General features: G+C 64.8%; 102 protein-coding genes, 3 tRNA genes, 1 other RNA gene and 1 pseudogene (2 of these 107 cut by a window edge). 53 read left to right on the top strand and 54 right to left on the bottom strand.

The annotated features are described in order from the left end of the window. Window positions 1-850 carry the 5' portion of an MBL fold metallo-hydrolase gene (locus Ga0102493_RS12830; protein WP_034903133.1) on the bottom strand. 41 nt of this gene lie to the left of the window's left edge, so 850 of the gene's 891 nt are visible here — the first part of the coding sequence; it begins with the start codon at window positions 848-850; its stop codon lies off the left edge, out of view. A gap of 130 nt (window positions 851-980) precedes the next feature. Between Ga0102493_RS12830 and glpK the strand changes: the two genes are divergently transcribed. Continuing rightward, window positions 981-2453, top strand: coding sequence for a glycerol kinase GlpK (gene glpK, locus Ga0102493_RS12825; protein WP_034903135.1), 1473 nt, complete (start codon window positions 981-983; stop codon window positions 2451-2453). Window positions 2454-2463: 10 nt separating this feature from the next. On the opposite strand, the gene Ga0102493_RS12820 is transcribed toward glpK, so the two are convergent. Together Ga0102493_RS12820 and Ga0102493_RS12815 are read right to left on the bottom strand one after the other, a co-directional pair. Next, window positions 2464-2931, bottom strand: coding sequence for a DUF1465 family protein (locus Ga0102493_RS12820; protein ID WP_034903138.1), 468 nt, complete (start codon window positions 2929-2931; stop codon window positions 2464-2466). A 276-nt stretch (window positions 2932-3207) separates the two neighbouring features. After that, window positions 3208-3417 (bottom strand): YdcH family protein, encoded by a 210-nt coding sequence (locus tag Ga0102493_RS12815; RefSeq protein ID WP_034903141.1) that lies wholly within the window; start codon window positions 3415-3417, stop codon window positions 3208-3210. 238 nt (window positions 3418-3655) lie between these two features. Between Ga0102493_RS12815 and Ga0102493_RS12810 the strand changes: the two genes are divergently transcribed. The 5 genes from Ga0102493_RS12810 to tilS all read left to right on the top strand — a co-directional run bounded on the left by Ga0102493_RS12810 (window position 3656) and on the right by tilS (window position 9574). Beyond that, the gene (locus tag Ga0102493_RS12810; RefSeq protein WP_081845639.1) at window positions 3656-3823 is read left to right on the top strand and encodes a YdcH family protein; all 168 of its coding nucleotides are present in this window, start codon (window positions 3656-3658) and stop codon (window positions 3821-3823) included. A 182-nt stretch (window positions 3824-4005) separates the two neighbouring features. Further along, window positions 4006-6276 carry a phosphoenolpyruvate--protein phosphotransferase gene (ptsP, locus tag Ga0102493_RS12805; RefSeq protein WP_034903153.1) on the top strand — a complete coding sequence of 757 codons (2271 nt, stop codon included), beginning with the start codon at window positions 4006-4008 and terminating at the stop codon, window positions 6274-6276. Window positions 6277-6419: 143 nt separating this feature from the next. Continuing rightward, complete coding sequence (locus Ga0102493_RS12800) at window positions 6420-7301, top strand: helix-turn-helix domain-containing protein (RefSeq protein ID WP_051697876.1); 882 nt, start codon at window positions 6420-6422, stop codon at window positions 7299-7301. Window positions 7302-7485: 184 nt separating this feature from the next. After that, entirely contained in the window at window positions 7486-8535 is a 1050-nt protein-coding gene (locus Ga0102493_RS12795; protein WP_051697878.1) for a tetratricopeptide repeat protein, read from the top strand. Between the two features lie 157 nt (window positions 8536-8692). Next, window positions 8693-9574, top strand: coding sequence for a tRNA lysidine(34) synthetase TilS (gene tilS, locus Ga0102493_RS12790; RefSeq protein ID WP_418251668.1), 882 nt, complete (start codon window positions 8693-8695; stop codon window positions 9572-9574). A gap of 89 nt (window positions 9575-9663) precedes the next feature. Here the strand turns inward: tilS and Ga0102493_RS12785 are convergent, their stop codons facing one another. The 5 genes from Ga0102493_RS12785 to rimO all read right to left on the bottom strand — a co-directional run bounded on the left by Ga0102493_RS12785 (window position 9664) and on the right by rimO (window position 16398). Beyond that, window positions 9664-10563, bottom strand: a complete 900-nt coding sequence (locus Ga0102493_RS12785; RefSeq protein WP_034903157.1) for a L,D-transpeptidase family protein — start codon at window positions 10561-10563, stop codon at window positions 9664-9666. An 83-nt stretch (window positions 10564-10646) separates the two neighbouring features. Next, window positions 10647-11654: a glucokinase gene (locus Ga0102493_RS12780; RefSeq protein WP_236922227.1), complete on the bottom strand. Its 1008-nt coding sequence runs from the start codon at window positions 11652-11654 to the stop codon at window positions 10647-10649. Then, window positions 11651-13456 (bottom strand): phosphogluconate dehydratase, encoded by a 1806-nt coding sequence (gene edd / locus Ga0102493_RS12775; protein WP_034903158.1) that lies wholly within the window; start codon window positions 13454-13456, stop codon window positions 11651-11653. Before edd ends, Ga0102493_RS12780 begins: the two co-directional genes overlap by 4 nt. Further along, window positions 13449-14915, bottom strand: a complete 1467-nt coding sequence (gene zwf, locus Ga0102493_RS12770) for a glucose-6-phosphate dehydrogenase (RefSeq protein WP_034903159.1) — start codon at window positions 14913-14915, stop codon at window positions 13449-13451. The genes edd and zwf overlap by 8 nt, the downstream gene beginning before the upstream one ends. A 94-nt stretch (window positions 14916-15009) precedes the next feature. Further along, window positions 15010-16398, bottom strand: a complete 1389-nt coding sequence (gene rimO / locus Ga0102493_RS12765; RefSeq protein WP_034903160.1) for a 30S ribosomal protein S12 methylthiotransferase RimO — start codon at window positions 16396-16398, stop codon at window positions 15010-15012. Between the two features lie 66 nt (window positions 16399-16464). Here rimO and Ga0102493_RS12760 point away from each other — a divergent pair, with 66 nt between their 5' ends. Next, complete coding sequence (locus Ga0102493_RS12760; protein WP_034903163.1) at window positions 16465-16863, top strand: DUF1761 domain-containing protein; 399 nt, start codon at window positions 16465-16467, stop codon at window positions 16861-16863. A gap of 4 nt (window positions 16864-16867) precedes the next feature. Here the strand turns inward: Ga0102493_RS12760 and Ga0102493_RS12755 are convergent, their stop codons facing one another. Genes Ga0102493_RS12755 through serS form a run of 3 tightly spaced genes read right to left on the bottom strand, consistent with a single transcriptional unit; the run spans window position 16868 to window position 20054 of the window. Then, window positions 16868-17983 carry a potassium channel family protein gene (locus Ga0102493_RS12755; RefSeq protein ID WP_034903166.1) on the bottom strand — a complete coding sequence of 372 codons (1116 nt, stop codon included), beginning with the start codon at window positions 17981-17983 and terminating at the stop codon, window positions 16868-16870. Window positions 17984-18006: 23 nt separating this feature from the next. Next, window positions 18007-18771 (bottom strand): 5'/3'-nucleotidase SurE, encoded by a 765-nt coding sequence (gene surE, locus Ga0102493_RS12750; protein WP_034903169.1) that lies wholly within the window; start codon window positions 18769-18771, stop codon window positions 18007-18009. After that, entirely contained in the window at window positions 18771-20054 is a 1284-nt protein-coding gene (serS, locus tag Ga0102493_RS12745; RefSeq protein ID WP_034903171.1) for a serine--tRNA ligase, read from the bottom strand. The genes surE and serS overlap by 1 nt, the downstream gene beginning before the upstream one ends. Window positions 20055-20199: 145 nt before the next feature. On the opposite strand from serS, the gene Ga0102493_RS12740 reads away from it, so the two are divergent. Then, entirely contained in the window at window positions 20200-20508 is a 309-nt protein-coding gene (locus tag Ga0102493_RS12740) for a hypothetical protein (protein ID WP_150132477.1), read from the top strand. Window positions 20509-20593: 85 nt separating this feature from the next. Here Ga0102493_RS12740 and Ga0102493_RS12735 read toward each other — a convergent pair whose 3' ends face one another. After that, on the bottom strand, window positions 20594-22942 hold the full coding sequence (locus Ga0102493_RS12735; RefSeq protein WP_034903666.1) for a TonB-dependent receptor: 2349 nt from the start codon (window positions 22940-22942) through the stop codon (window positions 20594-20596). A 118-nt stretch (window positions 22943-23060) separates the two neighbouring features. Between Ga0102493_RS12735 and Ga0102493_RS12730 the strand changes: the two genes are divergently transcribed. The 3 genes from Ga0102493_RS12730 (at window position 23061) to Ga0102493_RS12720 (ending at window position 27297) form a co-directional block, all read left to right on the top strand. Next, complete coding sequence (locus Ga0102493_RS12730; RefSeq protein WP_051697881.1) at window positions 23061-23726, top strand: TetR/AcrR family transcriptional regulator; 666 nt, start codon at window positions 23061-23063, stop codon at window positions 23724-23726. Window positions 23727-23985: 259 nt separating this feature from the next. Then, window positions 23986-26244, top strand: coding sequence for a TonB-dependent hemoglobin/transferrin/lactoferrin family receptor (locus Ga0102493_RS12725; RefSeq protein ID WP_236922226.1), 2259 nt, complete (start codon window positions 23986-23988; stop codon window positions 26242-26244). A 45-nt stretch (window positions 26245-26289) separates the two neighbouring features. Further along, window positions 26290-27297: a DUF6607 family protein gene (locus tag Ga0102493_RS12720; protein WP_034903176.1), complete on the top strand. Its 1008-nt coding sequence runs from the start codon at window positions 26290-26292 to the stop codon at window positions 27295-27297. Between the two features lie 94 nt (window positions 27298-27391). On the opposite strand, the gene Ga0102493_RS12715 is transcribed toward Ga0102493_RS12720, so the two are convergent. Then, window positions 27392-28195, bottom strand: coding sequence for a hypothetical protein (locus tag Ga0102493_RS12715; protein WP_034903179.1), 804 nt, complete (start codon window positions 28193-28195; stop codon window positions 27392-27394). 97 nt (window positions 28196-28292) lie between these two features. On the opposite strand from Ga0102493_RS12715, the gene Ga0102493_RS12710 reads away from it, so the two are divergent. The 7 genes from Ga0102493_RS12710 (at window position 28293) to Ga0102493_RS12675 (ending at window position 42378) form a co-directional block, all read left to right on the top strand. Further along, complete coding sequence (locus Ga0102493_RS12710; RefSeq protein ID WP_034903181.1) at window positions 28293-28970, top strand: Fe2+-dependent dioxygenase; 678 nt, start codon at window positions 28293-28295, stop codon at window positions 28968-28970. Between the two features lie 331 nt (window positions 28971-29301). Next, complete coding sequence (locus Ga0102493_RS12705) at window positions 29302-31488, top strand: autotransporter assembly complex protein TamA (protein WP_236922225.1); 2187 nt, start codon at window positions 29302-29304, stop codon at window positions 31486-31488. Further along, window positions 31488-35729 carry a translocation/assembly module TamB domain-containing protein gene (locus tag Ga0102493_RS12700; RefSeq protein WP_034903184.1) on the top strand — a complete coding sequence of 1414 codons (4242 nt, stop codon included), beginning with the start codon at window positions 31488-31490 and terminating at the stop codon, window positions 35727-35729. Before Ga0102493_RS12705 ends, Ga0102493_RS12700 begins: the two co-directional genes overlap by 1 nt. Further along, the gene (locus tag Ga0102493_RS12695) at window positions 35729-35923 is read left to right on the top strand and encodes a hypothetical protein (protein WP_034903187.1); all 195 of its coding nucleotides are present in this window, start codon (window positions 35729-35731) and stop codon (window positions 35921-35923) included. The genes Ga0102493_RS12700 and Ga0102493_RS12695 overlap by 1 nt, the downstream gene beginning before the upstream one ends. 353 nt (window positions 35924-36276) lie before the next feature. Further along, a complete protein-coding gene (locus Ga0102493_RS12685) occupies window positions 36277-37791 on the top strand; it encodes an efflux transporter outer membrane subunit (RefSeq protein WP_051697887.1) in 1515 nt (504 codons plus the stop codon). Continuing rightward, window positions 37784-39163 (top strand): efflux RND transporter periplasmic adaptor subunit, encoded by a 1380-nt coding sequence (locus Ga0102493_RS12680; protein ID WP_150132476.1) that lies wholly within the window; start codon window positions 37784-37786, stop codon window positions 39161-39163. The genes Ga0102493_RS12685 and Ga0102493_RS12680 overlap by 8 nt, the downstream gene beginning before the upstream one ends. Next, window positions 39160-42378, top strand: a complete 3219-nt coding sequence (locus Ga0102493_RS12675; RefSeq protein WP_051697891.1) for an efflux RND transporter permease subunit — start codon at window positions 39160-39162, stop codon at window positions 42376-42378. Before Ga0102493_RS12680 ends, Ga0102493_RS12675 begins: the two co-directional genes overlap by 4 nt. 19 nt (window positions 42379-42397) lie before the next feature. On the opposite strand, the gene Ga0102493_RS16000 is transcribed toward Ga0102493_RS12675, so the two are convergent. Beyond that, a tRNA-Val gene (locus Ga0102493_RS16000) sits at window positions 42398-42525 on the bottom strand. Window positions 42526-42568: 43 nt separating this feature from the next. On the opposite strand from Ga0102493_RS16000, the gene Ga0102493_RS12670 reads away from it, so the two are divergent. Continuing rightward, a complete protein-coding gene (locus Ga0102493_RS12670; RefSeq protein ID WP_034903193.1) occupies window positions 42569-43741 on the top strand; it encodes a tyrosine-type recombinase/integrase in 1173 nt (390 codons plus the stop codon). 270 nt (window positions 43742-44011) lie between these two features. Here the strand turns inward: Ga0102493_RS12670 and Ga0102493_RS12665 are convergent, their stop codons facing one another. Together Ga0102493_RS12665 and Ga0102493_RS15995 are read right to left on the bottom strand one after the other, a co-directional pair. Beyond that, the gene (locus Ga0102493_RS12665) at window positions 44012-44443 is read right to left on the bottom strand and encodes a hypothetical protein (RefSeq protein WP_161782480.1); all 432 of its coding nucleotides are present in this window, start codon (window positions 44441-44443) and stop codon (window positions 44012-44014) included. 59 nt (window positions 44444-44502) lie between these two features. Continuing rightward, window positions 44503-45162, bottom strand: coding sequence for an 8-oxoguanine DNA glycosylase OGG fold protein (locus tag Ga0102493_RS15995; RefSeq protein WP_150132475.1), 660 nt, complete (start codon window positions 45160-45162; stop codon window positions 44503-44505). Between the two features lie 798 nt (window positions 45163-45960). On the opposite strand from Ga0102493_RS15995, the gene Ga0102493_RS16165 reads away from it, so the two are divergent. After that, window positions 45961-46998, top strand: a complete 1038-nt coding sequence (locus Ga0102493_RS16165; RefSeq protein ID WP_161490065.1) for a hypothetical protein — start codon at window positions 45961-45963, stop codon at window positions 46996-46998. Between the two features lie 109 nt (window positions 46999-47107). Here Ga0102493_RS16165 and Ga0102493_RS12645 read toward each other — a convergent pair whose 3' ends face one another. From Ga0102493_RS12645 to Ga0102493_RS12630, 4 genes are all read right to left on the bottom strand, one after another. Further along, window positions 47108-47644 carry an HD domain-containing protein gene (locus Ga0102493_RS12645; protein WP_034903207.1) on the bottom strand — a complete coding sequence of 179 codons (537 nt, stop codon included), beginning with the start codon at window positions 47642-47644 and terminating at the stop codon, window positions 47108-47110. Next, window positions 47622-48086, bottom strand: coding sequence for a hypothetical protein (locus tag Ga0102493_RS12640; RefSeq protein ID WP_034903210.1), 465 nt, complete (start codon window positions 48084-48086; stop codon window positions 47622-47624). Before Ga0102493_RS12640 ends, Ga0102493_RS12645 begins: the two co-directional genes overlap by 23 nt. A gap of 281 nt (window positions 48087-48367) precedes the next feature. Further along, a complete protein-coding gene (locus tag Ga0102493_RS12635; protein ID WP_034903213.1) occupies window positions 48368-48778 on the bottom strand; it encodes a DUF2280 domain-containing protein in 411 nt (136 codons plus the stop codon). 125 nt (window positions 48779-48903) lie between these two features. Continuing rightward, on the bottom strand, window positions 48904-49143 hold the full coding sequence (locus Ga0102493_RS12630; protein WP_034903216.1) for a helix-turn-helix domain-containing protein: 240 nt from the start codon (window positions 49141-49143) through the stop codon (window positions 48904-48906). 98 nt (window positions 49144-49241) lie between these two features. On the opposite strand from Ga0102493_RS12630, the gene Ga0102493_RS12625 reads away from it, so the two are divergent. Beyond that, complete coding sequence (locus Ga0102493_RS12625; RefSeq protein WP_069297544.1) at window positions 49242-49526, top strand: hypothetical protein; 285 nt, start codon at window positions 49242-49244, stop codon at window positions 49524-49526. A gap of 3 nt (window positions 49527-49529) precedes the next feature. Here Ga0102493_RS12625 and Ga0102493_RS15980 read toward each other — a convergent pair whose 3' ends face one another. Genes Ga0102493_RS15980 through Ga0102493_RS15975 form a run of 4 tightly spaced genes read right to left on the bottom strand, consistent with a single transcriptional unit; the run spans window position 49530 to window position 51429 of the window. Beyond that, the gene (locus Ga0102493_RS15980; protein ID WP_152552876.1) at window positions 49530-50393 is read right to left on the bottom strand and encodes a hypothetical protein; all 864 of its coding nucleotides are present in this window, start codon (window positions 50391-50393) and stop codon (window positions 49530-49532) included. Between the two features lie 52 nt (window positions 50394-50445). Next, entirely contained in the window at window positions 50446-50664 is a 219-nt protein-coding gene (locus Ga0102493_RS12615) for a hypothetical protein (RefSeq protein ID WP_034903224.1), read from the bottom strand. 3 nt (window positions 50665-50667) lie between these two features. Further along, window positions 50668-50853 (bottom strand): helix-turn-helix domain-containing protein, encoded by a 186-nt coding sequence (locus Ga0102493_RS12610; protein ID WP_034903225.1) that lies wholly within the window; start codon window positions 50851-50853, stop codon window positions 50668-50670. A gap of 36 nt (window positions 50854-50889) precedes the next feature. After that, window positions 50890-51429, bottom strand: coding sequence for a hypothetical protein (locus Ga0102493_RS15975; protein WP_150132471.1), 540 nt, complete (start codon window positions 51427-51429; stop codon window positions 50890-50892). Between the two features lie 165 nt (window positions 51430-51594). Between Ga0102493_RS15975 and Ga0102493_RS12600 the strand changes: the two genes are divergently transcribed. From Ga0102493_RS12600 to Ga0102493_RS12585, 4 genes are read left to right on the top strand one after another with little or no spacing between them, the layout of a single operon-like run. Next, window positions 51595-54351 (top strand): class I SAM-dependent DNA methyltransferase, encoded by a 2757-nt coding sequence (locus Ga0102493_RS12600; RefSeq protein WP_034903232.1) that lies wholly within the window; start codon window positions 51595-51597, stop codon window positions 54349-54351. Between the two features lie 48 nt (window positions 54352-54399). Next, on the top strand, window positions 54400-55119 hold the full coding sequence (locus tag Ga0102493_RS12595) for a hypothetical protein (RefSeq protein ID WP_150132470.1): 720 nt from the start codon (window positions 54400-54402) through the stop codon (window positions 55117-55119). Beyond that, window positions 55116-57185, top strand: coding sequence for a DEAD/DEAH box helicase (locus Ga0102493_RS12590; RefSeq protein WP_034903234.1), 2070 nt, complete (start codon window positions 55116-55118; stop codon window positions 57183-57185). The genes Ga0102493_RS12595 and Ga0102493_RS12590 overlap by 4 nt, the downstream gene beginning before the upstream one ends. Then, window positions 57178-58362, top strand: coding sequence for a GIY-YIG nuclease family protein (locus Ga0102493_RS12585; RefSeq protein ID WP_034903236.1), 1185 nt, complete (start codon window positions 57178-57180; stop codon window positions 58360-58362). Before Ga0102493_RS12590 ends, Ga0102493_RS12585 begins: the two co-directional genes overlap by 8 nt. A 197-nt stretch (window positions 58363-58559) precedes the next feature. Here Ga0102493_RS12585 and Ga0102493_RS12580 read toward each other — a convergent pair. Beyond that, window positions 58560-58634: transfer RNA gene (locus Ga0102493_RS12580), tRNA-Val, on the bottom strand. A 75-nt stretch (window positions 58635-58709) separates the two neighbouring features. After that, window positions 58710-60608, bottom strand: coding sequence for a signal peptide peptidase SppA (gene sppA / locus Ga0102493_RS12575; protein WP_034903239.1), 1899 nt, complete (start codon window positions 60606-60608; stop codon window positions 58710-58712). 192 nt (window positions 60609-60800) lie between these two features. On the opposite strand from sppA, the gene Ga0102493_RS12570 reads away from it, so the two are divergent. Both Ga0102493_RS12570 and Ga0102493_RS12565 read left to right on the top strand, forming a co-directional pair. Next, complete coding sequence (locus Ga0102493_RS12570) at window positions 60801-61838, top strand: aspartate carbamoyltransferase catalytic subunit (protein WP_034903241.1); 1038 nt, start codon at window positions 60801-60803, stop codon at window positions 61836-61838. Then, the gene (locus Ga0102493_RS12565; RefSeq protein WP_034903244.1) at window positions 61835-63079 is read left to right on the top strand and encodes a dihydroorotase; all 1245 of its coding nucleotides are present in this window, start codon (window positions 61835-61837) and stop codon (window positions 63077-63079) included. The genes Ga0102493_RS12570 and Ga0102493_RS12565 overlap by 4 nt, the downstream gene beginning before the upstream one ends. 57 nt (window positions 63080-63136) lie before the next feature. Here Ga0102493_RS12565 and Ga0102493_RS12560 read toward each other — a convergent pair whose 3' ends face one another. Genes Ga0102493_RS12560 through Ga0102493_RS12550 form a run of 3 tightly spaced genes read right to left on the bottom strand, consistent with a single transcriptional unit; the run spans window position 63137 to window position 66241 of the window. Beyond that, window positions 63137-64765: a tetratricopeptide repeat protein gene (locus Ga0102493_RS12560; protein ID WP_051697894.1), complete on the bottom strand. Its 1629-nt coding sequence runs from the start codon at window positions 64763-64765 to the stop codon at window positions 63137-63139. 56 nt (window positions 64766-64821) lie between these two features. Further along, window positions 64822-65505, bottom strand: a complete 684-nt coding sequence (locus Ga0102493_RS12555) for a type II toxin-antitoxin system HicB family antitoxin (RefSeq protein ID WP_051697897.1) — start codon at window positions 65503-65505, stop codon at window positions 64822-64824. Window positions 65506-65521: 16 nt separating this feature from the next. Next, a complete protein-coding gene (locus Ga0102493_RS12550) occupies window positions 65522-66241 on the bottom strand; it encodes a ParA family protein (protein WP_034903246.1) in 720 nt (239 codons plus the stop codon). A gap of 345 nt (window positions 66242-66586) precedes the next feature. Here Ga0102493_RS12550 and Ga0102493_RS12545 point away from each other — a divergent pair, with 345 nt between their 5' ends. From Ga0102493_RS12545 to Ga0102493_RS12525, 5 genes are all read left to right on the top strand, one after another. After that, complete coding sequence (locus tag Ga0102493_RS12545; protein ID WP_081845620.1) at window positions 66587-67666, top strand: SPOR domain-containing protein; 1080 nt, start codon at window positions 66587-66589, stop codon at window positions 67664-67666. 121 nt (window positions 67667-67787) lie between these two features. Further along, window positions 67788-69101 carry a DUF418 domain-containing protein gene (locus Ga0102493_RS12540; RefSeq protein WP_236922224.1) on the top strand — a complete coding sequence of 438 codons (1314 nt, stop codon included), beginning with the start codon at window positions 67788-67790 and terminating at the stop codon, window positions 69099-69101. Window positions 69102-69173: 72 nt separating this feature from the next. Then, entirely contained in the window at window positions 69174-69365 is a 192-nt protein-coding gene (locus Ga0102493_RS12535) for a (2Fe-2S)-binding protein (RefSeq protein WP_034903249.1), read from the top strand. 160 nt (window positions 69366-69525) lie between these two features. Then, on the top strand, window positions 69526-70026 hold the full coding sequence (gene bfr, locus Ga0102493_RS12530; RefSeq protein WP_034903677.1) for a bacterioferritin: 501 nt from the start codon (window positions 69526-69528) through the stop codon (window positions 70024-70026). A 248-nt stretch (window positions 70027-70274) separates the two neighbouring features. Next, window positions 70275-70739 (top strand): hypothetical protein, encoded by a 465-nt coding sequence (locus Ga0102493_RS12525; protein WP_034903679.1) that lies wholly within the window; start codon window positions 70275-70277, stop codon window positions 70737-70739. Between the two features lie 69 nt (window positions 70740-70808). On the opposite strand, the gene Ga0102493_RS12520 is transcribed toward Ga0102493_RS12525, so the two are convergent. The 5 genes from Ga0102493_RS12520 to Ga0102493_RS12500 are packed head-to-tail and all read right to left on the bottom strand — an operon-like array spanning window position 70809 to window position 74168. Further along, window positions 70809-71624 (bottom strand): hypothetical protein, encoded by an 816-nt coding sequence (locus Ga0102493_RS12520; RefSeq protein ID WP_069297542.1) that lies wholly within the window; start codon window positions 71622-71624, stop codon window positions 70809-70811. Continuing rightward, the gene (locus tag Ga0102493_RS12515; protein WP_051697900.1) at window positions 71621-72100 is read right to left on the bottom strand and encodes a DUF2721 domain-containing protein; all 480 of its coding nucleotides are present in this window, start codon (window positions 72098-72100) and stop codon (window positions 71621-71623) included. The genes Ga0102493_RS12520 and Ga0102493_RS12515 overlap by 4 nt, the downstream gene beginning before the upstream one ends. Further along, on the bottom strand, window positions 72097-73497 hold the full coding sequence (der, locus tag Ga0102493_RS12510) for a ribosome biogenesis GTPase Der (protein WP_034903255.1): 1401 nt from the start codon (window positions 73495-73497) through the stop codon (window positions 72097-72099). Before der ends, Ga0102493_RS12515 begins: the two co-directional genes overlap by 4 nt. 59 nt (window positions 73498-73556) lie before the next feature. Beyond that, complete coding sequence (locus Ga0102493_RS12505; RefSeq protein WP_034903258.1) at window positions 73557-73868, bottom strand: DUF3297 family protein; 312 nt, start codon at window positions 73866-73868, stop codon at window positions 73557-73559. Window positions 73869-73922: 54 nt separating this feature from the next. Further along, window positions 73923-74168 carry a hypothetical protein gene (locus Ga0102493_RS12500; RefSeq protein ID WP_069297541.1) on the bottom strand — a complete coding sequence of 82 codons (246 nt, stop codon included), beginning with the start codon at window positions 74166-74168 and terminating at the stop codon, window positions 73923-73925. 625 nt (window positions 74169-74793) lie between these two features. On the opposite strand from Ga0102493_RS12500, the gene Ga0102493_RS12495 reads away from it, so the two are divergent. Next, a tRNA-Leu gene (locus Ga0102493_RS12495) sits at window positions 74794-74878 on the top strand. A gap of 58 nt (window positions 74879-74936) precedes the next feature. Continuing rightward, window positions 74937-76556 (top strand): trigger factor, encoded by a 1620-nt coding sequence (gene tig / locus Ga0102493_RS12490; RefSeq protein ID WP_034903263.1) that lies wholly within the window; start codon window positions 74937-74939, stop codon window positions 76554-76556. Window positions 76557-76569: 13 nt separating this feature from the next. Here tig and Ga0102493_RS12485 read toward each other — a convergent pair whose 3' ends face one another. Next, the gene (locus Ga0102493_RS12485; protein WP_034903684.1) at window positions 76570-78081 is read right to left on the bottom strand and encodes an amidase; all 1512 of its coding nucleotides are present in this window, start codon (window positions 78079-78081) and stop codon (window positions 76570-76572) included. A gap of 144 nt (window positions 78082-78225) precedes the next feature. Between Ga0102493_RS12485 and Ga0102493_RS12480 the strand changes: the two genes are divergently transcribed. From Ga0102493_RS12480 to Ga0102493_RS12465, 4 genes are all read left to right on the top strand, one after another. Then, window positions 78226-78930 carry an ATP-dependent Clp protease proteolytic subunit gene (locus Ga0102493_RS12480; RefSeq protein ID WP_034903265.1) on the top strand — a complete coding sequence of 235 codons (705 nt, stop codon included), beginning with the start codon at window positions 78226-78228 and terminating at the stop codon, window positions 78928-78930. A 262-nt stretch (window positions 78931-79192) separates the two neighbouring features. Continuing rightward, entirely contained in the window at window positions 79193-80455 is a 1263-nt protein-coding gene (clpX, locus tag Ga0102493_RS12475) for an ATP-dependent Clp protease ATP-binding subunit ClpX (RefSeq protein WP_034903267.1), read from the top strand. Window position 80456: 1 nt separating this feature from the next. Further along, window positions 80457-80801, top strand: coding sequence for a hypothetical protein (locus tag Ga0102493_RS12470; RefSeq protein WP_034903270.1), 345 nt, complete (start codon window positions 80457-80459; stop codon window positions 80799-80801). A gap of 10 nt (window positions 80802-80811) precedes the next feature. Beyond that, entirely contained in the window at window positions 80812-81501 is a 690-nt protein-coding gene (locus tag Ga0102493_RS12465; protein WP_034903273.1) for an aspartate/glutamate racemase family protein, read from the top strand. Between the two features lie 530 nt (window positions 81502-82031). Here Ga0102493_RS12465 and Ga0102493_RS12460 read toward each other — a convergent pair. The 7 genes from Ga0102493_RS12460 to Ga0102493_RS12430 form a co-directional block, all read right to left on the bottom strand. Next, complete coding sequence (locus tag Ga0102493_RS12460) at window positions 82032-82595, bottom strand: fasciclin domain-containing protein (protein ID WP_034903276.1); 564 nt, start codon at window positions 82593-82595, stop codon at window positions 82032-82034. Window positions 82596-82752: 157 nt separating this feature from the next. Then, complete coding sequence (locus tag Ga0102493_RS12455) at window positions 82753-83553, bottom strand: anti-sigma factor (RefSeq protein WP_051697902.1); 801 nt, start codon at window positions 83551-83553, stop codon at window positions 82753-82755. Next, window positions 83550-84158, bottom strand: coding sequence for a sigma-70 family RNA polymerase sigma factor (locus tag Ga0102493_RS12450; RefSeq protein WP_034903279.1), 609 nt, complete (start codon window positions 84156-84158; stop codon window positions 83550-83552). Before Ga0102493_RS12450 ends, Ga0102493_RS12455 begins: the two co-directional genes overlap by 4 nt. Beyond that, window positions 84158-85117: a cation diffusion facilitator family transporter gene (locus tag Ga0102493_RS12445; RefSeq protein ID WP_034903690.1), complete on the bottom strand. Its 960-nt coding sequence runs from the start codon at window positions 85115-85117 to the stop codon at window positions 84158-84160. The genes Ga0102493_RS12450 and Ga0102493_RS12445 overlap by 1 nt, the downstream gene beginning before the upstream one ends. A gap of 5 nt (window positions 85118-85122) precedes the next feature. Continuing rightward, window positions 85123-85794: a monofunctional biosynthetic peptidoglycan transglycosylase gene (mtgA, locus tag Ga0102493_RS12440; RefSeq protein ID WP_034903282.1), complete on the bottom strand. Its 672-nt coding sequence runs from the start codon at window positions 85792-85794 to the stop codon at window positions 85123-85125. 96 nt (window positions 85795-85890) lie between these two features. Further along, entirely contained in the window at window positions 85891-86796 is a 906-nt protein-coding gene (rpoH, locus tag Ga0102493_RS12435) for an RNA polymerase sigma factor RpoH (RefSeq protein ID WP_081845621.1), read from the bottom strand. Window positions 86797-86909: 113 nt separating this feature from the next. After that, entirely contained in the window at window positions 86910-87875 is a 966-nt protein-coding gene (locus Ga0102493_RS12430) for an RluA family pseudouridine synthase (protein ID WP_034903285.1), read from the bottom strand. Between the two features lie 5 nt (window positions 87876-87880). Between Ga0102493_RS12430 and Ga0102493_RS12425 the strand changes: the two genes are divergently transcribed. The 5 genes from Ga0102493_RS12425 (at window position 87881) to Ga0102493_RS12405 (ending at window position 91011) form a co-directional block, all read left to right on the top strand. Next, window positions 87881-88276 carry a M67 family metallopeptidase gene (locus tag Ga0102493_RS12425; protein WP_034903289.1) on the top strand — a complete coding sequence of 132 codons (396 nt, stop codon included), beginning with the start codon at window positions 87881-87883 and terminating at the stop codon, window positions 88274-88276. 10 nt (window positions 88277-88286) lie between these two features. After that, window positions 88287-88940, top strand: coding sequence for a histidine phosphotransferase family protein (locus Ga0102493_RS12420; RefSeq protein WP_034903292.1), 654 nt, complete (start codon window positions 88287-88289; stop codon window positions 88938-88940). Next, window positions 88937-89692 (top strand): N-acetylmuramoyl-L-alanine amidase, encoded by a 756-nt coding sequence (locus tag Ga0102493_RS12415; protein ID WP_081845622.1) that lies wholly within the window; start codon window positions 88937-88939, stop codon window positions 89690-89692. The genes Ga0102493_RS12420 and Ga0102493_RS12415 overlap by 4 nt, the downstream gene beginning before the upstream one ends. A 59-nt stretch (window positions 89693-89751) precedes the next feature. Further along, an RNA gene (rnpB, locus tag Ga0102493_RS12410) (RNase P RNA component class A) lies at window positions 89752-90173 on the top strand. Window positions 90174-90222: 49 nt separating this feature from the next. Next, window positions 90223-91011, top strand: coding sequence for a hypothetical protein (locus tag Ga0102493_RS12405; protein WP_034903694.1), 789 nt, complete (start codon window positions 90223-90225; stop codon window positions 91009-91011). Between the two features lie 11 nt (window positions 91012-91022). Here the strand turns inward: Ga0102493_RS12405 and Ga0102493_RS12400 are convergent, their stop codons facing one another. Both Ga0102493_RS12400 and Ga0102493_RS12395 read right to left on the bottom strand, forming a co-directional pair. After that, window positions 91023-92333 (bottom strand): UDP-glucose dehydrogenase family protein, encoded by a 1311-nt coding sequence (locus tag Ga0102493_RS12400; protein ID WP_034903298.1) that lies wholly within the window; start codon window positions 92331-92333, stop codon window positions 91023-91025. Between the two features lie 75 nt (window positions 92334-92408). Then, entirely contained in the window at window positions 92409-93215 is an 807-nt protein-coding gene (locus tag Ga0102493_RS12395; RefSeq protein WP_034903301.1) for a metallophosphoesterase family protein, read from the bottom strand. Between the two features lie 467 nt (window positions 93216-93682). On the opposite strand from Ga0102493_RS12395, the gene Ga0102493_RS12390 reads away from it, so the two are divergent. Beyond that, entirely contained in the window at window positions 93683-94507 is an 825-nt protein-coding gene (locus Ga0102493_RS12390; protein WP_051697904.1) for a TorF family putative porin, read from the top strand. 5 nt (window positions 94508-94512) lie between these two features. Here the strand turns inward: Ga0102493_RS12390 and Ga0102493_RS12385 are convergent, their stop codons facing one another. Continuing rightward, window positions 94513-95247 (bottom strand): SIMPL domain-containing protein, encoded by a 735-nt coding sequence (locus tag Ga0102493_RS12385; protein ID WP_034903303.1) that lies wholly within the window; start codon window positions 95245-95247, stop codon window positions 94513-94515. Between the two features lie 101 nt (window positions 95248-95348). Between Ga0102493_RS12385 and Ga0102493_RS12380 the strand changes: the two genes are divergently transcribed. Then, on the top strand, window positions 95349-95786 hold the full coding sequence (locus Ga0102493_RS12380) for a VOC family protein (RefSeq protein WP_034903306.1): 438 nt from the start codon (window positions 95349-95351) through the stop codon (window positions 95784-95786). A 90-nt stretch (window positions 95787-95876) separates the two neighbouring features. Beyond that, window positions 95877-96068 (top strand): DUF3008 family protein, encoded by a 192-nt coding sequence (locus Ga0102493_RS12375; RefSeq protein WP_034903309.1) that lies wholly within the window; start codon window positions 95877-95879, stop codon window positions 96066-96068. 6 nt (window positions 96069-96074) lie between these two features. On the opposite strand, the gene Ga0102493_RS12370 is transcribed toward Ga0102493_RS12375, so the two are convergent. The 7 genes from Ga0102493_RS12370 to Ga0102493_RS16535 all read right to left on the bottom strand — a co-directional run bounded on the left by Ga0102493_RS12370 (window position 96075) and on the right by Ga0102493_RS16535 (window position 102515). Further along, complete coding sequence (locus Ga0102493_RS12370) at window positions 96075-96467, bottom strand: Na+/H+ antiporter subunit G (RefSeq protein ID WP_236922222.1); 393 nt, start codon at window positions 96465-96467, stop codon at window positions 96075-96077. Then, entirely contained in the window at window positions 96464-96733 is a 270-nt protein-coding gene (locus Ga0102493_RS12365) for a K+/H+ antiporter subunit F (RefSeq protein ID WP_034903312.1), read from the bottom strand. Before Ga0102493_RS12365 ends, Ga0102493_RS12370 begins: the two co-directional genes overlap by 4 nt. Continuing rightward, window positions 96730-97221, bottom strand: coding sequence for a Na+/H+ antiporter subunit E (locus Ga0102493_RS12360; protein ID WP_034903314.1), 492 nt, complete (start codon window positions 97219-97221; stop codon window positions 96730-96732). The genes Ga0102493_RS12365 and Ga0102493_RS12360 overlap by 4 nt, the downstream gene beginning before the upstream one ends. Further along, window positions 97218-98747, bottom strand: a complete 1530-nt coding sequence (locus Ga0102493_RS12355; RefSeq protein WP_034903317.1) for a monovalent cation/H+ antiporter subunit D — start codon at window positions 98745-98747, stop codon at window positions 97218-97220. The genes Ga0102493_RS12360 and Ga0102493_RS12355 overlap by 4 nt, the downstream gene beginning before the upstream one ends. Then, window positions 98744-99142: a Na+/H+ antiporter subunit C gene (locus tag Ga0102493_RS12350; protein ID WP_174544542.1), complete on the bottom strand. Its 399-nt coding sequence runs from the start codon at window positions 99140-99142 to the stop codon at window positions 98744-98746. The genes Ga0102493_RS12355 and Ga0102493_RS12350 overlap by 4 nt, the downstream gene beginning before the upstream one ends. After that, window positions 99139-102006 carry a monovalent cation/H+ antiporter subunit A gene (locus tag Ga0102493_RS12345; RefSeq protein ID WP_034903320.1) on the bottom strand — a complete coding sequence of 956 codons (2868 nt, stop codon included), beginning with the start codon at window positions 102004-102006 and terminating at the stop codon, window positions 99139-99141. The genes Ga0102493_RS12350 and Ga0102493_RS12345 overlap by 4 nt, the downstream gene beginning before the upstream one ends. Before the next feature lie 266 nt (window positions 102007-102272). Beyond that, complete coding sequence (locus Ga0102493_RS16535; RefSeq protein ID WP_335661090.1) at window positions 102273-102515, bottom strand: hypothetical protein; 243 nt, start codon at window positions 102513-102515, stop codon at window positions 102273-102275. Window positions 102516-102561: 46 nt separating this feature from the next. On the opposite strand from Ga0102493_RS16535, the pseudogene Ga0102493_RS16530 reads away from it, so the two are divergent. The 6 genes and pseudogenes from Ga0102493_RS16530 to Ga0102493_RS12315 all read left to right on the top strand — a co-directional run. Beyond that, window positions 102562-103149, top strand: a pseudogene (locus tag Ga0102493_RS16530) (glycosyltransferase); the annotation flags it as partial. A gap of 38 nt (window positions 103150-103187) precedes the next feature. After that, window positions 103188-103892, top strand: a complete 705-nt coding sequence (locus Ga0102493_RS16525) for a glycosyltransferase family protein (protein ID WP_335661089.1) — start codon at window positions 103188-103190, stop codon at window positions 103890-103892. Window positions 103893-104528: 636 nt separating this feature from the next. Beyond that, window positions 104529-105125, top strand: a complete 597-nt coding sequence (locus Ga0102493_RS12330) for a hypothetical protein (protein ID WP_051697907.1) — start codon at window positions 104529-104531, stop codon at window positions 105123-105125. A gap of 112 nt (window positions 105126-105237) precedes the next feature. Continuing rightward, complete coding sequence (locus tag Ga0102493_RS12325; RefSeq protein WP_034903323.1) at window positions 105238-106152, top strand: sulfite exporter TauE/SafE family protein; 915 nt, start codon at window positions 105238-105240, stop codon at window positions 106150-106152. A gap of 47 nt (window positions 106153-106199) precedes the next feature. Then, a complete protein-coding gene (locus Ga0102493_RS12320; protein ID WP_174544557.1) occupies window positions 106200-106913 on the top strand; it encodes a TIGR02186 family protein in 714 nt (237 codons plus the stop codon). A 147-nt stretch (window positions 106914-107060) separates the two neighbouring features. Next, on the top strand, window positions 107061-108770 hold the full coding sequence (locus Ga0102493_RS12315; protein WP_034903329.1) for an ATP-binding protein: 1710 nt from the start codon (window positions 107061-107063) through the stop codon (window positions 108768-108770). A 60-nt stretch (window positions 108771-108830) separates the two neighbouring features. Here Ga0102493_RS12315 and Ga0102493_RS12310 read toward each other — a convergent pair whose 3' ends face one another. Beyond that, the gene (locus Ga0102493_RS12310) at window positions 108831-109565 is read right to left on the bottom strand and encodes a 7-carboxy-7-deazaguanine synthase QueE (RefSeq protein WP_034903707.1); all 735 of its coding nucleotides are present in this window, start codon (window positions 109563-109565) and stop codon (window positions 108831-108833) included. Window positions 109566-110023: 458 nt separating this feature from the next. Between Ga0102493_RS12310 and Ga0102493_RS12305 the strand changes: the two genes are divergently transcribed. Continuing rightward, window positions 110024-111232, top strand: coding sequence for an energy transducer TonB (locus tag Ga0102493_RS12305; RefSeq protein WP_034903331.1), 1209 nt, complete (start codon window positions 110024-110026; stop codon window positions 111230-111232). A 162-nt stretch (window positions 111233-111394) separates the two neighbouring features. Here Ga0102493_RS12305 and Ga0102493_RS12300 read toward each other — a convergent pair whose 3' ends face one another. Further along, window positions 111395-113575: the 3' portion of a valine--tRNA ligase gene (locus Ga0102493_RS12300; RefSeq protein ID WP_034903333.1), read on the bottom strand. 591 nt of this gene lie beyond the right edge of the window; only the last 2181 of its 2772 coding nucleotides appear in the window; its start codon lies off the right edge, out of view; the stop codon is at window positions 111395-111397.

Here is a 113575-nt window from a genome sequence, read left to right as displayed (position 1 = left end):
GCGCGACCAGGCCGCGGCGTTCGAGGTCGATGAGATGCGCCGTCACGCTCATTTCGGCGGCGGGTACGAGGCGTTGGTCGAGCCCCTTGTACATTGCCGGGATGAATTCGCCGACCGCGCGGGCCTCTTCGCCCAGCAGGCGCAGGATCTGGTTCTCGCGCTGGCGGCGGTGGCCGATCATCCCGCGCACCAATTGGCGCGGCTTCGTGATCGCCGCCCCGTGCGCGGAGTGATAGACGCTGTCCTCGCGCGCGAGCAGTTTATCGAGGCTCGCCAGGTATGCGCCCATGTCGCCGTCGGGCGGGACGACGACGCTGGTCGACCAGCCCATCACGTGGTCTCCGGTGAACAGCGCGCCGCTCTCTTCCAGGGCGAAGCACAGGTGGTTCGAGGTATGACCGGGCGTCGCGACGGCCGTCAGCGTCCAGCCGGTGCCCGTCATCGCCTCCCCGTCCTCCAGCACGCGGTCGGGCGCGTAGGTCGTGTCGAAGCTCTCGTCGAGGCGCGGCATTTCGGTCGACATCACCAGCGGCGAGCAGCCAACGATCGGCGCCCCGGTGCGCCGGGCCAGCGGCGCTGCGGCGGGCGAGTGGTCGCGGTGCGTGTGGGTGCACATGATCGCAAGGATGCGGCGTCCGTCGACCGCCGCCTCGATCGCGTCCAAATGCGCCTCTTGCGCCGGGCCGGGATCTATGACCGCGCAGTCCGGCCCCTCGCTCTGCCCCACCACATAGGTCTGCGTGCCGGTATAGGTGTAGGGCGACGGGTTCGGGGCGAGCACGCGGCGCACCAGCGGTTCGAGTTGCTCGGCCTCGCCGGTGGGCCAGGGCTTGGGGGGTATCTGGGCCATGGCTGCGGATATGGCGGCGCGCGCCCGCCCTGTCGAGGGGGAGCGGCGGTGGAGCAGCGGCGCGCGGCCTCTCGACTTGCAGGCGGGGCGAGCGTTAGGGAGTGGCGGGCAAGCGCCGGAAGGGGAGACGATGAGCGACTATATCCTCGTGCTCGACGAAGGAACTACATCGACGCGCGCCATGCTGTTCGCAAGCGACGGCGTGCTGGTGGCGAGTTCCCAGGCCGAACTGACCCAGCATTACCCGAAAGGCGGCTGGGTCGAACACGATGCGGGTGAAATCTGGGACAGGACGCTTGCCTGCGCGCGCGAGGTCATCCCCCATGCGGGCGGCGCGGCGATGATCGCCGGGCTGGGCATCACCAACCAGCGCGAGACGGTCGTGGCCTGGGACCGCGACACGGGCGAGCCGCTGACCCGCGCCATCGTTTGGCAGGACCGGCGGACCGAACCGCTTTGCATGGAACTGCGCGAGGCGGGCCGCGAGCAGGAGGTGCAGCGCCGCACCGGGCTCGTGCTCGACCCCTATTTCTCAGGCACGAAGATGCGCTGGATGCTCGACAACGTGGCCGAGGTGAGAGCCGCCGCCGAGGCCGGAACGCTCGCATTCGGCACGGTCGACAGCTGGCTTTTGTTCAAGCTTACCGGCGGCGCGCGGCACGTCACCGATGCGAGCAATGCCAGCCGCACATTGCTGATGGAGCTCGACGCGCAGCAATTCGACGAAGGGCTGTGCGATCTATTCGGCGTGCCCCGCGCCGCGCTGCCGCAGGTGATCGACATGGCGGGCGAACTTGGCCGCACGGATCCTCGCCTGTTCGGCGGGCCGATCGCGATCACCGGTTGCGCGGGTGATCAGCAGGCGGCGACGATCGGGCAGGCCTGCCTTTCGCCCGGCCAGACCAAGGCGACGTATGGTACCGGCGCCTTCATCCTGACCAACCAGGGCAGCGAGGTGCCGCGTTCGACGCACCGCCTTTTGTCGACGGTGCTGACCCAGATCCTCGGGCAGCGCACCTATGCCATCGAAGGCTCTGTCTTTGTCGCGGGGAGCCTCGTCCAGTGGCTGCGCGATTCGCTCGGCATCGTCGATGTGGCCGAGGAGACCGAGGCGCTCGCCCGCTCGATCCCCGACAGCGGCGGGGTGACGATCGTGCCCGCGCTCGCCGGGCTCGGCGCGCCGCACTGGCGGGCCGATGCGCGGGGCGTGATCGCCGGGCTGAGCTTCGCGAGCGGCAAGGCCGAGCTTGCCCGGGCCGCCCTTGAGGCGATGGCGCACCAGACCTGGGACCTCGCGCAGGCCTTCGCCGCCGACGGGACCGCCTGGGCAGGCCTGCGCATCGATGGCGGCATGGCGGCGAACGACTGGATGGCGCAGGACCTCGCCGACATGCTGGCGATGCCGGTCGAGCGTCCCGGCTTCGTCGAGACCACCGCGCTCGGCGCGGCGATGCTGGCGGCGACGGGGGCGGGACTCTATCCCGACCTCGCAGGCGCGGCCGCGGCGATGCAGGGCGATCTCACCCGTTTCGAACCGGTCATGGTCGACGAAGTGCGCGAGGAACGGCTGGCCCGCTGGCGCAAGGCGCTGGCGGCGGCCTGAAAGCCGGGCTTCAGCCCAGTTCGCGCCCGATGCGCTGCTGGAATGCGCGCGCGGGCGATTGAACCGCGAAATCCTGTCGCCACGCCTCGTCGAGGCGCGCGATGCGGCGGTGGAGCAGGACCGTGTCTTCGATCAGAGCACGGGTTTCCGGTTCGAGCCGCGCGAGCGCTTGTTCGTCGGAATCGCGGTCGGGCGGCAGCGTTCCGTGGCGGCGCACCTGGCTAGCGCTGAGTTCGCCCGAGAAAAAGGCGCGCTGATTGAGCAGCCAGGCGAGGACATGCATCATGCGTGTCGTCGTCTTCAGTCCCTCGGTCGAAAGCGCGAGCCGGATCATTGCGCCTTCCCCGCTCAGCGGGTCGGCGGGCTCGACCGGGCGGGTGCCGGCGGAGAAGACCGCGCGGACCTCGTCGGCAAGGACGAGCGCCTCGGTGTAAAGAGCCTCGATGATGGGGCGGGAGAGATCGGTCGTGCGGGCCATGAGTCCCAACGAGCTAGAACGCCCATGTGCGAAGCTCCACAAGCCTATGGTTACTTTCCCGGTAAAAGATCGATGTGTCCCGGCGCGGGACATTTTTCTTGGCGGCCAGCCGGCCTTGCGGCGGCTGCGCCGCCGATCAGCTGGTTCTCGCCGGTTCAGTCCTGGCACAAAATGGGTGTGCCGTGCTGGTCCGGCCCTAAGGTCCGCGAGGGCGACCGTCCGCCCGCAGGCCCGCCAGGGCCGAGGAAATCGCAGCCCGGATGGGCTGCGCAAAAATCACGCGATGATATCGGGCAGCAATTCGTCCTCGATGATCGCGATCTGGTCCTTGAGGCGCAGCTTGCGCTTCTTCAGGCGCGCGATCTGGAGCTGGTCGGCGCTGCCGGTGCGCTCCCCAGCCTCGGTCAGCGCGGCGATGGCCGCGTCGAGATCGCGATGTTCGGTGCGCAGCAATTCGAGCCTCTTGCGCAGCTCCGCCTCGTTCATTCCGTCTGTCCGCCTGTTTAAAACCCGCTGCCGCACCGGAGCGTTTCCCCGTCGGCCCGCAAAATCGCGCGCATCGCATTAACGATCTGTCGCGCGGGGCCACGCAGCCACCGATTCACGCATTCTGATGACTTTGCAAGATAGCTTTGGTGTGGTTTGCTTCAAACCTGCGGCTCGGCCGCAAATGTCCGAGTCGCTTCCCCGGGGGCAGCCCCCCGACTTGAAGGAGGTATCGACTATGGCAACTGCAGCTTCCACTTCGCACGTCCAGGCACTCCAGTCCAAGCATGCTGGCCTCGAAGCCCGCCTGCGCGACGAGATGGCCCGGCCTGCGCCCGATGCTGCGAAAGTCCAGGACCTCAAGAAACGAAAGCTCCGATTGAAGGAGGAAATCGCGCGCGGTTGACGCGACGATTGTCGGCTGACCCGGCCGATCCGGTCGGGCGCGCGCGCTAGTTCGCGCGCGTTCGCCCGGCCCCGGCGCTGTCCGCGCCGCGTTGCGCATGCCGTCATGCCCGGCGCGGCGCGGCGCGTGATCGGGCGCTTTGCTTTTGCGCCCGCTCCGCAGTAGACGTGGGCGTGAAGCCCATGACAGCCGCCGCATCCGCCCGCCAGATCCTGACTCGCCTGACCGAGGTCATGGCCTCGCGCATGCACGCGCAGGGCAAGCTCGATGCCGTGGTCGAGATCATCGGCGAATGCCTGACGAGCGAGGTCTGCTCGATCTATCTGCTGCGCGAAGGCATGCTCGAACTCTTCGCCACGCGCGGCCTCAACAAGAGCGCGGTCCATGTCACCCGCATGGCGGTGGGCGAGGGGCTGACCGGCACGATCGCGGCGAATATCGAAACGCTCAACCTCGCCGAGGCCAAGGCGCATCCCGACTTTCTCTATCGCCCGGAAACGGGCGAGGACAAATTCCATTCCTTCGCCGGGGTCCCGATCGTCTATCGCGAGCGCGCGGTCGGCGTGCTGTGCGTCCAGCATGTCGATCCGCGCCGTTACGAGGACGTCGAGATCGAGGCGCTGCAGACGACGGCCATGGTCCTGTCCGAACTGATCGCCAATGCCGAACTGGTCGACGAGGAGGAAGCGCGCGGCCTGACCGAGGAACAGACCGCGCCCGCCACGATCATCGGCCTTCCCATGGTCAAGGGGCTGGGCGCGGGGCAGGCGGTCTATCACCAGCCGCGCGTCCAGATCACGCAGGTTATGGCCGAGGACATCGAGGCCGAGCGTCAGCGGGTCTACCGCGCCTTCGACAAGATGCGCGAGCAGATCGACAACCTCGCCGGCCAGGCAGAATTCGGCGTCGGGGGCGAGCACGAGGAGGTGCTCGAGACCTACAAGATGTTCGCCTATGACGAAGGCTGGTCGCGCCGCATCAACGAGGCGATCGATTCAGGCCTGACGGCGGAGGCCGCGATCGAGCGGGTGCAGCAGCACACCCGCATGCGCATGCGCGAGATCGACGATCCGCTGCTCGCCGACCGGATGCACGATCTGGAGGACCTCGCCAACCGGCTGATCCGGATCGTTTCGGGTCAGCTCGGGACGGCGGCCTCGCAGGGGCTGCGGCGCGACACGATCCTGATTGCGCGCAATCTGGGGCCGGCCGAACTGCTCGAGTACGACAAGCGGCGCCTGAAGGGCGTGATCCTCGAGGAAGGCTCGCTCACTGCGCATGTCGTGATCGTCGCGCGGGCGATGGGCGTGCCGGTGCTGGGCCGCGCGCAAAGCGTGCGCGGCGTGATCCGCGAAGGCGACGAGGTGCTGCTGGACGCCAGTGCCGGCAATGCGATCGTGCGCCCGCTCAATCAGGTCGCCGATGCCTTCCATGCGCGCTTCACCCGGTCGAAGGAACGCCAGGCCGCCTATGCGAGCCTGCGCGATGTCGAGCCTTTCACCCGCTGCGGGACGCGCATCCAGGTGATGATGAATGCAGGCCTGCGCGACGACATGAGCAATCTCGCCATGACGGGTGCCGACGGGGTCGGGCTGTTCCGCACCGAATTCCAGTTCCTCGTCTCCGCCACCCTGCCCCAGCGCGAGCGGCAGACGCGGCTTTACCGCGACGTGCTCGATGCGGCGGGCGACAGGCCGGTGATCTTCCGCACGGTCGATATCGGCGGGGACAAGTCGGTGCCCTATCTCGCTTCCGACATCGCCCGCAACGACGAGAACCCGGCGATGGGCTGGCGCGCGCTGCGCCTTGCCCTAGAGCGCGAAGGCCTGATGAAGGCGCAGGCCCGCGCCCTGCTCGAAGCGGCGGGAGGAAGGGCGCTCTACGTCATGTTCCCGATGGTTTCCGAAGTGTGGGAATTCGACGCGGCCAGGGCGGTGTTCGACGAACAGCTCGCCTTCCTGCGCGCCAAGAAGAAGCTGATGCCCGAACGCATCCATTTCGGAGCCATGCTCGAAGTGCCGGCCTTGGCCGAAGTGCTCGACCTGCTGCTGCCGAAACTGAGTTTCCTGTCGGTCGGCACCAACGACCTCACGCAGTTCCTGTTCGCCGCCGACCGCGCCAATCCCAAGCTTGCCCAGCGCTATGACTGGTTGTCCCCGTCGATCCTGCGGTTCCTCAGGCGCGTCATCCAGTCGAGCGTAGGGAGCGGGGTCGATGTCGGCGTGTGCGGCGAAATGGGCGGGCGCAGGCTGGAAGCGCTGGCATTGCTCGGGATCGGTTTTCGCCGCCTTTCGATCACGCCGGCCGCCGTCGGCCCGATCAAGGAACTGGTGCGCAAGATCGACCTCGACGAGCTGTCCGCCGCGATCAATGGCTGGCTCGCCGATCCCGCGGTCGACATCCGAACCGAGCTGTCCGCCTGGGCCGCGGCGCGCGAAATCGAGACCGATTGAGCCGGCTTTCGGCAGTCTGCCGCGCGCCTGCGGCAGCCTGCGCGATTGGCGGGTGGCGAATCCTTGACAGCAGGGCGCAGGACCGATTGGAAAGGTAAAAGAACCATTTTCGACAATAACACCGCAAAGACGTGGACCGGGTCATGACCAGCGACACACAGACCGGCGAGTTCGGCGACGATACGCGCGCCGACGATGCCGAGCCCGATTTCGGCGGCGAGCCCGCCGGGGCGGGTCCGACCCTGCGTGCCGCTCGCGAGCGTCAGCGGCTCGACCTTTCGCATATCGCGGCCGAAACCCGCATCCCGATGCACCATCTCGAAGTGATCGAGGCGGGCGAATTCGAAGCCCTGCCCTCGCGCACCTATGCGATCGGCTTTGCCCGCAATTACGCTCGCGTCGTCGGGCTCGACGAAGGCGCGATCGCGGATGCGGTCCGCTCCGAACTTTCCGACGAGAGGGACCGGCGCCATCACGGCGCAGGCGCGATGGAGCCCGGCGACCCGGCTAAGCTGCCTTCCTCCGCGCTCACCTGGTTCGGCGCGCTCGCCGCGATCGTGCTCATCGTCGGCGTGATCGCCTTCTCCAGCTCCTATTTCGGCCAGGGCGCGGATCTTCCCGCGCTCACCCGCGAGGACAGCGCGCCCGCCGCGCCCACCCCGCCGGCCGATCCCGCGCCGGAACTCGCTGCGGCGCAGGAGGGATCGGCTGCGGCCGTGGCGCCTGCCGATCCTTCCGGCGAAGTCGTCTTCACCGCGCTCGAGGACGGGGTCTGGGTGCGCTTCTACGAACGCGGCGGCGAACGGCTTTACGAGGCGCAGATGGAAAGCGGCGAGAGCTTCACGGTGCCCGCGGGCGCGCAGGAACCTCTCATCAATACCGGTCGCCCCGATGCGCTCGCGATAACGATCGGCGGCCGCGAGGTTCCCCCGCTCGCCGAGGGGCCGCAGACGATGGGCGGCGAACCGGTTTCGGCAAGAGCCCTGCTTGCACGGGGCGAAAACGAAGGCCCCTCGGCCAACTGATCGCGCGGCGACCGGGCCGATTTCCCACCGTTTCGCTGGAGTCGCCCCTCGACTTGGAGCCATCCAGCAGGCACAGATTCGGCGTGTATTCAGGAACGCTCCCGCATGGGGGCGCAAGCCCGCGGCCCGCCCGGCAATCGCAGGCCGCGCGAGGAAAGAACCAGAGAAGGAGGCCCGCCAGCCGATGAAAACCGTCCCCTTCACCCGCCGACCAGGCCGGCTGTCCGGGCGCCTTATCGGCGCCTTCGCCGCGACCGCCGTGCTCGCGACCACGCCTGCCGCCTCCTTTGCGCAGGACGCCGGGGAAGAAGCCCGCCTGCGCAAGATCGAGGCCGAGATCCGCGCGCTCCAGCGCAATGTATTTCCCGGCGGCGACGGTCGCTTTTTCGAGCCGCAGATTACCGGCGGACAGCAGGCCCCGAGCCAGCCCGACCGCGCGACGACCAGCGCGCTGACCGATATCCTCGCCCGGCTCGATGCGCTCGAATTGCAGCTCCAGCGGCTCACTTCCCTGACCGAGGAGAACACCAATGTGCTCTCTCGCCTCGATGAACGCATCACCGCGCTCGAGACCGCGTCGAGCGTTGAAGCACAGCCGGAGGACGCGGCCACCGACAGCAATCTCGCGGCGATGACCGGCCGCACGCAAGGCACGAACGGCGACGCGGGTGCGCGCGAGCGGCGGATCGAGCCGGAAGCTCTCACCGAGGGCACGTCCGTCGCCGCCCGCACCCGGACCTCTGGCGCCCAAACCGCAGGCCCGCAGACGGCAAATCCCCAAACCGCAGGTCCCAGCCCCGAGCGGCTCGCCGCGGTCCAGGCGATCACCAAGCCCGATACCGGCGATGCGGGCGAGGACGAATACACCTATGGCTTCCGGCTGTGGGATGCTGGCTTCTATCCCGAGGCGCGCCAGCAATTGTCGAGCTTCGTCGAAGCCTATCCCGATCACCCTCTGACCACTTTTGGGCGCAACCTGCTGGGCCGGGCGTTCCTCGACGATGGCATGGCCGAAGAGGCCGCACGATGGTTCCTGCGCAATTACCAGGCCGACCGCACAGCCCGGCGCGCGCCCGACAGCCTGCTCTACCTTGCCCAAAGCATGATCGAGATGGGCGATGATCGCCGCGCATGCATCGCGCTCGCCGAATTCGGCGAGACCTATCCCGCCATCGCGAGCGGGCGGCTGGCCGACCAGTACGAAAGCAATCGCCGCAAGGTGACCTGCGAATAGCGGCCGGGCGTCCGGCCGCGGGGAGGCGCCTATTGCCGGGACCATCGCACCCGATCTGATCGCTCGCTTCGACGAGGAACTCGCGCGGCTCTGGCCCGAGGAGGACCGAGAAGGGCCGCTTGGCCTCGCGGTTTCGGGCGGGCCGGACAGTCTCGCCCTGCTGCTGCTCGCGCATGAAGCGCTGCCGGGAGGGATCGCCGCGGCGAGCGTCGATCATGGCCTGCGCGCCGAGGCGCCGGGCGAAGTCGCGCTGGTCGAGGCGGCCTGCCGGGAACGCGGCATCCCGTTCAGCCCGCTCGCGGTCGCGGTGCCGCGCGGCAATCTCCAGGCCCGCGCGCGCGAGGCGCGCTATGCTGCGCTTTCCCGCTGGGCGCGCGACATCGGCTGCGGCGCGCTTGCCACCGCGCATCATGCCGACGACCAGGCGGAAACGCTGCTGATGCGCCTCGCGCGCGGGAGCGGGCTTTCGGGCCTTGCCGGCGTGCGCGCCTATGGCACGGTTCCCGGCACCGACATCCCGCTCGTTCGCCCGCTGCTCGGCTGGCGCAAGGCCGATCTCGAGGGGATCGTGGAGGCCTGCGGGCTCGAAGCGGCGCGCGACCCGACCAATGAAGACCTCGCTTTCGACCGTGCACGGGTGCGCCGCCATCTGGCGGAGAACGATTGGCTCGCGCCTGATGCGCTCGCGGCGAGCGCGGGCCACCTTGCCGAGGCATGGCGCGCGATCGAATGGTATGCGCAAATCGACTGGGAAGAGATGGTGCTGTGCGAGGGAGAAGGGCCGGATGGTCCGGTGTGGCGCTATTACGCCAATGTCCCGCGCGTTATCCAGGTCGAGACTGTGCGCCGGATAGTCGCAGAGCTGGGCGGGCAGGTGACCCGCAGCGAAGCGGGCCGCGCCGCCGACCGGCTGTGGCGGGGCGAGAATGCGTCACTTGGCGGTGTGCTGGTCGTGCCGGGGATCGAGCGGGTCGAGAAGATCGGTGTCGAGATGCGGGTCTGGCGCTTCCGCCCCGAGCCTGCGCGCAGGGTGCATTGACTGATCCCCACGTCTTGTCCCAGCCTGTCCGTCGCCTGACAGGGCGGGCGGTCTGCGGCGCGTGACGACCCGACCGGCACACCGGCCAGCTACAACAGGATCCGGTCCCCGACGCCGATATAGCGCCCGCGCGTGATCACCACCTTGTCGCCGCGCCTTGCCGCTTCGAACAGCTTCTTCGCGAACGGATCGGGCACGCCGATGCAGCCGTGGCTGGCATAGCCGTTGATGACCGGCGAACCGTGGATCGCGATCCCGTCCCAGGTCAGCCGCAGCGTCCAGGGCATCGGCGCGTTGTTGTATTTCTCGGAGATGTTGTCCTTCTCCTTGGTCAGGATCGGGAACGTGCCGGTCGGGGTCGGGTGCCGTCTCGTGCCGAGCAGGGCAACCGCGGTGCCGATCTCGTGTCCGTCTCGAAAAGCGCTGATGACGCGCGCGTCGAGATCGACGGTGATGACGAGCGTGCCCTTGTCGGGCGCCGCGCTTTCGTCCCAGAACCACTCGCCATACCGGATCGAGCCCTCGATCGGCAGGATGCTCTTGATGACGAACGGATCGTCGGAGCCGGAGCCGGAGCCGGCGCCGGCGCTGGTCTGGTCGGGGTCGGATTGCGGGGCTGGGACTGCCTGAACGACCGGGTTCGCGGTCAGGCGCGCTGCAGCCCCGCGTTCTGCCATGCCGGCGATCTGCGCGCCGCCCTGAAGCGGCGGGAGGTCCGCCTCGGGCACTTCGCCCGGAGCGAGCGCGGCGCCCGGATTCGCTGCGGCGCTTGCCGGCGAGGGAGCGCGCGGTTCGCCCAGCGTGTCGGGGTCGATCGCGCGGATATTCCCGGCCGCGTCGCGAAGGTCGCTCGCGGTCTCGGCCGCGCGGTCGGCGGCTTCTTGCCCGCCCCGCTCCTGCGCGCCGGCAAGGCCCGCACCGATCGCGAGAGCGGCAAGGCCGAGGGCGATGGCAAGGCGAAAAACGCGCGCGGCGGCAGGCTCGGTCATGGATGCATTATGCCGGGTTAGCCGCGAACCCGCCAGAGGCTAACGAGGTTGCGTCCCCTGAAGGGACGCCGCCCGGGGGTTTCCTAACGGCGCTTTCCTACAGCTTTTCCTACAGGCTTTCCTGCAAGGTGCGCAAAGGCGGCTCCGAGCAGTCCCGGCTGCGGATGCTGCACGAGGGAAAGGGGAATGGCTTTCATCAACTTGGTATAGCGTCCCTTGGCGATGAAGGCCTCGTGAAAGGCCGGGGCGCACAGGTGCTGTTGGAGGCGCTGGCCGAGCCCGCCGGCGATCACCACCGCGCTTGCGCCATGGGCGAGTGCGTAATCCCCCGCGATCCGGCCGAGCGTGGCGACGAAATGGTCGACGGCCCGCTCGGCGAGTTCGTCCTCGCCCGCCATGCCCGCCTTCCAGATCGCGAGGTCATCGCCGAGGGCGGGCGCGCGGCCCTCGCTTGCGGCGATGGCGGCCTGTATATGGGCGATCCCTGCGCCCGATACGACCCGCTCGACCGAAACCCGATCGAACCTCGTGCGCAGGTCCGAGAGGATAGCGTCGTCGAGCGGGCAGACGGGGGCGAAATCGATGTGCGATCCCTCGGTCGCCTGGACCAGAGCGCGGCCTTCGTGCCAGCGGAAATGGGCGATGCCGAGCCCGGTGCCCGGGCCGATGACAGTCACCGTGCCATGATCGGGAAGAGGCTCTTGCGGCCCAGCGAGATGGGCCAGATCCTCGCGCCTCGATCCCGCGACGGCATGGGCGATCGCGGCGAAATCGTTGAGCAGGGTGACGTCTTCAACGTCGAGTTCGCGCGGCAGCGCGTCCGGATCGAAGCTCCAGTCGGCATTCGTCAGCTTGAAGGGGCCTTCGCCCACGGGCCCGGCGAGCGCAAAGCTGGCCCCTGCGGGCGCGAAGCCGGGCTCGCATTCGAGAAAGGCGCGCCATGCCGAGGGAAGATCGGGATAGTCCCCGGTGCGCAGCACGACCGGTTCGCCAAGGGCGACCCTCCCAGCCTGGTCAACGCGCGCGCGGGCGAAGCGGGCATGCGTTCCGCCGATATCGGCGACTGCGATTTCGGGAACGGGCGCGATCACAGCCCGGCGCTGGCGAGCATCGCCGAGGCACCCTGCTCGGCCCCGTCGGCATGGGCCTGCATCATCCGGAAAAGCTCGCGCCCGACGCCCCATTCGGCCTCGCGGTCGGGCGCCGGTTCGCGCGCCTCGAGATCGGCATCGACCGAGAGTTCTCCCGTCTCGGCGCAGACCTTGATCACATCCCCGTCGCGCACCCTGGCAAGCGGACCTCCGCCCTTCGCCTCGGGCGTCAGGTGGATCGCGGCGGGGACCTTGCCGCTCGCCCCCGACATGCGCCCGTCGGTGACCAGCGCGACGCGGTAGCCCCTGCTCTGGAGCACCGCGAGCGAGGGGGTGAGCGCGTGGAGTTCGGGCATTCCGTTGGCGCGCGGCCCCTGGAACCGCACCACCACCACCACGTCGCGGTTGAGTTCTCCGGCCTTGAACGCGGCGAGAACGTCAGACTGATCCTCGAACACGCGTGCGGGCGCCTTGGTGGTCCAGCGCTCGCGCTCCACCGCCGAGCTCTTGAAGCAGGCCCGCCCGAGATTGCCGGTGAGGAGCCGCATCCCGCCATCGCTCTGGAACGGGTCGGAAACGGGGCGCAGCATGGTCTCGTCGCGGCTCGTCTCGACTGCCGCCCAGCCGAGCGCGCCGTCTTCCAGCACCGGCTCCTTTGCATAGGCGGCAAAGCCTTCGTCCCACACGGTGAGGATGTCCGCATGGGCGAGCCCGGCATCGAGCAGTTCGCCCACGACATAGGCCATCCCGCCCGCAGCGTGGAACTGGTTCACGTCGCCCGAGCCATTGGGATAGACCCGCGCGACGAGCGGCACGACGCGGCTGAGCTCGGCCATGTCGTTCCAGTCGATGCGGATCCCCGCGGCACGCGCCATCGCCGGGATGTGGATCGCGTGATTGGTCGATCCGCCGGTGGCGAGGAGGCCGATCACCGCGTTGACGATCGCCTTTTCATCGACGACCTGTGCGAGGGTGCGCTGCGTGGTCCCCGAAAGCGCGGCAAGGCGGTGGATCGCCGCCCGGTCGAACGCCTGGCGCAGCTTCGTCCCCGGCTGGACGAAAGCGGCGCCGGGAATGTGGAGGCCCATCATCTCCATCATCATCTGGTTCGAATTGGCCGTGCCGTAAAAGGTGCAGGTGCCGGGCGAATGATAGCTGCCGAGCTCGCTTTCGAGCAATTCGTCGCGGCCGATCTCTCCGCTCGCATATTTCTGGCGCGTTTCCTGCTTCTGAGCGTTCGAGATGCCCGAGGGCATCGGGCCGCCGGGCACGAACACCGTCGGCAGGTGGCCGAAACGCAGCGCCCCGATCATCAGGCCCGGCACGATCTTGTCGCAGATGCCAAGGCAGGCGACCCCGTCGAACATCTGGTGCGACAGCGCCACCCCGGTCGCCAGCGCGATTGTGTCGCGGCTGAACAGCGAGAGCTCCATCCCGTCTTCGCCCTGCGTCACGCCGTCGCACATCGCCGGCGTCCCGCCCGCCACCTGCGCCGTCGCGCCGACTTCGCGGGCATGGAGCTTGAGCCGTTCGGGATAGCGGTAATAGGGGGCGTGGGCCGAAAGCATGTCGTTATAGGCGGTGACGACGCCGATATTGGGCCCGCGGCGGTTCTTCATCGCCTCCTGGTCCTCCATCGCTCCGGCGAAGGCATGGGCGAGGTTGGAACAGGCGATGTCCTTGTGTTCGGGCCGCCGGTCGGCTTCGCGCCGCATCAGGTCGAGATAGGCGCTGCGGCTGTCCTTCGAATTCGCGATCACGCGCTGCGTGACGCGGTGGATTGTGTCGTCGAGCTTACTCATGCCAGCTCACTCCGTCGCGTTCGATGAGACCGATCGCCGCGCTCGGCCCCCAGCTTCCGGCGGTGTAGGTGCGCGGGGTCATGTTGCCCGCCTTCCATTCGGCCCGGATCGCGTCGATCCAGTGCCATTGCGCCTCGACCTCGTCGCGGCGGACGAACAGGGTCTGATCGCCCTTGATCAGGTCGAGCAGCAGCCGTTCGTAGGCGATCCGGCGGTACTGGCCGACAAAGGCGTCGGGCATGGCGATCTCCAGCGGGACTTCGCGCAGGCTGACCCCGTTCTCGTCGAGACCCGGGACTTTCGCCATGAGGGCAAGGGTGATGTTCTCTTCGGGCTGGATACCGATGAGGAGGTGGTTGGGATGGGTCGCGACCGGGCTCGGCCCTCCTGCGCCCTCGAAGATCGAATGGGGGACGCAGCGAAACTGGACGAGGATTTCGGTCACGCGCTCGGGCAGGCGCTTGCCGGTGCGCAGGTAGAAGGGCACGCCTTTCCACCGCCAGTTGTCGACATGCGCCTTGATCGCGACGAAGGTCTCGGTGTCGGAATCGCGGCCGAGTTCCTCGTCATAGCCGGGCACGGCCTGGCCGCCGATCGCGCCGGCGCGATACTGCCCGGTGACGGTCTCCCCCGCCTTGACCGGGCGTAGCGCGCGCAGGACCTTGACCTTTTCATCGCGGATCGCGGTCGGGCCGAACCCGGTCGGCGGCTCCATCGCGACGAGGCTGAGGAGCTGCAGCATATGGTTCTGCACCATGTCCCTCAGCGCGCCCGCGCCGTCGTAGAAATCGACCCGGCCTTCAAGGCCCACCGTCTCGGCGACCGTGATCTGGACGTGGTCGATATAGGTCGCGTTCCAGATCGGTTCGAACAGGATGTTGGCGAAACGCAGGGCGAGAAGGTTCTGCACCGTCTCCTTGCCGAGATAATGGTCGATCCGGAAGATCCGCTCCTCCGGAAACGCGTCCGCCACCGCGTCATTGATCGCGCGGCTCGATTCGAGATCGTCACCGAGCGGCTTTTCGAGGCACATCCGCACGTTCTCGCCCGCGAGCCCGGCATGGCGCAGCCCCTCGATCGTCGGGCCGAACAGGCTTGGCGCGGTCGATAGGAAAATGGCGACGCCGGTATCGCTGCCCTCGCCGATGGAGCCGACCTTTTCGGCGAGATCCTCGAACCCTTCGAGCGTCGAGGCGTCGAGCGGCTGGTAGTGGAGCCGGTTGAGAAAGCCCGCCATCCCGCCACGCCGTTCGGCGGGCAGGTGCTCCTCGAGCGCCTTTCGCGCCATGTCGCGAAAACCCGCATCATCCATTTCGGTGCGGGCGGTGCCGATGATCCGCAGCTTTTCAGGCAGCAGTCCGTCCGCGTCGAGCGCGCACAGCGAAGGCAGCAGCTTGCGCCGCGAAAGGTCTCCGGTGGCGCCGAAGAGAAGCAGCCGGTCGGCGGCGAATTCGGTCAAGACTGGCCCTCCTTGCAGCGCTGTCGGCAGCGCCTGTCGCTTCGGATGCTAGTCCACCGCCGGGAAGGCGGCAACGTGGCCCTGCGAGCCGGGACTAGGCGGCGATCACGCCGTACAGGTCGTGTTCGTCGGAATCCTCGATTGTCACGTCAACGATCTGCCCGGCGCGAAGGTCCGAGGGAACCTCGCGCATGTGGACCGCGCCGTCGATCTCGGGCGCGTCGGCCTCGCTGCGGCCGGTCGCGCCGATATCACCGTCCTCGTCGGGCTCGCCCACCTCGTCGATGATGACGGGGAGCGTGCGTCCGACCTTGGCCGCAAGCTTTTCCGCGCTGATCCGGGCGGTCAGTTCCATCAGGCGGGAATAGCGTTCCTCCTTGACCTCTTCGGGCAGGGGATCGGGCAGGGCGTTGGCCGCCGCGCCTTCCACCGGCTCGAACCGGAACGCACCGACCCGGTCGAGCTGCGCTTCGGCGAGCCAGTCGAGGAGGTATTCGAAATCCTCCTCGGTCTCGCCCGGAAAGCCGACCACGAAGGAGGAGCGCACCGCGATGTCGGCGCAGGTCTCGCGCCAGGTTTTCAGCCGGTCGAGCACCTTGGCCTCGTTGGCGGGGCGCTTCATCAGCTTGAGCACCCGGGGGCTCGCGTGCTGGAATGGGATGTCGAGATAGGGGGTAAGCAGCCCCTCGGCCATCAGCGGGATGACATGGTCGACATGGGGGTAGGGGTAGACATAATGCAGCCGCACCCAGGGTGCGCGGGCCTCGTTAGTGCGAAGCCCGCCCAGTTCGCGCGCGAGATCGGTCATGTGCGCGCGCACCTCGCGGTCCTTCCACATGCGCGGTTCATGCCGGATATCGACGCCATAGGCGCTCGTGTCCTGCGAGATGACGAGCAGTTCCTTCGTCCCCGCCGCAACCAGCTTTTCCGCCTCGCGCAGCACCGCGTCGATCCGCCGGCTGGCGAGCTTTCCGCGCAGCTGAGGGATGATGCAGAACGCGCAGGAATGATTGCAGCCCTCGGAGATCTTCAGATAGCTGTAATGGCGCGGCGTCAGCTTGATGTCGGGCTGCGGGATCAGGTCGACGAACGGGCCCTGCGACGGCGGGGCGTGGGTGTGTACCGCGTCCACCACCTGTTCGTATTGATGCGCACCCGTCACCGCCAGCACCTGCGGGTGCGCGGCGCGGATCGCGTCCGCTTCCTCGCCCATGCAGCCGGTCACGATGACGCGGCCGTTCTCTGAAATCGCCTCCCCGATCGCCGCGAGGCTTTCCTCCTTCGCGGAATCGAGAAAGCCGCAGGTGTTGACCAGCACGACGTCGGCGCCCGCGTAATCGGGGCTGATCGCATAGCCATCGGCGCGCAGGCGGGTGAGGATGCGTTCGGAATCGACCAGCGCCTTGGGGCAGCCGAGGCTGACCATGCCGACGCGCTTCTGGTCGGGCAGGGTGCGGGGAGGGGAGGCGGTTGCGGTGTTCATTTGGCGCGGGCCTCTACACGCAAAGGCGGGAATGCGCTAGCGCGATGCTTTACGAGGAGAACCGAGATGAACGACTTCGCACTGTGGCCGGTGCTGGCCGGGGCCGCCGCCTTCTTCGCGGTCGGGGCGATCTGGTACGGAATCCTTTTCGGAAAGGCGTGGCAGAAAGCGGCGGGGCTGTCGGACGGGGATGTGCGTTCGGGCAACATGGGTGTGATCTTCGGCCTCACCTTTCTGTTCGAAATGCTGGTCGCCATGGTGCTGTGGCACCTGATCGCGCGGACCGATCCTGCCCCGCATGTCGTCATCATGATGGCGGTAGGTTTCGCCGTCGGAGTCATGATCCCGGCGATCGGGATCAATTACCTCTACCAGCGAAGGAGTGGGCGGCTCTTCGCGATCGACGCGGGCCATTTCCTCGTCGGAATGGCGGCGATGGGCGGGGTATTCCTGCTGTTTCGGTAAGGCTCTACTTGCGATTGTCGCCGTGCCCGTCGCCCTTGTTCGTGCCGTTTTCGGTCGGCACGATCTCGACCACGACGTCGCCCTTCTGGAGGCTCTCGCATTCCTCCTCCCAATATCCGATCGCGCGGCCATTGCGATAGATCCTGAGGCCCTTGCCGCCGCTGGCGAGATCGGTGATCGACCTGCCGCATTCCTCGTCATCCACGACCCGTTCGACAAGCTGGACGCGGCCCGAAACCGATGCGAGGTCGGCGAGATAGTCGGAGATATGCGCCCCCTTGGCGCTTCCCGCCAGCAGCAACCCGGTGAAGCGCACCGGGTTGATGACATTGTTCGCCCCCGCCTGCCGGGCGAGCACTTCATTGTCCTGCGCGCGCACGACGACGCTGATCGGCACCTTGGGCGCGAGATGGCGGACGGTCAGAACGATCAGGATCGAAGTGTCGTCGCGCCCGGCGGATACCAGCACGCTCTGCGCATTGCCGATCCTGACCGCTTTCAGCGTCTCGTCGCGGGTCGCATCGGCGGCCATGACGTTGACGCCGAGCTTTTCGGCCTCTGCAAGCCGGTCCTCGCTCGGATCGACGACCACGATGTTGTCGGCCGGCGTGCCGCGCGCGATAAGTTCCTCGACGCTCTGCGAGCCGGAAACGCCATAGCCCAGCACGACGACGTGGCCTGACAATTGCTCCTGGATACGGGCCATGCGCCATTTCTCCCAGCTGCGCTTGATAATGAAGTTATAGGCCGTGCCGACGAAGATGAAGAGGACGGCAAAGCGCACCGGCGTCACGATCACCGCCTCGATCAGGCGGGCACGGTCGGTAATGGGGGCGATGTCGCCAAAGCCCGTCGTCGTGATCGAGATCATCGTGAAATAGACCACGTCGAGAAAGCTCACATGGCCGTCGAAATTGTCGACCAGCCCCTCGCGGTCCCACCAGTGGATGCCGATGACGACGAAGATCAGGAACAGCGCAAGGCCGATCCTTATGCTGAGATCGCCCCAGACCGGCAGTCGGACCGCGCGGCGCAGGGGCCGGAAATGGCGGCGCGCGCGCGCCTTGGGCTCGGACTTGGACCGGGCCGTGGTCAGCTTTTGCGGCCTGTCTTCCGCCATCGCCCCCTTGCCCCCGGCCCGGCTCAGTCCCCGAACCTCTCGGCGAGCTGGCCGATGGTCGGATAATGGGTGAAATCGAGCTGCAGCGGCGTGACCGAGACATAGCCGTCATCGATCGCCTCAAGGTCGGTGCCATGGTCCAGCGTGTGCTCGATCGGGTCGAGGCCGAACCAGAAATAGCGATATCCGCGCGGGTCGCGGCCTTCGACCACGGTGCCGCGCTTGTAATCGTGAAAGCCCTGCCGGGAAACGCGGATGCCTTTTACCTCACCGGCCGGACGGGGCGGGAAATTGACATTGACCAATGTGCGCTCGGCAAAGGGCGCGTCGAGCAGCGGGGCGATCACCTTCGGCCCCCAGTCGCGCGCGGCAGCGAATTCGGAATCGGTCCCGCGCGTCGCGCCGCTGTAGACCTGCGAAAGCGCGATCGAGCGCACGCCCGCGAGCGCGCCTTCGATCGCAGCCGAAACCGTGCCCGAATAGGTGATGTCGTCACCCAGATTGGCCCCGCGATTGACGCCCGACAGGATAATGTCCGGGGGCGCGTCCAGCACTTCGCGCAGCGCCATCATCACGCTGTCGGTCGGCGTTCCGGTCACGGCATAGCGCCGCTCGGCATATTTCTGGAGCCGCACCGGGCGGTTGAGCGTGAGCGAATGGCCCGCGCCCGATTGCTCTTCGGATGGGGCGCAGATCCACACGTCGTCGGAAAACTGCGCCGCGATTTCCTCAAGCACGGCAAGGCCGGGGGCGTGGTAGCCGTCGTCGTTTGTGACAAGGATGCGCATTACGTCGTCGGCTCCAGCCGGGTCGTGCCCGCCATGTACGGATGAAGGGCCTCAGGCACGGTAACGCTGCCGTCGGCCTCCTGATAGTTCTCGATCACCGCGACCAGCGTACGGCCCACCGCAAGGCCCGATCCGTTCAGAGTATGGACGAATTCGGTCTTCTTCGTCTCGCCTTCCGGACGGTAGCGGGTCTTCATCCGCCGCGCCTGGAAATCGCCGGTGTTCGAGCACGAAGAGATTTCGCGGAACGCGCCCTGTCCGGGAAGCCAGACCTCGAGATCGTAGGTCTTCTTCGCGCCGAAGCCCATGTCGCCGGTGCATAGCAGCATGGTGCGATAGGGCAGGCCGAGCGCTTCGAGCACGCCTTGCGCACATTTGGTCATGCGTTCGTGCTCGGCCTCCGAATCCTCGGGCTTCACGATGCTGACGAGTTCGCATTTCTCGAACTGGTGCTGGCGGATGAAGCCGCGCGTGTCGCGCCCCGCCGCGCCCGCTTCGGAGCGGAAGCACTGGGTCAGCGCGGTGAGCCGGATGGGCAGCGCGTCCGCATCGAGGATGTCGCCCATCACGCTCGCGGTCAGGGAGACCTCGGCGGTGGGGATGAGCCAGCGATCATCGGTCGTGCGGAAACTGTCCTCGGCGAACTTGGGCAGCTTGTCGGTCCCGTACATCGCCTCGTCGCGGACCAGCACCGGCGGGTTGCACTCGGTATAGCCGTTCTCGCCCACCTGCCGGTCGAGCATGAACTGGCCCAGTGCGCGGTGCAGGCGCGCCATGGGCCCACGCAGGAAGGTGAAGCGCGCGCCCGACAGCTTCGCCCCGGTCTCGAATTCCATGCCGAGCGCAGGCGCTATATCGGCGTGTTCTTTCGGTTCGAAGTCGAACCCGCGCGGCGTCCCCCAGCGAGCGACCTCGACATTGGCGTCCTCGTCCTCGCCCTCGGGCACGTCGGCGGCGGGGATGTTCGGGATCACCGCGAGCGCGTGGTCGAGCTCGTCCGAGACCTTCTCCAGCCGCTTTTCAAGCTCGGGCATGGCCTGCTTCAGCTCGGCGACCTCGGCCTTGAGCTTCTCGGCTTCGTCTGCATTGCCCTGGCCCATCGCCTTGCCGATGGCCTTGGAGGCCTCGTTGCGGCGGCTCTGGGCTTCCTGCAATTTCGTCGTGAGCGCGCGGCGTTCCTCGTCGAGCGCGAGCAGCGCCTTCGCTTGCGGCTCAGCGCCGCGCCGGGCGAGGCCAACATCGAAGCCTTCGGGATCGTCCCTGATCAGGCGGATATCGTGCATGGGCTGCGCCTATGCCTGCTCGCGGCCCCCAAGAAAACCCGTTTCTTGCCGCGGGCCTGCCTGGCGGCCATGCGTTGCGCCTGCGCGACCATCCTACGGAACCGCCTGCCCCCCGAACCGATTGATCAGGTGAAGGAGAACAACAATGCTCAGATCACTCATCGGGGCCGCAGTCGGCTCGAAAATGGCAAAGCGCTATCCCGTGCTCGGCGGGACCACCGGGGTCATCGTCGCGCGCGCCGCGCCTTTCATCCTCAAGCGCATCAGCTTTCCCGCGATGCTCGCCATGGGAGCGGGCGGATACCTGGCGAAGCGCTATTTCGACGGGAAGGAAGCCGAAGGGACCAAGGCGAAGCCGACCGACGGGCCGAACAGCGATACCGGCACGGTAATCGACAACCCGCCCGGCGGAGCGCTCGCCAAGACCAACGGGTCGCCCCCGACGGTCAGCTGATCGCAAGCGACGCGAACAAGAAAAGCCCGGAAGGCCACGCTTGCCTTCCGGGCTTTCCCGTTTCAGCTCCCGTCCAAGGGGCCGATCAGAAATTGACCTGCGCGGTGACGAATACCCGGCGTGGGTCTCCGTAGAACCCGGTCAGCGTCCCTTCAAGCCCCAGGGTCGGCGTAAAGGGCGTGCCCGGGGGCGTGCCGCCGCTGACGAAGTTGTAGCCCGCCACGATATATTCCTTGTCGAACAGGTTCTTGCCGTGAAGGCCGATCGAATAGAACCCGTCCTCGGAGGTGTAGACCACGCTCGCATCGACCAGGACGAAGCCATCCTGGTCGAGGAAGGGATTGGGCACCTCGAACTGGCTCGCATCCGAACGCAGCGAGGCAAGGCCAATGAGGTCGAAAATGCCGTCCCCTGCCGGGATGCCGAGATTGAAGCCCATGTGGCCGGTGATGTCGGGTGTGTTCTGGAACACCCGCTGATCGGCGACATCGTTGCCGAAGGCGTCGATGAAGGTGTTGAACTGCGCATCGAGCACGCCCAGCGACCAGTTGACCGAGAAGCGGCTGCCATTGCCGGCAAAATCCTTGCCTACCAGCGCGTTGCCTTCGAACTCGATACCGTTGACGTCGGCGCTCGCCGCGTTCGACGTGATGCCGATGAAGCTGTCGTTCACCCCGTCGCCATTGGTGTCGAGCCCGACCGAGCCGGGGATCTGGACATCGTTGTACTGGCTGAGGAAGCCCGCGAGCGAGATGTTGAGGCGGTTGTCGAGCAGCGAGGCCTTCCAGCCCAATTCGAAACTGTCGACCGTCTCCGGCGCGAAGCGGAGGAATTCGAACTGATCGTCGAAATCGATATCGCCGTCCCCGTCGAGATCGGGCGCCGCCGTCGTCTGGCCCCGCGGGTCGAAGCCGCCGCCCTTGAAGCCTTGCGAATAGGTGAAATAGACGTTGTGATCGCGGTTGGGCTGCCAGCTGATCGAGGCGCGCGGATTGAAGTCCTCGAAGGTCTCGCTGCCCTCGAAATCGCTGGTCACCGCTATCGGCACACCTGTCCCGTCGAACAGGTCCGAGAACCCGCCGATGAAGGTCGTGCGCAGCACCCGGCTGGTGCGCTTGTCATTGGTGTAGCGCCCGCCCAGCGAGACGCTGATCGTGTCGGTCAGGTCATAGGTGAAATCGGCGAAGACCGACCAGGTTTCGGTATCGACATCGCCCAGCGTCTGCGCGTTGAGGCCGGGAAGGCCGATCGCGGCTCCGGTGTTGAACAGCGCGACGTCGAACGCGGTGAAGGCATTCGCGTTGAGGTAGTAGAAGCCGACCACGCCCGACAGCCGATCGCCTTCGTAAAGCAGCTGCAGTTCCTGGCTGAACTGGTCGTTCTCGTAGATCGCAGGCACGTCTAGGTCGGCGGCGGGAAGGCTGTCGAAATCGATCGGGGTGGTCGACCGGTCCTCGCGGTAGCCGGTGATCGATTTGAGTGTGATCGTGTCCGAGACCTCGATCGCGATGTTGAGCGCGCCGCCATAGGCCTCGACCTCCTGGTCGACCACATTGAGCCCCGCTCGCGTGTCGAACACGTCGTCGAGCACCGGCGCTCCGCTAAGCAGGCCGGGGATCAGGCGGTGGCCCTGGCGGGCTTCGCTGTTGTCCTTCACATAGTCGCCCGACAGGCGCACGAAGACGGGGCCGCTGTCGAATTCGATCGTGCCGCGTGCGGCCCACACGTCCTTGTTGTAGTTCTCCGTACCGAGCGTCAGGTTCTCGCCGAATCCGCCGCGCGACAGGCGCGCGCCGCTCGCGCCGATCTTGAGATTGTCGGTGATCGGGGTCGATGCGGTCACGATCAGGTCGGCCTGGTCGTAATTGCCGTAGGCTCCGCGGATCTGCAGGCTCGGATCATCGGGCAGTTCGGCGGTGACATACTTGATCGCGCCGCCGATCGTGTTGCGTCCGTAAAGCGTGCCCTGCGGCCCGCGCAGCACCTCGATCCGCTCGACATTGTAGATGTCGAGCACTGCGGCCTGCGGGCGATTGAGATAGACATCGTCGATATAGAGCCCGACGCCCGCCTCGAAGCCGGCAACAGGATCCTGCTGGCCGACGCCGCGGATGAAGGCGGTAAGGGTGGTGTTGGTGCCGCGGCTCACTTCGAGCGTGATGTTGGGAACCTGCTGGCCGATCTGGGTGAGTTCGAGGATGCCCTGCTGCTGCAGCGTCTCGCCGGTCAGCGCGGTGACCGAGATCGGCACGTCGATGAGGCGTTCCTCGCGGCGGCGGGCGGTGACGACGATGGTGTTCCCGGCGTCGAGCGTTTCCGCCTCTTCGGCAGCGGTGTCGATGTCACTGTCCTGCGCGGCGGCGGGCGCGGCGATCGCCCCCAGCCCGGCACAACCCGCCAGCAGCAGCGTGCGGCGTGCGATCACGTTCTTCATCATTTTCCCTCTCCGGTCTTGTCGTTTTCGGCTCGATATTGAAAGATGAACCAACTTTCAAGTTTTTCCTTGTTTCGATCCACCGGCTTGCCTACCCATGCGTTGACGGGAGGCAGTCATGGCGAACTCGAACCGCTCCGATCAGGGCGAGAAATCGCGCGCGCAGGTCGATAGTGCCGCCGCCGAGGGCAAGGCGCCGCGAACCGAGCGCGGGCGCAGGACGCTGCGCAAGCTGCTTGATGCATCGGCTGTGGAATTCGGCGAAAAAGGCTTCCACGAAGCCTCCGTGAGCTCGATCACGAGGCGTGCGGGCGTCGCGCTGGGCAGCTTCTACACCTATTTCGACAGCAAGGATGCGCTGTTCCGGGCGTTGGTTCAGGACATGAGCGAGAATGTCCGGACTTCAGCGCGTTCGGCGCTGAAGGAAGGCATGGGCGCGATGGAGATCGAGCGTGCGGCGCTCGCGGCCTTCCTCGCCTTCGCGCGCGAGCACAAGGAAATCTACCGCATCATCGACGAAGCCGAATTCGTCGACCCGGAAAGCTATCGGAACCATTATGAAACGATCGCAGGGCGCATCCGGGCGCGGATCGAGGCGGGGGCCGCCGCCGGTGAACTGCGCACGGGCCTAGGCGAGATCGAGGCCTGGGCGATCATGGGGATGAACGTCTTCGTCGGCCTGCGCTACGCGGTATGGGGCAGCGAGGACGCGTCGCCGGGCGATCCGGAGGAGATCGCCGCTGCGGTCAACCGCCTGCTTGCCGAGGGGATCGAGCGCCGCTGACGCAATCGCTGGGCCTGGACTGCCGGCCCGGGCCTGCGATCGCCCGGCTTTGCTGCCCCTGATGGGGCAGGCCCCATTCCATAATCCTCATGACGAGATCCCAAGAGCTTTGTCGTCCATGCGATGAGGGCAAGCCGATGACGGCTTGGACCCTCTTATGAGAATAATTCGCAGTCGCATTCGCAAATATATTGACTCTCATTCGCAACAACGGCAGTGCCTCCGACCGAGTTTGTAACACTGTCACATGGGATCGAACGTGAAAGCTCCACACGCAACGACTTCGCTCGCCGCGCTTGCCGCTGCTCTCCTGACCGCAATGCCCGCGTCCGCCGAGACCAAATCCATCGAGGCCGAAGCCGCGCCGCAGGTAAAGGACGACCCCACGATCGTCGTTACCGCCACGCGGACCCCGGTCAGGATCCAGGACGTGCCCGCCACCGTCACCGTGCTTACCGACGAGGAAATCGCCGATCAGCTCGCGACCGACATCAAGGACCTCGTCCGCTACGAGCCTGGCGTCACCGTGCGGCGCGCGCCCGCGCGCTTCGGCGCCGCCTTCGGTTCCACGGGCCGTGCGCGAAACGAGGATTTCGTCATTCGCGGGATCGGCGGCAATCGCGTCCTCATCCAGGTCGACGGCATCCGTTCGCCCCAGGGTTTCGCCTTTGGCGCGCAGGATGCCGGACGCGGCGGTTTCACCGATGTCAGCCTCGTCAAGTCGGTCGAGATCCTGCGCGGTCCGGCCTCTGCGCTCTATGGCAGCGACGGTCTTGCAGGTGCGGTCAGCTTCACGACGTCGGATCCGGTCGACCTGATCGGCGAGGATGATTTCGGCGGCTTCGTTTCTTCGCAATATTCGAGCGAGGACGATGAATTCGCCCTGACCGCCACGATGGCGGGCGAGCTCGGCGACATTTCGGCAATGATCGCTTACACAAGCCGTGATTTCGAGGAGCTTGAGAACCAGGGCGAGAACGACGGCATCGGCGAAACCCGCACGGCGCCCAACCCGCAGATCGGTCGGAGCGACGCGGTCCTCGCCAAGCTCGTCTGGAACAGCGGCGCGCATCGCATCCGCCTGGCCGGCGAATATCTTGACAGCGCGGTCGAAACCGAAGTGCTCACCGCGCTCGGCCCGGCTTTCCTGTTCGGCCCCGCGCCGGTCTGGAACGTCGATGCGCTGAATGCGCGCGACACCAACGAACGCGTGCGCGCTTCACTCGACTGGACCTTTGACGGCGAAGCGGATGACGTGATCGAATACGCCTTCCTCTCGGCCTATTGGCAGGATGCTGAGGACCGCCAGTTCGCTTTCGAGGAACGCACGCCGCTCGGGTTCATTCCGGCGCCCGACCGCGAGCGACTGAACACTTTCGAGAACCGGGTCTATGGCGCGGTCGGTGAGGCGCGCAGCTCCTTCGGCATGGGCGGAATGCGGCATCAGATCGCCTTTGGCGGCGATGTCAGCTTCACCCGGCAGGAGGGATTGCGCGATGGCACCTTCCCGGGCCGCAGCGAGACCTTCCCGACACGCGCCTTCCCGGTGACCGATTTCACGCTGGGCGGGCTTTTCATCTCGGACGAGATCACGTTCGCCGATGGGGCGGTGACCCTGTTTCCGGCGCTGCGCTTCGATTTCTACGATCTCGAACCGACCGACGACCCCCTGCTGGTGGGCTTCGTTCCTGAAGGCCAGAGCGACAGCCGCCTCTCGCCAAAGCTGGGAGCGACCGTCAACCTGACCGACGAGTTCCTGCTTTTCGGCAATTATGCGCAAGGCTTCCTCGCGCCCACGCCGAGCCAGGTGAACAATTTCTTCCAGTTCCCCGCAGGCGGCTACATCTCCGCGCCCAATCCCGACCTGCGCCCCGAAACGAGCGAGAGTTTCGAGGCAGGTGCGCGCTATACGGGTGATGTGTTCTCGGTGCAGGTGGTCGGCTTCAAGGGCGATTACGACAATTTCATCAGCCAGCAGGTCATCAGCGGTTCATTCACCCCTCAGGATCCGGCGGTGTTTCAGTTCGTCAATTTCAACGCGGTCGAGATCGAGGGGATCGAGGCGCGCGCCGATCTCAAACTGGACAACGGGATCACGGGGCGTTTCGCGATGGCCTATGCCAATGGCGACGTCATCGAGCCGGACGGCACGCGCACGCCTCTCGATACGATCGATCCCTACAATCTCGTCGCCGGGCTCGGATATCGCGATCCCGCCGGGCGTTTCGGGGGCGAACTGATCGTCACCCACAATGCGCGCAAGGACGCGGACGAGACCCCGCCTGCACCGGGTGGAGGCGAATTGTTCCGGCCGGAATCCTTCACCATCGTCGATCTCACCGCCTTCGTTGCCGTCACCGACGAGATCAAGCTGCGCGGCGGGATCTTCAACCTCACCGACGAGCGGTACATCTACTGGTCCGACGTGCGCGGCCTTTCGGTGGCGGATTCAGGCATTGCCGGTGCCTTCACCCGGCCGGGCCGCAATTTCAGCCTTTCGGCAAGCTTCCAATTCTGATTATCATTTGCGATATAACACCATCTCATGAATCGGAGATCTTCGATGCACAGACTGACCAAGACCATGCTCGCCAGTGGCTTCGCCGCCATCGCGCTTGCCGCCATGCCCGCTGCTCCCGCGCTTGCCGACGATCCTATCGTGCGCAGCGAAGCCGCCGATACGGCCGCTTTCGAGGCGGATCGCGAGACAATCCTGTCGATGGCGGGCGACTATGCCGTCGTCTTCGACATGCAGGAATCGACTCCCTGGATGGAAGGCTATGAACCGATCGATCGCAAGGTCTCCAGCGGCTATGAATCGGTCCGCGTGATCGAGGACACGGGCGAAAAGATCGTTCTCCAGCACCTCCTCGTCGTCGACACCAAGGAAGGCCCCTATGTCGTCAAGCACTGGCGGCAGGACTGGGAATACGAGCCCGAGGCGATCCTCGTGTTCAAGGGCGGCGACACCTGGGAAATGAAAGAAGTGCCCGAGGCCATGCGCAATGGTCGGTGGTCGCAGACCGTCTACCAGGTCGACGACAGCCCGCGCTATGCCGGCTGGGGTCAGTGGGAGGAAACCCACGGCGTGAAGCGCTGGCGTTCGAACTGGACCGCCCGTCCGCTTGCCCGCCGCGACGCAGTGCGCGGGCCGATCTACGACCGCTACGTCGGCATCAACCGCCACCAGATCACGCCGGACGGCTGGATCCACTGGCAGGACAACACGAAGATGATGCCCGCCGAGGACGGCAGCGGCGAACTGGTCCCGGTCGTGCAGGAATACGTGCTCAACACCTATGAGCGCTACGATGGCTACGCGGTCTCGGCGGCCGAGGAATACTGGTCGAAGACCAAGGATTACTGGGAGGCCATCCGCGACGCGTGGGATCGCGTGGCGCTGGAGAATGGCGGGATCCGCATCCCGCAGAATCCCGATGTCGGCACGACCATCGCGGGCGATCTGCTCAAGATGGCGGACGCGATCAAGAAGGGTGAAATGGCTTCGGAGGAAGCCAGTGCCAAGGCGGTCGCGTTGATCGAACAGGGCACTGCGCGCAGCGGCGGCTGACCCGCGAAGGGCATCTGCTGCATGAAAAAGGGCGGGATGCGGATCGAACCGCATCCCGCCCTTTTCGCATCGACGGCGCGATTGCTGCCCCGCTTTACTGCGGCAGGGCGAGCAGCACGCGCGACGCCAGCGCAGAGACCTGGCCGGCCGGTGCAGGATCGGCGGGCGAAAGCGGCGCATCCTTCGGCCACAACCCCAGCATCTCGTCTACAGCCGCGGCGACCTTCTGCGACGAAGAACCCTCAAGTTCGCTCGAAAGCTCGCGCGCGACGGTCACGAAACCCCAGGCGTCCTGGTACTCCGCCGCATCGGTCACTTTGCCGTCCGTCAGCGCCGCCGAATATTCCTCGACCGCCGTGTCCATCAGGAAGCGGATCAACGCCGCCGGATCGCCGCCCGCTTCCTCACGCATCGCGGAAAGGTTCGCCTCGGCCGCCTCGAGTTGGCGCTCAATCTCGCTAGCGGGCTTGCCCTGTTCAAGGGCGTTCGAGACGCTGCGGAATGTATCGGGCTCGAAGCCCAGCCGGTCGAGCCCCGCGCGCTCGGCCTCGTAACCTTCGGAAATCGGATGCATCAGGTGCGGCGCGGCCGCCTCCGCCTCGCCCGCCCGGTATAGAGCCAGCCCGGCTGCGACATGCCCCGACATGAACGCAAGGCGCTGCGGTAGCGGGAGCGCGCCGATATCCGAGCCGGATTCGCCGCCTTCGCCTTCGCCGCCCTCGCCGCCTTCGCCCTCGCCGCCTTCGCCTTCGCCAGCTTCACCGGCAGGGGCGGTCTGTGCAGCTTCGCCGCCTTCACCACCTTCGCCGCCACCTTCGCCGGCGCAACCGGCAAGGCCTGCCCCCGCAAGCGCCGTGGCAAGGCCGAGGCCGGCCCATGTCTTCAGCTCGACTTTCATAATGTCTCTCCAGTCTATAATTGCTTGCTGCGCTCTATCGCGAAGGGCGGCTTTTGCAAATCATTATCAGATCAACCCAGCAACAGGGTGCGCGCCCATGATCCTCACTGTCCGTGCCATCGAAGACACCGCCGCCCTCGATGCCCTTGCCACGCGTATCGATCGGCTCGAATGGCGCGATGGAGGGGCAACCGCCGGGGCGACGGCGAAGGCGGTAAAGCGCAACCTGCAGGCGGTGCTGTCGGGCCGGGAGGGAGAGGCGTTGCATGGCGACCTCATGCGGATCGTCGCCGACAATGCGGTGGTGAAAGCTGCCGCGCAGCCGCACCGCTTCTCCCGGCTGCTGGTCAGCCGGACCGAAGGCGAGGGCCATTACGGCGCACATGTCGACAATGCGCTGATGGGCAAGGGCGAAGACCGGATGCGGACCGACATCTCCTTCACGCTTTTCCTTACGCCGCCCGCCGAATACGAAGGCGGCGAACTTGTGATCCATGCTGCCGGGATGACGCAATGGGTCAAACCGCAGGCGGGCGAGATCGTGCTCTATCCATCCTCCAGCATTCACGAGGTGCGGCCCGTGACCAGCGGCTGCCGGATCGCCTGTGTCGGCTGGATCGAGAGCTGGATCGCCGATCAGGGCCAGCGCGAAATGCTGTTCGACCTTGAGAACCTGCGCGTGTCTCTGCGCACCCAAATGTCTCGCCAATCGGCCGAATTGCTCACGCTCGACAAGACGATCGCCAATCTCATGCGCATGTGGGGGCGGCGCTGACCACGGTTTGCAACGCATGTCAGCCACGCCCCGTCGTGCTTTGGGAGCATTGCGGGACCTCGCGGCATCCCCGGTAGCTTAATTAGCTTGCCGCGGGATTTCCGTCGGACAAGAAGCGAATCGGGAAACGGCGAAAGCCGAGGGGAACGTTCCGGACATGAACCCGACAGGGTCGCTAGTTACCAAGCCATTCGCTCGCTCCCGCTGGGCCGGGAGGGTTTGCGGGCGCGCTCTTGGCCTGGCGCTGGGGTTCGCCCTTGCCGCCCATTCGATTCCCTCCGCTGCGCAGGTGGCCGGCGCCGCGACGCGGCCTCCGCCATCCGACGAGGAAATGCCGGGGCCTCCCGAGCCACCTGACGGCGCCGACCTGCCTCAGCCCGAACCCGTGATCTCGCAGGAGGAGTTCGAGCGCGAGATGCCCGACCTCTCGCCCGAGGACGATCCCGCGCTCGATGAACCTCTGGAGACGATCGGGGAATTCGAGCGCCGCATGGACGGGGCCGATGAAGATCCGCCGCGCGGGACGAGCGAGCCCGCGCCGCTCGGCGAGGAGGACCTCGCCGATGGCGACCCGATCGAGGCTATCGGCGATGCTCCGATCGAGGATACGGCCCTGACCGATCCGCTCAGCCCGATCGAGAGTTTCGAACTCGAAGCCGTCACTTTCGAAGATGACGATGAGCCCGCGCCGGAGCTGATCGAGATTTCCTACCGGATCGAGCTTGCCGGGCTGGAGCAGGCCGACGCCGAAACCGCAGCGGATCTGCGCGATCGCTTCTTCGAACTCTCCGCGCTCGAAGCAGGCGACGGCGATGCCGCCAATATCGCACAGCTCAATGCGCGCCTGACCGAGGATGCCGAACTCGCGCAACGCCTGCTCGCGGCGCAGGGGTGGTTCGGGGCGAGCGTGCGGCCGCGGCTCGACCGCGATGACGATACGGGGCCGCTCGTCGCGCGGATCGAGGTCGAGCCGGGCCAGCGCTATGTCTTCGAGGAAATCATCGTCGATGCCCCGCCGGTCGACCCGCCCAATCTCATCCGCGACACGCTGGACCTCGAGCCGGGCGAGCCGATCGTCGCGAGCCGCGTGCAGGGAGCCGAGGCGCGGGTCGCGGTGAAGCTGCCGCAGGAGGGCTATCCCTTCGTCGAGATAGGCGAGCGTGACATCCTGCTCGACCGCGCGACGGGGGGCGGGGTCTACACCTTGCCGGTCGATCCCGGGCCGCTTTCGGTCTTCGGCGCCATCACCACCAGCGGCGACCTTGCCTTCAGCGAGGAACACGTCGCCGAGATCGCCCGGTTCGAGCGCGGCGAGCCCTATGACAGCCGGATGCTGAACGACCTGCGGCAGGCGCTGGTGGCGACCGGGCTGTTCGATACGGTCGCGGTCTATCCGCAGCCGACCGGCGAGGGGGCTGGCGAGGGCCGCGAATATGCCCGTGTCGTCGTCGAACAGGATGCGGGGCCACCGCGCACCATCGCCGGCAATGCCGGGTTCGGCACCGGCCGCGGCTTCAGCGTCGAAGGCAGCTGGACCCACCGCAATCTCTTTCCGCCCGAAGGCGCGCTTTCGGCAAGAGCGCTGGCGGGGACGCAGGAACAGGCATTGGGCGTCACTTTCCGCCGGTCCAATGCCGGACGGCGCGACCGTTCCTTCGAACTGAGCGCCGACGCGCTGCGATCCGATTTCGAGGCGTTCGAGGCATTCACCGGGCGCGTCGCGGCGATGGTGCGCTACATCTCGACCCCGATCTGGCAGAAACGGCTGACCTATGGGTACGGCGTGCAGTTCTTCGTTTCGAACGAACAGGATTTCGACCTCGTCCGCAACGAGCGCGACCGGCGCACCTTCATGGTCGCCGGGCTCAAGGGCGAGGTCGGTTTCGATACAAGTGACAGCCTGCTCAATCCCACGGAGGGTTTCCGCCTTACCGCCCTGGTCGAGCCGGAGGCTTCGCTCAACAACGGGTTCGAGCCCTATGTCCGGGCGCAAATCGACGGATCGGCCTATTTCCCGGCATCGGAATCGATCGTGCTCGCAGGCCGGGTGCGGGTTGGCACGATCCAGGGCATCGACCGCTTCGATCTTGCCCCCTCGCGGCGTTTCTATGCCGGCGGTGGCGGCTCGGTGCGCGGCTTTGGTTTCCAGGAGCTCGGACCGCGTGTGCTCGAACCCAATCCGAATTTTCCCGATCCCGAGGACATCGAGCCCGGCACCGATCCCGAGGATCTGCCCGACCCCTTCCGCTCACGGCCGATCGGCGGACGCAGCCTCGTCGAAGCGGCGGCGGAAGTGCGCTATCGCTTCGGCGATTACGGTGTCGCCGCCTTCGTCGATGCCGGCCAGGTCTATACCCAGTCGATGCCCCAGTTCGACGACATCCGCTTCGGAGTGGGCATCGGCGGTCGATATTATACCAATTTCGGTCCGGTTCGGGTCGACATCGCAATGCCGATCGACCGACGCCGCGGCGAAAGCTCGTTTGCGGTCTATGTCTCGATCGGGCAGGCCTTCTGATGGCGGGCGAGACGGACATTCCCGAGGAAACCGGCGGCGTGGAAGAGCGCCGTAGCTGGCCAAAACGCCTGCTGCGCTGGCTCGCCATCGTGCTGGCGGTGCTGGGAACCCTCGTCGCGCTTGCCCTGATCGGGATCAACACGCCGCCGGGCAAGGATTTCGTGAAACGCCAGGTCGAGGCGCTCGAATTCGAAAACGGTCTCGAAATCGGCATCGGGAGATTGGAAGGCTCGCTCTACGGCAATCTCGTGATCCGCGATCTCGAATTGAGCGACCCGCAGGGCGTCTTCGCAAGCGCGGAGCGGGTCACGCTCGACTGGCGCCCCTTCGCGTTCATCGGCAACCGGCTCGACATCCGTTCGCTTTCCAGTCCGCAAGTGCGTCTCGAACGGCTACCCGAATTCGCCGAGACCCCGCCCGATGATGCGCCCCTCCTTCCCTCCTTCGACATCGATATCGGGCGATTGGTGATCGAGCGGATCATCGTCGGCGAAGCGGTCACGGGCACGCGCCGGGTTCTGACGCTGAAAGGAGAGGCGCATGTCGAGCAAGGACGCGCGCAGGTTTCCGCCGATCTCGCGACGCTTCCGGTCGAGGATACCCCCGGGTCCGCGCAGTCGGGCGACCGGCTCGCACTGCTGCTCGATGCCGTGCCCGAGGACAACCGGCTCGACATTGATCTCGACCTGTCCGCGCCGGAGGACGGGGTTATCGCCGCGCTCGCCGGGCTCTCGCAGCCGCTCGAGGCGCAGCTGACGGGCGAGGGCGACTGGTCGAAATGGGACGGGCGGCTGGTCGCTGACCTCGCGGGCGAGGAGCTTGCCCGGCTTGGCCTGACAGCGCGCGACGGCACCTTCGGGATCGAAGGCACGGCGCGCGCCGCGCTGCTGTTCGAGGGGAGCGCGTCGAGCCTCCTCTCCCCTGCGCTCGCTATCGATCTCACTGCCGAGCTCGACGGCTCGGCGGCGGACATCGCGGGGACGCTCTCCAGCGATGCGTTCCGGCTCGAGGCCGAAGGCGGTGTCGATATCGGCGCGAGCACGTTCGAACGATTGGCGGTCGATTTCAGGCTCCTGCAGCCATCGGCGCTGACCGATGCCTTTGCAGGGCGCGGGATCGCGGCGGACCTCGTCCTCGACGGCGCCTTCGCGACCCCGGCGATCGATTATCGCGTGACCGCCGAGCGGCTGAGCATTGCCGGCGTCACCTTCGTCGATCTTGTCTCGGCGGGCGTTTCGCGGCGCGAGAACGGGCTGCTGACCATCCCCGTCGATGCCAAAGCCGCGCGCGTCACCGGGATCGATACGGCGGCCGGCGGGCCGCTCACCAATCTGCGTCTCACCGGTTCCTTCTCGCTCGAGGGCGACAGACTCCTCGCCGACAATTTGCGGCTCACCTCGCGCCGGATCGATGCCCGCGGGACGGTGCTCGCTAACCTTGCCGAAGGGCGCTATTCGGGCTCGGTCGACGGACGTCTCGACGATTACCGGATCGAGAGCGTCGGCATCTTCGATATCGATACCGATCTCGAACTCGAGGCGACGGGCGAGGGCGATTACGCGGTCCGCGGCCGGGTCCGCACCAGATCGCAGCGCATCCTGAATGAAGGCGTGCGCGATTTCCTCGGCGGTCAGGCGGTCGCGGCAAGCGACATCGTCTACGATTCGAGCGGGCAGCTGAGGCTCTCAAATCTTCAGGTTCGTGCGCCCGCGATCGAGGTGTCGGGGGGCAGCGGCTTCTACGCGCTCGATGGCCGGATCGCGCTCGATGCGGCCGGGACGAGCGAGGCCTATGGTCCTTTCGCTCTTGCGGTCGACGGGACGATCGCCGATCCGGACGCGGTGCTCACCGCCGAGCGGCCCGGGCTTGGCGTCGGCCTTGCGAACCTGCGCGCCGAGATCGAGGGCGCGCCGGGCGGCTATCGCCTCGTCGCGACGGGAGAGACCGATTACGGGCCCGTGGAGGGGGATTTCGTGCTCGGCACGGGCGAGACGCTGACCCTTGACATAGCGCGCGCTGATTTCGCCGGGATCCAGCTCTCGGGCGCACTCGAACAGAGCGCGGCGGGGCCTTTCGTCGGGCGGCTCGATGCGGATGGGCGCGGGCTCACCGGTATCGTTCGGCTCGGCGCCGAAGGCGAATATCAGGAGGCACTCGTCAACCTGCGTGCGAGGGACAGCAATCTCGGCGGGCCGCTCGACATATCTATCGGTGCGGCGACCCTCGATGCGCAGATCGTCCTTTATGACAGCCCGCGCGTGATCGCCGAAGCCGACGTTGCGCGCGCGAATGTCGGCGCGGTCAACATCAATGCGGCGAAGGCGGTGATCGATTATCGACAAGGCACGGGGAGCGCGCGCGTTCTTGCCGAGGGGACGAGCGGCGCGCCCTTCCGCATTGCCGCCAATGCCGAACTCAAGCCCGACCTGTGGCGCGCCGCGATCAGTGGACGGGTGCGCGGCATCCGTTTCCGCACCGCCAGCCCGGCGCGGATCGTGCCTGGCGAGGAAGGCTACGAATTGCTCCCGACCCGGATCGACGTGGGCTCGGGCAGCCTGCGCCTCGCCGGGCGCTATGACGAGGGGCTGCGCATACAGAGCCGGCTCGACGAGCTCGATGTCGCTCTCGTCAATGCCTTCGTCCCCGGTCTCGGCCTTTCCGGCTCGGCGAGCGGCAGTCTCGATTTCGCGCAAAGCTCCGCCGATGCCTTTCCCCGTGCCGATGCGCGGCTCGCGATCGACGATTTCAGCCGTTCGACCGCCGCCGCGGTGAGCGAGCCGATCGACATCAATTTCGTCGGAAAACTGCTTGCCGACGGAGGCGAGGCGCGCGCCGTTGCGCGGCGCCGGGGCGCAGTGATCGGACGGATGATCGCCTCGCTGCGGCCATTGGGGCCGGGAGCGGGACCGTGGACCGAGCGCCTCCTCGAAGCGCCTCTGAGCGGAGGGCTGCGCTATAACGGCCCGGCAGCCACGCTGTTCTCCTTCGCTGGCCAGCCCAATCAAACTCTCGAGGGTACGATCGGGATCGCGGCCGATTTCGGCGGACAGGTCGACCAGCCGCAACTGGCGGGACTCGTTCGCGCGAAATCGCTTCAATATCGCAACCAACTCTACGGCACGCAGCTTTCCGACATGGCGCTCAATGCCCGCTTCGACGGGTCGCGGCTCGAGATCGAGCGGCTCACCGCCGATGCGGGAAGCGGGCGTATCTCGGCGAGCGGTTTCATCAGCCTTGCGGCCGAAAGCGGCTATCCGATGGATCTTACCGCGCGGCTCGACAATGCGCAGCTCGCGCGCAGCAATTCCGTATCGGCGCGTGCCACGGGGGAATTGCGGCTGACCAAGCAGGCGGGCGAGACCGCGCTTCTCGCAGGCGAGATCCGGCTTCCCGAAACCCGCTACAGGATCGTGCGACAGGGCGCCGCCGAAGTGCCCGAGCTCGAAGGCGTCCGCTTCAAGGAGGAGGCGGGACCGAGGCGGATCACCGGAAACGAGGCAGCCACGACCGGGCAGGGCGTGTTCGGCAAGGTGCGGCTAGACGTCGCGTTGCGGGCACCCGACGAGCTTTACGTCTCGGGCATGGGCCTCGAAAGCGAATGGAGCGCCGACCTCAGGCTTGCCGGGACCAGCGCCGATCCGCGCCTGTCCGGCACGATCAATCTCATCCGCGGGACGCTCGGTTTCGCGGGACGTTCGTTCGACCTGACCGAGGGTCGGCTCGGCTTCGTCGGCGGGCGCGAGATCAATCCCACGGTCAACCTCTCCGCTAGCGAGACGATCGACGACATCAGCGTCAGCGTGAACGTCACGGGCCGCGCCTTCGAGCCGCAGATCGCGTTCGGCAGCACCCCGTCGCTGCCGCAGGACGAGGTGCTTTCGCGGATCCTGTTCGGGTCCTCCATCGCGAACCTTTCGGCGATCCAGGCGGTGCAGCTTGCCGCCTCGCTCAATTCGCTCCGGTCGACTGGCGGCGGGTTCAACCCGCTGGGCGAGCTGCGTTCGGCAACTGGCATCGACCGGCTGCGCGTGCTCGGTTCGGACGAGGCGTTGGGGCGCGGCACCGCGATCGCGGCGGGGCAGTATCTGACTGATGACATCTATGTCGAATTCATCACCGACGCGCGCGGCTTCACCGCCACCCAGATCGAGATCAGTCTCACCCGGACGCTATCGGTCCTGAGCCAGGCGGGCGGTTCGGGGGCGACCAATGTCAACATCCAGTACAGCAAGGATTACTGATGCTTCGCGCCGGTTTGTTGAGCTCGTTCATCCTTGTCGCGGCCTGCGCCGAGGAACCGGATTTCGACACCCGCTATGAAGAGGCTGAAGCGGCCATAGCCGAGAAGGCGGAGGCGATCGATGCCGAGCTTGCGGCGCCAGCTGACCGGGAAAGCGGTGACGGTTCAGACCCGAAGGGCAGCGACAAAGATTGATCCATGTTATATTTTGATTTTGCAAAATGCAAGGCAAGATGAAGTATATGCAATTGTGCGCAACTGAAGGAAAAATCTCGGAACTGTCAAATCTCCGGTAACGTTGGGTTTCAGGGTTCACTTTGATCCAGCGCCAACAGCCGGAGAGCGTCCTTGCCCTCGATCGAGAATTTTCTGACATATGCCTTCTGGCAATATGGCACGATTGGCCATCTGTCGGACTTCTCGACCATCAGATTTCTCGCCTGGCTTGCCCGTTTCGCCCTTGCGTCAAAGCCTGTCTTCGGCGTGATCCCCTCGCAGGTCGCGCTTCGACGCAGCGCCCATATTGGGCTTGAGCCCGCGCAGGCCGCATGATGCGAGGCACCCTTGCAGTGGGCGCGGCAGCGACGATGCTTGCCGGTTGCGCCATCGACCCACCCGAACCCTCGATCCCCGCCGCGCCGTCGGCGCTGCCCGACAGCTATGCCGGAGCCGGCGAGGGTGCGCGTCGCTACGAGCCGGTGCAATGGTGGCAGAGCTATGAGGACCCGATACTCGATGGGCTGGTCGAACGCGCGCTGGCGGCCAATCTCGACATAAGGGAGGCAGTCGCGCGGATCGAGGAGGTAGAGGCGCGATACGAACGCGAACGCGCCGGGCTGTTCCCCCAGGTCAATGCCGGTGCCGAGGCGAATTACGCGAACCAGCCCGCGACCGGGCTCGGCGCGGCCCTGGGCGAAGCGGCGCAGGGAGGGCAAACCGATGGGTCCGGCGCCGGCGGTGAAGTTCCCCCACCCGGTACCGGTCCCCGGCGCTTTTCCTTTTCCACCTATACCTCGCAGCTTCAGGCCTCGTGGGAAGTCGATCTATGGGGGCGCATCAGCAATCGCGCCCGCGCCGCCGATGCCAATCTCAATGCCAGCCTTGCCGAATTGCAGGCGGTGCGCATCCGCATCGCGAGCGAGGTGATGCGCAATTATTTCGACCTTGTCGAAACCGAGCAATTGCGGGATCTCGGCGAACTCAGGGCCGACATCCTGGGCGAACGCGTGACCCTTGCCGAACGCTCGTTCCTGCGCGGGATAGGCTCCTCGTTCGAACTCATTTCCCTGCGCGAAAGCCGCCGCGAGGCGGAAGCGGGTGTGCCACTTCTCGAGGCGAGCCTGACGCGTTCGAAGGCGCGGCTCGGCGTGCTGCTCGGTACCTATCCCGGCGAGATCGGGGATGCTCTCGCCGAAGCGGGCCTGCTCGAGGTGACCGTGCCGATGGAGGCTGTCCCGGCGGGCCTGCCTGCGCGCCTGCTCGAACGTCGGCCCGATATCGTCGCGGCGCGTGCGCGGCTCGATGCGGCGCGCTTCGGCGTCGCGGCCGCACGGGCGGCACGGCTTCCGCAGCTCACCCTCAATGCAAGCGGCGGCCTTGAAGGGAACGATCCGGCGGGCGCATTCGACCCGCAGAACTGGTTCGTGAACCTGCTGGGCGCGCTTACCGCGCCGATTTTCGATGCAGGGCGGATCGGGGCGCAGATCGACATCAGCGAGGCGCAGATGCGCCAGCGCGCTGTGGCCTACGGGCGGACCGTGCTCGATGCTTTCGCCGAGGTCGAGAGCGCGCTCGCCCGCCATTCCGCGGCAGCGGACCGGGTGCGCCTGATCGAAGCCGATCTCGCCAGCGCGCGCGAAGCCGCCGATCTCCAGCTGCGCCGATTCGAGCGCGGGACCGGCGGGTATTCGGACTGGCTCGATGCGCGCCTCAACGTTCTGAATTCGCGCCGGCTGATGGTCGAGGCCGAACGCGCGGTCGCCGAGGCACGGCTCGGCGTGCACCGCGCATTGGGCGGAGCCTGGAAGCGCGAATGGCTGGCCCGGAGCGATGCCGATGGCTGAGGATGAGACCGACGCACAGGACGATGCTCCCGACAAGCGCAAGTGGCGCCTAATCGCACTCGGTGTGCTGCTTGCAGGGGTCGCGATCGCTGCCGCGCTCTGGTTGCTGCGTCCGCAGCAGCAGGGCGAGCAGCCGCCCGATCGTCCGCCGCTTGTCAGCGTCACGGCCGTCGAACAGCGCAGCGAGCCGATTCGCCTGACCGGGCAGGGCACGGTCCGCCCCGCGAGCCAGGTCGGGCTGGCGCTGGAAGTGGGCGGGCGGGTCGCCTGGGTGAACCCCTCCTTCCGCGAAGGCGAGCGGGTGCGCGGGGGCGAAACGCTCGTGCGGATCGAAAGCGCCGATTACGCTTCGCGCGCCGAGCAGGCCCGCGCCGAGGTCGAACAGGCGCGGGTCGAACTTGCCCAGGCGAAGGAAGCGCGCGCGACCCGGCAGGAGGAATTCGAGCGCCTTCAAGAGCGGTTGGCAAGCGACGGATCGCTCACGCCCGATCCCATCGAGGGCGATTTCGTGCGTCCCGGTGAAGCGGGTCAGGAGGAGACGACAGGTCTTGCCGAGAATCCTTCCGCGCTCGCGCTCGGACAACCGCAGGTCGATGCGGCCGAGGCGGCGCTCGCGGGCGCTCGCGCGCGGTTCGAAAGCGCCCGCCGCAATGTCGCCCGCACGCGGATTGCGGCGCCTTTCGACGCGGTGGTGCGATCGAAATCGGTCGAGCGCGGGCAGTTCGTCCAGCCCGGTGAAGTGCTCGGTCAGCTTTACGATGCGGGCACGCTCGAAGTCGCTGTGCCTCTCACCCAGCGCAAGGCCGCGTTGATCCCGCGGGTCTTCGCGCCGGTGACGAGCGGCGCGGCCTCCGGCGTGCCAGCCGAAGTGAGGGTCGATTTCGGCGGCGCGACCTGGGCGTGGGATGCGATCGTGGAAGGGGCCGAGGGCGCGATCGATCCCAATACCCGGACGCTTGACGTGGTCGTGCGCGTTGCCAGCCCCCTGCGTGGCGGGCGCCCCGTTTCGGGCGCCGAAGCCGCAGGCGAGGCGCCTCCGCTTCTCCCCGGCTTTTTCGCCGATGTCGAATTTCTGGCCCGCACACCGCCTGCCTATTTCACGATCCCACGCGACGCGCTGCGCGCTGAAAACCGCGTCTGGGCGGTGCGCGAAGGGCGGATCGCCTTTGTTCCCGTCACGGTCGTGGCGCGCGAGGGACCGAATCTTTACGTGACAGGGCCGAAGCTTCGCGACGGGGAACGGATCGTCACCGGTGACCTTCCGAGCGTGACCGAAGGCATGGAAGTGCGCACCGGTGAAGGTCGCACCACGCCTGCAATCGATGCGCGGGAAAGTGGGGGTAAGGAACCGGCCATCGGTGGCGGCGCATGAGCGGTCCGATCGCATGGATGGCGAAGAATGGCGTCGCGGCGAACCTCCTCATGCTGCTTCTGCTGGTCGCGGGCGCGATCAGCATCCAGCAGGTTCCGACCAAGGTCTTTCCCGAATTCGCGCTCGGCGCTGTGCAGGTCCAGGTCGAATATCGCGGTGCCTCGCCCGAGGAGATCGAGGATTCGGTGATCCAGCCGATCGAGGAGAAGATCAAGGCGGTCGAAGGGGTCGACGAGATCACCGCTACCGCCGCCGAGGGGCTCGGTATCGTCACCGCACAGCTCAAGCAGGGCGTCTCCGCCTCGCAGAAGGTCGACGAGATCCAGGCCGAAGTGAACCGCATCACCAGCCTGCCCGATCGTTCCGAACGCCCGCAGGTCAGCGAACTCACCAATCGCCAGAGGGTGGTGGAACTGGTAATCTATGGCGACGTGCCGCCCGCCAGCCTCAAGGAGATTGCCTATCGCTTCGAGGACGAGCTCGCCGCGCGCGAGGCGATCTCGCTGGTCGAGGTTTCCGGCGTGCGCGACGATGAGATCGCGATCGAAATCTCGAAGGATGCGCTTCGGGCCTACGACCTCTCCCTCCCCGAGATCGCGGAGCGGATCGGCCGGAACAGCGTCGACCTGCCCGCGGGCGATGTCGAGACCGGGGGCGAAGACATCCTCCTGCGGGTCGAGGAGCAGAACTATTCCCGCAGCGAGTTCGAGGACATCGTTCTGCTCGCGAACGGCGCAGGCGCACAGGTCAGGCTCGGCGACATCGCGACCGTCACCGACGGGTTTCGGGACAGCGGCCTCGTCACGCAGTTCGCCGGCCAGCCCGCCGCTGCGGTGCAGGTGTTCCGCGTGGGCGATGAACAGGCGCTCGACATCGCGGCGGAGGTCGAAAGCTACATCGCCGATCAGGAGGCGAACCTGCCCCCCGGCGTCTCCGTAGCGATCTGGCAGAACGAGGCGAACGAGCTGCGCAGCCGTCTGTCCCTGCTGGTCGAAAGTGCGATCCTCGGCGCGATTCTCGTCATCGTCACGCTTGCGCTGTTCCTTGACCTGCGCGTCGCGTTCTGGGTCTCGTTCGGGATCGTCGTGTCGTTTGTCGGGACCTTCGCGGTGATGGGGCTTGCGGACCTCTCGATCAACCAGCTCTCGCTGTTCGGCTTCATCCTTGCGCTCGGCATATTGGTCGATGACGCGGTCGTGGTGGGCGAGAACATCTATGCCGAACGCGAGAAGGGCAAGAGCGGAATCGAGGCTGCCGTGTCGGGCGCGCAGCGGGTGGTTCGCCCGGTCGTGTTCGCGATCCTGACGACGATGACGGCGTTCTCGCTGCTCGTCTTCCTTCCCGGCACGACGGGCAAGTTCCTCTACGCCATCCCCGTCATCGTCATCATCGCGCTGGGCCTGTCGCTGGTCGAATCGCTCTTCATCCTGCCGCACCACCTGTCGGGCATGAAGGACGGTGAGGAAAAGGGTCGCATCCTGCGCGCCCATGGCAAGCTCAGGGCGTGGTTCGACGAGCGGTTGGCGCGCTTTCGCGAAGGCCCGCTCGATCGGGCGGTGCGTTTCGCCGTCGCGCATTACATGGTCGTAATGGCAGGGGTCGTCGGCCTGTTTGCGGTCGTCGCGGTCCTCTTTTCGGCGGGATACATCAAGTTCATCTTCTTCCCCCAGATCGAGGGTCAGTTCGTCACCGCCGAGCTGGAAATGCCGCAGGGTACGCCCGCGCCGGTTACGCTGGCGGTGGCCGATTACGTCCGCGAAGCCGGAACGCGCGTGGCGGTGGGAATCGAGCAGGAGCGCGAAAGCAAGGACGGCGAGGCCCCGCCGCCCGTGCTCGAAGGCACCTATACGACGATCGGGCGCGCGCCGCAGGCCGGCCAGGGGCCGGGCAATGCCTCGACCCCCTTCATCCAGCCGAGCCTCGCGACGATCCGATTCAAGTTGTCCGACCCCGACATGCGCGAGATCACATCGCGCCAGTTCCAGGAACGGCTGCGCGAGGAAGTGGGCGAGGTCGCAGGCGCACGCAGCCTGTCCTATTCGGCCAGCCTCGTCTCTGTCGGCGCTCCTGTCGTCGCCGAACTGTCCGCCGATACCGAGGCCGAATTGCAGCGCGCGGTGGAGCGGGTGCGCGCGGCGCTTTCAAGCGAGGCGGGTGTCGTCGAGATCCGCGACGATCTCACCCGCGGTCAGCGCGAGCTCGAACTGGAACTGCTTCCGCAGGCGCGCAATTTCGGCCTCGCCCGGCAGGACCTCGCGCAGCAGGCGCGCGCGGCGACTTTCGGGACCGAGGCCGTACGCATCCAGCGCGGGCGCGAGGAAGTGCGGGTCTATGTCCGCCTGCCGCAGGATGAACGCGATTCGCTCGAGGACCTTGCGGATTACCGCATCCGCCCGCCCGGAAGCCCGGCAAGCATCCCCTTCGGCGAGGTGGCGCGGATCAACTACGGCTCCGCACCCTCGACCATCGACCGGCGTGACGGGAGGCGGATCATCACCGTCACTGCCGACGTGCTGCCGGGCGTGACGACCGGTTCCGAGGTGACGGCGACCCTCCAGCGCGAAGTGCTGCCCGAACTGCGGCAGGAGATACCCAGCCTCGACTGGAATTTCGGCGGAGAGCAGCGCGAACAGGGCGAAGTCGTCCCGGCCCTGCTGCGAAATCTCGTCCTCGCGCTGTTCGCGATCTACGCCCTGCTCGCAGTGCCGCTGCGCTCATATACCCAGCCTCTCGTGATCCTTTCCGCCGTGCCGCTCGGGCTGGTTGGCGCGGTGCTCGGCCACCTGCTGCTCGGGCTCGATCTCACGATACTGAGCCTGTTCGGGATCGTCGGGCTCGCGGGCGTCGTCATCAACGACGCGCTGCTGCTGGTCGATTTCATGAACGAGCGGCGGATCGCAGGCGAGGAGATGGCGAGCGCGATCGTCGAGGCGGCGAAAAGCCGATGGCGCCCGATCCTGCTGACCTCGATGACGACCTTTTTCGGCATCCTGCCCCTCATCGCTGCGCAGAGCGTGCAGGCGCGGTTTCTCGTGCCGCTGGCGGCAAGCGTTGCCTTTGGCGTGCTGTTTGCGACCTTCGTCCAGATGCTCGTCGTTACCGCGCTGGCGAAGGCCCATTCCGATGCGTTGGTTGCGATCAAGAGCCGCCTCAAGGGCAAACGCCGCGAGGATGTCGAAGTGGTCCACGCCGATACCGCGGGCGCAGAATCCTGAGGCGTTCGGGTCCGGGAAATGGTGGGCGCGGCAAGGATTGAACTTGCGACCCCACCCGTGTGAAGGGTGGGAAAGTGGACAGATTCGGCTTTCCTCGTACAAGAAAAGCATGTAAAAACAATCTATGGCGTTCGACGTTGTTCGCCCATGTTTTTCATACTTTTTTCATAAGTTTTGGAGGGTGGCGGAAATGGCCGATCTCAGCCGCATCGGGGAGCGCGAAAAGCTGAAGCCGCGGAACGGCAATGAGCCGCACTGGCACCGTCTGCGCCAAGGGGTCTATCTCGGATACCGCCCATCTCGTAAGAAGGCGGGCGGCATTTGGTTTGCCCGCTTCTATGACGCTGAGGCCAATCGCAACGCCCGCAAGCGGCTGGGCGACTATGGCACCCTGTCCGGGCATGACGTCTTCAAGCAGGCCAAGGCGGACGCCGAGGCATGGGCGGAAACGGTCGAAACCGGCGGCGAGCGCGCCCGCGACATGGAAACGGTCAAGGATGCCTGCGAGGCCTATCTGAAGGAAAAGCCCGGATCGATCACCGAAGGGGTTTTCCGGCGGCACGTCTATTCCGATCCCATCGCCAAGGTGAAGCTCGACAAGCTCCGGCGGCACCACCTCAAGGCATGGCGCGAGCGGCTGGAGCACTCCCCGGCGCTACTTACGCGGACAAAGGAAGCCAAAAAGAAGCAGACGAAAGTACGCTCCAAGTCGACCGTCAACCGCGACATGGTGCCGCTGCGCGCCGCGCTGGGCATGGTGCTGAAGCCCGGTGCCCCTAACACTGACGCGGCATGGCAAGAGGCGCTGCGCCCGTTCAAGGGGGCCGATAAGCGCCGCGAACTGTATCTCGACCGCGATGAGCGCAAGCGGATGATCGATGCCACCTGCGGTGAGGCAAAGCCCTTCGTGAAGGCGTTGTGCCTCTTGCCGCTGCGCCCCGGTGCGCTGGCAGGCCTGACGGTGCGCGACTTCGACAAGCGCACCCGGGCGCTCACCGTTGGCAAGGACAAAAACGGCAACCCGCGTCAGCTTACCATGCCGCAGGTGATTGCCGACTTCTTTGAAGTGCAGGTGAAGAACAAACTGCCAGCCGCATCGATCTTCGCCCGCGCTAGCGGCGAGGCGTGGAACAAGGACGCTTGGAAGCATCCGATCAAGGATGCGGTCAAAGCGGCTGATCTGCCCCGTGCCGCATCGGCCTACACTCTGCGCCATAGTGTGATCACCGACTTGATCCGTGAGCGCCTGCCGATCCTCACTGTGGCGCAGCTGTCGGGAACAAGCGTTGCCATGATCGAAAAGCACTACGGGCACCTTGTGCGAGATGATGCCGAAGAGGCGCTGGCGAGCATTGCGATCTAAGCGCGGCGCTTTGGCAGCTGGCTGGGTCTCTGGCCGGTGCTCCAGCAAGGGTCGCTTTTGGTCCGCTTTCGGGTCCGTCACGGCGCGGCCGAAATGTCCGGGGGTGGGTGGGGAGCAGACGCCATCGGATAACCTTAATTTGTCCCGAAGAATCGCCAAACCGTTCGACCAATGCTGGCGAGCTTGGCAAAGACGCCTTAATCCGAATTGGCGGGACCCGGATGGCAAGGCTACTTCAATAAGCTAAGCACCGGAACGAAGGGGACGCCTTTACCCGATCAGCTCCCAATCCCCTCCTTGATCTTCCGTTAACGAAACATCGTAAAGGCCGAGACTTATGGTCGAGCCGAACCATCCGCCCTTTTCCAATGCCCACGAGGCGATGGCCTCGTCATCGACGCCCGGCCTCAGAGCCACCTTGATGGTGACTCGGGCAGTGATGACCGGGCCGGAATCTTCAAGATAAATTAGAAGATCACCATCCCCTGCCGAGATCTCGAAATCATCGAACGAGTTTTCTGGGTCAGCAAAAACAGTCTCACCTCGGTCATCGGACTGTGACGGTCTGAAGAGAAAAAATACTCTCTTATCCCGCTTCCAATCTTGATAATCCTCAGCGCTATCAAAATGAAATTTTGCTGCCCTTATCGACCAAGTTAGCAAGCTTTCTTTATGATTATTCATACGCAAAAATCGTTTCACCGTTGATGAATTTTAAGTCAGGGCAAAGGCGCATTTCGTATTTCTCAACAATCAAAAATTCATTGATGACGTGCCGCGCGCTTGTCAGGGGAGTTTTTAAACATATACATTTCGACCGCAGCTCCAGAAACTCTCAGCTTGTCCGCAAGCGCGTTTAAATCATTGAGATACGTCAGATATGTCGCGTATCTTATACCATAGCTACGCTTGCGAGAAAGTTTCTCAAGGGTGGCCGAAAACTCATCCGGTTGGACTTTTTCCAAGAAATTCCAGACTCTTTCGTCGAATATCTGACACGGTCCAGAGGCTGAGGTAATCTTAGCAAAGTGGAGAAATTTCGTAGTTGTCGCGAATTTTATGCCATGGAAGCCATTGATTGCCTCCCAACTCCTTTCGGAGAGACCCGTTTCTTTCATTTCGTCTAGACAATCAGAAAGGCCAGCAAGGTTTCCCAACACGTTCACACCCAAATTCCCTCTGCCGCCTTCAGGAAAGCCCCAAGCGAAGGCCTTAAGAACACCTTTTCGGGTATTCTTTGCCATCTCCAGCTGAACATCGTTACGGGTTAATCGTTGTGTATCTTCTCGGTCTTCGAACAGGAAATCAAACTGACCTTCGAATTTAGGTTTACCGAGGTTTTTTGCCTTGATCAGGATGGGTTGTGCGCCAGGATCATCCGACCGTATTACTTCTATGACTTCCTTTTCGTGGAATTTCATTACTTTTCTCCTCCCCGGGGGCCGGGGCCTTAAATTGGCACGTCTTCCAAATTATTTGGCATGTTTCGCAACTGGCTTTCGAAAATGCAAACCTCACGTTTGATCAGGCAGTAAGCGAGCAACTTGCAGGAAAGCAAAATTGGCTTCCAGACCCAAACGCGGATAATAATTCGCGGCTTAAATGGGGTCGGTAGCTGACCAGCCGCTTTCGGGCCGTAGCCTGTCAAAGCCGACAGTCGGCCCTTAGAAGAGCCGGAAGAGCAGGAAGGGCCGCTCTATGGCCACTCCTGGGTGGGGAGCGGACATTCAAAATTCGTCCCCGAAAGACCCCGTCTGGGCCGATTCCGGACAGTCCGCATTCAGTGTGGTCGAGAGCAGCTCTCTCTTCGACCAATCGTAAGAAACACTCACTCAATGAGCCAAACAGTATGTAGACGGCACTACGGGCCCCATGGGACAAGATTAGGGAGGTATGGGTGCCAGCCCGGCCACGTGCGGTAGTGCGTCCCGTGAACAGCGTTCTTATTTGCTTGGAGGAAGAGTAGTACCATCTCAGTCCCAGAATGGAGTAACGTGAGGACGTAAATGGAGCATCCTAGACCGACGGAAGCAACGGCAAAACAGCTGTACGGCAGTAGTCTGTATTGCGCATTCCCCGATTGTAGGGAACCTCACATCGAGGTCGATCAGAATACGGGCACCAAGGTCTGCAACACCGAAATTTGCCACATTCACGCTCGGCGGGAGAACGGCCCGAGGTGGAATGAATCTCAAAGCTCCGAAGATAACAAAAGCGAAATGAACCTCCTGCTTCTTTGTCGCAAACATCACGCCGTCGTGGATGATCGCCGGAACGAGAATTACTATACAGCCGGCTTGCTGAAAGAGTGGAAGGCCACGCAGGAGAGCGAAAACGGCAATCCACTCGCTTCGGACGATTTGGAGGCTATTGCACAGACAAACGTGCTCATTACGGCCGAAACAGTAACCCTGGGCGGCGAAGGAGGCGCAGCTCTTGGTGCTGGCGGCGGCGGTGGCGCCGCGATCGGGCCCAATGCCCAAGGTGGAAGAGGTGGAGATGGAGGTCGCGTCCATAAAGACGGTAGACTGGCGGACGCTTCGGCACTCGTTCCATGGACCAATGTGTTGCGCAACTCCCCGGACAACCGTCCCCCAGGCTCCGGAGGGGGCGGAGCCCCTGCCATAGGGGATGACGCCGTCGGTGGCAGAGGTGGCGACGGAGGCGAAATCCTTGTTGGTAAAGTTGATCTTGAGGAAGGCACCTATCGCGCGATTGTCGGCCGACGCGCACGCCTGCCCGGGGAGATTGGCGGCGCGAGCTACTTAGCGAGAGTCGCCGCTGACGGTAGCACCGAGCCCATCGGGCCAAAAGTCGGCGGAGCGCTGTCAGGCGACAGCTACTTGGCAGACGGCACACCCGAGATTGATGCCTCCGCGATACAAACGGGTGTGCGGGTTTGCTGCCTTGCGGTCGTTGGAGACGCAACCATCAAGGATGGCGCTCATGCCATCGGGCGGTTTGCCCTCGGCGCATGGGATGTGCATGAGTTTCCTGCGGAGATCGTTTTCAATGTACTCACCGCCGTCACGAAGCAACCTGAAGAGCGGATGGGCTATTTTGTTAGCTTGTTCTTTAATGGAGAAGAGAAAGCGCGGAGGGCAGTAGGTGCGGCCGTGCGCGAAGATGGTCTTTTGTCTACCAGCTTCTCCGTTCCGATCGGTGCCTACTTCGAGAATGAAGGACGTTGCAGTATTGTCGCACATGCGTCGGGCATTTCCCTTTGCGAGACAGCGATCGAAATACGTCGCGTTTAGATTGTCTGCTTTCAGGAGTTAAAAAGTTGGCGGCCAGCGTCGGAGATTAGGGCGCAAGGCAGACGGCAGCGGTTGTGTCTGGATTGGGTCACAAGTGGACTGGCGCCTTTCAGTCGAAGCGCAGCCTTTCCTGCCTAAAGCGCTCGTCTAGCGACGCACTGATTCCCGCGCATCCTCTGGCGACCAGTTCGGCAAACTGGACATAGGCGCCGATCCGCGCCTCGCTCCAGGCAGGAGGCGACGACTTCAGATCGCGCAGGTTCCCAGTTTTGTCGGCCAGCTTGATCATCTTGGCGTCGTCCGACTTGCTCTCCGCTTTCGCGACCTGAAGCCTTTTGCGCTCAAGCTTGGGCAGACTCTTGTCGTCCGTCACCTCGAGCACGAGGCCGCAGACTCGCTCACCGAAGCGCTCGGCCAGTTCGTCGGCCGTGGTGTCGGTGTCCTCGATCGTATCGTGCAGGATCGCCGCCATCAGCACCTCGATGTCGGCCACGCCGGCCTCGGCGAGGATGCGCGCCACGTCGAGCGGGTGGTTGATGTAGGGTGTCGCGCCCGCATCCTTGCGACGCTGGTCGCGATGTCTGCCGGCAGCAAAGCTGGCAGCATCGAGCAGCCGAGCAGCGTCAGTCATGGTCGTCGTGGTCATATTCGTTCCTTTCTTGAACGTCCTGAATGATGTCGTCGAACAGATCGCCGACGAAGAGCTCGAAGTCGGGTCTGCGCAAGGGGACGAGGTTCGCGGTTTCGAGCACGCAGCGGATCCAGTCGGGATGCTTGAGGAAGCGTACGAAGACCTCGTCCTCCACGAAGGTCCGCCAACGCCGGAGCTCGCGGGTTCGCTGGTCTTCGAGTAGGCACATCTGCGGGTCGAAGAACGTCCTGCGCCAGGCCGAGCAGAGCTCTGACCAGGGCAAGTAGAACAGGCCAAGGTCGAGCATGTCACGGTCAAACAGGCGATCGGGCAGCGCGGCGTGGGGTTTGAGCAGCTCGTGCGCGAAGCAATAGCGATCACGGCACTGCCAGATCAGTTCGCGGAGGTCGGCTTCGGCGCCGCGCTTCTGATGAAAGGCCATGTCCGCCTCGCTCATCGTGTCGTCCGACACGTGGCGCTGGCCGCCGAGGGATGGCGCATCAGAGGGTGCTTGCCAAAGCGAGAATTGGCTAGACGCATCAGGGTGCATCGGCAGTCTCCATCAGACGCCGAGCCTTCGCGCCGCAGGTTGTGAACCCAGCAGAGCTCAAGGCTCGGGTTCACGGTTGCGGTTCCGTTGTTTGGGAACATCGAGGAAAAATCTCTCGACAAATGTGAAGCTATCACATTTTCTCGAGACGTCAAATATCGCTGGAAATCCACGATGTGAGCGCTCGGTCAGTATTTCCTATCGGGATATTTCACGTGGACGTTGCCTACCTCTTTGGCAGCGGTCTCGACCGCCTTGCGGATTTGCTCAGCGGCTTCGAGCGCAGTGGCGTCATCCTTGTCCAATAACCTTAGGGCAGCGTCGATGCTTTGCTGCAGTTTACCCAGCCGATAGGTCCGGTGCGCGATCGCGACCTTCCCGATCTCTTCGCGATAGCGCTCACGAACGGCAGCATGGTATTCGAGCCAGCGGCATGATCCGGCGAACTGCAAAGAGGCCGGGTCGTAAGCGCGAACGTGTCTAGGCGTGAGAGTAACGTCGAACTCTTCGGCGATGAGGTCCACCACGTCGGCCGGCCTCTGGAAGCACGCCAGATGCTCGACGATCCGTCTCTTGATTGCCTCTGGAAGCCGTTTCATGAGGTAAGTCCAGGGTAAGCTGCTACGTGGTGAATATGTGGCCGATCATAACACATATACAGACTGCACTGGCGCTCATGGTCGCTTGTAGCTGCCCGTTGCATCTGAACGTCTAGCCCACGTTCCTACGTATCGTCCTTACGTGGCGGCACGTGCTCGGTGTCCTCTAGCAATGATGCAGCGGTGACCTGCAAAGCTGTCGCAAGCCGTTCTATGACGTCTATTGAGGCAGCATACCGGCACCGTTCCAGAGCGCTGACGTATGTCCGGTCAATCCCGGCAACGTCGGCCAGCTCTTCCTGCGACATTCCAGCCGCGAGCCGAGCGCGGCGCAGATTCTCGGCGAAGATCTGACGCAGCGCCATCGCCAAGATGGCTGCCAGATGTTGTGTATTTCACAACGGAGTATACTCTACACTCTCGATCCGGCATCATGGTCGATGCTGCAAATCAAGGGTTGCTCATGGATGACAACTTCGAAGCCTATGCAAACCGGGTGCGCGCCGATCACTACCTGCACTGGTTCGCGGTTATCGCAGCTGCGGTGTGGGCGGGAACCCTCTACGGATGGATGGCAGGCGCTGGGGTTCTTATCGGGCTGCTCGTGGCGATTAGCGTAAGCAACACGATCATTCTGGCCAGATCAGGCAGTTTCCGCGCAACGAGAATCAGTCGTTGGGCGTGGGTCTTGATAGTCTTTCTGGCTATCATGATCTCATCGGCGGAAGTCCACTCTGTCCAGCCCTGATGATCAGGCAGCTGGAGCGCGTCGAGCCTTGGCACGCGCTTTCGGGCCGATGTTCTGGGAGGTGCCACACCGCTTGCCGATCACCTTACCTCCAGGCTCGAGCTTTGTAACGCCTAGCTCTCCTGCGAGCTCAGGCGTGACACCCTTCAGAATGTAGAGAACAGTCGTCTCCAGGTTTTCTCGATGAAGGGGAGGATTGGCCACCTCTACGCCTCGGCGTGGACCGATCGGCCTTGTGCAGATCACCCCCCGCCGATAGGGAATCCCTGTAATCGCTCTCAGCCAGCGCTTCTGTGCCTTCGTCACCACGTCGATCAAGTCATCCGCAATGTGGACGATAATGTGGGCATGACCTCCCTTGCCCTCCCCGCCTTCATGGACAAATATCCATGCGATCTGTGCCCCGCGGCGCAGCATGTTTTTCGACAGAAGGTCGATGAAGTGTCCGGTGGCACGAGGCATGTCGGACAAGGGGAGGCCGGCTGCCTCCCAATGCACGGTGATCATCCGGTTGAAGGGCAGTCCAATCTCATATGCAAAGCGTGTCGCGGCGAGTAGGTTCTCGACCTGAGAGCGCTTGAGCGCATGGCTTTCGCGGTTCGAGCGATTGCGGGCGCCTCCTCGACCTGAGCATGGGACAGAATTGGCTGCAACACCTAAGGTAATAGTATCTACTGCAGCTTTCGTGCCAGCCTCGGCAATTCGCAGATTTTCCACGATGCTCGCTGTAGCCTCACCAATTGAAACTTCACCGGATCCTGAGTCGCGGTGAAGTTTCAAAGAAGCATGCTGATCTTTTGGTTTGGTCACTGCTGGCGCGACAGACATGAAGGCTGACTGTGGAATGCCCCGGGCCGTGCGTCCCATCGCATCTCAATCGGATTCGATGATTGGATCGACCCAGGGCATTCCCAACCGCTCACCGATCCTCGACTTCGGAAAGCGCAGAGTAGCCAGCCTTCAGCAGCATATCCTCCAGCCACGCCTTTTCGCGGGCAGTCAGCTGACGCTTAATCACAGCCATATGGCCGAGAAAACCGGCAGCCTTGCGTGACCACCGATCAGAGCCGATGAGGAGCGCAAGCGCCGCTTCTCGCGGGTTGTTGAAGGGCGGCTGGGTTTGCCCCTTGAGCGCCATGTCTCAGCCCTCCTCGTTGATGAGCTTGATGAGGCTTTCCGAGGGGATGAGGGTTCGCCCACCCACCCGGATGGCCTTAATGCGGCCGCTGGAGATGTGGGCGTAGACGGTCGTGCGACTCAGGCTGGTAGCCTCGCACGCCTCCCGAATGCTGTATGCCAGCTTCGGCTTGGGAACATCGTGTTGCATGATATGTCTCCGTTCATGATCGAACGGGCACACCAACTAAGGAGAGTTCGGATCTTCGGCAAAGCCTGAATGTGACGAAATTGGGCGGCCTAAAAAATCAATTTCGCCGCGTTCGTAGGCGGCTTGCATCTGCTCGGCCTCCACGATCTCGAGCGCAATATCGCGATAGGGCTTAACGCATCGATAGACGTAGGTGCCCTCCAGACCCCTCGGTTCGCCGACCTTATGGCAAACCTTCATCCTGAAACCTCTCTTGAAACCGCCACCCCTCGCAACTTGGACGGCCATATCGAGGTTTCGATGTTCGACTAAGTGCGGGTCTTTTTGTGCTGAATGAACATCGGGACGGCGGACGAGACGAAGCTCAAAAAAGAGGTTCGGTTCGGTCCGCTCGATCAGAGCAAGGATCTTGCGCGCGACCAGCGGGTCGATATGGAAATCCGAACGTTTTATGTGCTCCGCTAACCACTCAATTCGGCCATGATGGAGCTCGACAGCGGCGTGGTAAGCGCTCGTGTCAACGGAGTTGGCATCGCCCTCCAGGCGTGTGGGCTCTTCGTTCTGAGGTTCGTTCATCACGAGGAAGACGAATATCTCAATTCAAGCTTTCAGTCGAACCATGTCGAACGGCATCGTATGCTTTGGAGGGCACGAAGGGAGCCTTGATCAATCACTTCGGCCGGCTGGCTCCTCCACCTAGAAAAGGTTGTTGCTTCAATCGCCTCGACGTAATCAGATGCCATGAACCCCGTTGAGATCGCCGACGCCGTAACCGAACTCGCCCAGCTGCCATTCGACGGTGCCGAGTTCCCGTTCCAGTTCCTCACCGCGTTTGGCAACAAGAAAACCACCATCGATCGTCTGCGGGCCGGCAACACCAATCAGTCCGACATCGCCGGCGGCGTGCTCCAGCGCAGCAATATCCACATCGCCACGGCGGCACCCGGCGCGGTGGCCGATATGCTGACGAAACTCCGCAACAGCCCCAAGACCTCCAGTCAGAAGGCACGCTTCATCCTCGCCACCGACGGTAATGAGCTTCAGGCCGAGGATCTTACGACAGGCGAGACGGTCGTCTGTCAATACGCCGATTTCGCCAACCACTTCGGCTTCCTCCTGCCCCTCGCCGGCATCACCACCGTCGCACAGATCCGGGAGAGCAGCTTCGACATCCGCGCCACCGGGCGCCTCAACAAGCTCTACGTCACCCTCCTCCAGGACAATCCCGAATGGGCCTCGGCCGATCGCCGCGCCGACATGAACCACTTCATGGCCCGGCTGATCTTCTGCTTCTTCGCCGAGGACACCGACATCTTCCACGCCGGCTATAAGTTCACCGAGACGGTCGAATGGATGAGCGGCGGCGGGGCGGACAACACGCACGAGGTCATCGCCGAACTCTTTCGCGCGATGAACACCCCGCTGAAAGATCGCGAGGCAGCGGGCACCAAGACCTGGGCGAACGGTTTTCCCTACGTCAACGGCCAGCTCTTCAGCGGCAGCATCGACGTGCCGCGCTTCAGCAAGATCGCCCGCTCCTACCTCATCCACATCGGCAACCTCGACTGGACTAAGATCAACCCCGACATTTTCGGCTCGATGATCCAGGCGGTCGCTGATGACGAGGAGCGCGGCGCGCTCGGCATGCATTACACCAGCGTGCCGAACATCCTGAAAGTGCTGAACCCGCTGTTCCTCGACGATCTGCGTGGCCGTCTGGATGAGGCGGGCGAGAACGCGCGCAAGCTGCTCAACCTACGCAATCGTATGGCCAAGATCCGCGTGTTCGATCCGGCCTGCGGCAGCGGCAACTTCCTCGTGATCGCCTACAAGCAGATGCGGGCGATCGAGGCCGAGATCAACAAGCGGCGCGGCGAGCCCGAACGCCGATCGGACATCCCGCTTACCAATTTCCGCGGCATCGAGTTGCGCGACTTCCCGGCCGAGATCGCGCGACTGGCGTTGATCATCGCCGAATACCAATGCGACGTGCTCTATCGCGGGCAAAAGGAGGCGCTGGCCGAGTTCCTGCCGCTCGATAGCCAGAACTGGATCACCTGCGGCAACGCCCTGCGGCTTAATTGGCTGAGTATCTGCCCACCGACCGGCACGGGGGTGAAGGTGCGCGGGGACGACCTGTTCCAGACGCCGCTTGATCAGTCGGAAATTGACTTCGAGAACGCGGGTGGCGAAACCTACATTTGCGGGAACCCGCCCTATCTCGGCAGCACTTGGCAAGATGCCGAGCAGAAGGCCGACTTACAGCGGCTATTCGGCCACCGGACGAAGAGCTGGAAATCCCTCGATTACGTCGCTGGCTGGTTCATCAAGGCGGCGGATTACGGGCTGCATACCCCCACCGTCTCAGCGTTCGTGTCCACCAATTCTATTTGCCAGGGGCAACAGGTTCCCATCCTCTGGCCGCTGATGTTCGCTACGGGACACGAGATCGTGTTCGCGCACACTAGCTTCAAATGGGCGAATCTGGCTGCTAAGAAGGCGGGTGTGACGGTCGCCATCATTGGCATCGCGCGTCCGACCTCTTCTCTGAAGAAGCTATACTCCCCGGGCCCAAACGATGGATCGATCCTCAAAGAGGTTGAGCACATCAACGCCTACTTGGTCCCAGCACCTGACGTCACCGTAAACAAGAGGTCGGCGCCCGCTGATGACCGTGCCCAAATGGATGCAGGGGGCAAGCCAGTTGATGGGGGGCATCTGTTCCTCACTCCAGATCAAAGGCGAGCATACCTTCGAGAATGGACCCAACGAACGAAGGTCGTTCTACGAGCCTTTGGAGCGAGCGAGTATATTCGGGGCGATGTCCGTCACTGTTTCTGGCTATCCGATGAGGACGTGGTCGGTCTTGACCCTCGCGACCAACTTTCGGAACGACTTGAAGCGGTGCGTTTAGCGCGCAGCAAAAGTCCCAAGCTGCCAACTAGGTCCGCTGCTGCATGGCCCCACCGTTTCGAGGAGGTAAAGCAGACTGGCCGTGAGGTCGTCACCATTGCGCCGAAGGTTTCATCGGAGAATAGGGACTATCTTCCTGCCGGCTTATTGCCTCCCGGTTCCATCCTCACGGATCTGGCGTTCGGCTTGTATGACGCTCCCCTTTGGAACCTAGGAGTCCTATGCTCCCGCCTGCACCTCGTCTGGATCGCCACAGTTTGCGGTAAGATGAAGACTGACTTCCGATACTCCAACACAATGGGCTGGAACACCTACCCGCTCCCCAAGCTGACCGAGCAGAACAAGGCTGACCTAACGCGTTGCGCCGAGAACATCCTGCTCGCGCGCGAGGCGCACTTCCCCGCCACCATCGCCGATCTCTACAATCCCGAAGCCATGCCCGAAAACCTCCGCCGCGCCCACGAGGAAAACGACGAAACCCTCGAACGCATCTACATCGGCCGCCGCTTCAAGAACGACACCGAACGGCTGGAAAAGCTGTTCGAGCTTTACACCAAGATGACGGGGAAGGGGAAAGCCGCATGACGAAACGCTATGAAGCCCCAAATTGGAGGGCCAACATGGAGAACGCCAGTGAATGAGATGATCGAGGCGACTGGCGGGCAATTAATGGTCACCTTCGATTGGTTGAACGGTAACGCATCGCTCGTATCGGCACTGGCAACCGTTGCGATCGCTTGGCTGACATTTCAGCTGGCTCGCGAAAATCGCAGGCTTCGCCAGTCTGGACAAGAACCACAGGTCGTCGCCTATTTGTTGCCGCATCCGGACGGGAATGGCGCAATCAACATCGTTTTCGCCAATGTTGGACTTGGCCTAGCCAAAGATGTGGTGTTCAGCATTGATTGTAATGATGCTGATTTCAAGGCGCACCGTGTGCTGATGAAAACGGTTAAAGCGCACGCGCCCATCAATGTTATTCCGTCAGGCGAAAAAATCGTTGCTCTATTTGGGTTGGGCGTCGATCTTTTTGGCAGCCGCGGCGAGAAGCCAATTGGCCCGTTAAAGCCTTTCAGCGTGAAGATAACATGCAAAGACGTGAACGGTCGTCAGCGCAACACGATTTCAAATATCGATGTCATGCAGTTCGCCGGACTCTCGGGCTTCATGGCAAAGCCTCCGCTTCGGTCTATCGAGGATACCTTGAAGAAAATGGATCGCCGTTTTGAGGTCTTGGCTAAAGCGTCAAAAAAGTTTGTGTCTTTCGTCGATACAACCTCCATGAAAGATGAAGTTCGTCAGTTCCAGAAGGTGGATGCGCCAGAGGAGAACGCGAGCGAGGCATCCAAATGACCACCAAGCCCATCCCCGCCGTATCGTTCCAGACCGCACGTAACGGTGCCTCGACCAAGTCGAACGAGATGGGTATGCGCCCGATGCAGGAGCGCGCCTACAACAAGCGCGGCGAGCAATACCTGCTGATCAAGTCGCCGCCGGCCTCGGGAAAGAGCCGCGCGCTGATGTTCATCGCGCTCGACAAGCTGCACAATCAGGGGCTGCGCCAGGTGATCATCGTGGTGCCCGAGAAGTCGATCGGCGGCAGCTTCGGGGACGAGCCGCTGTCGCGATACGGCTTCTGGGCGGACTGGGCGGTGAAGCCGAAGTGGAACCTGTGCAACACGCTGGGCGCGGATGACGAGAAGGCCGATCCGTCCAAGATCAAGGCGCTCGGCCAGTTCCTCGAAAGTGAGGGCCGGGTGCTGGTCTGCACCCACGCCACCTTCCGCTTCGCAGTCGAGAGGTTCGGCGTAGAGGCGTTCGACGATCGCCTGATCGCCGTGGACGAGTTCCACCACGTCTCTGCTGGCGAGGACAACCGGCTCGGCAATCAGCTCACGGAGTTCATCGCCCGCGACAAGGTGCATATCGTGGCGATGACCGGCAGCTATTTCCGCGGCGATGCCGTGCCGGTGCTGACCCCGGAGGACGAGGCGAAGTTCGAGCCGGTCACCTATACCTATTACGAGCAGCTCAACGGTTATCAGCACCTCAAGGCGCTCAATATCGGCTATTTCTTCTACACGGGCCGGTATCTGGAGGCGATCGAGCATTGCCTTGACCCGGCGCTGAAGACGATCGTGCACATCCCTTCGGTCAATGCGAGGGAGAGCACGAAGGACAAGGTGAGCGAGGTCAACGAGATCCTCCACTACCTCGGCAAGTGGACGGGCGCAGACCCCGTGACCGGCTTCGAGCTCGTCGCCATGCCGGATGGCCGCGTGCTGAGGATCGCCGATCTGGTGGATGACAGCGATCCGGCTCGACGCGCGAAGGTGCTGGCGGCGCTGAAGGACCCGGCACACAAGAACGATCGTGGCCACGTCGACATCATCATCGCGTTGGGGATGGCAAAGGAAGGCTTCGACTGGATCTGGTGCGAACACGCGCTGACGGTGGGCTACCGCTCAAGCCTCACCGAGATCATCCAGATCATCGGCCGCGCGACTCGCGATGCACCAGGCAAGGCGACGGCGACCTTCACGAACCTCATCGCCGAACCCGATGCGTCCGAAGCGGCCGTGGCCGATGCGATCAACGACACCCTTAAAGCTATCGCGGCCAGCCTTTTGATGGAGCAGGTGCTTGCCCCGCGGTTCACCTTCAGCCCTAAGAACGCCGGACCACTGCCTGATTTCGATTACGGGCCTGAGGGCTACCAGGAGGGCAAGGCGAACGTCGGCGTTAACGAGGAACGTGGACAGTATCACTTCGAGATCGCCGGACTCGTCACGCCCAAATCGCCTGAAGCCGCGCGTATCTGCGATGAGGACCTGAACGAGGTCATCGCGGCCTTTGTGCAAAAGAAGTCCGTGGCCGAGCGCGGGATGTTCGATGAAGAGACCCCGCCGCAAGAACTAACCCAGGTCGCGATGAGCGCTATCGTTCGCGATCGTTACCCGGACCTGAGCGCCGAGGATCAAGAAGCCGTGCGCCAGCACGCGATAGCTGCGCTCAACCTGACCCAGAAGGCGAAATCGTTGGCGATGGACGCCGTCGATCCCGCTGATGGCGAGCAGCGGGCAAACACCGCGTTGCTCGAGGGCGTGCGGCAATACGCGATGGACGTCCGGGAACTCGACGTTGACCTCATCGACAGCATCAACCCGTGGCAGGCCGCCTACGCCGTCCTCGCAAAGTCGATGAGCGAAAGCACGCTCAAGCAGGTGCAGGCTGCGATCGCTGCGAAGCGCACGAAGATCAGCCCCGAGGAGGCGAAGGACCTCGCCGCTGCGGCGGTGAAGTTCAAGAAGGAGCGCGGGCGCCTGCCTGCGGTCACTTCGCCCGATGCATGGGAGCAGCGCCTTGCGGAAGGTGCTGCAGCCTTTATGCGCTTCCGCGAAGAGGGGCGCTATGAGTGAGCTAGACCTAGAAGGCCTTGCCGGCGAACTGGCCGATTTCGCTCCGGCAAAGAAGAAGCAAGCCGCTTACACGGCTCGCGAAGAGCGGATCATCGCGGGGTTTGAGGACATCGTCCGCTTTTTCGAAGAACAGAGCCGCACCCCTCAGCATGGCAAGGACCGGGACATATTCGAGCGGCTTTACGCTGTCCGTCTCGACCGCCTGCGCGCACAGGAGGACTGCCGTGCGTTGCTGGCGGAGCTTGATGAACACGGTTTACTTGAGCAGCCTTCCATCGGAACTGAGGGGAAGGCCGAGTTCGATGTCGACGCGCTGGCTTCCGAGCTGTCCGCAGTTGAAAGCGAAGAGGACATTACGCAGCTTCGCCACGTTCGCTCCGCCGAAGAAAAGCGAGCCGCCGAGGAGATAGCGCGCCGGGATAAGTGTCACGACTTCGAGAAGTTCAAGCCACTGTTTGAGCAGGTAAAGCAAGAGCTGGCTTCGGGCGCGCGGGTGACGCGGCCCTTCGAGTTGAAAGCCGAAATTCGGCCGGGCGCTTTCTTCATCGTCGGCGGGCTCATCACTTACGTCGCCGAGATGGAAGACATTTTCACCAACGCCCAAGGGCGCACTGATGCTCGGCTGCGCGTGATCTTTGACAACGGCACCGAAAGCGGGATGCTGATGCGGTCGCTCCAGCGCCAGCTTCATGACGACGATGCAGGGCGCAGGATTACCGATCCGGCACCAGGGCCTCTGTTTGCGGACACGCCGGAAGACGGCGAAGCGGAAGCGGGCACGATCTATGTGCTTAGAAGCAAGTCCGACCACCCTTTCGTAGCGGAGCACCGCGACGTCGTTCACAAGATCGGAGTGACTAGCGGCTCGGTCGATGCAAGAATATCCGGAGCCGAAAAAAGCTCGACCTATCTCTTGGCTGGTGTCGAGGTGGTCGCGACATACAAGGTTTATGGCGTGAACTGCCAGAAGCTTGAAAGCCTTCTGCACAAGGTGTTCGCCGAGGCTCAGCTTGATCTTTCGATACCCGATCGGTTCGGCCACATGGTGAAGCCGCGCGAATGGTTCGCTATTCCGCTGCAGGTCATCAATGAAGCTGTCGACCGTATTCGAGATCGATCGATCATATCGTATCGATACTCGCCTAGCGATGGGCGCTTGGAGCGGATCATCGACTGAGGCGCACGCGGCAGCTCGATTGAAGGTTCACAACGGAAACGGGCGCTGCATGATTGGCGGGCAAAGCCTACACCGCCAGTCCGCAGATGGCGCCAGAACGCAGCCGGCACTCTTATGGAGCAAGGCGCACTCTACAGCGTCTTTTCCATAATTTTTTCATAAAAATGCGGACCATCTCTTCTAAGTCATTGAAAAGATGGTGGGCGCGGCAAGGATTGAACTTGCGACCCCACCCGTGTGAAGGGTGTGCTCTACCACTGAGCTACGCGCCCGTCCGGTGCGTCGGACAGGGGCGCGCGTTTACTTTGTGCTCGCCCGCTTGGCAAGCACCCCCTTTGGCTGCGCGGCTACTTTGCGAAAAGCAGCATGAGGACCTCGACCCAGCCCTTTGCCGTGCGCGAAGCTGCGCCTGGCGTGTCGCCCGGGCAGGCGAGGCAATAGGCCTGCACGCCGCGTGTACCTGACAGGCGTTCCGCATCGGCGGCGATACGGGTAATCAGGCTTTCGCGCTGGCGGGCCGCCTGCGCGAAGAGATCGCCTCCGCCTGCGCCTCGGCCGGCGTTCGCCGCGGGCGCTGAGGCACCGGTCACGATCTGGCGGATGAGCGAATCATAGCGCGGCGCGGTCTCGCCGAGAAACCGCGGGTGCCAGTCGCCTTCCTCGAGCTCGGCCTGCGCGGCGACCCATGCGAGCGCGTCGTCAAGCCCGCCGAATTGATCGACGAGCCCGATCTGGCGCGCCGTGCCGCCGTCCCAGACGCGGCCCTGCGCGATGGCATCGACCCTTTCGACCGAAAGACCCCGCGATCTCGATACGAGCGCGATGAAGTCACGGTAGCTGTCACCGACCGTGGCCTGCAGGATAGTGTCGACCTCGGGCGTCAGTCCGGCGATGACATCGGGCTGGCCGGAAAGCGGCGTGGTGCGAAAACCGTCGGCAGTGACCCCGATCCGCTTTGCCGCCTGTTCGAAAGTGGGCAGCACCGCGAACACCCCGATCGAGCCGGTGATCGTCTCGGGCTGGGCGAAGATCCTGTCGCCGGCGGTCGCGACCCAATAGCCGCCGCTCGCGGCGATATTGCCGAAAGAGACCGCCACCGGCACCCCCTTGTCGCGGTATCGCTGGACCGCCGAGCGGATCCGGTCGGAGGCGAGGGCCGAGCCACCCGGCGAATTCACCCGGACGACGAGGCCGGCAAGATCATCGTCAAGCGCGTCGTCGAGCAGGCCGGCGATGCGCGTGCCGCCCGCCGTGCCCGGCCCCGCATCGCCATCGACGATATTGCCCGCGACCGTCACGACGCCGATTGCCTTGCCCGGCTGGTCGGGCGCGATGTCGGCGAGATAGGGCGCGTAATCGCTCTTGGCGAAGGCGCCGGGCCGCTTGTTCCAGCGATCCGCGCCCGCGATTTCGGCCACGCGCTCGCCGAATTCGGCGCGGCTTCCGAGCCGGTCGACCAGCTTCGCATCGAGCGCGGCGTCGGCCAGATCGCCGGCCGATGCCTCGATCCAGCCGACCGGATCGCTTGTCACGCGGTCGATCTGGGCGGCTGGCCGTGCCGTCTTCACATTGGCCTGCCACTCCTCCCACAGCGCGCCGTAAAGCGCCTCGAGATTTTCGCGCGCCTCGGCTGACATCGAATTGCGTTCATAGGGCTCGACCGCCGACTTGAACTCGCCGACGCGGTAGATCCGCGCATTGATGCTCAGCCGGTCGAGCAGGTCGGCGTAATACAGGTTGGATCCGCCCGGTCCGCTAACGAGCGCGCCGCCCATCGGGTCGACCCAGATTTCGCTCGCATGCGAGGCGAGGTGGAGGTGATCGTCGCCATAGGCAAGCGCATAGGTGAGAACCGGCTTGTCCGCCTTCTTCACCCGCTCGATAGCCTCGCCGATTTCCTGCAGGTGGACCTGCCCGCCGCCGGCGAACATGGTGAGGTCGAACACGACCGCCTTGACCCGGTCATCGCCTGCCGCCGCATCGAGCGCGCGCACCAGGTCGCGGGCCTGGAATTCCCGCACCGGTGCCTCGCCGGTAAGGATCGCGGTGAAGGGATCGGTCGGCGAGCGTTCCTCGACCACGAAGCCGGCAAGATCGATATAGAGCGCGCCTTCACGCACCTGCCCGGGATTCGGGCTTGCGGAAAGAATGCCGAACAGGGCGACGAAGAAGAGCAGCATGAAGACGAGCACGAGCCCGTCTTTGATCCCGACCAGGACCTTCCAGATCTTGCCCACGAAACTCATATGCGGCCCTTTGCTGCGTCAGCTTTCTTGTCGGCGCGTATGGTCCCTGCCGTAGGCGGAGGGACGGGACGGGCCGGTTCCTTCGGATGATGCTTTACCGGGAGGTAGTGCGCCGATGCGCCTCTTTCCATGAGAAAGCGCGAGGCGAATGGGTTGAGCGGCGCATGGCGCTCGACTAAAGGCGTTGCCTTGATGACCACGTCGCCGTCTTCACCGCAGCAACCGCCGTCGCGGGGCCGCTTTCCGGCGGGGCGGGCGGCGTTTCCGCACCGGGACCTCAACGGCATCGGCCAGCTTGAGCGGCACGAGATTCTCTACGTGCTCGATCAGGCCGAACAGTGGGTCGAACTGAACCGTCAGCGTTCGAAGCACGTCGATCTGCTGTCAGGGCTCACCATCATTAACGCCTTCTTCGAGAATTCGACCCGCACGCTTTTGTCATTCGAGATCGCGGGCAAGCGGCTGGGTGCGGACGTCGTCAACATGCAGGCCTCGACCTCGAGCCTGAAGAAGGGCGAGACGCTGATCGACACCGCGATCACGCTCAACGCGATGCGCGCAGACGCGATCGTGATCCGGCATGGGTCATCGGGGGCGACTCAGCTGATCGCGGACAAGGTCGATTGCCCGGTCCTGAATGCGGGCGACGGCAGCCATGAACACCCCACGCAGGCCCTGCTCGATGCGCTCGCACTGCGCTATGCGCTGGCCGAGCGCGGCGAGGCCGGGGAGGACTTCACCGGGCGCACGATCACGATCTGCGGCGACATCCTCCACAGCCGCGTCGCGCGCTCTTCGCTGCTGTGCCTGCAGGCGCTGGGGGCCACCGTGCGCCTGTGCGCGCCGCCCTCGCTGATGCCCGCGGGGATCGAGGCGATGGGGGCGGAGCGCTTCCACGATTTCGACGCCGCGATCGAGGGGAGCGACGTGGTCATGATGCTGCGCCTCCAGTCGGAGCGGATGGCCGGGCAGTTCATCCCCTCGGCGCGGGAATATCGCCATCTCTACGGGCTCACCGCGCGGCGGCTTGAGCGCGCCTCCCCGGACCTGCTGGTAATGCATCCGGGTCCGATGAACCGCGGGGTTGAGATCGACAGCGAGGTCGCCGACCTTGTGGGCCGCTCGCTGATAACCCGGCAGGTCGAAATGGGCGTTGCGGTCCGCATGGCGTGCCTCGACATCCTGACCCGGACGGCGCGCGAGGTCGATGGATGGGATGCGACCGAATGAAGCAGGTGCGGCCCATCACGATCATCGGCGGCAGGATGGTCACGCCGGAGGGCGTTGCCGAGGGCTCGCTGCGGCTAGTCGACGGGCTGATCGAGGCGCTCGGTCCCGAGGTGAGAGCGAAGGAGGGCGATGAGATCATCGAGGCGCGCGGACGCCTCGTCGTGCCGGGCCTGGTCGATTTCGGCGTGTTCGCGGTCGACAAGCCGGCATTCCATTTCGGCGGCATCACAAGGGCCGCTTTGATGCCCGACCAGTCGCCGCCGCTCGATTACCCGAGCCGGGTCGGCCACATCGCCAAGAGCGGCAAGCCCGACCTGTGGGTTCACCCGCTCGCCGCAGCGACGCGCTCGCTGGAGGGGCGCGAACTGGCCGAGATCGCGTTGATGAAGGAAGCCGGCGCGCGCGGCGTCGCGACCGGGAGGCGCTGGATCGGCGACAGCGGCGTCATGCTACGGCTGCTGCAATATGCCGCGATGCTCGACCTCGTCGTGGTGAGCCATGCCGAGGATGCAGGCCTTGCAGGCGAAGCCGCCGCGACCGCGGGCGAGATAGCGACCCGGCTCGGCCTGCCCGCCGCGCTCGCCGAGGCAGAGGCGCTCGCCATCGCACGCGACGTTGCGCTCGCCGAAATGGCCGGGGCGCGGCTCCATGTCAGGCAGGTGACGACCGCGCGCGGCCTTGACCTCGTGCGTGAAGCGAAGCGGCGCGGTGTTGCCGTGACCTGCGGGATCAGCCCGGCGCATTTCATGCTTTCCGACCTCGCCACCGCCGATTTCCGCACTTTCACCCGCCTTTCGCCTCCCCTGCGCAGCGAAGCCGATCGCCAAGCCGCGCGCGTTGCTATCGGCGAGGGCGTTGTCGATGTCATCACCAGCAGCCACGATCCGTGCGGGCCGGAGGACAAGCGCCTGCCTTTCGCCGATGCGGCGCCGGGCATGGCGGGGGCGGAAACGCTGCTCGCCATGACGCTCAATCTCGTGCGCGACGGCGTGATCGACACCGCCCGCGCTTTCGAGCTGCTCGCGGCCAATCCGGCGCGCCTGCTGGGCGTACCTGCGGGTAGGCTCGAGCCGAGTCTGGAGGCTGACATCGCGCTTGTCGATCCCGATGCGCCCTGGGTCATCGACCGGCGCAGGATGGAGGCGACCGCAGACAATACGCCTTTCGACCGCCAGGGCGCCGAGGGCCGGGTGAGGATGCTGCTGAAGGGCGGTGTGCGCGTGGGCGGCGACACCCAGTAAAAAATGCCCCCGGAGCGTTGTGCTCCGGGGGCAGGCTCGCTGAATTGTGAAGCGCGCCTACTTCGTGCGCGCTGCGATCCGCACGCCGCGATCGACCGCGCCCGCAGGCGGGTTGGTCTTGGCATAGGCAAAGCAGCCTCTTCCGCCGGACTTGACCGTGCGGCACATGCTCCGCGCGTCCGACAGGCCGAAGCCAGCCGCAGCGACGCGGAAATAGGTTTTCCCGTTCACGAGGGCCTCGGTGATGACGACGTCGTGGTCCGTGAGCTGCGGGAACTTGCGCTTGAGCTTTTCCCAGCCATCCTTGGCAAGTTCATGGCTGTCCCAGCTGCCGAGCTGGACGAGATGGGTGTCCGCGCCCGACGGTTTTGCCGAAGCGGGCTCGCTCGCCGCTTCGGTCGCGGCCATGCGGCGCTGCGAAGCGCTTGCCGCGATGCGGGTGGGGGCGGATTTCGCCGCGGGCTTCGCCTGCGGATTGGCGGCGGGAACGGTCTGCACGACGGGATTGGAGACGAAACGCGGACCGCTCGCAGCGGCGACGCGCGCCGCAGGCTTGGCAGCCGGCTTTGCTTCGGGCTTGGCGCCTTCGGCTTCGTCCTTCGCTGAGGTCTTGGCCATCGCCGCAGTATCGAGCGCAGCAGCCGGAACCGTGTCCGAAACACGCGGGGCGGGCTTGGCAGCCGGCTTCGCCTCGGGCTTGGCGGCCTTGCGCGGCTCGGCCGCTGCGAAGCGCACCGGGGTCGGGTCGATCGTTTCGACCTTTTCGGCCGGCTTGACCTGCTCAACCTGCGCCACCTTTGCGACCTTTTCAGCCTTCGCGGCCTTTTCCCCGGCATCATCGGTGCGGGCGAAGACCAGCTTCTCCGTCTCGCTCGCCTCGGCGAGCTTTTCCGGGGCCGGGATCGTTGCGGCGGCCTCGGCTACCCTCTGTTCCTGGCTCGGGAAGTTTGAAAGGGCGAGCATCGCGGGCAGGCCGCTATCGGCCACGGGCGTCACGCGCAGAAGGCCGGCGACACGGGCGCGGTAGTCTTCGGGCGCCGAATTCGCGGCCCATTCGGACAGGCGCGCATCGAGCTTGTCGGCGGGCACGTCCTCTGCCGCCATGACGCGCGCCGCACGCCAGTTGCCGGCCAGGGCATAGGTGTAGGCGAGGTTCTGCCGCGCCTTGGGCGTCGCAAGGCCGGCGCGCACCGCATTGGTGAGCACGTGGATGCCGCGCTCGGGCTGTCCGGCGAGCGCATAGGCAAGGCCCAGATCGTCGCCCGGAATGGCGTTTTCCCATTCGCGCAGCGTGGCGACTGCCGTCTTCGAATCGCCCGTCGCGATGCTGGCGAGTGCGAAGCTCAGCACAGTGCGCGGGTCTTCATGACCGAGCGCGAGCGCGTCGCCGAAGCTCGTCGCGGCGCTTTCGAACCGGCCGTTCTCGAGATAGGCCGCACCCAGCATCGCCCGGAAGGCGGGATTGCGCGGCTCGGCGAGGACGGCGGCCTCGGCATGGGAGATCGCCTTGACCGAATCGCCCTTGGCAAGCGCGCTCTGCGCCTTGGTGAAGGAGGTCTCGGCGGGCGGCGCACCGGTCGAGGTGCAACCGGCCAGAGCCGCGCTGGCGAGCGCAGTGGTGACGACAAGACCGAGCTTGGGTCCGATCCCCGGACCTTTGGTGCGGTTGATGGCAGTGCGATCCATGATGTTTCCCCTGTAGGTCCTGTGATTCGGTTCGCGTTTTCGGTCGTTCGTTCGGTTCAGGTTCGATCGCGCCGCATGCGAGCGGCGAGCGCGTCCAGTTCCTCGAATTCGGCGAGCATGGCATCGAGCGCCTCGGTCACGAGTGCCTGCGCGCTCACTCCCTGCATCGTCGCGGCCAGGCGCAGCTTGAGGTGGCGTTCGGTGTCGAGGCGCAGCGTGAATGCGGCGCGCTTGCCGGCCGCGCGAGCGGCGACCTTTTGCAGCTTCCTGCGCTGCCGCGGGCCGCTGACCTGCTCCTCGGCACCGGCATCTTCGGTGTCCCCGGCGTCTTCGGCTTCCTCGAAATAGCGCGCGGAAAGGTCTTCCTCTTCCTCGCCCAGTTCGCCATCGGACCCGTCCATCGCGGCATCGGCGAGCACGCGGTCAAGCAATTGCTTCTGCTGGCGCCGCACGACCGGGCTTCGGGTGACGACCGGATTCTCGTCCGCCTGCGCGTGGCTATCCGAGAGAGTGGGAAGGATCGGCACGATGTCCGCGCCGCCATAATGATCGCTCGATTCCCCGCCTGCATCCTCGCCCATGTCGTTCCAGCCGAGATCCTCGAGCTGTTCGTCGGCGAGCGCGGCCATTTCCTCCGGGCTCTGGGCGAGCGGAGTCAGCTGCGGACGCATGGCGGGCTTGGCTCCGCCCTTGCGCGCAAGCAGGGTCGGACCGAGTGAGGCGAAACCGGCTTCGGACATGGCCTCTTGCCGTCCCTTACTGCGCAACCCGGCGGCCGAAACCGCCGGCCGGGCGATGGACTCCGTTCGCCGGAACCTGCCCGTTCGGGGCGGCGGCGAAGACGGTACGACGGAAATTCTTTTCCAGCCGATCGTTGATGTACTTCCACAGCGCCGTGATCTCGGCGGCACTGCGGCTTTCGGGATCGACTTCCATCACCGTGCGGCCGTCGATCATCGAGGCGGCAAAGTCGGTGCGATGGTGGAGCGTTATCGGCGCGACCGTTCCATGCTGCGAAAGCGCAACGGCGGCCTCGGAGGTGATCTTTGCCTTGGGAGTGGCGGCGTTGACCACGAACACCAGCGGCTTGCCCGCGCGTTCGCACAGATCGACCGTGGCGCCGACGGCGCGCAGGTCGTGCGGGCTCGGCCGGGTCGGGACCACGATAAGCTCGGCTACGCCGATGACCGACTGGATGGCCATGGTGATTGCCGGCGGCGTGTCGATCACGGCCAGCTTGAATCCCTGTTGACGAAGCACCGCGAGATCGTTCGCGAGGCGCGAGACGGTGGTCTGGGCGAAGGCCGGATATTCAGCCTCGCGCTCGTTCCACCAATCGGCCAGCGAACCCTGCGGGTCGATGTCGATCAATACGACCGGGCCGGCGCCTGCGCGCTGGGCCTGGACGGCAAGGTGTCCGGACAGGGTGGTTTTCCCCGATCCGCCTTTCTGCGATGCCAAAGCGAGTACACGCAACGCCTCAGTCCCCCTGGATTCAACCGTGTGATGCCGCTTGTCTGCGACGGGATGAGACGAGGCTTCGCAGGATACCCCTAATTTTGGGTTAACGCAGCAGTCTTCCGAAGGATGCGGCGCCGCGCATTATCTGCCGATCGTCGAGCCGTTCATCGCGCGGCATCGGGGAGATTGCTGGCAACGCTTCGTGACAAGAGATGTGGCAACGAATTCCTAACGCTTCGTTCACTATGGTTCCTTTCCGGATGGACGTACGCCCGGCACCGCGCGAATCTCCCCTTGGCGAGGGCGGGATGCGCCCGGGCCCAATCTGCCGAGCAATGTCAGAGGTTCGAGGATCAGAAAATGCACCTGAACAAACGCCTGCTCGCCCGTTCGCCCGTCGCCGTGCTCACTGCTGCGATGGCGCTCGCCTCCGCGCCCGGGCTCGCCAGCGTCAAGGAGGGCGTTGATGCATGGAGCGCGGGCGATTACGCCCGCGCCGTCGCCGAATGGCGCGGGCCTGCCGCGAATGGCGATGCGGATGCGCTGTTCAATCTCGCGCAGGCCTACAGGCTCGGCCGAGGGGTCGAAGCCGACATCGCCCGGGCGCGCGAACTCTATGCCGAGGCGGCGCGCCAGGGCCATGTGAAGGCAGCCGACAATTACGGCCTTTTGCTGTTCCAGCAGGGGGAGCAGGAAGACGCGATGCCGCTGATCCGCAATGCTGCCGATCGCGGCGATCCGCGCGCCCAGTATGTGCTGGGGCTGGCCCATTTCAACGCAGACTACGCGGACAAGGACTGGGTGCGGGCCTATGCGCTGCTTACGCTTGCCCGCTCGCAGGGCCTGCCGCAGGCGACGGAAGCGCTGGCGCAGATGGATCGCTACGTTCCCGAGATGCAGAGACAGGAGGCACAGGCGCTCGCCCGGAGGCTGGAGATGGAATCGATCCGCCGCCGCGCGGCCGAACTGGCCGCTGCCGATCTTGGCGGTACCGATCCCGGCGCCCGGCCGGTCCTGATGGCACAGAGCTCTGCCGCCCTTCCTGCTCCTTCCTCCGCTTCGCCGGACTTCGGGCCCGCTTCCGGCGATGCGATGCGGCCCATTGCGACAAGCGAGCGCGCGCCAGCTGCGCAGCAGGCGGCTGTGCGCGTTGCCGCGCCGCCGGAGAAATTGCCCGAGCGGATGGCAGCTTCCGCCAACCCGCGCGGTGAATGGCGCGTGCAGCTCGGCGCGTTCGGCGTGCACGGCAATGCCGAACGGCTATGGTCGAAGATCTCCGACAATCCGGCCCTCGCGGGAACGGACCGGGCGCTCGTCCCGGCGGGTCGGCTAATGCAACTGCAGGCGGTCGGCTTCGGCAGCCGCTCCGATGCCCGGGCCGCGTGCCTTGCGCTCAGGCGCGAAGGTCAGGCCTGCATCGTCGCCGCGCCGCCTTCCTGAACCAAGCGTCGCAAGCAGTGGCCGATGCGGAAGTGGTCGCTTCGCGACGTAAGGCTTCCCCTCAGCCCCCTTGCTGCTAATATCTCGTCCTTGGCGACAACGGCGCGAGGGGGATCGGTCTGTGAGCAGCATTGCGGGTACGGGATCCACGCCCGATACACCGGGGAATGCGGCGGGCTTTTCCGCCGGTGAGACGAGCCTCGCGCCGATCGCGGCATCCGAGCGCATCGATAGCCTCGATTTCATCCGCGGCATAGCGGTCATGGGCATCCTCGCCGCCAATATCGTCGCGTTCGGCCAGCCCTTCGCCGCCTACATGTATCCCTCCGCCTTCCTGACCGATCACGGCGCGACCTCCGAATGGATGTGGATCGCGCAGTTCGTCCTCGTCGACGGCAAGATGCGCGGACTGTTCACCCTGCTTTTCGGGGCTGGGCTCTATCTCTTCATGGAGCGTGTGTGGGAACGCGGCGGGACGCGCTGGCGGCAGATGTGGCGATTGTTCGTCCTGATGGTCTTTGGCCTCGTCCATTTCATCCTGATCTGGGCGGGAGACATCCTGTTCTATTACGCCGTCTTTGGCTTTCTCGTCGTGCCCTGTCTCAGATGGAGCGCCAGGGTCCAGCTTTGGGTCGGGCTGGTCGGCTTCGTCCTGGGGGCCGCTTTCTACGCGCTCAACATGACCTTCCTCTACGCCGTGGCGGACACCCCGATGGGCGAACAGGGCGATCTGGTCGAGGTGCGCGCGGGGCTTTTGGAGGGCAAGGCCGAAGTGCTCGCCGACGATGCGATCGTGACGGGGCTCAAGCAGGAGGGCGATTATGCGGGGCTCGTCGCTTATCGCGCGGCCGAACACTGGATGGACCCGCTCGTCAATCTCACATTGTTCGCGCTGGAGACGATCCCGCTGATGCTGATCGGCGTGGCGCTTTATCGCTTCGGATTCTTCTCGGGCGCGTTCGATCCGCGGCGAATGCGGTTCTGGGGTTGGACGGGCGTGATCTTCGGTGCCGCCCTGCATCTCGCCATCGCCTTGTTCGTGCGCGAAGGCGGTTTCACCTATTACATGACGCTTGCGGCTTTCGTCGGCTGGAGCCCGCTGCCGAAGCTCATGATGGTGCTCGGTCTTGCCGCGCTGATGGTCGAATATTCGCCGCGCTGGACGGGCGCGCTGGCCGAGCGCGTGCGTGCGGCGGGGAGGGCGGCGTTCACCAATTACCTCGGCACCTCGATCCTGATGCTGTTCGTGTTTCACGGCTGGGCGCTGGGGCTGTTCGGACAGCTGACGCGGCCGCAGCTCTACATCGTCGTCGTGCTGACCTGGGCCTTCATGCTGCTGTGGTCGAAGCCCTGGCTCGAGCGCTTTCGCTACGGGCCGCTCGAATGGCTTTGGCGCTGCCTGACCTATGGCCAAATTTTTGCGCTGAAGCGGTGACGTTTTTCCTTGCTATTGAGAATGGGTCTCATATCTTGGTTCTGCAAACGACTCGCAGGAGAGATTCTTCGCATGTATATCTGCATCTGCAACGCGATCCGCGAAGACGACCTGCGCCGCGCCGCGCTGGGCTGTGCGGGCGATGCCGAGGCCACTTATGCGGCGCTTGGCAAGCGTCCCAATTGCGGCCAGTGCCTTGGCGAAGCTGGGAAAATCATCGAGCAGGAACGCGCGCTTTCGGCTTGCGAGAAAGTCGCAATCTGAACAGGCGCGCCGCTATTGCGAGTGGCTTGCAAAACCCTGATTTGCAACGGAAAATCTGACGTGGGCGGCTTGTAAACCCCCGTTTTCCGCCCCATATTGCATCGCGACATGAACAGGGGCCGTGCATCTCGCTCGGCGCATGCAAAGGGGAATGAGCGCCATGAAGGGCGATCCGAAAGTCGTGGAGTTCCTGAACAAGGCGCTCACCAATGAACTCACCGCCATCAACCAGTACTGGCTGCATTACCGCGTCCTGGCCGATTGGGGCCTGACCAAGCTTGCCGATTACGAGCGCCACGAATCGATCGAGGAAATGCAGCACGCCGATCGGCTGGCAGAGCGCATCCTGTTCCTCAACGCGCTCCCCAACTTCCAGGCGATTCACAAGCTTAAGGTCGGTGAGACGGTCGAGGAGATCCTCAAGGCCGATCTCGCGCTGGAACACGAGGCAATCCCGCTCCTGCGTGAAGCGGCGGCCTATTGCCAGGAGGTCAAGGACTTCACCTCGGGCCAGATCTTCGAGGACATTCTCGCCAACGAGGAAGAGCATGTCGATTTCCTCGAAACTCAGTTCGACATGATCGAGCGCATGGGGCTCGAAAATTACTGCCAGCTGCAGAGCGTCCCCGCAGGCGAGGGCGAAACCGGCGCGGGCAAGTAGTCGGCTAAGCCCGGGCGTTTGGCGCCACCCTGCAAAGGCCCGCGCCGCCCTCCGGCAGCGGGCCTTTTCGCGCCTGCAATTGACACGCCCGCGCGAAGCGGGCAGGCATTCGGTCGGGAGCAAAAGGCGCGTGGAGACTTTGACTGGGGTCGCGCCTATCCGACAGATCTTCTGCTTCCATTGCTCGGGTCGCCCGAAAGGCCGTGCGCATGCCGCGCCCGGCCGAGGACCGAACGATGGAGATGCACATGAACAAGCTTAGCACCATGATTGCCGCCGGACTTGCCGCCGCAAGTTTCGCCGCCGCCGCCCCGGCCGCGGCGCAATTGCAGCTCTGGGAGGACTACGAGCCGTCCGAGGAAGTGATCGAAATGACCCTGGTCAAGGTCGAGGAAGGCCAGCTCGACACCTATCTCGAGGGGCTCAAGCAAACCTGGGTCAAGGCCAACGAGGTCCAGAAGGAGATGGGCTATATCAAGGGCTACGGCATCTATGGCGTGCCCTACGGCGAAGGCGAGTTCAACCTGGTGCTCACCATCCGCTTCGCCAATGACGAGGCGCTGACCCCGAACAAGGAGCGCTACATGGAATTCATGGAGGCGTGGGGCAAGGCGAACATGGACGCCTCGCAGGAGACGGTGCGCGAGCTCTATAACGAGATCCGCGAGATCCAGGGCACCTACATGCTGCGCGAGCTCAAGATGAAGATGTGACCTGCATGCCCTGATGCGAAACCGGCGGGCGGGGCAGCGATGCTCCGCCCGTCTCGCGTTCGCATCGGCCTATTGCCCGGTCGGGACGACCAAGCCTCCGGGCGTTTCGCTCAGGAAGGCATCGATCTCGCTCGCGGGCATTGGCACGAGCGGCGTTGTCTCCGCGTCGAGCAGAGCGAGCCGCGTCCCGTCCGGCCGATAGGTGCGGGTGATATAGGTGCCATCGTCCCGCTTTTTGTAGACGTTGCAGGCCTCCTCTCTCGCCAGCTGGTCGATAAGCGCGAAGTAGGTCGCAATCTCGATGGCGGTCTGTTCCCTCCATGAAGCGACCGGGCGATCGCTGTGCAGCGTCACCCCGATATAGCCTGAATAGCAGAGCGCATTGCCTCGGCGTTCGCGCTGATGGGCGGTTTCCAGCCAGATACCGGGGGCCGCGCCGAGAAAGACGCGTTCCTCGACGAGGCCGACCGGTTCGGGACGAAGCGCGTAGCTTTCGAAGCGCGCAAGGTCGGGCCGGCTGCGCGCGAACAGGTCGACCGCGCTCAGCACCTCGGTATCGGTATCGCGCAGAAGGAAGGCACCGGGACCCCCCTCCATTGCGGCCAGATCGGCGAGGATGTCGATGCCGGCGTCCTCCCAGCCTTCCTCCATCTCGCCCGGCTGCATGATCTCCTTGACGAGCGGTTCGAGCGCAGCCGCGATTCCCTCATCGGCGCTGAAGAGGGTGAAGAACTGGATCACCTGGTCGGGGGTTGGGTCGCTCCCGAACGGGCTCGCGGTTTCGGGCGCGGCAGGCTCCTGCGCTGCCACGCTCGCGGCCAGGGGTAACCCGGCGGGCATCAGGACCGCCAAGACAACGGCCAGCGATGGGATGAACGCGTTCACTCGGCCTTGCCGTATCCGCGCGCCGCGAGGCGGGTTTCGTGGAGAAAATGGGCGAGGCCGGTCACCAGCAGCAGCATGGTCAGCACCCACAGGAACGCGATCAGGCTGCCGATCTGAGCGGTGATATAGGCCGAGACGAACACGAGGCCGATCACGAGGCTGATATTGACCGCCGCCGCCGTCGCGAAGCTAATCGCCCGCTGCGCCGCGCGCCTTCGCCGGCCGAGCCAGGCAAGTTCGCGCACGGCGCGCTCGGAACGCGCTTCGGCGTCGCTCTCCTCGAGCCGCTCGATCCTTCCCGCGATCCAAATCATCCGGGTCATGATGACATTCATGATCGCCCCGATCGCGCCGAGCAGGAAAGCCGGGGCTAGGCTCTGCTGCACCACTGCCTGCACACGCGGGGTCGAGGCAGTGCGCTCGAGAAGGTCGAAGGCGAAGGGCTGGGCGGCTGCGAGAAGGTCGAACGTGCTCACCGGTCCTTCCCGCCGTATGGATTTTTCGGACTGCGCAGGTTCACCCGCACCGGAACCGCTTCGAAACCCAGATTGTCGCGGATCGAATTGACTAGATACCGCTCGTAGCTCTTGGGCAGGGCATCAAGCCGCGTGCCGAACACGACGAAGCGCGGCGGGCGCGTTCCGGCCTGCGTGATATAGCGCAGCTTGATCCGCTTGCCGCCGGGCGCTGGCGGAGGATTGGCTGAGAGCGCATCGTCGAACCAACGATTCAATGCCGCGGTCGGCACGCGCTTGGACCAGCTGTCGCGTAGATCGAATGCCGCCCCGATCATGGCGTCTAGCCCCTTGCCGGTCTTCGCACTGACCGCGAGTAGCGGCAGGCCGCGCACCTGCGCAAGGCCATCGTCGAGCGCATGGCGCACGCCGTTGAACAGATGACTGGCATCCTCGGCCACGTCCCACTTGTTGATCGCGACCATCAGCGCGCGGCCTTCCTCTAGCACGGCGGAGGCGATCTTGAGGTCCTGATGTTCGAGGCCCTGCGTCGCGTCGAGCAGGAGGATCACGACTTCGGCGAAATCGACCGCGCGGCGGGCATCCGCGACCGAGAGCTTTTCCAGCTTCTCGGTGACGTTGCGTTTCTTGCGCATCCCGGCCGTGTCGATCAGCCGGACCTGCCGGACGTCGCCCGTCTTCGGATCGGTCCAGCCCCAGTCGATCGCGATCGAATCGCGCGTGATCCCGGCTTCGGGCCCGGTCAGCAGGCGGTCCTCGCCCAGCAGGCGGTTTATGAGAGTCGATTTGCCGGCGTTGGGCCGTCCGACGATAGCGAGCTTGAGTGGGCCGAGCGGGGCCTCCTCGTAGTCTTCCTCAAGCTCCTGGGGTTCGTCCGCCGCCTCGGCCTTGGCGCCGATTATCGGCCACAGCCCGCCGAACAGGTCCGCGATCCCCTCTCCGTGTTCGGCCGACAGGGCGACCGGTTCGCCAAGGCCCAGCGAATAGGATTCAAGCGCACCCGCCTCTCCGGCGGCGCCTTCGGCCTTGTTGGCGACGAGGACGATCGGCACGTCGTGTTCGCGCAGGTAACGTGCGATCTCGGTGTCGAGCGGGGTCAGGCCCGCGCGCGCGTCGATCACGAACAGCGCCGCGTCCGCGCCTTCGAGGCTCGCTTCGGTCTGCTTGCGCATGCGCCCGGGCAGCGAGAGTTCGTCCTCGTCCTCCCAACCGGCCGTATCGACGATGGTGAAGCGCAGGCCCGCGATTTCGGCATCGCCCATGCGCCGGTCTCGGGTCACCCCCGGCTGGTCGTCGACAAGGGCGAGCCTTTTGCCCACCAGCCGGTTGAACAGGGTGGACTTGCCGACATTGGGTCGGCCGATGATGATGACTTGCGGTTTTTCCGGCTTTTCCATGGCTGCGGCCTCAAGTGGCCGCTCGGCCCGGGAATGGCAAGGTGCGTCGGTGTGCGGGGTCAGCCGTCCTTCTTCGCAACCGGCGGGTCTTCGCCAAGATCCTCGAACCATGCCTCGACCGGGCCGGAGAGCTTGATCGTGAGCGGATTGCCCTTGCGGTCGACCGTCTTGCCCGCCTGCACCCGGACCCAGCCTTCGGAGATCGAATATTCCTCGATGTCGGTGCGCACGCGGTCCTTGAACCGGATGCCCACGCCGCGCTGAAGCACTTCGGCATTGAAGTGCGGGCTGCTGGGATGGACCGAGAGGTGGTCGGGCGGAACGTCGCGCCCGGGCGCGGTTTCGGCGGGTTGAGGGGTTTCGTCTGTCATGTCAGCGCCGCCCGTAATCGCGCATGGGCGCGCTGACAATATGCAATGCTGCGTTCAATCGGGAGGGAAGAGGGTTTCCGGGCGCATCGAATCGAGTTCTTCCTCGCCCGCTCCTTCCTGGTCCTCGCGCCTGCGCTGGCGTTTCTCGAATTCCTCGCGCGCCTCCTCGTCCGTGCCCTTGCTTTTTTCCTGCTCCTTGGCATCGGCGTCAGAGCGGATCACGGGCGGCGTACCCTCCGGCGTCTTCGGCGTGTCATAGTCGCGGGCGGTCTTCGGATCGGGACGGCTTTCATCGGCCATGACGGCATTCTCCTTTGCCAAATCAAGCGAGCCGCGCTGGCGATTGTTCCACGCGAGGCGCCCTATCCGCGGCAAACCGGACGAGACCAGGCGACCCCGTGCCGCAATGCCGCGCGCGGCACGAGCGGGATGGCCTAATCCTTAGCCTGGTCGGAAACATGGTCGGCCAGCGTCGCCGAATAGACTGGGCTGCCGGCCCCGCATTCGGCGAACCTGTCGCTGAAGTCGAACTGCGAACCCCGGGGCTGTCATTGCCATCGAGCTTGCACACCATGCACTGACGGGCAGCGCCAATCCGTTCCGACAAGCCTGAACCGGTGGGGGAGAGTTCCCCGATTGCGTCGATCACTTCCTGTTTCAACGGTGTCCCCTGCTTTGCTTGAGGCTGCGAAGACCGGGACCCGTCCAATAACCGGCGCAACTCTCAGGCGTTAGAGCGGGATTTTGGTCAAAAGGGAAAACCGGATAATCCTAACGTGTCTTTACCGAGGGGTTTCCCGATGCAGTCCGGCAGCTCCCCGACCCTTCGGATCCTCAAAGCTTGCCCTTTCGACCGGCAAGATATAGAGGCGCGCTGATACGCGCGGGGGACCGGACGGTTTCCCGCGCGGCTTCGTTCAGGCTCGCGGGCGTGGCGGAACTGGTAGACGCGCCAGGTTTAGGTCCTGGTATCGCAAGATGTGGGGGTTCGAGTCCCTTCGCCCGCACCAGTTCGCCCCGCGCCCGCCGCATTCACGTTTTGCTCTAGAAGGCTTCGATACCGACCCCATGCAGACCAAGCAGACCACCAATGAAGGCCTCAAGCGCGGCTATGTGATCACGATCCCCGCCGCCGACATCGCGGCCAAGATCGACGCCGAGATCAAGAAGATCGCGCCGCAGGTGCGCATGCCCGGCTTTCGCCCGGGCAAGGTCCCGGCCAATCTCGTCAAGAAGATGCATGGCGAACAGCTCCACGCGCAGGTCGTCAACGACACGATCCGCGATTCGGTAGACGAGCTGATCCGCTCGGAGGAACTGCGCCCGGCGATGCAGCCTGCCATCTCGCTCGGCGAGGATTATGACGAGGGCAAGGACGCCGAGGTCACGGTCGAACTCGAAGTGCTGCCCTTGATCGAGCCGCCGAAGACCGATGGGCTCAAGCTCGAAAAGCTGGTCGTGCCGGTGACGGACGAACAGGTGATGGAAGCGATCGAGGGCATTGCTGGCCAGAACAAGAGCTACAAGGACGCCGCCAAGACGAAGAAGGCGGCCGAGGGCGACCAGGTCGTGATCGATTTCGTCGGCAAGCTGGATGGCGAACCCTTTGAAGGCGGCGCTGCCGAGGATGCGCCTCTGGTGCTCGGGTCGGGCACGTTCATCCCCGGTTTCGAGGAACAGCTGGTCGGCGTGAAGACGGGCCAGGAAAAGACGATCACCGTTACCTTCCCGGAGGAATACCAGGCCGAGCATCTCGCCGGCAAGGAAGTGACCTTCGACATCACCGTGAAGGCCGTAAAGGTCGAGAGCGAGACCAAGGTCGACGAAGATTTCGCCAAGAACCTGGGTCTCGACAGCTTGGACAAGCTCAAGGAACTGATGCGCGGCCAGCTCGAACAGCAGACCGCCGGGCTCACCCGCACCCAGATGAAGCGTGCGCTGCTCGACCAGCTTGCCGCGGGCCACGATTTCCCCGTGCCGCAGGGCATGGTCGAAGCCGAGTTCGAGCAGATTTGGGCCCAGCTCCAGCAGGAAGCGGCGAAGGAGGACGATCCCGAGGCCGCTCTGAAGCAGATCGAGGAAGAGAAGGACGACTACAAGGCGATCGCCGAACGCCGCGTGCGGCTCGGCCTGCTGCTGTCCGAGATCGGCCAGGCGAATGGTGTCGAGATCACCAGCCAGGAAATGTCGATGCTGATCCAGCAGGCCGCCTCGCAGTATCGTGAGGAGGACCGCGAGCGCTTCGTCCAGTACATCCAGCAGGAGCCGATGGCCGCTGCCCAGCTGCGCGCGCCGCTTTATGAGGACAAGGTCGTCGACTTCCTGTTCGACAAGGCCGAAGTGACCGAGCGCGAAGTCACACAGGACGAACTGCAGGCCGCCATCGAGGCGGATGAGGACGTCGAGGCGGAAAAGGAAAAGGCCAAGGCCGAGCCGAAGAAGAAGGCTCCGGCGAAGAAGGCGGCTCCCAAGAAGGCTGCGGCGACGAAGAAGGCAGCCGACGCGGGCGAGGAAAAGAAGCCTGCGGCCAAGAAGACTCCCGCCAAGAAGGCCCCCGCCAAGAAAGCTGAAGCCGAGGGCGAGGGCGAAAAGCCTGCCGCCAAGAAGGCAGCGCCCAAGAAGGCCGCCGCCGCCAAGAAGCCGGCGGCCAAGAAGGCTCCGGCTAAGAAGACCGCTTCGAAGGACTGACCTTGGCGGCCGGTTAGTCGGCCGACCAGCGTTTGAATGAGGGCGCGGGCAGCACTGCTGTCCGCGCTCTTTCATATGCGGCGCCCGTTTTGAGAACCTCGTGATCGGCCCATTTCGGCCCGATGAAGCTGATCCCGACCGGGAGCCGTTCTACCGCCCCCATCGGCACGGTGAGATGCGGATAGCCCGCGATCGCCGCCGGGCTGCCGAAACCGATCGAGCCGCCGAAATTATCGCCGTTGACGAGGTCGCTCGTCCAGGCCGGACCGCGCGTGGGGGCGATGAGTACCGCCACATCATGCTCCGCCAAGAGCTTGTCGAGCGTTTCCGGCCCGGCGATCCGAAGGGCATTCGCGCGCGCTTTCTCATAGGCTTCGCGATCGGTGGTCGCTTCGGCTTCGAGGAAGATGTCCTGCCCGAACCAGCGCATTTCGCTCCCGGCATTGGACCTGTTGAAGGCGATCAGATCGGCAAGACTGCGGGGCGTCCGTCCGCTTTCGAATTGCGGGATCGAGGCGAGATAGCGGCTCATCTCCTCGCGCAGTTCGAATTTCAGCACGGTGAAGCTGTCGCGATACATCTGCGGGTCGGGTTCGAATTCGATATCGACCAGCACTGCGCCCGCCGCTTCCATGTCGGCAAGCGCACGCTCGAACACCTCGCGTACATCGGCGCGGCTGCCGAGTTGCTGCCGCATCACTCCGATCCGCACGCTTTCCAGCGAATGGTCGATAAGACCATCGGTGTAATCGTAGGTTCGCACCGCATCCAAAGTCACCGGATCGGCCGGGTCCTCGCCCGCAATGGCCGAAAGCAGCAGCGCTGCGTCGTGGACGGTGCGCGTCATCGGCCCGGCCGTGTCCTGCGTCGAGGAGATCGGCACAACATGGGTTCGGCTGACGAGGCCGACGCTCGGCTTGAAGCCGACAATGCCGTTGACGCTGGCCGGGCAGGTGATCGAGCCATTGGTTTCGGTCCCGATTGCGCCCCAGGCCATGCCCGCCGCCACCGCCGCGCCGCTACCCGAGGACGAGCCGCAGGCGTTACGGTCGATGGCGTGAGGATTGCGGGTGAGCCCGCCCACCGCGCTCCACCCGCTGGTCGAGAAATCCGAGCGGATGTTCGCCCATTCGGACAGGTTGGTCTTGCCCAGCACGACACCGCCATTGCGGCGCAGGTTTGCGATCAGCGGCGCATCGCGGCGAGTGAAATTCTCCGCCAGCGCGAGGCTGCCGGCGGTGGTCGGCCATTCCTCGGTCTCGATATTGTCCTTCACCAGGACACTGCGGCCTTTCAGGAGGCCGACCCCGACCTGATCGCGCGCCTTGAATCCGGCCGTGTGCGAATAGGCGATTACCGCATTGATGCCTTCGGGGCCGTCATCATACTGCCTGATCCGCTCCACACGCGCGCCGATATCGCCGAGCGCGTCGAAATCGGGGGTGGGGCCGCGCTGGGCCAAAGACATCGGAGCGACGGCAAAAGCGCAGAGCGCGGCGAGCGAAAACAGGGTCCTGGAGCGCATGGATCCATGGATTGCCCGGATCGCGTGTGCGGGCAAGACCATTTCGGACACGAAGTTTCGGAAGGGCGCGTGGTCAAACCCCTTGAAATTGCCCCCCACACTCCGACATAGCGAGGCCGGAACAAAGGGAAGGACTTCACGACGATGATCGATCTGCTCGGCGACAAGGGCGAAACCTTCGGCACTCAGGGCCAATTCACGCGCGATCCGCTGACCGGTGCGCTCGTGCCCGTCGTGGTGGAGCAGACCAGCCGGGGCGAACGCAGCTTCGACATCTTCTCGCGCCTGCTGCGCGAGCGAATCGTCTTCGTTACCGGTCAGGTGGAAGACGGGATGGCCTCGCTCATCACCGCCCAGCTGCTGTTCCTCGAAAGCGAGAACCCCTCGAAGCCGATCAGCATGTACATCAACTCGCCCGGCGGGGTGGTGACGGCCGGCATGGCGATCCACGACACAATGCAGTACATCAAGCCGCGGGTCTCGACCGTGTGCATGGGTCAGGCCGCCTCGATGGGCAGTTTCCTGCTGGCGGCGGGCGAACCGGGCATGCGGATCGCGCTTCCCAATGCGCGGATCATGGTCCACCAGCCGTCGGGGGGCGCGCGCGGCATGGCCTCCGACATCGAGATTCAGGCGCGCGAGATATTGCGCATCAAGGCGCGGATGAACGACCTCTATGTCAAGTATACGGGGCAGAGCCTCGACGAGATCGAGAGGGCGATGGATCGCGACACTTTCCTCGAAGCCGAGGAAGCGCAGAAGTTCGGGATTGTAGACAAGGTCTTCGAAACCCGCCCCGAATCCGAGGAAGAGGGCGACGCGGAAGGCTCGGGCGGCGCTCCGGAATAAGCCGGAGTCGCTCCCTCACTCCGCGTCGCGGCGCGACGACAGGCGCCGCAGGGCGGGGACATGAACGAAAGGGCGGAGACGCGTTCCGCCCTGGCACGCACAGGCGGACGCCATGCCATTGGTGCGGCTCCGTGCGGATTAACTCCACCTGTGTGGATGCAAAATCATCGCCGCATGTGTTGATTCATGCGCGCGGACAGATACACTCGGCGAATCCTCACGCAAAGAACCGCTTTCGCGTGCGGCGCCCAGGACGACAGGAATGACCAAATTGAGCGGATCTGACAGCAAGAGCACCCTCTATTGCAGCTTCTGCGGCAAGTCGCAGCACGAAGTTCGCAAGCTCATCGCCGGCCCCACCGTGTTCATCTGCGACGAATGCGTGGAGCTGTGCAACGACATCATCCGCGAGGAGACCAAGGCCGGGATCGCCGGAAAGAAGGAAGGCGAGGTCCCAACCCCGAAGGAAATCTTCGAGACGCTGAACGATTACGTGATCGGCCAGAACAGCGCCAAGCGGAACCTCGCGGTCGCGGTGCACAACCATTACAAGCGGCTCAAGCACTCCGGAAAGGCGGGCGAGGTCGAACTTGCCAAGTCGAACATCCTGCTTGTCGGGCCGACCGGGACCGGCAAGACTTTGCTCGCCCAGACGCTGGCGCGTACCTTCGACGTGCCGTTCACCATGGCCGATGCGACCACTCTGACCGAGGCCGGTTACGTGGGCGAGGACGTGGAGAACATCATCCTCAAGCTGCTTCAGGCGTCCGACTACAACGTCGAAAAGGCGCAGCACGGCATTGTCTATATCGACGAGATCGACAAGATCACCCGCAAGGCCGAAAACCCCTCGATCACCCGCGACGTGTCGGGCGAAGGCGTGCAGCAGGCCCTCCTCAAACTGATGGAAGGCACCACCGCTTCCGTTCCGCCGCAGGGCGGGCGCAAGCATCCGCAGCAGGAATTCCTCCAGGTCGACACGACCAACATCCTGTTCATCTGCGGCGGCGCCTTTGCGGGTCTGGACAAGATCATCGCCGATCGCCTGCAGAAGCGTTCGATCGGCTTCGGCGCGCACGTCGCCGATCCGGACAAGCGCAAGGTCGGGGAGCTCCTTGAAAAGAGCGAGCCCGAGGATCTTCTCAAGTTCGGCCTGATCCCCGAGTTCGTCGGCCGCCTGCCGGTGATCGCGACCCTTCACGACCTCGACGTCGATGCGCTGGTGACGATCCTGACCGAGCCGAAGAACGCCATCGTCAAGCAGTACAGCAAGCTGTTCGAGCTCGAGGACGTCGACCTCACCTTCACCGACGACGCGCTCAAGGAAATCGCTGAACGCGCAATCAAGCGGAAGACGGGTGCGCGCGGTCTGCGCTCGATCGTCGAAGCGATCCTGCTCGACACGATGTTCGACCTGCCCGACATGGATGGCGTGTCCGAGGTCGTGATCGACGCCGAGGTCGTGAAGGGCGAAAAGGCCCCGATCCTCGTTCACGAGAGCGAGAAGAAGGAAGCGGCTGCTTAAGATGGAGGCGGGGCTGCCGATTGCCACGGCGGCGCCGTTCTCTTTGGCAAGCTGGGGCGTGGCGCTCGCCGCTGATCGCGAGTCCCGCCACCACGACCGCCTTCCCGGCCTGTTCAGCCTGACGGGACGCCCCGTCCGGCTCGACCCGCGCCCGCTCGCGCTGTTCCTCCCACCGATGTTGTTGATGTTCATCGCCGGTGCTGCCATCGCCATCGCCCTCCTTGTCGAGGGCGAGGCAGCGAGCGGAGAACCCACCATCGTCGTCGTCGGAACCGGGATCGCCATGTTCATAAGCGAGATTTTCGCGCTGCGGCTTACCCGGCGCTGGGATCGCTCGCTGCGCTGACCGCCGCCTGATGCGCACCATCGGCATGATCGGCGGGATGAGCTGGGAAAGCTCCGCGCAATATTATGCTCTCATCAACCGCGCCGTCCGCGACCGCCTCGGCTCACCCCATTCGGCGCGCATCGTCATGGAGAGCATGGATTTCGGCGAGGTGGAACCGCTGCAGAGGCCAGGTGACTGGGACGCACTCGGTGAGATGTTGGCCGCAAGCGCACGCCGGCTCGAAGCGGCAGGGGCCGATTTCCTCATCCTTGCCACCAACACCATGCACAAGCTTGCCGATCGGATCGAGGCGGCGACGCGGCTCGACCTGCTGCATATCTGCGACCCAACGGCCGAAGCGATCCGCGCGGCAGGGTGCGACCGGATCGCGCTAATCGGCACCGCCTTCACGATGGAGCAGGCGTTCTATCGCGAGCGGCTCGAAGCTGCGGGGCTTACGATCATTGTGCCAGAGGCCGAGGATCGCGCCGAAATCCACCGCGTCATCTACGAGGAACTGGTGGCAGGGCTTTTCCTCGAAAGCTCGCGCGCAGCCTATCGCGCGGCGATCGAACGGCTCGCCTCACGCGGGGCCGAGGGCGTGGTGCTCGGCTGCACCGAAATCGCGCTGCTGATCGGCCCCGCAGACAGCGCGCGCCCTTTGTTCGACACCGCCGCGCTGCACGCCGAAGCCGCGGCACGCAGGGCCCTAGGCTGACTACAGCACAAAGACGACGCAAAAAAACAACCCCGCCCGGGCCGTTCAGGCCGGACGGGGCTGCATTCGGCGCCGCCCTCAGGGGGGGGAGGGGGGGGGAACAGGACGACGCCTTTGGTCCGTTCCGTTTCTGCTTTCCGGCTCACCAGTGGAGGCGTGCCGCCTGTCCGTTCGTCAGACGACCGCGTCGGCGATCAGGTAGACTGTGCCGACGGTCGCGGCGTTGAAGAATGTCTTGACGGTCAGGGGCAGCAAGATCGCAATGGTCCTTTGTATGGGTTGGCAGGCGGCCTAACGCCACCCTTTCCCTATCAATGCATGGGCCCCTGCAAGGGTTCAGACCTGCTTAGGCGCCCTGCCGCGCTCTTCCCACCACTCGGCGCGGTTCGGGGTTCCGGATGCGGCCACGGGCGCGGCTGCGAAACGAAAAGGCCCCGCCCGGCCTGGAGGAAAAGCCGGACGGGGCGCGGTCCGCGTCGCCCCGGGTGGGAGGTAAGGGTGAGGCGACGCAAGCCTTTCGGGTCGGTCGATCAGCCGGGCAGGAAAACGCCGTCGGTGACATGGACCACGCCGTTCGAGGCCTCGACATTGGCCTTGACGACCTTGGTCTGGCGTCCGCGCGCGTCGGTGATGACGATGTTGTCGCCCATCGGCATGGCGGTGAGCGTGCCGCCCTGGACGGTCTCGATCGTGGCCGAGCCGCCGCTTTGGCGGATAAGGTTCATGAGATCGGCGCTGGTAACTTTCCCCGCCACCGCGTGATAGGTCAGTACTGCCTGCAGCGCACCCTTGTTTTCGGGCTTGAGCAGCGTTTCGACCGTGCCGTCCGGCAGCGCGGCAAACGCATCGTCCACCGGTGCGAAGACGGTGATCGGGCCGGGACCGGATAGGGTCTCGGCAAGCTCGGCGGCGACTACGGCCTGCACTAGCGTATCGTGCATGCCGGTGCTCTTGGCGATGTCGACGATCGTGCCGGCTTCCTTTTCCATGTGATGGTCGGCTGCGGCCGGGACGGCAGTCACGGCGGCGAGGCCGGTGGCCGAGGCGACGGCCGCAAAAGCGGCGGCTTTGATCGTGCTGGGGATATGGCGCATGTGAAACTCTCCTTGTTTGCGCAAGCCCTCCCGATCTTGCGCGGAATTTACGCATCGGGGGGCGGACCGGATGCGGCCAGCGGAGAATTCGTCGGGAAAATCGGGGATTTGCGCGATGCCGTGTGTCTCATTCGCGCCCGGCCGTGCCGGGAACGGATCAAACTTCGGTGAAGGAGCCCTGGGCGACAACAGGTCCTGCGTCCATGCCTTCGGGCTTGCCGCCGATCGGTTCGCGGGTGAGCACCAGCCCCGCTCCTTCGGCGAGGTTGCGACCGATGGTTTCAGGCAGTTTCATGCTGCGGATCTCGCCCGGGGCCACGACGCCCAGAGATTGCAGGTCGCCTCCGTCCGGAGGGGCGAGCCACAATTCGTGGTCATGCACGCCGTCGGCCGAAAGTCCGATCGCGGCGATGACCATGCGCTCGCTTTCGGGGATGTAGGTCACGTCGAGCCGCAGGCCGGTGTCGCCGATCGGCACGGTCGCGACCAACGGATCGGCCTCGGCAAGGGCGGGAGCTTGCTCTGGCGCAACAGGGCCGGGTGCGGGCGCATTATCGGGAGAGAACACGAGCAGTGCGAGCGCAACCGCCGCGGCGAGCGAGGTCAGCCCGGCCGTCCATTGCCAGCGGCGCACGCGGTCCTGCAATTCGACGACATTCGCCGCCGAAGCTCCGCCACCCGCGAGCTCGGCCTCGGCCTTGACGGCCTTTAGAGCGGTCACCCGAGCCTCGATCCGCTGCCATACCTCGCTCGACGGCATGGCGGCGGGCACCTCGTCGAGCAGCGGGGCGAGACGTTCCTCCCATTGCCGGACGGCGGCGGCGAAATCGGGATCGCTCGCCATGCGACCGCGCGCGGTGAGCAGCGCTTCGCCTTCGAGCAGGCCGAGCGCATATTCCGCAGCAAGCACCGGCTCGCCTCCGGGGGCACTGCCGCGCATGGTTTCCCCGGCGCTCATTCGCTCTTCTCCAGACATTCGCGCAGGCGGATGAGGCCGCGCCGTATCCAGCTCTTCATGGTGCCCAGCGGCACGCCGGAGCGATCTGCCAGTTCGGCATAGGTGAACCCGTCGAAAAAGGCCGCGCGGATCTGCGTTGCCGCGTTCTCGTCGAGCGTTTCGAGGCAGGAATGGACTCTCGCCGCGCGTTCCGCATCGATGAGAAGATCGTCGGCAAGCGGGGTCTCGTCGGGAAGCGGTGCCGCCTCCTCCACGGGTACGGCCCCGCCGCGCACCTTGCCCGTGCGCAGCCGGTCCACCGCGCGGTTGCGCGCGAAGGTGGCCAGCCACGATATCGGGCTCGCGCGGGTCGGGTCATAGCGGTCGGCCCGCTGCCACAGATTGACATAGACGTCCTGCAAGGCGTCCTCGGCTTCCTTTCTGTCGCCCAAGATACGCAGGCATATCCCGTATAGCTTCACCCGTGTCGCAGCGTAAATCTCCTCGAGCGCCGCGCTGTCACCATCGGCGAGGCGGACCATCGCCGCGCGCAGATTTTCGCGCGCGATCGCGGCCTCGTCGGGCGGGAGGTCCGCCTCGTCTTGCGAAGGCACGCGCCGCGCCATCAGCAGGGGTGCTCGCAGGCGGCGCTTTCGTCGCGCTCTACCTGGATGGTCGAATGGCCGATGCCGAAGCGATCCCTGAGCGAACGGGCGGCCTCGCGCAGGAAGCTGTCCGAGCCTTGCTGGCGCGGCATGACGAGATGGGCGGTGAGCGCGGTTTCGGTGGTGGACATCGGCCAGACATGCAGGTCGTGCACCGCTTCCACCCCGTCGAGCGCGCGCAGATGGGCGCGCACTTCATCGACATCGATATTCGCGGGCGCGGCATTGAGGCCAAGCTTCACGCTGTCGCGCGCGAGCCCCCAGGTTCCCCATGCGATCACCGCGAGGATGGCGAGGCTGGTGAGCGGATCGATCCACCAGAACCCCGTAAAGAGGATCGCGAGCCCCGCGATTACCACTCCCAAAGAGACGAGCGCATCGGCCGCCATGTGAAGATAAGCCCCTTTGATGTTCAGGTCCTCCTGACCGCGCATGAACAGCAAGGCAGTCAACGTGTTGATCGCAACTCCGATCCCGGCGACGATCGCCATGACCATGCCCTGCGGCTCGGAAGGTTCGAACAGGCGGTGGGCGGTCTCGATAAGGATCGCCCCGATCGCGATGGCGAGCAGCAGCGCGTTGGCGATCGCGGCGAGGATCGTGGAGCTCTTGAAGCCATAGGTAAAGCGGCCCTGCGGCGGGCGCTTCGCCGCCTCGGCGGCGGCCCAGGCAAGCAGCAGGGCGAGCACATCCGACAGGTTGTGCCCCGCGTCCGCGATGAGCGCCATGGAATCGTAGAGCCATCCGGCCGCCGCTTCGACCACGACGAACACCGTGTTGAGTGCGACGCCGATCGCGAAGGCGGCGCCGAAATCCTTCGGCGCGTGGGCGTGCGGATGCCCGTGCCCGTGCCCGTGCCCGTGCGAATGCGCATGACCGGCCTGGCCGTGCGAATAGTCATGTGAGTGTGCGAGACCCATCACGCTCATTCATAGACGCAGGCGGCGAGCCCGTCACGCTTCACGATCACGATACGCCGCTCGATCGAATTGCCATGCCGGGCGAGCCAGCCGCCGGGATTGCGGACCTCGCGCTTTTTCGGACTGGGAAGCGCTGCGGCCATCCGGCTGGCCTCGTCCGGGGTCAGGCGGGCGGCGGAATGGCCGAAATAGCGCTGCGCCCCGGCCTCCGCGCCGTATGTGCCGATCCCGGTCTCGGCGACGTTGAGGTAGACCTCCATGATACGCGCCTTGCCCCATACAAGCTCGATCCAGAAGGTGAACCACGCCTCGAACGCTTTCCTGAACCAGCCGCCGCCCTGCCACAGGAAGACGTTCTTCGCGGTCTGCTGGCTGATCGTGGAGGCCCCGCGCACGCGCCCCGTTTCCTCGCGTTCCGCCAGCGCCTGCTCGATCGCTTCCGTGTCGAAGCCCGAATGTTCGCAGAACTTGGAATCCTCCGCCGCGATCACGGCGTGGACGAGGTTTGGGTCGATGTTGGCGAGGGTTTCCCAGTCCTTCGTGATGCCGTGTTCATCCATCACCATGGTCGCGGTGACGGGCACCGGGATCCACTTGAAGGCGAGCACCAGCAGCAGCGTGAGCGCGATGAAGCCGGCGATGATCTTCGCGACCAGACGCGCTAGGGTTAGAGCCATGACGAGGCAATAGTGCGGCCCGCACCGCTTTCAAAGACAAAACCCTCCCCGGCGCGAACCGGGGAGGGCCATTGTGTTTCGGCGTCCGACGAACGCTTACGCGACGCCTGGAAGCAGGCGCTCTCCCGCGATCCGTTGCATCGCCTTCTGCAGCTTTTCGAAGGCGCGCACCTCGATCTGGCGGATGCGTTCGCGGCTGACATCGTAGACTTGGCTGAGTTCCTCGAGCGTCTGCGGCTTTTCCGTCAGGCGCCGTTCGGTGAGGATGTGCTTCTCACGCTCGTTCAGCGATTCCATCGCCTCGATGAGCATCTCGTGACGCACGTCGGCTTCCTCGGCGTCGGCGACGAGTTCGTCCTGCAACGGGCCGTCATCGGTCAGCCAGTCCTGCCATTCGCCCGAGCCTTCCTCACCATTCCTCATCGGCGTGTTGAGCGAGCCGTCGCCGCCCATCATCATCCGGCGGTTCATGTTCACGACTTCCTGCTCGGGAACGCCAAGATCGGTTGCGATCTTCTTCACGTCCTCGGGGCTGAGATCGGTGTCCTCATAGGCTTCGAGCTGCTTCTTCATCCGGCGAAGGTTGAAAAACAGCTTCTTCTGCGCCGCGGTCGTGCCCATTTTCACGAGCGACCAGCTGCGCAGGATGAATTCCTGGATGGACGCCTTGATCCACCACATTGCGTAGGTCGCGAGGCGGAAGCCGCGATCGGGTTCGAATTTCTTGACGCCCTGCATCAGCCCAACGTTTCCTTCGGAAATGAGGTCGGAGACGGGCAGGCCGTAGCCGCGATAGCCCATCGCGATCTTCGCCACGAGCCTCAGGTGGCTCGAGACCAGTTGCGCGGCGGCTTCGGGATCCTCATGTTCCTGGTAACGCTTGGCCAGCATATATTCCTGCTCGGCCGTGAGAACAGGATACTTCTTGATCTCGGACAGGTAGCGGTTGAGGCTCTGCTCTCCGCTGAGCGCCGGGACCGACTGGGTCTTGGTAGTGCTCACGTTTGACGGACCTTTCTGTTGTCGACCGCTTTTGCCGGACCCCTGATGGGCATCCGGCCGATTGGGTCACGAGGGCAGGTTATACACGAAGAATGCGCAATTGTGTGCGCTTTTCATCGATCAAAACGATCCAATTCGTCGATCAGTTCCTGCATGTCGGGCGGCAAATCGCTCCTAAACTGGACGTTTTTGCGCAAGACCGGGTGCATGAAACCCAACTCCGCCGCGTGCAGCGCCTGGCGGGCGAAACCAAGCCGGGCGAGCAGGGGTCTTAGCGGTCTGGGAGTGCTCCCGTAGAGTGGATCTCCCAATAGCGCATGGCCGATTGACGCACAGTGAACGCGCACCTGGTGGGTGCGTCCGGTTTCGAGCCGGCATTCGACGAGCGCCGCGTGCCCCAGCCCTTCGAGTGTCTGGTAGTGCGTCACCGCATGCTTGCCGCGCGTCGATTTCGGATCGAGCGCCGCCATCTTCTTGCGATTCGCGTCGGAACGCCCGATCCGCCCCTCGATCGTCCCCGCCGCAGGGCGCGGATGTCCGGCGGTGACGGCGAGATAGCGGCGATGCACCGAATGCTGGGCGAATTGCGCGGCAAGACCTTCGTGCGCCGCGTCGGTCTTAGCAACGACGAGAAGCCCGGAGGTGTCCTTGTCGATCCGGTGGACGATGCCGGGGCGCGCGACCCCGCCGATCCCTGACAGGCTCCCGCTGCAATGGTGTAGCAGCGCATTGACGAGCGTACCGTCTGCATTTCCGGCGGCTGGGTGGACCACCATGCCGGCGGGCTTGTCGACGACGATCAGATGATCGTCCTCGTATGCGATGACGAGCGGGATCGCCTGCGGGCATGCCTCTGCCTCGGCGGCAGGGGGCAGGGCGATGCGAAACGGCGTTCCGGCGGCGACCTTGGCCGAGGCGCCGGTCGCCGTCGCGTCGCCGATTTCGACCGCACCTTCGCCGATCAGCGCCTGCACCCGCGCGCGCGAAAGCCCGCTCGCCTCGGCAAGGGCCTTGTCGAGCCGGGCGGGAGCGGCAATCGTGCCGGTGATGATTTCGCGCTTCGACACGGCTAGGGCCATGCGCCATGGGACTTGAGGTGACAAGAGAGGCGGCGGACGCGATGCTGGCAGCGGCGCGTGCGGCGCATCCGAACGAGGCCTGCGGGATCCTGCTTGGTGCTGGCGAGCGGATCGAGGCATTCTCGCAGACGGCCAATGTCCATGATCGGCCCGCGCGCCGGTTCGAAATCGACCCGCAGGCGCTGATCGACGCACATCGCACCGCACGCAGCGGCGGTCCGCAGATCGTGGGCTATTTCCATTCGCACCCCGTAGGCCCTGCCGAACCCTCTTCGACCGACCGCGCCGAGGCGGCATCCGACGGCCGGGTGTGGGCGATCTGCGGTGAGGGAGAACTCGCTTTCTTCCGCGCGGTGGAAGGCGGTTTCGAGACGCTTTCCAGCACGATAATCGATGGCTAAGGTCGCGCCTATGATTTCGCAGACCGATCTTGCCTCTCTCCTGTGTTCGCGCCTTTGCCACGACCTGCTCTCGCCGGTCGGAGCGCTGTCCAACGGGCTCGAACTGCTTGCCGACGAAAACGACCCGGAAATGCGTGAACGCTGCGTCGAGCTGCTCGAGGCGAGCGCGAAGATAAGCACGGACAAGCTGAAGTTCTTCCGCCTCGCCTTCGGGGCGGCAGGCGGGTTCGGCGACAGCGTCCCGATCGAGGAGGCGCAGCAGGTGATCGGCGCGCTTGCGGGCGATGCCAAGAAGATCGAGGTCAACTGGGCGATGGCCGAGAACACTCTTCCCAAGCCCGCGATCAAGGTCCTGCTCAACCTGGCCCAGATCGCTCTCGATGCGCTGGTGCGCGGCGGGCGGCTGGATATCGGGGCCGAGCGGCTCGAGGGCAATGTCGAGATCGTGGCGCGCGCGACGGGGCCGCGGATCGCCTTCGACGAGACGATCGGACGCGCTTTGCAGGGCGAACTCGGCGCGGGCGAACTCACCAGCCGGACGGCGGCCGCGCACATGATCGCGGTGCTCGCCGAGGAACTCGGCGGGGGCCTGCAATACCGCCTTGCGGACGATGCCCTGGTGCTGGGTGCGGTGATTCCCGAGCCCGAGGGAATGATCGGATGAGCGCCGCTCCACCAGCCCCGCGCGGCAGCCTTCCCGAAGGCATGCGCGAAGGGGAACTGGTCCATGCGGTCGTACCGTCTCCCAATTTCGGCAAACGCCAGCTGCCCATCACTATGGTCGTGCTGCACTATACCGAGATGCAGCCGGTCGAACAGGCGCTGGGCAAGCTCATCAATCCCGAAAGCGAAGTCTCGGCGCATTACCTCATCAGCGAGACCGGGACCGTGACCCAGCTCGTGGCGGAAGCCAGGCGGGCCTGGCATGCGGGCGTTTCGTGCTGGCGCGGGATCACCGACGTCAATTCGGCGAGCATCGGGATCGAGCTCGATCATCCCGGTCATGCAGGGGGGTACCGCGAATTCAGCGAAGCGCAGATCAATTCGCTCGTCCCGCTGCTGGCGGCTATCATCGAGGACTACGACATCCCGCGAGCCAATGTGGTCGGCCATTCCGATGTCGCGCCCGCGCGCAAGCTCGACCCGGGCGAGCTGTTCCCGTGGGACCGGCTGGCGGAATATGGACTTTGCCTGCCGAAGCCGGAAAAGCTCGAGCTCGGCGACCCGTTCCAGAATGACGGGGCCTTCATGCTCGCGCTCGAGCGGTTCGGCTACGACATCACCGATGCGACCGCGGCGGTCGAAGCGTTCCAGCGGCGCTGGCGGCCCGAGATCATCGACGGGGCGATCGACGGGCAGGTGGGGGCGATCCTGTTCCAGCTTCTGCTCGACCGCGACCGCGGCCTGACCCGATAAGGGCCTCCGAAGCGCCAAGGCCCTACCGCCCCGCGCATTTTCCGCCTATATGAGCCTTGTCAGGGGGCCAGGCAGCCGCGTACCGCGAGGTGCGAGGAAAGTCCGGGCTCCACGAAACGAGGGTGGCGGGTAACGCCCGCCGGGTGTCGGTCTTCGGGTCGGCATTCAGGGAAAGTGCCACAGAGAGTATACCGCCGATGGCGCCTAAAGCGCACAGGCAAGGGTGAAAGGGTGCGGCAAGAGCGCACCGGGGCTCCGGCAACGGCGTCCGCATGGCAAACCCCACCCGGAGCAAGGCCAAATAGGGGCCTCGTGTCCCGGATCGATCCGGGACAGGGGTGTTTCGCCCCGAGAGGCCCGGGTTGGCTGCTAGAGCCGTCCGGCAACGGGCGGCCCAGATGAATGGCTGCCACCACGCGGCAGGTTCCCTTGCGGAATACCGCGCGCGGCACAGAACCCGGCTTATCGGCCCCCTGATATTTTGCTTTTTCGTGCTGTCGTTCCGGTGCGCGATGCGCCATCGTGCCGCCATGACAAGCCTTGCTCCCCCCACTCGCCCGCTCGTCCAGCGCATTGCCGTGATCCTCGCGGTGGTGGTGCAGATCGGGGCAACCTTTCTGCCCGATCTGGGCTTTGGCGAACAGATCGGTGATCGTTCGGACAGCGTGCGCACGCTGATCACGCCATCGGGCTGGGCCTTCGCGATCTGGGGGCCGCTTTTCCTCGGCAGCGCGGTCTTCGCGATCTGGCAGGCGCTGCCCGCGCAGCGCGACAATGCCCTGCTGGCGCGGATCGCCTGGCCGGCCGCAATTGCGCTCGCCGCACAGGGCGTATGGGCGACCTACACCCAGTTTGCCAATCTCACCTTCGTATCTGCGGCGATCATCCTCGTTTCGCTTGCCGGGCTGCTTGCCTGCCTGCGCGCGCTTGCACTGGCGAAGACGCTGTCGGCGGGCGAGCGCTGGTTCGCAGGCCTCGTGCTGAGCGCGCTCGCAGCGTGGCTGACGGCCGCGAGCATCGTCAACATCTCGGCGAGCCTTGTCTATCACGGCGTCGGGGGCGGCTTCGCCAATCCGCTCGCAGCGGCAGTCATGGTCGGCATCGGGGGGCTGGTCGCCGCATTGGCGACCGCACGCAGCAAGGGCAATCCGTGGTACGCGCTGGTGTTCTGCTGGGCGCTGTCGGCGATCTATTTCCGCGGCGGGCAGCAGGCCGAGATCATCGCCATCGCCTGCATGGCAAGCGGCGCGCTCGTCCTGGCGGTGACCCTTGCGAGCCTAGCGCGGCCCGGCAACCGGCGCCACTGGCTCGGTCTGTAGACCGTGGGCAGCTAGAGGCGCCCGACGCTGGTATAGGCAAACCCTGCGGCACGCACATCCTCGGGATGGTAGATGTTGCGCAGGTCGACCAGAACCGGCGCATTCGCTAGTTCTCTTACCCGCTTGAGGTCGAGCGCGCGAAAGGCATCCCATTCGGTTACGATCACGGTCGCATCCGCCCCGGTGATCGCCTCATAGGGATCGGCGCACATCGTCACCTCGGGCATCAGCGGGCGGGCAAGTTCCATGCCTTCGGGATCGAAGGCGGCAAGCTCGACCCCGGCATCGCTCAGCGTCTGGGCAATCGCGATCGAGGGCGAATCGCGCATGTCGTCCGTGTTCGGTTTGAACGTCAGGCCAAGCAGCGCGACCTTCCTTCCACGAGCGGCTTCGGCCCCGCCGAGCGCCTCGAGCACCTTGCGGCCCATCGCCCGCTTGCGGCTGTCATTGGTCTTGACCACGGCCTCGACGATGCGGGTCGGGCTGTCATAATCCTCTGCCGTCTTGAGCAGCGCAAGCGTGTCCTTGGGAAAGCACGATCCGCCATAGCCGGGCCCGGCGTGGAGGAATTTCGGCCCGATACGATTGTCCATCCCTATCCCGCGCGCGACATCCTGTACGTTGGCGCCGACCTTCTCGCACAGGTCCGCCATTTCGTTGATGAAGGTGATCTTGGTCGCGAGGAAGGCGTTGGCGGCGTACTTGATCAGTTCGCTGGTGCGGCGGCTGGTGAAAAGGATCGGCGATTCGTTGAGGAAGAGCGGGCGATAGACCTCGCGCATGATGTCGCGGCCGAAATCGTCCTCCGCCCCGATCACGATGCGGTCGGGGCGCTTGAAATCGCCGATCGCCGCGCCTTCGCGCAGGAATTCGGGATTGGAGACGACGCTGAAACGGTGCGAAGTGCCCGTCTCGCCGATGATCCGCTCGACTTCGTCACCGGTTCCGACCGGCACGGTCGACTTGGTCACGATGACGGCATCACCCGACAGGTTCTCGCCCACTTCGCGCGCGACCGCATGAACGAAGGTCAGGTCGGCGTGGCCGTCGCCCCTGCGGCTCGGCGTGCCGACGGCGATGAAGATGGCACTTGCGTCGGCAATCGCTTCGGCCAAGCTGGTCGTGAAGGAGAGCCTTCCGGCGCGCACGTTGTTTTCGACCAGCGCGTCGAGCCCGGGCTCGTAGATCGGCATGATCCCGTCATGCAGGCGGTCGATCTTGCTCTGGTCCTTGTCGATGCACACGACATCGTGTCCGAAATCGGCAAAACAGGCGCCCGACACGAGGCCGACATAGCCCGAACCCACCATCGCGATTTTCATCGAATTCGTTCCCCTCGGCGAGACTGCGGCGCCCGCGTGTCGTCCGTGCCCTGCGCTCGCGCCGTCTGCGCGCCGCTAACGTGCCCGGTCGCCGTGGAAGGTCTCGATCGGCCCGTCATCCTGCTGGCAGGCCTGCATGATTCGCTTCTGGTCGGCTTCGAGCACCAGCGCCGTAAGCACACCCGAGCGGAAAGCGCCAGTATCAATCCCGATCCGGTTGCCGCAATCCATGACCCGGTCGAAAATCGTGTGCCCGTGCACCACGACCTTCTCGAGCGGGCCGTCGTGATCGAGGAAGCGATCGCGGATCCAGAGCAGGTCGCTGCGATTCTGCGCCTCAAGCGGCTTGCCGGGGTCGACCCCGGCATGGACGAAGACATAATCGCCCGCGACGATCATTTCCTCGAAGGAGGCGATATATTCCCGCTCCTCCGGCGGAACGAGGCGGGGCAGCATCGCGAACAATTCATCGAGTTCGAGCGTGTTGAAGCGCTTGCGCGACAGGCCGTAGGACAGGATCGTTTCGCGTCCCCCATGCTTGAGGAAATGGCGCAGAATTTCCGGCTTTTCGAAGGCCTGGAGGAACATTTCCTCGTGATTGCCGGCAAGGACGCGGACATTGCGCCTGCTCTGCCATTCGCGCGTCGCTGCGATCACGCCGGCGCTGTCCGGTCCGCGATCGACAAGGTCGCCGAGCAGGATGATGCGCGCCTCGGCATCGCCGTCCCGCGAAATATCCGCCTCGATCGCGTCCATCATCGCCTCTAACAGGTCGAGCCGCCCGTGAATGTCGCCGATGACGTAATAACGCGTTCCCGCCGGAACGCGCGAGGCGGTGGGCGAGGGAGCGGATCGGAAAAGGTCCTTGAGCGCGTTCAGCATGGGTCCTGGCGGCAGATGGGATTTCGCGGAAAACGATTGCGGGAGGGCTGGGCAAGCGGACGCAAAAGCTCCCGCCCGGGTGCCCTGCCGGATGATATGGGCACAATCCCTGGGCGCTCGCCCCGTTTCGGGCTAGGGGGTAAAGCAGCCGGATCGGATCGTGTGGTCATGCACGGCCATTAGGCGGCATGCGGCTTAACGGCAACTGAGCAGGGCGTGCACTCGCCCGCACGGATCGCACAATTCGTCGCTGAGCAGGGTCTGCAAGGCCACGTTCTCTCTAAGCGCATGCTAAGGGTCCGTCGGGGCGAAGAGGATCGTGAAACAGGGGGATGGGCTTGAGGCGAGATTCCGGAAATCGGTCGATGAACCTGAAAGGCTGGGCGAGCGCGCCGGCGCGAGGCGGGGACTGCGCGGGGCGCCCGCCCGGCGCTGCGCAGCGGCTGGCTGCAGCTGCCCTCATTCCAATGGCTCTTGCTGCGGCGCCCGCCTTCGCCGCCCCTGCCGGCGAGGAACTTCCGCACGAGGGGCCGGACGCCCAGGACCCGGTTATCCCGATCAAGGCCCGCTCCGGCATCGGTGAGGGTCGCGAAGCAAACAATACGGCCAGCGCGATCTCGGGCCAGGGTTTCACCATTACCGCCAATGCGACACTGGCGAGCGAATACCGGTTTCGCGGCGTCGATCTTTCGGGCGGCGATCCGACGGTGCAGGGCGGGATCGACCTGTTCCACGATACCGGCTTTTACGCGGGCACCTTCGCGTCCACTCTCGATGACGAGACCACCGGCTATGGCGGGCTTGAACTCGATTTCTATGCCGGCTGGAGCGGCGATGTCGCGGAAGGGCTGAGCGCCAATCTGGGCGTGATCGCCTACACCTTTCCCGACGCGCCGGAGGGCGATTTCGACTATCTCGAACTCTACGGCTCGGTCGGTTTCACTCTGGGGCCGGCGCAGGCGACGGTCGGGGCAGCCTGGGACGTGGGCGAGGACGGGCTCCGGTTCGGCGGCCTCAGGCGCGACAACCTCTATGTCTACACCGACCTGTCGGCAGGGGTGCCGGGGACACCGGTGACGGTGAACGCGCATCTCGGCTACACCGACGGGGCGATCGATTTCGCGGGCGAGAGCGTGTCATTCGACTGGTCGCTCGGCGCGGACTGGGCGATCCGCGACACCCCGCTGGTCCTGGGGGTCGCCTATGTCGACGCGGCCGACGATGTCGCTCCGCCAGGCGCATTCAATCCGACTTCGGGCACGATCCTCGGCACGCTGACCGCCTATTTCTGAACCGCTCAGTCGAGCGTGAAGCTGACGGTCGTGACCACGCGGACCTTCTTGTAGGGGCTGTCAGACTGGCCCCAGCCGCCGCTCTCGCCGTCGCGCGCCTCGATCGAGAAATAGCCCTGCGTCGCGTCCTTGATCGAGCCGACCCTCGCGCCCGAGTCCTCGGCGAATTGCTGCGCGGCGGCGCGGGCGTCTCGGGTCGCTTCTGCGACCATTTCCGGCTTGATGTCGTTGAGGCGGGTGAAGGCATAGCTCATGCCCGAACCTTCCTCCAGGAACACCCCGCGCCCCACGAGATCGAATTGCCGCGCGACAGCCTTTTGCGCGCGGGCGATGTCGTCGGTCCGCAGTGCAAGGCGCTGGCGCACCGTGTAGGTGGTGATGCCGTCGTTGGTGTAGCTCGACACGTTCGCCCCGGTCGGCTGGAGCGCGTCTTCGGGAAAGCCGAGATCGGCGAAGAAGGTTTCGATCGCGTCGGTGTCCGAACGCGCCTTGGCCTGCGCGCTGGCGAGATTGGTGGAGGAGGCTGAATAGGAGATCGTCCAGGTCGCGAGATCGGCAGTCACGTCGCGCTCGGCCAGTCCGCGCACGGTGACCGAACGTTCCGCCTCTTTCGCGCGCAGCAACCCGTCGCCGAGCAGGTAGCCGCCTGCCATCATGCCGAACGCAGCGATCGCCGCCGTCCCGAACCACCGCCTGTTGGCCGAACCCGTCAGCCCGTTTCCGCCCGTCTCGTCGCACATCCTGTCCTCCCTGAGTATCTGCGACGAGTTGTGTAGGATCGTCGATGAACCGTTTTTGAATGAGTGATAGAGAGGAGCGGCAAAACCATCCGAGGAAGCCAATGACCAAATATCTCCATTCGATGATCCGCGTGACCGATCCCGATGCGACGGTTGCTTTCTTCAAGGTGATCGGGCTGGAGGAAGTGCGCCGCTTCGATGTCGAGCAGGGCCGCTTCACCCTGATTTTCCTCGCCGCGCCCGGGCAGGAGGGGCTGGCCGAGGTCGAACTGACCTGGAACTGGCCGCCCGAGGACGGGAGCGAGCCGGAAAGCTACGACGGCGGGCGCAATTTCGGCCATCTCGCCTACCGGGTCGAGAACATCTACGAGACTTGCCAGAAGCTGAAGGATGCGGGCCACACGATCCATCGCCCGCCGCGCGACGGCTACATGGCCTTCGTCAAATCGCCGGACGGCATTTCGGTCGAATTGCTGCAGGAAGGCCGGCTTGAACCGGCTGAGCCCTGGGCCAGCATGGAGAATGTCGGCAGCTGGTAACGGCCCCCCGCGCTCCCTCCGATCCGGAACCCCCGCTTTGGCCCGGTCGTTCGGGAAGCGGGGGAGCGGTAAAGCGAGAGGAGAGAAACCATGCCGGCACAATCAAAGGCACAGCAGAAGGCGGCGGGGGCGGCCCTGTCCGCGAAACGCGGCGAGACCAAGGTCTCCGACCTTCAGGGCGCGTCCAAGGAAATGTACGATTCCATGAGCGAGGACCAGCTCGAGGACTTCGCCGAGGGCAAGCGCAAGGGCAAGCCTGAGCATGTCGACGACAAGGATTGAAGAGGGCTAGCTCTCGTCCCGGGTAAAGGTCGCCCAGCGGTCGCGCTCGGGCAGGCCTTCGCGTATGTCGTCGGCTGGATTGGGGTCGATGTAATTGCCCTGCCGGTGAAGATGCGCCTTGCCGATCATGTTCGCCGTGATCGGTGCGGCGATGAACAGGAAGATCGTGATGAGCAGTTCGTGCACGGTGTAGCGGCCCTCGTGCACGGGCCAATAGATCATCGAGGCAAGCAGGATCCCGCCCACTCCCAGCGTCGTCGCCTTGGTCGGCCCGTGCAACCGCGTCATCAGCGAGGGCAGCCGGACAAGGCCCCAAGACCCCACGAGCGCGAAGCCCGCGCCTGCGAGGATCAGCGCGGCGATTGCGAAATCGGCGATCTGCGTCATCAGCGGGCTCATTCGACGATGTCTCCGCGCAGCAGGAACTTGGTGTAGGCAACGGTCCCGACGAAACCGACCATCGCAAGCAGGAGGCTGGCCTCGAAGTAGAAGGTCGAGCTTTCATAGATGCCGTAGAGCACGATGAGCGCGATCGCGTTGATCATCATGGTGTCGAGCGCGAGGATCCGGTCCCCGCGCGTCGGGCCCTTGAGCAGACGCCAAAGGTTCAGCACCAGCGCGAGCGCAATGATGACGAACCCGGCGGAGACGGCGAAATCGATCATCGGAATATCCTTGTCAGCCGCGCCTCGTAGCGCGCCTTGATGCGGGCGACGGCTTCGTCGCGATCGCCCACGTCAAGCGCATGGACGAGCAACATCCGACCGCAGGCCGAAACATCCGCGGAGACGGTGCCGGGGGTGAGGCTGATCGTCCCTGCCAGTGCGGTGATCGCCTCGGGCTGGTTAACATCGAGCGGGATCACCAGCCAGGCCGAGCGCAGGTCGCGGTCGCGCTTGGTCAGGATGATCCAGGCGACTTCGAAATTGGCGACGACGATGTCCCACAGCACCACAAGAAGGTATTCGAGCATTGCCCAGCCGAAGCGCAGGCGCGGCTTCTCCCGCCAATAGGGCGAGGTGAAAAGCGGGACCACCACGGCGACGATCCCCGCCATGATGATCGATCCCCAACTCACGCTGTTCGCGAGCAGGACCCAGAAAACGGCGAGCAGGCCGGAAAGGCCGGGATGGGGGAAGAGATTGCGGATCACCGGAGCCCCTCCGCCTGCCGCGGCGCTTCGCCCAGTACTGCCTCGATATAAGGGGTGCGCTCGAACAATTGCGTGGTCGTCTCGCCGGCGTAGTCGGTCATGGGGCCTGCGAAGATCGTAAGACCCGCGACGAGCGCCAGCAGAAACCAGGCCGGCGCGGTTTCGAACGGGTGACGGGTCGGCGGGACCTCGGCAGGCTCGCCCTGGGCCTTCCAGAACAAGGTGCTGCCCGCGCGGGCGAGGCCGAGAATGGCGAAGAACGTGCCGCCCAGAACCGCGGCCCAGATCCACGGCATCAACGCCGCTCCGGCGCTCGCATCGAGGATCAGGACCTTGCCGACGAATCCCGAAAGCGGCGGCAGGCCGGCCAGCGCGATCGCGGCGAGCATGAACAGGACCGACACCTGCCCGATCCGGGCGAAAGGGCGGCCGGGGCGAAGGTGATCTTCGTCATCGCCGCGCCCACGTCGCACGAGATCGGTGACGAGGAAGACGAGCCCGCCCGCCAGCACCGAATGCGGCATGTAATAAAGTGCAGCAGCGATCCCTTTGGGCGTGAACAGGCTCACCGCGACAAGCAACGTGCCGGTCGACCCGATCACTCCGAAAGCGGCAAGGCTCCTGAGGTTTCTCGCCGCGAGCACGCCGACATAGCCTGCAAGGATCGTCAGCATGGCCGCTGGCAGCATCCAGCCCACCGGAGCGAAGGCGGCGACGCCGGCATCCGCCCCGAAGATCAGCACGGTGACGCGGATGATCGGATAGACGCCCGCCTTGGTGAGGATCGCGAACAGGGCGGCGACCGCGGGGCTGGTCGAGGCATAGGTCTGCGGTAGCCACAGATGGAGCGGCAGCAGCGCGGCCTTGAGCGCGAAGACCGCGATCAGCAATTGCGCGCCGGCGCGGATCAGCGGCTGGTCGCCCATCGGCGCTTCGGCGACGCGCAGCGCCATGTCGGCCATGTTGAGCGTCCCGGTCACTCCGTAGAGGATGCCGACCGCAATCAGGAACAGCGTCGATCCGACGAGATTGACGACGACATATTTGACGCCCGCATGCAGTCGCTGCTGCCCCTGGCCGTGCAGCATCAATCCGTAGGATGCGATCAGCAGCACCTCGAAGAACACGAACAGGTTGAACAGGTCGCCCGTCAGGAACGAGCCGTTGAGGCCGAGCAGCTGGAACTGGAACAGCGGATGGAAATGCATCCCCCTGCGGTCGAGCCCGGTGAGCACCGCATGAGCGAGCACGACCACGCCGAGCACGCTCGTCAGCAGGACCATCAGCGCCGACAGCCGGTCGAGCACCAGCACGATGCCGAAAGGCGCGGGCCAATCGCCAAGTTCGTAGATCGTGATGTTCCCGTCCTTCGCCGAAAGGAACAGCGCAAGCGCGCTTGCAAGGATCACCAGCGTTGATGCGCCCGACAGCAGCCGGGCGAGTTGCGAAAGACGAACGACGCGCACGAGGCACACGGCCGCGATGATTGCGGGCAGCAGGATCGGGACGATGATGAGATCGCTCATCGTTCATCCTCCCGCTGCTGGCGGGCGAGGACGTCCTCGTGGTCGGGTGCGTCGTCGGGATCGCCGTCGACATGGTCCGACCCGCTTTCGAGATAGGCTCTAAGCGCCAGCACGACGACGAAGGCCGACATGCCGAAACTGATGACGATCGCGGTCAGCACCAGCGCCTGCGGCAGGGGATCGGTGTATTCGGCGACATCCTTGCCGTAGATCGGCGGGCGGTCGACCATCAGCCGCCCCATCGCGAACAGGAAGACGTTGATGGCATAGGACAGCATGGCGATCCCGAGCACGACCGGGAAGGTCCGCTTGCGCAGGGTGAGATAGACCCCCGCCGCGGTCAGCACGCCGATCCCGGAAGCGACGAGGAATTCGATGCTGAGGCCGAAGGTCATGTTCCCTGCTCCTTCGGCCGCGAGGGATCGATGTCCATCGGATGCTCCGAAGGTTCAAGCTTTTCCGCCCGCTGTGCCGCGCCCGAAAGCTGGGCGAGGGCGAGCATGACCGCGCCGACCACCGTCAGGGCGACGCCGATGTCGAACAGCATGGCGGTGGCGAGTTCGATCTCGCCGATCAGCGGCAGATGGAAATAGTCGAAGGCGGAGGTCAGGAACGGCTTGCCGAAGACGAGCGAGCCGAGCCCGGTCGCCGCGGCGATCAGCACGCCCCAGGAAATGAGCGCATGACGCTCGGTCCGGCGGCGGTCCTCGGCCCATTCGAAGCCCGAGGCCATGTACTGGATCAGCAGCGCGATCGAGAACACCAGCCCCGCGATGAAGCCGCCGCCCGGCAGGTTGTGCCCGCGCAGGAAGATGTAGAGCGCGACCACCAGCGCCAGTGGCAGTATCAGCCGCCCGGCCACGACCAGCATCATAGGGTGGCGCTCGGGCGAGCGGATCTGGTCGGGTATCCAGGCGAGCAGGCGCTGCCCGGATTCGCCTCTCACCGCGGTTCGAAGCAGCGCATAGATCCCGATCGCCGCGATGCCGAGCACGATGATCTCGCCGAACGTGTCGAAGCCGCGGAAATCGACGAGGATGACGTTCACGACATTGGTCCCGCCGCCGCCCGGTTTCGACATCTCCCAGTGATAGGAGGAGATCGGGTCGTTCGCAGGCCGCGTCATGACCGCATAGGCGAGCCATGCAACGCCGCCGCCGATAGCACTCGCCAGCGCCCCGTCGCGCACCCGGCGCGGCAGTGAACTGATCGAGCGCGGCGCCTTGGGCAGGAGGTTGAGGGCGAGCAGCAGCAACAGGATCGTCACCACCTCGACCGAGATCTGCGTCAGCGCAAGGTCGGGCGCGGACAGGAAGACGAAGGCGAGCGAGACGATGAGGCCGATGATGCTGATATAAATGAGCGACAGGAATCGCCGCGTCTCCGACATCACCACCGCGACAGCGCCGGCGATCAGGATGGCCCATGAGATGATCGCGACCGGCGAAGCGGGGATCGTCTCACGCATGCCCGGCGCGTGGCTGCCTGCGCTCATCCCCTCGATCCCGAGCGCGAGCGCGGCGAGGAAGAACACGAACAGGGTGCGCGGCAGCGAGCCGGTATGGACGCCCTCGGTGAACGCCCGGCTTGCCGCGACGAGCTTTGCGATCCCGCTGTCGAACAGTCGCTTGGCCACGGGCACCGGCAGGCTCTGCCAGACGCGCTCGGCGATGCCGTGCCTCCACAGCAGCGCAGCGCCGCCCACGACGGCGATGACGCTCATGAGAAGGGCAAGGGTGAAACCATGCCAAAGACTGAGATAGTAATAGGGCAGCTCGGTATCCTGCACGACCGCCCGCGACACGCTTTCGACAAGAGACCCGGCGAAGGTAGTGGGGAAAAGACCGATGAGAACCACCAGCGCGACCAGCACGCCGGGCGGGCCCCACAACCCGATGCCGGGATCATGCGGGGACTTGGGATAATCGTCGTGCCGCGGCCCGAAATAGACGCCGTAGACATAGCGGAAGGAATAGGCCGCCGAGAGCAGCGAGCCCAGCGTGACGAGCGCAGGCAGCAGCCAGGGCACCCCGGCCCAGGCGGTGTGCACCGCTTCCTCGAGCATCATCTCCTTGGAAATGAACCCGTTGAAGGGCGGAAGGCCCGCCATCGAAAGCCCCGCGATCGTGCCGGAAATCCCCGCGATCGGCATGAGGCCGATGAGCCCGCCCAGCCGCCTGATATCGCGCGTGCCCGCGTCGTGATCGACGATGCCCGCATTCATGAACAAAGCCGCCTTGAAGGTCGCGTGGTTGACGATGTGGAACACCGCCACCACCGCGGCCATCTTCGTGCCGAAGCCGAGCAGCATGGTGAGCAGCCCGAGATGGCTCACCGTCGAATAGGCGAGCAGGCCCTTCAGGTCGTCCTTGAACAGCGCGATCGCCGCGCCCACCAGCATGGTGAGCAGCCCGGTCGTCGCGACAAGATAGAACCACAAGTCGGTCCCCGCCAGCACCGGCCAGAGCCGCGCCATCAGGAACACGCCCGCCTTCACCATCGTCGCGCTGTGGAGATAGGCCGAGACCGGAGTGGGCGCGGCCATCGCGTGGGGCAGCCAGAAATGGAACGGAAACTGTGCCGACTTGGTGAAGCAGCCGAGCAATATCAGCACCAGCGCCACCGGATAGAGCGGCGAGGCCTGCACCACCTCGCGCTGGGCTAGGATCGCGGTCAGGTCATAGGTCCCGGCGATATTGCCGAGCAGCACCATTCCCCCGATCAGCGCCAGTCCGCCGCCGCCGGTAACCGCGAGCGCCATGCGAGCGCCTTGTCGCCCTTCCGGCTTGTGATTCCAGAAGCCGATCAGCAAGAAGGAGGACAGGCTCGTCATCTCCCAGAAGACGAGCATGAACAGGATGTTGTCCGAAAGGACGATCCCCAGCATCGCGCCCTGGAACAGCATCAGAAACGCGAAGAAGCGGCCCGAATCCTCCTCGTCCGAGAGATAAAAGGTCGCATAGGCGATCACCAGCACGCCGATGCCGAGGATGAGCCCGGCGAACAGGAGGCCGAGCGGGTCGAGAAAGAAACTCGCATCGAGCCCGATCGCGGGAATCCAGCTATGGCGTTCGGCGATGACCTCTCCGCCGAGAACGGCAGGCGCATGCAGCATGACCAGTGCCAGCGCCGTCGCCGCGAATGCGCCCGCGACCGCGCCGTGCACCCTGCGCGAGCCTCCGCCGGGGAGGCTCCCGCCGGCGATCGCGAGAGCGAGCGCGCCGAGAAAGGGCAGCAGCGATATCGTCAGCAGGTCCAAGATGACGCTCCGGGTCAGGTTGGCGGTTCGAGTGACGTGCGGCAGGACGGGAAGGTTGCGCCCCGCTGAGGTCCTTTGCGCATCGCATCAGCGCCGTCAAAGTGAAATTCCGCCGCAACCGGGCTGCGCGCAATGCCGCACCGACGCCTCGCCGAGCGAAAATTGCTGAAAAGGGGATTGCGGTTTTTCGCCGGTGACCTTCAGAAATTGTCAAGTCCCACCGGCCCTCTTCGTCACTATTGCAGGCAACCTGTGTCAGCGATAAGCTAACACAGGTTAAGGGGGTCGCCTTGACATTCACAGAGCTGTATTTCTGGCAGGTGCTGGCCGTGCTCCAGCACGAATTGCTGCTTTTCGCGGCGGGGATTTTTCCTGATCGGGGCGATCGACGACATCGCGGTCGATCTGGTTTGGCTGTGGCTCAGGCTGAACGGCCGGGCAAAGACTGCGCGTTTCGATCGCGATGAATTGCGCGCGCGCAGGCTGCGCGGCCGCGCGGCGGTTTTCATCCCGGCCTGGTCCGAAGCCTCCGTCATCCGTGAAACGCTCGCGCACATGCTCACGGCCTGGCCGCAGGCGGATCTGCGCGTCTATGTCGGCTGCTATCGCAACGATCCCGAGACGATCGCTGCCGCGATGAACGCGGCGACGGGAGACGACCGGCTGAGGATCGTGATCCATGATCGCGACGGGCCCTAGACCAAGGCCGATTGCCTCAACCGCCTCTATCGTGCGCTGTGCGCCGACGAACGGCGCATGGGCGAACGTTTCGCGATGGTCGTTTTCCACGATGCGGAGGATCTCGTCGATCCCGCAGGGCTCGGACTGCTGGATGTCGCGATCGCGCGCGGCACGGCTTTAGCGCAATTGCCGGTGGAGCCGATCGTCCAGCGCGCGAACGGTTTCCAGCGTCGCCATCTCGGCAGCCATTACTGCGAGGAATTTGCCGAATCGCATGGCAAGGCAATGGTGGTACGTGACGCGCTAGGGGCCGCATTGCCCGCCGCCGGAGTCGGCTGCGCCGTCGCGCGCGCTTCGCTCGAATTGTTTTGCGAGCGGGCCGACGAACGGAGGGTCAACGCTCACGAAGGGGACACCAAGACGCGGCCGATGCCGTTCGACGCGGATTCGCTGACCGAGGATTACGAGCTCGGTCTTGCCGTTGCCGAATGCGGCGGGGCGTGCCGGTTCGTGCGCGCGCGCAGGAAGACGGGCGCCTTATTGCCACCCGTGCGCTGTTCCCGGCACGGCTCGAAACCGTCGTGCGCCAGAAGACCCGATGGATTCACGGCATCGCGCTGCAGGGCTGGGACCGGGTCGCCTGGACGCGCAGCCCGCTCGAGATATGGATGCGCGGGCGCGACCGGCGCGGACCGCTTACGGCACTGGTGCTTTCGCTTGGCTATGTGCTGCTGGTCCTGACGGCGGTGCTTTGGGGTGCGCATGCGGCGGGGCTGGCTCCACTGCTCGCTGTGAGCCCGCTGATCGAGGCGTTGCTGGTCGCCAATCTGGCGGCCTTTGCCTGGCGCGCGGCGTGGCGCCTCGCCTTCACCGCGAGCGTTCACGGCCTGAGCGAGGGCCTGCGTGCGGTGCTGCGGATCCCGCTTGCCAATAGGGTCGCGATTCTCGCCGGACGGCGGGCGGTCACCGCTTATGCGAAGACGCTCGCCGGACGCGCTATCGGGTGGGACAAGACGCCCCACGAAAGCCGGTCGATGAACGAGGGTTTGCGCACGGGAGCGGCCCAGATCGGTATCGCAGGTTCCGCACCGCGGCTCGCCTATCCGTCAGGCGGTCTGCCCGCGCGCCTATCGGTCGGTAACTCACGGCCCAGCGCCCGGAACCGGACGGGGTCCGATGCCGGCAAAGGGCTGGCCGCTTCGTGATGGCGAATGCTCCCGCAAGCGGAAAGGGGCGTCCGCGCGGGCGGCCGCTGGCCGTGCTTGGGGTGCTTGTCGCTGCCTGGGTCGCTGGCCGCGCCACATTCTGGCGAAACCCGCTCGCCGAGCCGCAACCATTCGAATTCGCGAGCCTGATGGAAGAAGGCCCGGTTGCCTCTGGCGCAGGCGCGTGGCCGAAAATGCCGTCCTGCCCATCCACGCTTTTCAACCGCGGAGCGCGCGGCCGCCCGCGCACGAATCGGCTTGCAGGACGATCCGGGGGGCAGCACGGCCCGACAGACGGGGCCCCGGCAGACGGCGTCTGGTGGTCCTGCTTCACGCGGGCAATCCCCGGCCACGCGGGCAGGCGGGTCCCTCTCGCTCGCCCACCAACGCCTTTTTGCAGCGACGATACGCTCGACCTTCAGCCCCGCTGCCTTCACGCAATCGCGCTCGGCGGAGGGTTTCGTGACACCGGCGAGTGCAAATCCGCCTCCCTTTGCTCCGCCCCGTGCGGCTGCGACTGCCACTTCGGCACCACCGGGCCCAGCCTCTTCACCGGCGCCCGCCGACCGCTGGTCGCTCGATGGCTGGGCGTTCCTGCGCGAAGGGTCGGATGCCGCGCCGATTTCGCAGGGTCGCGTGCCGATATACGGGGCGAGCCAGATCGGCGCGAATCTGCAATGGCGCGCCCGCCCGTCCTCACCGTACGATCCAAGGGTCTATGCACGGGCTTATCGCGCGCTCGTCACCCAGGGCGAGAACGAACTCGCGATCGGCGCATCCGCGCGGCCGTTGCCGAGCGTCCCGATCCGTTTCGCGGGCGAGCTGCGGGTAACCGACGGCCCCTTTGCAACTGAATTGCGCCCCAGCGCGTTCGCCGTCACCGAATTGGCGCCCGTCAGGCTTCCTTTCGACCTCGCGCTCGAAGCCTATGCGCAGGCCGGCTATGTCGGCGGCGAGGCGGCGACCGCTTTCGCCGACGGTCAGGTCGCTCTCACCCGCGAAGTCCTGCGGTGGAGTTCGAGTCCGGACAACCCGATCCGTCTTAGCATCGGGGGCGGGGCGTGGGGCGGCGCGCAGGAAGGGGCGAACCGGGTCGACATCGGCCCAACCATGCGGCTCGATCTCAAGGTTGGCGAGGTGCCGGCACGCGTCTCGATCGACTGGCGCGAGCGCGTCGGCGGAGACGCGGCGCCCGCTTCGGGAGTGGCCGCAACGGTTTCGACGAGGTTCTGAGGGCACCGGCCCTGCAGCTCTGGCCCCACGACCTTGGCCTTTGCCAAATCGGTGGAATCGGGCGGCTTGCGGTGTCTTTCAACCGTCCTCGCGCTGGGCTAGGGCGGCGTTCATGGACGTCTACCTGCCCATTGCGAATCTCTCGGTGAACGGTCTCTTCATCGTGCTGCTAGGCGGGTTGACGGGTATCCTGTCGGGCCTGTTCGGCGTTGGCGGCGGTTTCCTGACGACGCCGTTGCTGATCTTTTACGGCATCCCGCCCACCGTCGCGGCGGCGTCCGCCGCGACCCAGGTGACGGGAGCAAGCGTTTCGGGCGTCTTCGCCCACAGCCGCCGCGGCGGTGTGGATTACCGGATGGGCGCGGTGATGGTCGGCGGCGGGGTGATCGGCGCCCTGATCGGCGCAGTCCTGTTCCGGCTGCTGCAGGCGCTGGGCCAGATCGATGTCGTCATCAACATGCTCTACGTCATCATGCTCGGCACGATCGGCTGGCTGATGATGCGCGAGGCGATCACCGCGCTGAGGCCGGGCAAGGGCGGAGGCGACACCCAACCGAGAAAGCGCCGCCATCACCCGCTCGTCGCAGGGCTCCCGTTCCGCTGGCGGTTCTATGCCTCGGGCCTCTACATCTCCCCGCTCGCGCCCCTTATACTCGGCACGCTGGTCGGTATCCTGACCATGCTGATGGGCGTGGGCGGCGGCTTCATGCTGGTCCCTGCGATGCTCTACATCCTCGGCATGAGCGGCAATGTCGTGGTCGGCACCTCGCTGTTTCAGATCCTTTTCGTGACCATGGTGACGACAATGACCCATGCGCTCACGACGAAGGCAGTCGACATCGTGCTGGCCGGCCTGCTGCTGCTTGGGTCGGTGATGGGTGCGCAGTTCGGCACGCAGATCGCGATGAAGGCGCGGCCCGAATTGCTGCGGCTGGTGCTGGCGGCGATCGTGCTCTTTATCGCTCTCAGGATGCTTTATGGCCTCGGCGTGCAGCCGGACGAAATCTACACGGTGGATCCCCTTTGAGGAGAATAGAGGCAGCCTTCCTGCTCGCGCTCGCCGCGCCGGTCCTGATGGGCCAGCGCGAGCCGGTGCTGGTCCCGGAGGTGAGCCAGTCGCGGATCGAGGTGAGGCAGGGTTTCACCGGCGCAAACCTGCTCCTTTACGGCGCGATCATCGATCCGGACGGGCCGGGCACGGGGACCGATCACGACATCGTCGTGGTGCTCAAGGGCCCGACCGAACCGGTCCGCATCCGCGAGAAGGAGCGCATTGCGGGCATCTGGATGAATGCGGGATCGACCGATTTCCGTTCCGCCCCGTCCTTCTTCGCCGTCGCGTCCTCTCGCCCGGTAGAGGAGATCGTCGATCCGCTGACCGCCGCGATCTACGAACTCGGCACCGATTTCATCCAGTTTTCCCCGACCGGCGAGATCGATCCGGAGGAGCAGACCCGCTTCACCCGCGGCCTTGTGGAGATGCGGCGGCGCGGCGGGCTCTACAAACAGGACCCGGACGGGGTGCGGATCAGCGAGGGCGTGCTCTATCAGGCGCGGATCACGCTGCCGTCGAACGTGACGACCGGGCAATACACCGCGGAAACCTTCGCCATCGCGGGCGGCCGCGTGCTCGCTTCGGCGACGGCTGACATCGAAGTGGTCAAGGTCGGCCTCGAAGGACAGGTCGTCGCCGCCTCACAGCGCTGGTCGCTGCTTTACGGGCTTGGCGCGATCGTGCTTTCGGTGGGGATGGGCTGGCTTGCCGGGCGCCTCTTCTCACGCATCTGAGAGACGGATGAAGGGACCGCGAGCGCTCGCTCCGTTGACGCGTTCTTAACCCCGATCCCGGTATCAAGGACGCGCCGGCCGCGGGTCGGCAGGGCCCCGGCCAAGCCGGGTCGTTTGCAGACGGAAACGGGCAGGGAACAGCCGAAAATGGCCGACATGGGCAAGCACGAATTCGATCGCTTCACCGGAGAGCCGTCGCTCGGCTCGAGTGAACCGGACATTCCGCAGGTGGATGAGGACTACGGCGAGGCCCAGGAAAATGCGCGCCTGCCTATCGGCGTCGTGCTCGAGATTTCGGGTTCCGGCTCGCAGATCGCCTTCGACCTGCAGCGCATCAATGAATGCATGGAGGACCCCGATCCTTCCATCGCGCTCGCCGGACAGGTCGGCAGCCAGATCAAGATCCGGGTGGGCGATGCCTGGTTGCTTGCCAGCGTGCGCGACCAGCGCAAGGACCGCCGAACCGAGGGCGGGATCATCGCCCATATCGACTTTCTCGGCGAAGGGGCTGAGGAAAAGCTGACCGGGCGCATCCATGGCTTCAAGCGCGGGGTCACCCGTTATCCGATTCCCGGCGCGATGGTCTATCCGGCGACGACCAAGGATCTCGAACAGATCTATGCCAGCGACGGGCGCGCCAACATCACGATCGGCAAGGTATTCCCGACCAGGGACATCCGGGCCGGGCTTTACATCGACGCCATGCTGGGCAAGCACTTTGCGCTGCTCGGCTCTACCGGCACCGGCAAATCGACCAGCGCCGCGCTGATCCTGCACCGCATCTGCGAGGCCGCGCCCGAAGGCCATATCGTCATGATCGACCCGCACGGCGAATATTCCGCCGCGTTCCGCCAGACGGGCCAGATCTTCGACGTGTCGAACCTGCAGATGCCCTACTGGCTGATGAATTTCGAGGAACATTGCGAAGTCCTGCTGACCAGCGACGGCAATGAACGCCAGGTCGACATGGACATCCTCGCGAAATGCCTGCTCGGCGCGCGGTCCAAGAACCGGCTCGCCGAGACGATGGGCAAGATCACGGTCGATTCCCCGATCCCCTATCTCCTGTCGGACCTTTCCAACATCCTGCAGGACGAGATGGGCAAGCTCGACAAGGCGAACTCGTCGGCGCCCTACATGCGGATCAAGGGCAAGCTCGAGGAGCTCAAGGCCGATCCGCGCTACCAGTTCATGTTCTCGGGCATGCTGGTGGGCGACACCATGACGCAGTTCATCTCCAAGGTCTTCCGCATGCCCGGCGACGGCAAGCCCATCTCGATCATCGACGTGTCGGGCGTTCCGTCGGACATCACCTCGACCGTGGTCGCGGTGCTCAGCCGCCTCGTCTTCGATTTCGCGATCTGGGGGCGCGAGGAAAAGACCCGGCCTATCCTGCTCGTTTGCGAGGAAGCGCACCGCTACGTGCCCTCCGAAAAGCACGCCGACGGTTCCTCGGTCGCCAAGATCCTCGGCCGGATCGCGAAAGAAGGCCGCAAATACGGCATCAGCCTTGGCCTCATCACACAGCGTCCGTCCGACCTTGCCGAGGGCGTGCTCTCTCAATGCGGCACGATCATCTCGATGCGTCTCAACAACGACCGCGACCAGGCCTTCGTCAAGGCGGCCATGCCCGAAGGCGCGCGCGGCTTCCTCGATTCGATTCCCGCGCTTCGCAACCGCGAATGCATCATTTGCGGCGAAGGCGTCGCGATCCCCATTCGCGTGACCTTCGACAATCTCGAGGAGCACAAGCGGCCGGCCTCGGAAGACCCGAGCTTTGCCGAACTGTGGAACCACAGCGGCGGCGAGGAGGAACTCGTTCAGCGCGTCGTTCTTCGCTGGCGTTCGCAGGGGTAGAATTCGCGCCTCCAGGGCCGGGGGCAGCTCACCCGGTCGCGGGCGGGTGCGCTTAGGCCATCATGTCCCCCGCGTGTCCCCGTAGAGGTGGATGTGCATCCGGTCGCTCATGCGGAAACCGTGTTCGAGGCATAGGGGCGCGAGCCATTCATGCCGCGCGCGCTGGGTCCTGCTGTCCCTCCCCTCGGCCATCAGGAAGACGTGGCAGGGGCGCAAGCGGTAGCGGTCTCGCAGCGCGAGCACCTCGCTCACGTCCTCGGGCGAGGCGATCACGAATTTGAAGAAGGCGCGGCTGTCGGTCGCGTAATCGTCGAGCCTTTCGGCGACGAGCGCAAGCTCGGCTGGATTGCCGCTATGCGAAAGCTTGGGGCTGACATTGTACTGGTCGATTCTCACGTCCAGCCTCGGCGGAGCTTTCACCGTGCCGTTCGTTTCGATCTCGACAGTCATGTCGGGCAGGTGTTCGAGCATCTCGGCGAGTTTGCCGCCCTGCAGCAGCGGTTCGCCCCCGGTGATGACGAGCCGGTCCTGACCCAGCGCCGCGATCTGCTCCGCCGCATCGGCCGGTGAGAGCGCGACTTGGTTCGCCTTGCGATCATAGACGGTGTCGTCGCGATGCGGGCGATTGTCACCTTCAAAGCGCCACGTATAGGCCGTGTCGCACCACGTGCAGGCAAGATTGCAGCGAGACAGCCGGACGAAGGCGACGGGGCGCCCCGTGCTCGGCCCCTCGCCCTGGAGCGAAGCGAAGATTTCGGGCGCGCCCGCATTGTCGGTGGCGAGGACGAGGCTCATGGCTTGCTTCGCGATGGTGAAGAAATTGACGCCCCGCAAACTTTGTAGGCGGTCGGAAAAAGCCGTGCGAACAGGTGTTCGGCCGCACGAACGGCTCGCGGACGAACAGGGGGAAGGGGCCTTGAGGCGGGACCGGGGCGAACGCTCATGCCCCGCCTATGGCACGAAACGAAGGCATAGGAAATTTTGCAAGCCGGGCGCGGCGGCTTGGGAAGGTTTTTGGGCGAATGCGGACTGTCGGCTAGCGACCCCTGTGTGGACATCGGCGGCGCTCTGGATGATGAACTGAACCACTGTAAGATAACGGAGCCGAGCAAACATTCCATCGGATCCTAGATGCAGCATAGCGGCAGAAATTGTTCCGCAAGTGCCAAGCATCACGGGGAATTTTCGCTTTACTCGATAGCCCCGGGCTTTGATGCTGTCTTAGGGATGATCATGAATTGAATGGTGTCGCCATGGTAAGAAATGCAATCGCAAGCACCGTTGCAATCGCTTTGGCGCTGACATCGCAGACATTGCGCGCCGACGAACAGCCGAAGGTGGCCGTCGTACCGAGCACAAACCAGCTGTCGATGAAGTTGTCCCCGCAAGTTTCCGGAGAGTTTGCGCTCTTTTGGCAGAACGCCGCGGTTACCTGCGCCAACGGAGCCGTCGAGGCTGTGGAATGGGTTGCCCCTCGGCCGCAATTCGCTGCGGAGATACTCCAGGATTTTCCCGTCACCATCGGATTCGGGATCGACGAGACGGGGCGCGCCATTGACATCAGGGCGCTTGAGGGCGGCTATGTCGAGGGGAAGTTTGAGATTTCCTTTGAACCTGAGCGAGGCACCCTGAAGCTCTCAGCCGATAACTTTCTCAAGAGTTTGACGATCCGCGATCTCATGCCGTCGCTCCGCGCTAGCCGGTTTGCAGCACAGTCGCCGCAGACCGGCTGCCGCATTACCTACACGCCGGAATATGTCGAAGCAGACGAACTCACGCTGGTGGAGCTGGCAAGGATCGGCGCAGCGCCTGGCTTCAGGTTTTCTCCATCGCAGCTTGATCGGCTCGGCGGGTCAAACTGTAACGCTGTCGGATGGCCAGCCTTCCTGCTTCGCGCATACCCGGACTGGCGCAAGATTCCCGGCGTCCGTGGTGCTCGCAAATGGAGCTTGACCAGCTTCGACATCGAGGCCGATGGCGCACCTGCGAATGTTGCTGTCATCGCCTCCTCCGGGCATGACGATCTCGACGAGGAAGCGCGCCGCGCCGTCAGCCGCAGCCGTTTCGCCGGTGGGCCGCGCACCGGATGCGTTGCGCCATGGTGGCGCAATCCGGACGTGATCCCCGCGCCTCCTGCAAGGGAAACGGAAAGCTTTCCGGGATATCAAGATTGCCGTGCCCAACGCCGCTGGGCCGTCGCCCCCAAGCTCACATTCCCGCAGCCCTACAATGATCGCGCGATCGAAGGCTGGGCTGTGCTTGGGTTCGACGTTGGGTCCGACGGGGCCATCAGAAATGTAGCTGTGCTGTCAGCCCAGCCCAGCGAGGAATTCGGGGCAGCGGGAGAGGCTGTGCTATTGTCGGCGCGCTTTGAACCGGCCAAGGAGGCACAAACGCGCTGCATCGAAAGGATCACGTTTTCCCTCGATAGGAACAAGAGAGACATGGATACGGAAAGCTAGTTGGCGCCTGCGAACAGGTCAGGCGAACCTTTCCGGAGAATTCCCGCAGGATTTCGAGGAAAGTCTCGACCTAACCGACGGCTCGAGTTCCGCCCACATCCGCTCATTCGCAGCCTCTCATGCCTGTTCCTTAAGCGGCCCCGCCAGAAGGGGAGTCGGGACCTAGCCCAGCCGTGCCAGCGCCGCCTCCAGCCTCTCGATCTCGCTCGTGTGGTGGGCATGGTCCTCGCGCGCCTTTTCGACCGCTTCGGGTTTGGCCTTCTCGACGAAGTTCGGGTTGCCGAGCCGGCCTTCGAGCGATTTTGCCTCCTTGCGGCTCGCCTCCAGCGCCTTGGCGAGGCGCGCTTTTTCCGCTTCGATGTCGATGATGCCTTCGAGCGGGATGACGAACACGTCCGCCCCTTCAGATCCTGCCTGCGCCGTCACCTGCATCGCGGGGCCTTGCGGGGCCTCGCCGAGCGTCACCGGCGTCAGCCGGGCGAGGCGTTCGATCGCTGCGCTGGAGCGCTCGATCGTGCTCGCGGCGAGATCGGAAGGGGACGGCACGAAGGCCGCCAGCTTCGCGCCGGGCGCGATGCCGAGCTCGTTTTTCGCCGAGCGGACATTGGTGGTGAGGTCGATCACCCAGTCGATCGCGTCGGTCGCTGCCTTGCTGACTTCGGCATCGGGTTCGGGCCACTTCGCGACTATCAGCTCATAGGGCCGCTTCGCGCCCGCTAGCTCGGCCTGCGAGTGCCACAGCTCCTCGGTGATGAAGGGCATGAACGGATGCAGCATGACGAGGATCTGGTCGAGCGCCCAGCCTGCGACCTCGCGCGTCTCGACCGCCGGCATGGCATCCGGGTCTGCCCCTTCGCCAAAGACCGGCTTGATCAGTTCGAGATACCAGTCGCAGAACCGGTCCCACACGAAATGGTAGATCGCGCTGGCCGCCGCATCGAAGCGCAGGTCTTCCATCGCCTTCTCGATCGCGCGGGCGGTTTCGGCGACTTCGCCGATGATCCACTGGTTCGCCGCGAGCCGCGCGGTCGGGGCCTTCACGGAACCCGACGCGCCGATCCCGTTCGACTGGCAGAAACGCGCCGCGTTCCACAGCTTGGTCGCGAAATTGCGGTATCCCTCGATCCGCTTTTCATCCATCTTGATGTCGCGGCCCTGGCTTTCCATCGCCGCCATGAAGAAGCGCAGCGCATCCGCGCCGTACTGGTCGATGAGGCCCAATGGGTCGACGACATTGCCCTTGGACTTCGACATCTTCTGCCCGTCGGGCGCGCGCACGAGGCCGTGAAGATAGAGCCGGTCCCAGGGCCGCTCGCCGGTATTGTAATAGCCCCACATCAGCATCCGCGCGTCCCAGAAGAACAGGATGTCGAAGCCGCTGATGAGCAGCGAATTGGGATAATGCTTTTCGAACAGGTCGGTCTTGTCCGGCCAGCCCAGCGTAGCAAAGGGCCACAAGGCGGAGGAGAACCACGTATCGAGCACGTCGGCGTCCTGCTGCAGCGCGACGCCTTCGCCCGCCTGGGCCTGCGCCTCTTCATAGGTTTCCGCGACGAAGACCTCTCCGTCGAGACTGAACCAGGCGGGGATCCGGTGGCCCCACCACAGCTGGCGCGAGATGCACCAGGGCAGGATGTTCTCCATCCAGTTGAAGAAGGTCTTTTCCCAGCTTGCAGGCACGATTTCGACCTCGCCCGAACGCACCGCCTCGATCGGGCGCTTGGCGAGCTTTTCGACATCGACATACCACTGGTCGGTCAGCCAGGGTTCGATCACCACGCCGCCGCGGTCGCCGAATGGCGTCGCGATCTGGCGCGGTTCGGCGTCCATCTCGACCTCCTCGCCCTTCTTGGTCTTCGCGACATGCGGGATGAGGCAGCCGAGCTCCTTCATCCGCTCGACCACCAGTTCGCGCGCCCCCTTTTCCTCGCTCGCGACCTTTTCGCGGCGGAAGCGGTGGAGGCCGATGAATTCCTGCGGGATCAGGCCGTCGGCGGTCTGGACCACGTTGGCATCGCCATCAAACATGTTGAGCATGTCGGCGGGCGCGATGCCGGCGCGTTTTCCGACCTCGAAATCGTTGAAATCGTGCCCCGGCGTGATCTTCACCGCACCGCTGCCGAGTTCGGGATCGGCGTGCTCGTCGGCGACGATCGGCACGCGGCGGCCGGTGATGGGCAGGATGACATGCTTGCCGACGACCGAGGCGTAACGTTCGTCCTCAGGGTGGACTGCGACCGCCATGTCGGCGAGCATCGTTTCGGGACGAGTGGTCGCGACCTCGATGTAATCGCGCCCGTCATCTAGCGTGACGCCGTCCTCGAGCGGGTATTTGAAATGCCA

It is taken from the genome of Erythrobacter litoralis (assembly GCF_001719165.1).
In the GTDB taxonomy this organism is placed as follows: domain Bacteria; phylum Pseudomonadota; class Alphaproteobacteria; order Sphingomonadales; family Sphingomonadaceae; genus Erythrobacter; species Erythrobacter litoralis.
This window is presented reverse-complemented; position numbering and strand designations above follow the sequence as displayed.

Bases quoted from the DNA above. Each gene is read 5' to 3' on its own strand.
- Ga0102493_RS12305 (WP_034903331.1), top strand. From the start codon at position 110,024: ATGGTAAGAAATGCAATCGCAAGCACCGTTGCAATCGCTTTGGCGCTG.
- Ga0102493_RS12705 (WP_236922225.1), top strand. From the start codon at position 29,302: ATGCCGGGGCCTCCCGAGCCACCTGACGGCGCCGACCTGCCTCAGCCC.
- Ga0102493_RS12365 (WP_034903312.1), bottom strand. From the start codon at position 96,733: ATGATCGATTTCGCCGTCTCCGCCGGGTTCGTCATCATTGCGCTCGCG.
- Ga0102493_RS12795 (WP_051697878.1), top strand. From the start codon at position 7,486: ATGAAAACCGTCCCCTTCACCCGCCGACCAGGCCGGCTGTCCGGGCGC.
- Ga0102493_RS12405 (WP_034903694.1), top strand. From the start codon at position 90,223: ATGACAAGCCTTGCTCCCCCCACTCGCCCGCTCGTCCAGCGCATTGCC.
- ptsP (WP_034903153.1), top strand. From the start codon at position 4,006: ATGACAGCCGCCGCATCCGCCCGCCAGATCCTGACTCGCCTGACCGAG.
- Ga0102493_RS12555 (WP_051697897.1), bottom strand. From the start codon at position 65,505: ATGTCCGAAGCCGGTTTCGCCTCACTCGGTCCGACCCTGCTTGCGCGC.
- Ga0102493_RS12720 (WP_034903176.1), top strand. From the start codon at position 26,290: ATGCACAGACTGACCAAGACCATGCTCGCCAGTGGCTTCGCCGCCATC.
- Ga0102493_RS12570 (WP_034903241.1), top strand. From the start codon at position 60,801: ATGACCACGTCGCCGTCTTCACCGCAGCAACCGCCGTCGCGGGGCCGC.
- Ga0102493_RS12420 (WP_034903292.1), top strand. From the start codon at position 88,287: ATGATTTCGCAGACCGATCTTGCCTCTCTCCTGTGTTCGCGCCTTTGC.
- Ga0102493_RS12585 (WP_034903236.1), top strand. From the start codon at position 57,178: ATGAGTGAGCTAGACCTAGAAGGCCTTGCCGGCGAACTGGCCGATTTC.
- edd (WP_034903158.1), bottom strand. From the start codon at position 13,456: ATGAGTAAGCTCGACGACACAATCCACCGCGTCACGCAGCGCGTGATC.
- Ga0102493_RS12310 (WP_034903707.1), bottom strand. From the start codon at position 109,565: ATGAGCCTCGTCCTCGCCACCGACAATGCGGGCGCGCCCGAAATCTTC.
- Ga0102493_RS12535 (WP_034903249.1), top strand. From the start codon at position 69,174: ATGTATATCTGCATCTGCAACGCGATCCGCGAAGACGACCTGCGCCGC.
- Ga0102493_RS12630 (WP_034903216.1), bottom strand. From the start codon at position 49,143: ATGGCGCTGCGTCAGATCTTCGCCGAGAATCTGCGCCGCGCTCGGCTC.
- Ga0102493_RS12470 (WP_034903270.1), top strand. From the start codon at position 80,457: ATGGAGGCGGGGCTGCCGATTGCCACGGCGGCGCCGTTCTCTTTGGCA.
- Ga0102493_RS12740 (WP_150132477.1), top strand. From the start codon at position 20,200: ATGCTCAGATCACTCATCGGGGCCGCAGTCGGCTCGAAAATGGCAAAG.
- Ga0102493_RS12455 (WP_051697902.1), bottom strand. From the start codon at position 83,553: ATGAGCGCCGGGGAAACCATGCGCGGCAGTGCCCCCGGAGGCGAGCCG.
- Ga0102493_RS12525 (WP_034903679.1), top strand. From the start codon at position 70,275: ATGAACAAGCTTAGCACCATGATTGCCGCCGGACTTGCCGCCGCAAGT.
- sppA (WP_034903239.1), bottom strand. From the start codon at position 60,608: ATGAGTTTCGTGGGCAAGATCTGGAAGGTCCTGGTCGGGATCAAAGAC.
- Ga0102493_RS15995 (WP_150132475.1), bottom strand. From the start codon at position 45,162: ATGAAATTCCACGAAAAGGAAGTCATAGAAGTAATACGGTCGGATGAT.
- rimO (WP_034903160.1), bottom strand. From the start codon at position 16,398: ATGAACACCGCAACCGCCTCCCCTCCCCGCACCCTGCCCGACCAGAAG.
- Ga0102493_RS12450 (WP_034903279.1), bottom strand. From the start codon at position 84,158: ATGGCGCGGCGCGTGCCTTCGCAAGACGAGGCGGACCTCCCGCCCGAC.
- clpX (WP_034903267.1), top strand. From the start codon at position 79,193: ATGACCAAATTGAGCGGATCTGACAGCAAGAGCACCCTCTATTGCAGC.
- Ga0102493_RS12430 (WP_034903285.1), bottom strand. From the start codon at position 87,875: ATGGCCCTAGCCGTGTCGAAGCGCGAAATCATCACCGGCACGATTGCC.
- der (WP_034903255.1), bottom strand. From the start codon at position 73,497: ATGGAAAAGCCGGAAAAACCGCAAGTCATCATCATCGGCCGACCCAAT.
- Ga0102493_RS12640 (WP_034903210.1), bottom strand. From the start codon at position 48,086: ATGAGCGAGGCGGACATGGCCTTTCATCAGAAGCGCGGCGCCGAAGCC.
- Ga0102493_RS15980 (WP_152552876.1), bottom strand. From the start codon at position 50,393: ATGGGACGCACGGCCCGGGGCATTCCACAGTCAGCCTTCATGTCTGTC.
- serS (WP_034903171.1), bottom strand. From the start codon at position 20,054: ATGCACGATATCCGCCTGATCAGGGACGATCCCGAAGGCTTCGATGTT.
- Ga0102493_RS12325 (WP_034903323.1), top strand. From the start codon at position 105,238: ATGGACGTCTACCTGCCCATTGCGAATCTCTCGGTGAACGGTCTCTTC.
- Ga0102493_RS12670 (WP_034903193.1), top strand. From the start codon at position 42,569: ATGGCCGATCTCAGCCGCATCGGGGAGCGCGAAAAGCTGAAGCCGCGG.
- Ga0102493_RS12735 (WP_034903666.1), bottom strand. From the start codon at position 22,942: ATGAAGAACGTGATCGCACGCCGCACGCTGCTGCTGGCGGGTTGTGCC.
- Ga0102493_RS12730 (WP_051697881.1), top strand. From the start codon at position 23,061: ATGGCGAACTCGAACCGCTCCGATCAGGGCGAGAAATCGCGCGCGCAG.
- Ga0102493_RS12635 (WP_034903213.1), bottom strand. From the start codon at position 48,778: ATGAAACGGCTTCCAGAGGCAATCAAGAGACGGATCGTCGAGCATCTG.
- Ga0102493_RS12545 (WP_081845620.1), top strand. From the start codon at position 66,587: ATGCACCTGAACAAACGCCTGCTCGCCCGTTCGCCCGTCGCCGTGCTC.
- Ga0102493_RS12645 (WP_034903207.1), bottom strand. From the start codon at position 47,644: ATGACCACGACGACCATGACTGACGCTGCTCGGCTGCTCGATGCTGCC.
- Ga0102493_RS12710 (WP_034903181.1), top strand. From the start codon at position 28,293: ATGATCCTCACTGTCCGTGCCATCGAAGACACCGCCGCCCTCGATGCC.
- Ga0102493_RS12505 (WP_034903258.1), bottom strand. From the start codon at position 73,868: ATGACAGACGAAACCCCTCAACCCGCCGAAACCGCGCCCGGGCGCGAC.
- Ga0102493_RS12800 (WP_051697876.1), top strand. From the start codon at position 6,420: ATGACCAGCGACACACAGACCGGCGAGTTCGGCGACGATACGCGCGCC.
- Ga0102493_RS12560 (WP_051697894.1), bottom strand. From the start codon at position 64,765: ATGGATCGCACTGCCATCAACCGCACCAAAGGTCCGGGGATCGGACCC.
- mtgA (WP_034903282.1), bottom strand. From the start codon at position 85,794: ATGGCTCTAACCCTAGCGCGTCTGGTCGCGAAGATCATCGCCGGCTTC.
- Ga0102493_RS12480 (WP_034903265.1), top strand. From the start codon at position 78,226: ATGATCGATCTGCTCGGCGACAAGGGCGAAACCTTCGGCACTCAGGGC.
- Ga0102493_RS12385 (WP_034903303.1), bottom strand. From the start codon at position 95,247: ATGTGCGACGAGACGGGCGGAAACGGGCTGACGGGTTCGGCCAACAGG.
- Ga0102493_RS12820 (WP_034903138.1), bottom strand. From the start codon at position 2,931: ATGGCCCGCACGACCGATCTCTCCCGCCCCATCATCGAGGCTCTTTAC.
- Ga0102493_RS12615 (WP_034903224.1), bottom strand. From the start codon at position 50,664: ATGGCGCTCAAGGGGCAAACCCAGCCGCCCTTCAACAACCCGCGAGAA.
- Ga0102493_RS12715 (WP_034903179.1), bottom strand. From the start codon at position 28,195: ATGAAAGTCGAGCTGAAGACATGGGCCGGCCTCGGCCTTGCCACGGCG.
- Ga0102493_RS16535 (WP_335661090.1), bottom strand. From the start codon at position 102,515: ATGAAAACCGCCGCGCGGCCGCGCAGCCTGCGCGCGCGCAATTCATCG.
- Ga0102493_RS12380 (WP_034903306.1), top strand. From the start codon at position 95,349: ATGACCAAATATCTCCATTCGATGATCCGCGTGACCGATCCCGATGCG.
- Ga0102493_RS12815 (WP_034903141.1), bottom strand. From the start codon at position 3,417: ATGAACGAGGCGGAGCTGCGCAAGAGGCTCGAATTGCTGCGCACCGAA.
- Ga0102493_RS12675 (WP_051697891.1), top strand. From the start codon at position 39,160: ATGAGCGGTCCGATCGCATGGATGGCGAAGAATGGCGTCGCGGCGAAC.
- Ga0102493_RS12700 (WP_034903184.1), top strand. From the start codon at position 31,488: ATGGCGGGCGAGACGGACATTCCCGAGGAAACCGGCGGCGTGGAAGAG.
- Ga0102493_RS12320 (WP_174544557.1), top strand. From the start codon at position 106,200: ATGGGCCAGCGCGAGCCGGTGCTGGTCCCGGAGGTGAGCCAGTCGCGG.
- Ga0102493_RS12685 (WP_051697887.1), top strand. From the start codon at position 36,277: ATGATGCGAGGCACCCTTGCAGTGGGCGCGGCAGCGACGATGCTTGCC.
- Ga0102493_RS12460 (WP_034903276.1), bottom strand. From the start codon at position 82,595: ATGCGCCATATCCCCAGCACGATCAAAGCCGCCGCTTTTGCGGCCGTC.
- Ga0102493_RS12680 (WP_150132476.1), top strand. From the start codon at position 37,784: ATGGCTGAGGATGAGACCGACGCACAGGACGATGCTCCCGACAAGCGC.
- surE (WP_034903169.1), bottom strand. From the start codon at position 18,771: ATGCGCATCCTTGTCACAAACGACGACGGCTACCACGCCCCCGGCCTT.
- Ga0102493_RS12355 (WP_034903317.1), bottom strand. From the start codon at position 98,747: ATGAGCGATCTCATCATCGTCCCGATCCTGCTGCCCGCAATCATCGCG.
- Ga0102493_RS12390 (WP_051697904.1), top strand. From the start codon at position 93,683: ATGGCTCTTGCTGCGGCGCCCGCCTTCGCCGCCCCTGCCGGCGAGGAA.
- Ga0102493_RS12350 (WP_174544542.1), bottom strand. From the start codon at position 99,142: ATGACCTTCGGCCTCAGCATCGAATTCCTCGTCGCTTCCGGGATCGGC.
- Ga0102493_RS12375 (WP_034903309.1), top strand. From the start codon at position 95,877: ATGCCGGCACAATCAAAGGCACAGCAGAAGGCGGCGGGGGCGGCCCTG.
- bfr (WP_034903677.1), top strand. From the start codon at position 69,526: ATGAAGGGCGATCCGAAAGTCGTGGAGTTCCTGAACAAGGCGCTCACC.
- Ga0102493_RS12425 (WP_034903289.1), top strand. From the start codon at position 87,881: ATGGGACTTGAGGTGACAAGAGAGGCGGCGGACGCGATGCTGGCAGCG.
- Ga0102493_RS15975 (WP_150132471.1), bottom strand. From the start codon at position 51,429: ATGAACGAACCTCAGAACGAAGAGCCCACACGCCTGGAGGGCGATGCC.
- Ga0102493_RS12785 (WP_034903157.1), bottom strand. From the start codon at position 10,563: ATGACCGAGCCTGCCGCCGCGCGCGTTTTTCGCCTTGCCATCGCCCTC.
- Ga0102493_RS12500 (WP_069297541.1), bottom strand. From the start codon at position 74,168: ATGGCCGATGAAAGCCGTCCCGATCCGAAGACCGCCCGCGACTATGAC.
- Ga0102493_RS12600 (WP_034903232.1), top strand. From the start codon at position 51,595: ATGAACCCCGTTGAGATCGCCGACGCCGTAACCGAACTCGCCCAGCTG.
- Ga0102493_RS12610 (WP_034903225.1), bottom strand. From the start codon at position 50,853: ATGCAACACGATGTTCCCAAGCCGAAGCTGGCATACAGCATTCGGGAG.
- Ga0102493_RS12590 (WP_034903234.1), top strand. From the start codon at position 55,116: ATGACCACCAAGCCCATCCCCGCCGTATCGTTCCAGACCGCACGTAAC.
- Ga0102493_RS12695 (WP_034903187.1), top strand. From the start codon at position 35,729: ATGCTTCGCGCCGGTTTGTTGAGCTCGTTCATCCTTGTCGCGGCCTGC.
- Ga0102493_RS12370 (WP_236922222.1), bottom strand. From the start codon at position 96,467: ATGAGCCCGCTGATGACGCAGATCGCCGATTTCGCAATCGCCGCGCTG.
- Ga0102493_RS12755 (WP_034903166.1), bottom strand. From the start codon at position 17,983: ATGGCGGAAGACAGGCCGCAAAAGCTGACCACGGCCCGGTCCAAGTCC.
- Ga0102493_RS12315 (WP_034903329.1), top strand. From the start codon at position 107,061: ATGGCCGACATGGGCAAGCACGAATTCGATCGCTTCACCGGAGAGCCG.
- Ga0102493_RS12625 (WP_069297544.1), top strand. From the start codon at position 49,242: ATGGATGACAACTTCGAAGCCTATGCAAACCGGGTGCGCGCCGATCAC.
- Ga0102493_RS12445 (WP_034903690.1), bottom strand. From the start codon at position 85,117: ATGGGTCTCGCACACTCACATGACTATTCGCACGGCCAGGCCGGTCAT.
- Ga0102493_RS12465 (WP_034903273.1), top strand. From the start codon at position 80,812: ATGCGCACCATCGGCATGATCGGCGGGATGAGCTGGGAAAGCTCCGCG.
- glpK (WP_034903135.1), top strand. From the start codon at position 981: ATGAGCGACTATATCCTCGTGCTCGACGAAGGAACTACATCGACGCGC.
- Ga0102493_RS12395 (WP_034903301.1), bottom strand. From the start codon at position 93,215: ATGCTGAACGCGCTCAAGGACCTTTTCCGATCCGCTCCCTCGCCCACC.
- Ga0102493_RS12400 (WP_034903298.1), bottom strand. From the start codon at position 92,333: ATGAAAATCGCGATGGTGGGTTCGGGCTATGTCGGCCTCGTGTCGGGC.
- Ga0102493_RS12415 (WP_081845622.1), top strand. From the start codon at position 88,937: ATGAGCGCCGCTCCACCAGCCCCGCGCGGCAGCCTTCCCGAAGGCATG.
- Ga0102493_RS12810 (WP_081845639.1), top strand. From the start codon at position 3,656: ATGGCAACTGCAGCTTCCACTTCGCACGTCCAGGCACTCCAGTCCAAG.
- Ga0102493_RS16165 (WP_161490065.1), top strand. From the start codon at position 45,961: ATGAACCTCCTGCTTCTTTGTCGCAAACATCACGCCGTCGTGGATGAT.
- Ga0102493_RS12485 (WP_034903684.1), bottom strand. From the start codon at position 78,081: ATGCGCTCCAGGACCCTGTTTTCGCTCGCCGCGCTCTGCGCTTTTGCC.
- Ga0102493_RS12565 (WP_034903244.1), top strand. From the start codon at position 61,835: ATGAAGCAGGTGCGGCCCATCACGATCATCGGCGGCAGGATGGTCACG.
- tig (WP_034903263.1), top strand. From the start codon at position 74,937: ATGCAGACCAAGCAGACCACCAATGAAGGCCTCAAGCGCGGCTATGTG.
- Ga0102493_RS12760 (WP_034903163.1), top strand. From the start codon at position 16,465: ATGAACGACTTCGCACTGTGGCCGGTGCTGGCCGGGGCCGCCGCCTTC.